103 protein-coding genes and 1 tRNA gene (1 of these 104 cut by a window edge) are annotated in these 113,989 nt (G+C 70.1%); 65 read left to right on the top strand and 39 right to left on the bottom strand.

Annotation, left to right across the window (positions count from 1 at the left end):
- Positions 1 to 88: 88 nt before the first annotated feature.
- From paoC to KZ820_RS15345, 5 genes are all read left to right on the top strand, one after another.
- The gene (paoC, locus tag KZ820_RS15365; protein ID WP_219749465.1) at positions 89 to 2,308 is read left to right on the top strand and encodes an aldehyde oxidoreductase molybdenum-binding subunit PaoC; all 2,220 of its coding nucleotides are present in this window, start codon (positions 89 to 91) and stop codon (positions 2,306 to 2,308) included.
- 363 nt (positions 2,309 to 2,671) lie between these two features.
- Positions 2,672 to 5,848: a TonB-dependent receptor gene (locus tag KZ820_RS15360; RefSeq protein ID WP_308462246.1), complete on the top strand. Its 3,177-nt coding sequence runs from the start codon at positions 2,672 to 2,674 to the stop codon at positions 5,846 to 5,848.
- Positions 5,849 to 6,124: 276 nt separating this feature from the next.
- Positions 6,125 to 6,844, top strand: a complete 720-nt coding sequence (locus KZ820_RS15355; RefSeq protein ID WP_219749463.1) for a SapC family protein — start codon at positions 6,125 to 6,127, stop codon at positions 6,842 to 6,844.
- Positions 6,841 to 7,866, top strand: coding sequence for a cupin-like domain-containing protein (locus KZ820_RS15350; protein WP_308462245.1), 1,026 nt, complete (start codon positions 6,841 to 6,843; stop codon positions 7,864 to 7,866). Before KZ820_RS15355 ends, KZ820_RS15350 begins: the two co-directional genes overlap by 4 nt.
- Positions 7,863 to 9,344, top strand: coding sequence for a tryptophan halogenase family protein (locus KZ820_RS15345; RefSeq protein ID WP_219749462.1), 1,482 nt, complete (start codon positions 7,863 to 7,865; stop codon positions 9,342 to 9,344). The genes KZ820_RS15350 and KZ820_RS15345 overlap by 4 nt, the downstream gene beginning before the upstream one ends.
- A gap of 259 nt (positions 9,345 to 9,603) precedes the next feature.
- Here KZ820_RS15345 and KZ820_RS15340 read toward each other — a convergent pair.
- Positions 9,604 to 9,678: transfer RNA gene (locus KZ820_RS15340), tRNA-Glu, on the bottom strand.
- 65 nt (positions 9,679 to 9,743) lie between these two features.
- Positions 9,744 to 11,489, bottom strand: coding sequence for a single-stranded-DNA-specific exonuclease RecJ (recJ, locus tag KZ820_RS15335; protein WP_219749461.1), 1,746 nt, complete (start codon positions 11,487 to 11,489; stop codon positions 9,744 to 9,746).
- Between the two features lie 111 nt (positions 11,490 to 11,600).
- On the opposite strand from recJ, the gene KZ820_RS15330 reads away from it, so the two are divergent.
- From KZ820_RS15330 to KZ820_RS15175, 32 genes are all read left to right on the top strand, one after another.
- Positions 11,601 to 11,990, top strand: coding sequence for a MerC domain-containing protein (locus KZ820_RS15330; RefSeq protein WP_219749460.1), 390 nt, complete (start codon positions 11,601 to 11,603; stop codon positions 11,988 to 11,990).
- A 46-nt stretch (positions 11,991 to 12,036) separates the two neighbouring features.
- On the top strand, positions 12,037 to 12,504 hold the full coding sequence (locus KZ820_RS15325) for a Fur family transcriptional regulator (protein WP_219749459.1): 468 nt from the start codon (positions 12,037 to 12,039) through the stop codon (positions 12,502 to 12,504).
- A gap of 52 nt (positions 12,505 to 12,556) precedes the next feature.
- On the top strand, positions 12,557 to 14,476 hold the full coding sequence (gene dxs, locus KZ820_RS15320; RefSeq protein WP_219749458.1) for a 1-deoxy-D-xylulose-5-phosphate synthase: 1,920 nt from the start codon (positions 12,557 to 12,559) through the stop codon (positions 14,474 to 14,476).
- Positions 14,477 to 14,483: 7 nt separating this feature from the next.
- Entirely contained in the window at positions 14,484 to 14,888 is a 405-nt protein-coding gene (locus KZ820_RS15315; RefSeq protein ID WP_219749457.1) for a hypothetical protein, read from the top strand.
- A gap of 284 nt (positions 14,889 to 15,172) precedes the next feature.
- Positions 15,173 to 15,415: a ribbon-helix-helix protein, CopG family gene (locus KZ820_RS15310; RefSeq protein WP_219749456.1), complete on the top strand. Its 243-nt coding sequence runs from the start codon at positions 15,173 to 15,175 to the stop codon at positions 15,413 to 15,415.
- On the top strand, positions 15,406 to 15,786 hold the full coding sequence (locus KZ820_RS15305; protein WP_219749455.1) for a type II toxin-antitoxin system PemK/MazF family toxin: 381 nt from the start codon (positions 15,406 to 15,408) through the stop codon (positions 15,784 to 15,786). Before KZ820_RS15310 ends, KZ820_RS15305 begins: the two co-directional genes overlap by 10 nt.
- A gap of 23 nt (positions 15,787 to 15,809) precedes the next feature.
- Complete coding sequence (locus tag KZ820_RS15300) at positions 15,810 to 16,718, top strand: class I fructose-bisphosphate aldolase (protein WP_219749454.1); 909 nt, start codon at positions 15,810 to 15,812, stop codon at positions 16,716 to 16,718.
- A 339-nt stretch (positions 16,719 to 17,057) separates the two neighbouring features.
- A complete protein-coding gene (gene thiE / locus KZ820_RS15295; protein ID WP_219749453.1) occupies positions 17,058 to 17,747 on the top strand; it encodes a thiamine phosphate synthase in 690 nt (229 codons plus the stop codon).
- A 39-nt stretch (positions 17,748 to 17,786) separates the two neighbouring features.
- Entirely contained in the window at positions 17,787 to 18,788 is a 1,002-nt protein-coding gene (locus KZ820_RS15290) for a L,D-transpeptidase family protein (RefSeq protein WP_219749452.1), read from the top strand.
- A 7-nt stretch (positions 18,789 to 18,795) separates the two neighbouring features.
- Positions 18,796 to 19,398: a M23 family metallopeptidase gene (locus KZ820_RS15285; protein WP_219749451.1), complete on the top strand. Its 603-nt coding sequence runs from the start codon at positions 18,796 to 18,798 to the stop codon at positions 19,396 to 19,398.
- 68 nt (positions 19,399 to 19,466) lie between these two features.
- Entirely contained in the window at positions 19,467 to 20,030 is a 564-nt protein-coding gene (gene efp, locus KZ820_RS15280; RefSeq protein WP_219749450.1) for an elongation factor P, read from the top strand.
- Between the two features lie 117 nt (positions 20,031 to 20,147).
- Positions 20,148 to 20,960 (top strand): inositol monophosphatase family protein, encoded by an 813-nt coding sequence (locus KZ820_RS15275; protein ID WP_183943119.1) that lies wholly within the window; start codon positions 20,148 to 20,150, stop codon positions 20,958 to 20,960.
- A gap of 145 nt (positions 20,961 to 21,105) precedes the next feature.
- Positions 21,106 to 21,480 (top strand): NADH-quinone oxidoreductase subunit A, encoded by a 375-nt coding sequence (gene ndhC, locus KZ820_RS15270; RefSeq protein ID WP_183919549.1) that lies wholly within the window; start codon positions 21,106 to 21,108, stop codon positions 21,478 to 21,480.
- On the top strand, positions 21,471 to 22,040 hold the full coding sequence (locus KZ820_RS15265; protein ID WP_444547591.1) for a NuoB/complex I 20 kDa subunit family protein: 570 nt from the start codon (positions 21,471 to 21,473) through the stop codon (positions 22,038 to 22,040). The genes ndhC and KZ820_RS15265 overlap by 10 nt, the downstream gene beginning before the upstream one ends.
- Complete coding sequence (locus tag KZ820_RS15260; RefSeq protein ID WP_219749449.1) at positions 22,037 to 22,885, top strand: NADH-quinone oxidoreductase subunit C; 849 nt, start codon at positions 22,037 to 22,039, stop codon at positions 22,883 to 22,885. The genes KZ820_RS15265 and KZ820_RS15260 overlap by 4 nt, the downstream gene beginning before the upstream one ends.
- A gap of 41 nt (positions 22,886 to 22,926) precedes the next feature.
- Complete coding sequence (locus KZ820_RS15255; RefSeq protein WP_183943531.1) at positions 22,927 to 24,162, top strand: NADH-quinone oxidoreductase subunit D; 1,236 nt, start codon at positions 22,927 to 22,929, stop codon at positions 24,160 to 24,162.
- Positions 24,159 to 24,389, top strand: coding sequence for a hypothetical protein (locus KZ820_RS15250; RefSeq protein WP_219749448.1), 231 nt, complete (start codon positions 24,159 to 24,161; stop codon positions 24,387 to 24,389). The genes KZ820_RS15255 and KZ820_RS15250 overlap by 4 nt, the downstream gene beginning before the upstream one ends.
- Positions 24,389 to 25,060 carry a complex I 24 kDa subunit family protein gene (locus KZ820_RS15245; RefSeq protein ID WP_219749447.1) on the top strand — a complete coding sequence of 224 codons (672 nt, stop codon included), beginning with the start codon at positions 24,389 to 24,391 and terminating at the stop codon, positions 25,058 to 25,060. The genes KZ820_RS15250 and KZ820_RS15245 overlap by 1 nt, the downstream gene beginning before the upstream one ends.
- A complete protein-coding gene (locus KZ820_RS15240; RefSeq protein WP_219749446.1) occupies positions 25,060 to 25,293 on the top strand; it encodes a hypothetical protein in 234 nt (77 codons plus the stop codon). Before KZ820_RS15245 ends, KZ820_RS15240 begins: the two co-directional genes overlap by 1 nt.
- Positions 25,293 to 26,603: an NADH-quinone oxidoreductase subunit NuoF gene (gene nuoF, locus KZ820_RS15235; protein ID WP_219749445.1), complete on the top strand. Its 1,311-nt coding sequence runs from the start codon at positions 25,293 to 25,295 to the stop codon at positions 26,601 to 26,603. Before KZ820_RS15240 ends, nuoF begins: the two co-directional genes overlap by 1 nt.
- Positions 26,603 to 28,597: an NADH-quinone oxidoreductase subunit NuoG gene (gene nuoG, locus KZ820_RS15230; protein WP_219749444.1), complete on the top strand. Its 1,995-nt coding sequence runs from the start codon at positions 26,603 to 26,605 to the stop codon at positions 28,595 to 28,597. The genes nuoF and nuoG overlap by 1 nt, the downstream gene beginning before the upstream one ends.
- Positions 28,594 to 29,640, top strand: a complete 1,047-nt coding sequence (nuoH, locus tag KZ820_RS15225; RefSeq protein ID WP_219749443.1) for an NADH-quinone oxidoreductase subunit NuoH — start codon at positions 28,594 to 28,596, stop codon at positions 29,638 to 29,640. Before nuoG ends, nuoH begins: the two co-directional genes overlap by 4 nt.
- A 1-nt stretch (position 29,641) precedes the next feature.
- The gene (gene nuoI / locus KZ820_RS15220) at positions 29,642 to 30,127 is read left to right on the top strand and encodes an NADH-quinone oxidoreductase subunit NuoI (RefSeq protein ID WP_183943127.1); all 486 of its coding nucleotides are present in this window, start codon (positions 29,642 to 29,644) and stop codon (positions 30,125 to 30,127) included.
- Positions 30,128 to 30,238: 111 nt separating this feature from the next.
- Positions 30,239 to 30,850, top strand: a complete 612-nt coding sequence (locus KZ820_RS15215) for an NADH-quinone oxidoreductase subunit J (RefSeq protein WP_219749442.1) — start codon at positions 30,239 to 30,241, stop codon at positions 30,848 to 30,850.
- Positions 30,851 to 30,858: 8 nt separating this feature from the next.
- Positions 30,859 to 31,173 (top strand): NADH-quinone oxidoreductase subunit NuoK, encoded by a 315-nt coding sequence (gene nuoK / locus KZ820_RS15210; RefSeq protein WP_132910444.1) that lies wholly within the window; start codon positions 30,859 to 30,861, stop codon positions 31,171 to 31,173.
- A 7-nt stretch (positions 31,174 to 31,180) separates the two neighbouring features.
- Entirely contained in the window at positions 31,181 to 33,349 is a 2,169-nt protein-coding gene (gene nuoL / locus KZ820_RS15205) for an NADH-quinone oxidoreductase subunit L (RefSeq protein WP_219749441.1), read from the top strand.
- Between the two features lie 13 nt (positions 33,350 to 33,362).
- Positions 33,363 to 34,901 carry an NADH-quinone oxidoreductase subunit M gene (locus KZ820_RS15200; protein WP_308462244.1) on the top strand — a complete coding sequence of 513 codons (1,539 nt, stop codon included), beginning with the start codon at positions 33,363 to 33,365 and terminating at the stop codon, positions 34,899 to 34,901.
- Complete coding sequence (gene nuoN, locus KZ820_RS15195; RefSeq protein ID WP_219749440.1) at positions 34,901 to 36,361, top strand: NADH-quinone oxidoreductase subunit NuoN; 1,461 nt, start codon at positions 34,901 to 34,903, stop codon at positions 36,359 to 36,361. Before KZ820_RS15200 ends, nuoN begins: the two co-directional genes overlap by 1 nt.
- Positions 36,358 to 37,071: a biotin--[acetyl-CoA-carboxylase] ligase gene (locus KZ820_RS15190; RefSeq protein WP_219749487.1), complete on the top strand. Its 714-nt coding sequence runs from the start codon at positions 36,358 to 36,360 to the stop codon at positions 37,069 to 37,071. The genes nuoN and KZ820_RS15190 overlap by 4 nt, the downstream gene beginning before the upstream one ends.
- A gap of 11 nt (positions 37,072 to 37,082) precedes the next feature.
- Complete coding sequence (locus KZ820_RS15185) at positions 37,083 to 37,871, top strand: type III pantothenate kinase (protein ID WP_219749439.1); 789 nt, start codon at positions 37,083 to 37,085, stop codon at positions 37,869 to 37,871.
- Positions 37,872 to 37,961: 90 nt separating this feature from the next.
- The gene (locus tag KZ820_RS15180; protein ID WP_219749438.1) at positions 37,962 to 39,602 is read left to right on the top strand and encodes a ribonuclease J; all 1,641 of its coding nucleotides are present in this window, start codon (positions 37,962 to 37,964) and stop codon (positions 39,600 to 39,602) included.
- A 10-nt stretch (positions 39,603 to 39,612) separates the two neighbouring features.
- A complete protein-coding gene (locus KZ820_RS15175) occupies positions 39,613 to 39,888 on the top strand; it encodes a DUF1467 family protein (protein ID WP_132910448.1) in 276 nt (91 codons plus the stop codon).
- Positions 39,889 to 40,001: 113 nt separating this feature from the next.
- Here KZ820_RS15175 and KZ820_RS15170 read toward each other — a convergent pair whose 3' ends face one another.
- Together KZ820_RS15170 and KZ820_RS15165 are read right to left on the bottom strand one after the other, a co-directional pair.
- Positions 40,002 to 41,069 carry a spore coat protein U domain-containing protein gene (locus KZ820_RS15170; RefSeq protein ID WP_219749437.1) on the bottom strand — a complete coding sequence of 356 codons (1,068 nt, stop codon included), beginning with the start codon at positions 41,067 to 41,069 and terminating at the stop codon, positions 40,002 to 40,004.
- 176 nt (positions 41,070 to 41,245) lie between these two features.
- Positions 41,246 to 43,447, bottom strand: a complete 2,202-nt coding sequence (locus KZ820_RS15165) for a hypothetical protein (protein ID WP_308462243.1) — start codon at positions 43,445 to 43,447, stop codon at positions 41,246 to 41,248.
- Positions 43,448 to 43,702: 255 nt separating this feature from the next.
- Here KZ820_RS15165 and KZ820_RS15160 point away from each other — a divergent pair, with 255 nt between their 5' ends.
- Genes KZ820_RS15160 through KZ820_RS15150 form a run of 3 tightly spaced genes read left to right on the top strand, consistent with a single transcriptional unit; the run spans position 43,703 to position 47,340 of the window.
- Entirely contained in the window at positions 43,703 to 44,884 is a 1,182-nt protein-coding gene (locus tag KZ820_RS15160; RefSeq protein WP_219749435.1) for a hypothetical protein, read from the top strand.
- Positions 44,885 to 44,920: 36 nt separating this feature from the next.
- On the top strand, positions 44,921 to 46,009 hold the full coding sequence (locus KZ820_RS15155) for a DUF2336 domain-containing protein (RefSeq protein ID WP_219749434.1): 1,089 nt from the start codon (positions 44,921 to 44,923) through the stop codon (positions 46,007 to 46,009).
- A complete protein-coding gene (locus KZ820_RS15150) occupies positions 46,009 to 47,340 on the top strand; it encodes a sensor histidine kinase (RefSeq protein WP_219749433.1) in 1,332 nt (443 codons plus the stop codon). Before KZ820_RS15155 ends, KZ820_RS15150 begins: the two co-directional genes overlap by 1 nt.
- Positions 47,341 to 47,347: 7 nt before the next feature.
- Here KZ820_RS15150 and KZ820_RS15145 read toward each other — a convergent pair whose 3' ends face one another.
- Together KZ820_RS15145 and KZ820_RS15140 are read right to left on the bottom strand one after the other, a co-directional pair.
- Entirely contained in the window at positions 47,348 to 47,890 is a 543-nt protein-coding gene (locus KZ820_RS15145) for a (2Fe-2S)-binding protein (RefSeq protein WP_219749432.1), read from the bottom strand.
- A complete protein-coding gene (locus KZ820_RS15140) occupies positions 47,887 to 48,231 on the bottom strand; it encodes a PilZ domain-containing protein (RefSeq protein WP_219749431.1) in 345 nt (114 codons plus the stop codon). The genes KZ820_RS15145 and KZ820_RS15140 overlap by 4 nt, the downstream gene beginning before the upstream one ends.
- 162 nt (positions 48,232 to 48,393) lie before the next feature.
- Between KZ820_RS15140 and KZ820_RS15135 the strand changes: the two genes are divergently transcribed.
- Genes KZ820_RS15135 through KZ820_RS15125 form a run of 3 tightly spaced genes read left to right on the top strand, consistent with a single transcriptional unit; the run spans position 48,394 to position 51,717 of the window.
- Positions 48,394 to 50,535 carry a histidine kinase dimerization/phosphoacceptor domain -containing protein gene (locus tag KZ820_RS15135; protein WP_219749430.1) on the top strand — a complete coding sequence of 714 codons (2,142 nt, stop codon included), beginning with the start codon at positions 48,394 to 48,396 and terminating at the stop codon, positions 50,533 to 50,535.
- Between the two features lie 36 nt (positions 50,536 to 50,571).
- Entirely contained in the window at positions 50,572 to 51,291 is a 720-nt protein-coding gene (locus tag KZ820_RS15130) for a helix-turn-helix transcriptional regulator (protein ID WP_219749429.1), read from the top strand.
- A 54-nt stretch (positions 51,292 to 51,345) separates the two neighbouring features.
- Entirely contained in the window at positions 51,346 to 51,717 is a 372-nt protein-coding gene (locus KZ820_RS15125) for a DUF1330 domain-containing protein (RefSeq protein ID WP_219749428.1), read from the top strand.
- Between the two features lie 165 nt (positions 51,718 to 51,882).
- On the opposite strand, the gene KZ820_RS15120 is transcribed toward KZ820_RS15125, so the two are convergent.
- Genes KZ820_RS15120 through KZ820_RS15110 form a run of 3 tightly spaced genes read right to left on the bottom strand, consistent with a single transcriptional unit; the run spans position 51,883 to position 54,335 of the window.
- Positions 51,883 to 53,118 (bottom strand): M20 metallopeptidase family protein, encoded by a 1,236-nt coding sequence (locus tag KZ820_RS15120; RefSeq protein ID WP_219749427.1) that lies wholly within the window; start codon positions 53,116 to 53,118, stop codon positions 51,883 to 51,885.
- A gap of 42 nt (positions 53,119 to 53,160) precedes the next feature.
- Positions 53,161 to 53,802, bottom strand: coding sequence for a peptidylprolyl isomerase (locus tag KZ820_RS15115; protein ID WP_219749426.1), 642 nt, complete (start codon positions 53,800 to 53,802; stop codon positions 53,161 to 53,163).
- On the bottom strand, positions 53,799 to 54,335 hold the full coding sequence (locus KZ820_RS15110; protein WP_258048220.1) for a hypothetical protein: 537 nt from the start codon (positions 54,333 to 54,335) through the stop codon (positions 53,799 to 53,801). Before KZ820_RS15110 ends, KZ820_RS15115 begins: the two co-directional genes overlap by 4 nt.
- Before the next feature lie 137 nt (positions 54,336 to 54,472).
- Here KZ820_RS15110 and KZ820_RS15105 point away from each other — a divergent pair, with 137 nt between their 5' ends.
- On the top strand, positions 54,473 to 54,913 hold the full coding sequence (locus KZ820_RS15105; RefSeq protein WP_219749424.1) for a phasin family protein: 441 nt from the start codon (positions 54,473 to 54,475) through the stop codon (positions 54,911 to 54,913).
- A gap of 243 nt (positions 54,914 to 55,156) precedes the next feature.
- Here the strand turns inward: KZ820_RS15105 and KZ820_RS15100 are convergent, their stop codons facing one another.
- The 3 genes from KZ820_RS15100 to KZ820_RS15090 are packed head-to-tail and all read right to left on the bottom strand — an operon-like array spanning position 55,157 to position 61,317.
- A complete protein-coding gene (locus tag KZ820_RS15100; RefSeq protein WP_219749423.1) occupies positions 55,157 to 56,758 on the bottom strand; it encodes an efflux transporter outer membrane subunit in 1,602 nt (533 codons plus the stop codon).
- The gene (locus tag KZ820_RS15095; RefSeq protein WP_219749422.1) at positions 56,755 to 60,072 is read right to left on the bottom strand and encodes an efflux RND transporter permease subunit; all 3,318 of its coding nucleotides are present in this window, start codon (positions 60,070 to 60,072) and stop codon (positions 56,755 to 56,757) included. Before KZ820_RS15095 ends, KZ820_RS15100 begins: the two co-directional genes overlap by 4 nt.
- 6 nt (positions 60,073 to 60,078) lie before the next feature.
- Positions 60,079 to 61,317: an efflux RND transporter periplasmic adaptor subunit gene (locus KZ820_RS15090; RefSeq protein WP_219749421.1), complete on the bottom strand. Its 1,239-nt coding sequence runs from the start codon at positions 61,315 to 61,317 to the stop codon at positions 60,079 to 60,081.
- Positions 61,318 to 61,588: 271 nt separating this feature from the next.
- Here KZ820_RS15090 and KZ820_RS15085 point away from each other — a divergent pair, with 271 nt between their 5' ends.
- From KZ820_RS15085 to KZ820_RS15060, 6 genes are all read left to right on the top strand, one after another.
- Positions 61,589 to 63,763 carry an autotransporter assembly complex protein TamA gene (locus KZ820_RS15085; RefSeq protein ID WP_258048240.1) on the top strand — a complete coding sequence of 725 codons (2,175 nt, stop codon included), beginning with the start codon at positions 61,589 to 61,591 and terminating at the stop codon, positions 63,761 to 63,763.
- On the top strand, positions 63,763 to 68,013 hold the full coding sequence (locus tag KZ820_RS15080; RefSeq protein WP_219749420.1) for a translocation/assembly module TamB domain-containing protein: 4,251 nt from the start codon (positions 63,763 to 63,765) through the stop codon (positions 68,011 to 68,013). Before KZ820_RS15085 ends, KZ820_RS15080 begins: the two co-directional genes overlap by 1 nt.
- A 229-nt stretch (positions 68,014 to 68,242) precedes the next feature.
- Positions 68,243 to 69,706 (top strand): flavin-containing monooxygenase, encoded by a 1,464-nt coding sequence (locus KZ820_RS15075; protein ID WP_308462242.1) that lies wholly within the window; start codon positions 68,243 to 68,245, stop codon positions 69,704 to 69,706.
- A 191-nt stretch (positions 69,707 to 69,897) separates the two neighbouring features.
- The gene (locus tag KZ820_RS15070; protein ID WP_258048219.1) at positions 69,898 to 71,505 is read left to right on the top strand and encodes an EAL domain-containing protein; all 1,608 of its coding nucleotides are present in this window, start codon (positions 69,898 to 69,900) and stop codon (positions 71,503 to 71,505) included.
- On the top strand, positions 71,490 to 73,886 hold the full coding sequence (locus KZ820_RS22250; protein ID WP_219749419.1) for an ATP-binding protein: 2,397 nt from the start codon (positions 71,490 to 71,492) through the stop codon (positions 73,884 to 73,886). Before KZ820_RS15070 ends, KZ820_RS22250 begins: the two co-directional genes overlap by 16 nt.
- A 74-nt stretch (positions 73,887 to 73,960) precedes the next feature.
- Positions 73,961 to 74,347, top strand: a complete 387-nt coding sequence (locus KZ820_RS15060; RefSeq protein WP_219749418.1) for a response regulator — start codon at positions 73,961 to 73,963, stop codon at positions 74,345 to 74,347.
- A 92-nt stretch (positions 74,348 to 74,439) separates the two neighbouring features.
- Here the strand turns inward: KZ820_RS15060 and KZ820_RS15055 are convergent, their stop codons facing one another.
- Positions 74,440 to 75,291, bottom strand: coding sequence for a class I SAM-dependent methyltransferase (locus KZ820_RS15055; RefSeq protein ID WP_219749417.1), 852 nt, complete (start codon positions 75,289 to 75,291; stop codon positions 74,440 to 74,442).
- 17 nt (positions 75,292 to 75,308) lie between these two features.
- Here KZ820_RS15055 and KZ820_RS15050 point away from each other — a divergent pair, with 17 nt between their 5' ends.
- Genes KZ820_RS15050 through KZ820_RS15040 form a run of 3 tightly spaced genes read left to right on the top strand, consistent with a single transcriptional unit; the run spans position 75,309 to position 76,780 of the window.
- A complete protein-coding gene (locus tag KZ820_RS15050) occupies positions 75,309 to 76,052 on the top strand; it encodes a double zinc ribbon domain-containing protein (protein WP_308462241.1) in 744 nt (247 codons plus the stop codon).
- A gap of 31 nt (positions 76,053 to 76,083) precedes the next feature.
- On the top strand, positions 76,084 to 76,341 hold the full coding sequence (gene grxC, locus KZ820_RS15045; protein WP_219749416.1) for a glutaredoxin 3: 258 nt from the start codon (positions 76,084 to 76,086) through the stop codon (positions 76,339 to 76,341).
- 7 nt (positions 76,342 to 76,348) lie between these two features.
- Positions 76,349 to 76,780: a DUF1178 family protein gene (locus KZ820_RS15040; protein ID WP_219749415.1), complete on the top strand. Its 432-nt coding sequence runs from the start codon at positions 76,349 to 76,351 to the stop codon at positions 76,778 to 76,780.
- Here the strand turns inward: KZ820_RS15040 and KZ820_RS15035 are convergent.
- The gene (locus KZ820_RS15035) at positions 76,773 to 77,777 is read right to left on the bottom strand and encodes a sensor histidine kinase (protein ID WP_219749414.1); all 1,005 of its coding nucleotides are present in this window, start codon (positions 77,775 to 77,777) and stop codon (positions 76,773 to 76,775) included. The genes KZ820_RS15040 and KZ820_RS15035 overlap by 8 nt on opposite strands.
- Before the next feature lie 218 nt (positions 77,778 to 77,995).
- Between KZ820_RS15035 and KZ820_RS15030 the strand changes: the two genes are divergently transcribed.
- Positions 77,996 to 78,199 carry a hypothetical protein gene (locus tag KZ820_RS15030; protein WP_219749413.1) on the top strand — a complete coding sequence of 68 codons (204 nt, stop codon included), beginning with the start codon at positions 77,996 to 77,998 and terminating at the stop codon, positions 78,197 to 78,199.
- Between the two features lie 233 nt (positions 78,200 to 78,432).
- Entirely contained in the window at positions 78,433 to 78,681 is a 249-nt protein-coding gene (locus tag KZ820_RS15025) for a hypothetical protein (RefSeq protein ID WP_373369031.1), read from the top strand.
- A 12-nt stretch (positions 78,682 to 78,693) separates the two neighbouring features.
- On the opposite strand, the gene KZ820_RS15020 is transcribed toward KZ820_RS15025, so the two are convergent.
- Both KZ820_RS15020 and leuA read right to left on the bottom strand, forming a co-directional pair.
- Positions 78,694 to 79,338 (bottom strand): HAD-IA family hydrolase, encoded by a 645-nt coding sequence (locus tag KZ820_RS15020; RefSeq protein WP_308462240.1) that lies wholly within the window; start codon positions 79,336 to 79,338, stop codon positions 78,694 to 78,696.
- Positions 79,335 to 80,993: a 2-isopropylmalate synthase gene (gene leuA / locus KZ820_RS15015; protein WP_219749412.1), complete on the bottom strand. Its 1,659-nt coding sequence runs from the start codon at positions 80,991 to 80,993 to the stop codon at positions 79,335 to 79,337. Before leuA ends, KZ820_RS15020 begins: the two co-directional genes overlap by 4 nt.
- Positions 80,994 to 81,244: 251 nt before the next feature.
- Between leuA and KZ820_RS15010 the strand changes: the two genes are divergently transcribed.
- Positions 81,245 to 81,634, top strand: coding sequence for a BLUF domain-containing protein (locus tag KZ820_RS15010; RefSeq protein ID WP_219749411.1), 390 nt, complete (start codon positions 81,245 to 81,247; stop codon positions 81,632 to 81,634).
- Positions 81,635 to 81,780: 146 nt separating this feature from the next.
- Here the strand turns inward: KZ820_RS15010 and KZ820_RS15005 are convergent, their stop codons facing one another.
- The 6 genes from KZ820_RS15005 to miaA form a co-directional block, all read right to left on the bottom strand.
- Entirely contained in the window at positions 81,781 to 82,398 is a 618-nt protein-coding gene (locus KZ820_RS15005) for a YceI family protein (RefSeq protein WP_219749410.1), read from the bottom strand.
- A gap of 85 nt (positions 82,399 to 82,483) precedes the next feature.
- Positions 82,484 to 83,290, bottom strand: coding sequence for a hypothetical protein (locus KZ820_RS15000; protein ID WP_219749409.1), 807 nt, complete (start codon positions 83,288 to 83,290; stop codon positions 82,484 to 82,486).
- Positions 83,291 to 83,347: 57 nt separating this feature from the next.
- Complete coding sequence (gene ilvC, locus KZ820_RS14995; protein WP_219749408.1) at positions 83,348 to 84,367, bottom strand: ketol-acid reductoisomerase; 1,020 nt, start codon at positions 84,365 to 84,367, stop codon at positions 83,348 to 83,350.
- A gap of 104 nt (positions 84,368 to 84,471) precedes the next feature.
- On the bottom strand, positions 84,472 to 84,987 hold the full coding sequence (ilvN, locus tag KZ820_RS14990) for an acetolactate synthase small subunit (RefSeq protein WP_132907911.1): 516 nt from the start codon (positions 84,985 to 84,987) through the stop codon (positions 84,472 to 84,474).
- A gap of 147 nt (positions 84,988 to 85,134) precedes the next feature.
- Complete coding sequence (locus KZ820_RS14985) at positions 85,135 to 86,883, bottom strand: acetolactate synthase 3 large subunit (protein WP_219749407.1); 1,749 nt, start codon at positions 86,881 to 86,883, stop codon at positions 85,135 to 85,137.
- A gap of 53 nt (positions 86,884 to 86,936) precedes the next feature.
- Positions 86,937 to 87,863: a tRNA (adenosine(37)-N6)-dimethylallyltransferase MiaA gene (gene miaA / locus KZ820_RS14980; protein WP_219749406.1), complete on the bottom strand. Its 927-nt coding sequence runs from the start codon at positions 87,861 to 87,863 to the stop codon at positions 86,937 to 86,939.
- Here miaA and serB point away from each other — a divergent pair.
- Complete coding sequence (serB, locus tag KZ820_RS14975) at positions 87,862 to 88,740, top strand: phosphoserine phosphatase SerB (protein WP_219749405.1); 879 nt, start codon at positions 87,862 to 87,864, stop codon at positions 88,738 to 88,740. The two genes, miaA and serB, sit on opposite strands and share 2 nt — an antisense overlap.
- A 141-nt stretch (positions 88,741 to 88,881) precedes the next feature.
- Here serB and KZ820_RS14970 read toward each other — a convergent pair whose 3' ends face one another.
- The 6 genes from KZ820_RS14970 to KZ820_RS14945 are packed head-to-tail and all read right to left on the bottom strand — an operon-like array spanning position 88,882 to position 95,401.
- A complete protein-coding gene (locus KZ820_RS14970; RefSeq protein ID WP_219749404.1) occupies positions 88,882 to 89,955 on the bottom strand; it encodes a CgeB family protein in 1,074 nt (357 codons plus the stop codon).
- Positions 89,952 to 91,040 (bottom strand): CgeB family protein, encoded by a 1,089-nt coding sequence (locus KZ820_RS22245; RefSeq protein ID WP_219749403.1) that lies wholly within the window; start codon positions 91,038 to 91,040, stop codon positions 89,952 to 89,954. Before KZ820_RS22245 ends, KZ820_RS14970 begins: the two co-directional genes overlap by 4 nt.
- Positions 91,037 to 92,152: a CgeB family protein gene (locus tag KZ820_RS14960; protein ID WP_219749402.1), complete on the bottom strand. Its 1,116-nt coding sequence runs from the start codon at positions 92,150 to 92,152 to the stop codon at positions 91,037 to 91,039. Before KZ820_RS14960 ends, KZ820_RS22245 begins: the two co-directional genes overlap by 4 nt.
- Complete coding sequence (locus KZ820_RS14955) at positions 92,149 to 93,234, bottom strand: glycosyltransferase family 4 protein (RefSeq protein WP_308462239.1); 1,086 nt, start codon at positions 93,232 to 93,234, stop codon at positions 92,149 to 92,151. Before KZ820_RS14955 ends, KZ820_RS14960 begins: the two co-directional genes overlap by 4 nt.
- Positions 93,231 to 94,292 (bottom strand): SDR family NAD(P)-dependent oxidoreductase, encoded by a 1,062-nt coding sequence (locus KZ820_RS14950; protein ID WP_219749401.1) that lies wholly within the window; start codon positions 94,290 to 94,292, stop codon positions 93,231 to 93,233. The genes KZ820_RS14955 and KZ820_RS14950 overlap by 4 nt, the downstream gene beginning before the upstream one ends.
- Positions 94,289 to 95,401: an NAD-dependent epimerase/dehydratase family protein gene (locus tag KZ820_RS14945; protein ID WP_219749400.1), complete on the bottom strand. Its 1,113-nt coding sequence runs from the start codon at positions 95,399 to 95,401 to the stop codon at positions 94,289 to 94,291. Before KZ820_RS14945 ends, KZ820_RS14950 begins: the two co-directional genes overlap by 4 nt.
- Positions 95,402 to 95,585: 184 nt before the next feature.
- On the opposite strand from KZ820_RS14945, the gene KZ820_RS14940 reads away from it, so the two are divergent.
- Positions 95,586 to 96,188 (top strand): histidine phosphatase family protein, encoded by a 603-nt coding sequence (locus KZ820_RS14940; protein ID WP_219749399.1) that lies wholly within the window; start codon positions 95,586 to 95,588, stop codon positions 96,186 to 96,188.
- A gap of 124 nt (positions 96,189 to 96,312) precedes the next feature.
- Here the strand turns inward: KZ820_RS14940 and KZ820_RS14935 are convergent, their stop codons facing one another.
- The 9 genes from KZ820_RS14935 to KZ820_RS14895 form a co-directional block, all read right to left on the bottom strand.
- Positions 96,313 to 98,481: a TonB-dependent receptor gene (locus KZ820_RS14935; protein WP_219749398.1), complete on the bottom strand. Its 2,169-nt coding sequence runs from the start codon at positions 98,479 to 98,481 to the stop codon at positions 96,313 to 96,315.
- A gap of 37 nt (positions 98,482 to 98,518) precedes the next feature.
- Entirely contained in the window at positions 98,519 to 98,812 is a 294-nt protein-coding gene (locus KZ820_RS14930) for a hypothetical protein (RefSeq protein WP_373369029.1), read from the bottom strand.
- A 102-nt stretch (positions 98,813 to 98,914) separates the two neighbouring features.
- The gene (locus tag KZ820_RS14925; protein WP_219749397.1) at positions 98,915 to 100,162 is read right to left on the bottom strand and encodes an N-succinylarginine dihydrolase; all 1,248 of its coding nucleotides are present in this window, start codon (positions 100,160 to 100,162) and stop codon (positions 98,915 to 98,917) included.
- Between the two features lie 2 nt (positions 100,163 to 100,164).
- The gene (gene astA / locus KZ820_RS14920) at positions 100,165 to 101,196 is read right to left on the bottom strand and encodes an arginine N-succinyltransferase (protein WP_219749396.1); all 1,032 of its coding nucleotides are present in this window, start codon (positions 101,194 to 101,196) and stop codon (positions 100,165 to 100,167) included.
- The gene (locus KZ820_RS14915) at positions 101,193 to 102,395 is read right to left on the bottom strand and encodes a hydrolase (protein ID WP_219749395.1); all 1,203 of its coding nucleotides are present in this window, start codon (positions 102,393 to 102,395) and stop codon (positions 101,193 to 101,195) included. The genes astA and KZ820_RS14915 overlap by 4 nt, the downstream gene beginning before the upstream one ends.
- 43 nt (positions 102,396 to 102,438) lie before the next feature.
- A complete protein-coding gene (locus KZ820_RS14910) occupies positions 102,439 to 102,927 on the bottom strand; it encodes an RNA pyrophosphohydrolase (protein ID WP_219749394.1) in 489 nt (162 codons plus the stop codon).
- Between the two features lie 61 nt (positions 102,928 to 102,988).
- Positions 102,989 to 103,930 carry a DUF808 domain-containing protein gene (locus KZ820_RS14905; RefSeq protein WP_219749393.1) on the bottom strand — a complete coding sequence of 314 codons (942 nt, stop codon included), beginning with the start codon at positions 103,928 to 103,930 and terminating at the stop codon, positions 102,989 to 102,991.
- A gap of 67 nt (positions 103,931 to 103,997) precedes the next feature.
- Complete coding sequence (gene astD, locus KZ820_RS14900) at positions 103,998 to 105,407, bottom strand: succinylglutamate-semialdehyde dehydrogenase (RefSeq protein ID WP_219749392.1); 1,410 nt, start codon at positions 105,405 to 105,407, stop codon at positions 103,998 to 104,000.
- A gap of 252 nt (positions 105,408 to 105,659) precedes the next feature.
- A complete protein-coding gene (locus KZ820_RS14895) occupies positions 105,660 to 107,018 on the bottom strand; it encodes a protein adenylyltransferase SelO family protein (RefSeq protein WP_219749391.1) in 1,359 nt (452 codons plus the stop codon).
- A 37-nt stretch (positions 107,019 to 107,055) separates the two neighbouring features.
- Here KZ820_RS14895 and KZ820_RS14890 point away from each other — a divergent pair, with 37 nt between their 5' ends.
- From KZ820_RS14890 to KZ820_RS14880, 3 genes are read left to right on the top strand one after another with little or no spacing between them, the layout of a single operon-like run.
- Entirely contained in the window at positions 107,056 to 107,931 is an 876-nt protein-coding gene (locus KZ820_RS14890; RefSeq protein ID WP_219749390.1) for an alpha/beta fold hydrolase, read from the top strand.
- A gap of 40 nt (positions 107,932 to 107,971) precedes the next feature.
- A complete protein-coding gene (locus KZ820_RS14885; RefSeq protein ID WP_219749389.1) occupies positions 107,972 to 108,727 on the top strand; it encodes an SDR family oxidoreductase in 756 nt (251 codons plus the stop codon).
- A 5-nt stretch (positions 108,728 to 108,732) separates the two neighbouring features.
- Positions 108,733 to 109,866, top strand: coding sequence for a glycoside hydrolase family 130 protein (locus KZ820_RS14880; RefSeq protein ID WP_219749388.1), 1,134 nt, complete (start codon positions 108,733 to 108,735; stop codon positions 109,864 to 109,866).
- Between the two features lie 47 nt (positions 109,867 to 109,913).
- Here the strand turns inward: KZ820_RS14880 and KZ820_RS14875 are convergent, their stop codons facing one another.
- Positions 109,914 to 110,156: a hypothetical protein gene (locus KZ820_RS14875; protein WP_219749387.1), complete on the bottom strand. Its 243-nt coding sequence runs from the start codon at positions 110,154 to 110,156 to the stop codon at positions 109,914 to 109,916.
- A gap of 132 nt (positions 110,157 to 110,288) precedes the next feature.
- Here KZ820_RS14875 and KZ820_RS14870 point away from each other — a divergent pair, with 132 nt between their 5' ends.
- From KZ820_RS14870 to KZ820_RS14860, 3 genes are all read left to right on the top strand, one after another.
- The gene (locus KZ820_RS14870; RefSeq protein WP_219749386.1) at positions 110,289 to 111,425 is read left to right on the top strand and encodes a glycosyltransferase family 4 protein; all 1,137 of its coding nucleotides are present in this window, start codon (positions 110,289 to 110,291) and stop codon (positions 111,423 to 111,425) included.
- A 76-nt stretch (positions 111,426 to 111,501) separates the two neighbouring features.
- A complete protein-coding gene (locus tag KZ820_RS14865) occupies positions 111,502 to 112,905 on the top strand; it encodes an NAD(P)H-dependent flavin oxidoreductase (protein ID WP_219749385.1) in 1,404 nt (467 codons plus the stop codon).
- 5 nt (positions 112,906 to 112,910) lie between these two features.
- Positions 112,911 to 113,420: a hypothetical protein gene (locus KZ820_RS14860; RefSeq protein WP_219749384.1), complete on the top strand. Its 510-nt coding sequence runs from the start codon at positions 112,911 to 112,913 to the stop codon at positions 113,418 to 113,420.
- A 30-nt stretch (positions 113,421 to 113,450) separates the two neighbouring features.
- Here KZ820_RS14860 and KZ820_RS14855 read toward each other — a convergent pair whose 3' ends face one another.
- Entirely contained in the window at positions 113,451 to 113,642 is a 192-nt protein-coding gene (locus KZ820_RS14855) for a hypothetical protein (protein ID WP_219749383.1), read from the bottom strand.
- Positions 113,643 to 113,831: 189 nt separating this feature from the next.
- On the opposite strand from KZ820_RS14855, the gene KZ820_RS14850 reads away from it, so the two are divergent.
- Positions 113,832 to 113,989: the 5' portion of a hypothetical protein gene (locus KZ820_RS14850; RefSeq protein ID WP_183919679.1), read on the top strand. It continues 19 nt past the right edge of the window; 158 of the gene's 177 nt are visible here — the first part of the coding sequence; its start codon is at positions 113,832 to 113,834; the stop codon falls past the right edge of the window.

Here is a 113,989-nt window from a genome sequence, read left to right as displayed (position 1 = left end):
AATGCGTTCAAGCTGCCGCTGGCGACGCGCGCGCTCGCCGCGGTGCTCGCCCAGGCGGGCACGCCGGCGCAGAAGAAGGGTTGAGGCCATGAAGTTCGACACCCCCGCAGGCACCAACCCGATCGACGCGATGACAGTGGTTGGCCGCGCGCACGACCGCGTCGACGGCCCGCTCAAGACCAGCGGCCGCGCGCCCTACGCCTATGAGCACCACGAGGTCGCCGGCGACCAGGCCTATGGCTATATCGTCGGCGCCGCGGTGGCGAAAGGCCGCATCCGCACGCTCGACACCGCCGCCGCCAAGGCAGCCCCGGGCGTGATCGCGGTGGTGACCGCGGCCGACGCGGGCAAGCTCGGGAAGGGCAAGTACAACACGGTCAAGCTGTTCGGCGGCCCCGACGTCGACCATTATCACCAGGCGATCGCGTTGGTGGTGGCGGAGACGTTCGAGCAGGCACGCGCCGCGGCCGCGCTGGTCCGCGTCGATTATGCGCGCACCGCCGGCCGCTTCGACCTCGACAGCGCGCTCAAGACCGCACCGCTCACCGGCGGCGACAGCGACGAGGGCAGCGGCGCCCCGCCAGTCGATCGCACCGGCGCGTTCGAGAAGGCGTTCGCCGCGGCGCCGGTCAAACTCGACCAGGGCTACACCACGCCCGACCACAGCCACGCGATGATGGAGCCGTTCGCGTCGCTGGCAATGTGGGAGGGTGACGAGCTCACGGTGTGGACCTCCAACCAGATGATCGACTGGGGTCGGGGCGACCTCGCGACCACGCTCAACATGCCCAAGGAGAAGGTGCGGCTGATATCGCCATACGTCGGCGGCGGCTTCGGCGGAAAGCTGTTCCTGCGCGCCGACGCGGTGCTGGCGGCGCTCGGCGCGCGCGCGGCGAAGCGGCCGGTCAAGGTCGCGCTCACCCGCCCGCAGATGGCGAACAACGCCACTCACCGCCCGGCGACTCGCCAGCGCATCCGCATCGGCGCCACGCGCGATGGCATGATCACCGCGATCGCGCACGAGAGCGGCTCGGGCGACCAGCCCGGCGGCAGCCCCGAGACCGCGGTCAACCAGACCAAACTACTGTACGCCGGCAAGAACCGGCTGACCGCGATGCGGCTGGCGGTGCTCGACCTGCCCGAGGGCAACGCGATGCGCGCGCCGGGCGAGGCGCCGGGCATGATGGCGTTGGAGATCGCGATCGACGAGATGGCCGAGCAGCTCAAGCTCGACCCCGTCGACTTCCGCGTCCGCAACGACACGATGGTCGATCCCGAGAAGCCCGAGCGGCGCTTCTCCGAGCGCCAGCTGGTGCGCTGCCTGCGCGAGGGCGCCGAGCGCTTCGGCTGGTCGCGGCGCAACGCCACGCCGGCGCGGGTGCGCGACGGGCGCTGGCTGGTGGGGATGGGCGTGGCCTCGGCCTTCCGCAACCACATCAACTATCCCTCGGGCGCGCGCGTGCGGCTCGGGCGAGACGGGCGCGTGACGGTCGAGACCGACATGACGGACATCGGCACCGGCAGCTACACGATCATCGCGCAGACCGCGGCCGAGATGATGGGTGTGCCGATCGAGCAGGTCAGCGTGAAGCTCGGCGATTCCGCCTTCCCGGTTTCCGCCGGATCGGGCGGCCAGTTCGGCGCCGCCAACGCCACCGCGGGCGTCTACGCCGCCTGCGTGAAGCTGCGCGAGGCGGTGGCGCAGCGCGTCGGCGTCAACTCGGCCGACGCGCGCTTCGCCGGCGGCAAGGTGGTCTCCGGCAACCGCTCGGTGCCGCTCACCGAGGCGGCGGCGCAGGGCGAGCTGACCGGCGAGGACAAGATCGAATATGGCGGGCTCGATAAGACGTGGCAGCTCTCCACCTTCGGCGCGCATTTCGTCGAGGTAGGCGTCGATGCCTACACCGGCGCGACGCGGCTGCGGCGGATGCTCGCCGTGTGCGCGGCGGGCCGTATCATCAATCCCAAGTCGGCGCGCAGCCAGGTGATCGGGGCGATGACGATGGGGGTCGGCTCCGCACTGATGGAGGAGCTGGCGGTCGACACGCGCTTCGGCCTGTTCATCAATCACGACCTCGCCACCTATGAGGTGCCGGTCCATGCCGATATCCCGCACCAGGACGTGGTGTTCCTCGACGAGGCGGACGACAAGGCCAACCCGATGAAGGCCAAGGGAGTCGGTGAGCTCGGCCTGTGCGGGGTCGGCGCCGCGGTGGCGAACGCGATCTACAACGCCACCGGCGTCCGCGTGCGTGACTATCCGGTCACACTCGACAAACATCTGTCTAAGCTGCCGTCGCTCGCCTGAACCGAAACGCCGCCATCTGAGAACGCGTCCGCTCGACAGAGCGGGCGCGTTCTCGCGTTATCCTCCAGGCGACGACCTGTCACACAGGCGCAAGAGGCTCAAAATCCCGGAGTTTATAGCGACCGAGCCATGAAAACCGGCAGCAGCAGTGCAAAAGAATAAAGCAAATAACTGAATTAAATGCGTCATTTGGAAGACTATTGTCCGATCAATCGGCGATGAGATTATACCACCGGCTGAGTTGACAGCGTCGTTCTACTTGATAGCGTTATCACATCTGGTGACCTCACAGGGGCACCGGCCGTGCCTGCGGAAGGTTCCGCAGCAGCGCACCAGGGGGGGATGATGAAGAGCCTTAACGTCTTGTCGAAGCTTGCTCTGTCCACGTCGTTCGGGGCGCTGGCGATCGCTGCCGCGCCCGTGTTCGCGCAGGCCACTGGCGGTGAGCCGTCGGCGACCAACGCCCAGCCCGGCGGCGGCCAGGCCGTCGACAGCGACACCGCACGGTCGGGCACTGTCGCGGATCAGGAGAATGGCGCGGTCGACGACATCGTCGTCACCGGCGTCCGTGCCAGCCTCGATCGCGCGATCGCGATCAAGCGCGACTCGCCGGGCGTCGTCGACGCGATCTCGGCCGAGGACATCGGCAAGTTCCCCGACACCAACCTCGCTGAATCGCTCCAGCGCATCACCGGCGTGTCGATCAACCGCGTCAACGGCGAGGGCTCGCAGGTGGCGGTGCGAGGCTTCTCGGGCGGCTTCAACCTCGTGACGATCAACGGCCGCCAGCTGCCCGCGACCAACATCGACACCAGCGGCGGCAACCTGTTCGCGCGCGGTGCGGGCCGCTCGTTCGACTTCCAGAACATCGCCTCGGAAGGCGTCAGCGGGCTGGAGGTCTACAAGACCGGCCGCGCCTCGGTGCCGACCGGCGGTATCGGCGCGACGATCAACATCGACACGCGCAAGCCGCTCAACTCGCGCGAGACCGGCGTGACCGGCTCGATCGGCGCCAAGGCGCTGTACGACACCTCGGTGGAGAAGGCGGTCGGCGACAAGCACCGCGTCACGCCCGAGGTCTCGGGCCTGCTCAACTACAAGAACGAGGAAGGCACGTTCGGCGCGGCCGTGTTCGGCAGCTACCAGCTGCGCTACTCGGCCTCGGCGCAGTCGAACCCGAACTATTGGAACGTCATCCCGACGGCCGACTTCTTCAACCCGGGTACCTTCATCAACTCGACGACGGTGCTGGACGGCAATCGGCCGACGGCGCCCTATGTGCTGGTGCCCAACGACAGCCGCTACCAGTTCTCCGAGAACCGCCGCGAGCGCATCAACTTCCAGGGCGTGCTGCAATTCCGCCCGACCGACACGCTCGAGTTCACGGTCGACAGCCTGTTCGCGCAGAATCGCCTACGCGAGCAGCGCAGCGAGCAGACCAACTGGTTCAACCGTCCGTTCAGCGAAGTCCGCTTCGACGACAACCCGAACATGGCGACCGCGATCTTCCTGCGCGACTATCTGCCGACCAGCCCGAAGGACGAGGGTTTCGAGCAGCAGCAGGCCGCCACCAAGGCGCGGCTCGCGTCGGTCGGCCTCAACGCGAAGTGGGATTTCGCGCCGAACCTCACGCTGACGCTCGACGGCCATCACTCCGAGTCGAAGTCGTCGCCCGACAACCCCAACGGCACTACCGCCACCACCGTCGCGCTCGGCGCGCCGGTGATCGCGGGGCACTCGCTCGACTTCAGCACCGGCTTCCCGCAGCAGGCGCAGATCATCAACGACTGCTATCGCGCGACCCCGGCCGATGCGCCCAAGGGCAATTGCAACGGCGTGCTCGACATCGGTGATCTCGGCGCGGCGCCGGCGCGCACGATCATCTCGCGTCAGACGCAGCGGATCGACCAGATCCAGGCGCGACTGGGCTGGGATCTCGGCGGTGGCAGCCGCTTCGACGCGGGCGGGTCGTACACCGACTCGAAGATGCACTCGACGCAGAGCCAGACCCAGCAGACGCTGGGCGACTGGGGTCTGCAGAACCCGGGCATCATCCAGCAGCTCGCGCCCGATCTCGTTCAGCAATATTGCCTGACCTGCAAGTTCGACCACTTCAACCCGGCGTCGGAAGGATCGTCGCTGATCGCCTTCCGCGGCAACGCCATCGACCTCTACAACGTGCTAAGCCCCTATTACACGGGTCTCGGCCAGCCGCCGGCGCCCTCGGCACCCGCGGACGACACGGTGCAGGAGAAGATCTGGGCCGTTTTCGGCCAGTTCACCTGGAACGGCGAGGTCGCCAATCGCGCAGCGAACCTCGTGATCGGCGCGCGGTACGAGCAGACCCGCGTGGTCTCGGACGCGGTGCAGACGTACAACAACATCGTCTGGACTGCCGACAACGACTTCCGCGGCGATGCCAGCGGCGTGTTCACCGCGATCCGCCAGCGCGGCAAGTACGAGAATCTGCTGCCATCGGTCGACTTCAGCATCGAGCCGATCACCAACGTGAAGGCACGCGTCTCGTTCAGCCGCACGCTGGCGCGACCCGATTACGGCAACCTGTTCGCCACCGCCTCCGCGGGTGCGCCGGGTCGCCCGACGCTGCTCGGCGGCATCCCGACCGGCAGCACCGGCAATGCCAACCTGCTGCCGCTGCTGTCGGATAACTTCGACGTCTCGCTGGAATGGTACTACAAGCCGTCGAGCTTCGTGTCGGTCGGCTTCTTCGACAAGCGCGTCGCCAACTTCCTCGGCACGGGCGTGATCAACCAGAACCTGTTCGGTCTGCGCGATCCCAGCTCGGGCGCGGCTGGGTCGCGTTCCGGCACCGCGGCGGCGTTCCTCCGCTCCAGCGGCTATGACCTGAGCGACGTCAACCTGTTCACCTACACCGCGCTGCTGGTGCAGAACGGCGGCAACCAGGCGGCGGCGACCTCGCAGTTCAACGCCAATTATGTCGCCGGCCGCGGCCTGCAGCAGACCTTCGTCGATCAGGTGCTGTCGCAGATCGACATCTCGTCCGACGCCAACGATCCGCTGTTCAACTTCTCGGTGTCGCAGCCGATCAACAACCGCGAGGGCAAGATCCACGGCTTCGAGCTGGCGTGGACCAACTTCTTCGGCAACACGGGCTTCGGCTTCGCCGGTTCGTTCACCAAGGTGAGCGGCGACGTTAACGTCGATCCCTATGCCGACCCGACGGTCAACATCTTCGCGCTGACCGGCCTGGGCAACAGCGCCAACGCCACCGCGATCTACGACAAGAACGGCATCTCGGCGCGTCTCGCCTACAACTGGCGCGACAAGTACCTCGCCGCGACCAACCAGGGCGGCAACCGCAACCCGCTGTTCGTCGCGCCGTTCGGCACGCTCGACGTCAACATCAGCTACGACGTCAACGACACCATCGCGGTGACGCTGGAGGGGATCAACCTGACCAGCGAGAGCGTCAAGACCTACGGTCGCACCGAGCGGAACCTGGTGCTGGCGCAAGAGCTCAAGCCCCGCTTCCTACTGGGCGCGCGCTACAAGTTCTGAGGTTGAGGGGAGGGGGCCGCCCGCCTTTGGTGGCCCCCTTCTCTTTCCCGGTGAGCGACCGTCTTCCTCAGTGTGCCGTCATCCTGAGCTCGTTTCAGGATCCACCGTGATGCGAGAGCCTCACCGCTCGGCTGGGCGGCTCGGTGGATCCCGAGACGGGTCCGGGGTGGCGGCCCTTTTGACGTCTACGACGGTGCGAATCGTCGCTTTCGTGCTGAAATGCTCTGGTGCACAACGGCTCCGGAGAGAGCGGCATCGCCGCGTCGAGAGAGTCGCATGAACCGAGTCCTGCTCAACAACGTCGACCATGCCGAGATGCGCGTCGCGCCGCGTGTTGGTGCCGAATTCGGTGACCGCGCCAACCAGCTCCCGATCTACCCGGGCGAGTTCGAACAGGCGCAGCGCGACTTCCCGATCCTGTTCCGTCGCGACGGTGACTCGATCGACGCGATCGTGCTGCTCGGTCTCGACTCGGACGAGAACCTCTTCCTGGGCGAGCAGGGCTGGACCAGCCGCTACGTCCCCGCGATACAGCGCCGCGGTCCCTTCTCGATCGCGCTGACGCGGGACGCGGGCGGCGGCGAGGCGGGTGAGCCGATGGTCCACGTCGACCTCGACGATCCGCGCGTCGGCGACGATGCGGGCCTGCCGCTCTTCCTGCCGCACGGCGGCGACGCGCCGTATCTCCAGCATGTCTCGGCGGCGCTGCGCACCATCTACGAGGGTACGCAGCAGGCGCGCGCGATCAATGCCCAGCTCGCCGCGGCGGGGCTGCTGCGCGACGTGGTGCTCGAGATCGACCTCGGCGACGAGGGCGGCTACAACGTGCCCGGCGTGCTCGCCGTCGACGAGGGCGCGCTCGCCGCGCTGCCCGACGCGGACGTGGTGCGGCTCCACCGCGCCGGGCTGCTGCGGCTCGCGACGATGGCGGCGGCGTCGCTGGCGAACGTGTCGCGGCTGATCGAGCTCAAGAACAAGCGACGGGCAGCGGCGTGACCGCGCCGATCACCGATCGGCGCGCGCGTGAGATCGCGGCGGACGATCCGTCGGCACGCGACCTCGCCGCGCTGGTCGCCGCGGGCGAGCCGGTGGTGGTGCGCGGGCTCGTCGCCGACTGGCCGCTGGTCGCGGCAGGGCGGGAGGGGCCGCGCGCGCTGGCTGACTATCTCCTCGAGTACTACAACGGCCACCCGGTGGTGGGCTATACCGCGCGCGCCGAGCTGGGCGGTCGCTACTTCTACGACGCCGAGGTGACCCGGCTCGACTTCGAGGGCGAGCGCGTCCGCCTCGACGATTATCTCGCGCGCCTGCTCGCCGCGCGCGACCGCGACGACGCCGAGTCCTTCTACGTCGGCTCGACCGACCTCGACCTGTTCTTCCCCGGTCTCGCTGACGCCAATCCGCTGCCCGAGGCAGGCTTCGACCGCGCGCTGCGGAGTATATGGATCGGCAACCGTACCACCGCGGTGGCGCACCACGACATGTCGAACAACGTCGCAGTGGTCGGCGCCGGGCGTCGCCGTTTCACGTTGTTCCCGCCCGACCAGGTCGCCAACCTCTACCCCGGTCCGCTCGCGCCGACCCCGGGCGGGCAGGTAGTCTCGATGGTCGACTTCCGCGACCCCGACCTCGATCGGTACCCACGCTTCGCCGAGGCGGTCGCGGCGGCGCAGGTGGCCGAGCTAGAGCCGGGCGACGCCGTGGTCTACCCCGCGCTGTGGTGGCACCAGGTCGAGGCGCTCGATACACTCAACGTGCTCGTCAATTACTGGTGGAACGAGGCGCCGGCCTTCATGGATACGCCGATGAACACGCTGCTCCACGCATTGCTCAGCCTGCGCGACCGCCCCGCGGGCGAGAAGGCGGCGTGGCACGCGATGTTCGACTATTACGTCTTCGGTGACCCCGAGCGCCCCGCAGCGCATCTGCCCGCGCACGCGCGCGGCGCGCTGGCGCGGCTCGACGAGCTCGGCGCGCGGCGGCTGCGCGCGGAGCTGCTGCGGAAGCTCAACCGGTGAGGCCGGTGCGCCGTGTCGTCATCGCCGGGGGCGGCACCGCGGGCTGGCTCGCCGCCGCGATCCTGACGCGCCAGCTGGGCGCGCTGATCGAGGTGACGTTGGTCGAATCGGAGGAGATCGGCACGGTCGGGGTCGGCGAATCGACGATCCCGACGGTGCGCGCCTTCCACCAGCTGATCGGCATCGACGAGCAGGATTTCGTCCGCGCCACCGGCGCCAGCTACAAGCTCGGCATCTCGTTCGAGGGCTGGTCGCGGCCGGACGAGCACTATCTCCACTCGTTCGGCACGCTGGGCCGGTCGACCTGGATGGCGGACTTCCACCATTTCTGGCTCGAGGCGCGCGCGCAGGGCGTCGCCGATGAGATCGGCGCCTATTGCGTCGAGCATGAGGCCGCGCGGGCCGGGCGCTTCGCGGGACCGCCCGCGGCCGCGCTCAACTATGCCTTTCACTTCGACGCCGCGCGTTACGCCCGCTACCTGCGCGAGCGCTGCGAGAGCGACGGCCTCGTCCGCATCCAGGGACGGATCGAGCGCGCCGAGCGCGACGCCAGCGGGAACATCGCCGCGCTGGTGATGGCCGACGGCCGCCGGGTCCAGGGTGACTTCTTCCTCGATTGCACCGGCTTCCGTGCGCTGCTGATCGGCGAGACGCTCGGGGTCGGCTACGAGGACTGGACTGACTGGCTGCCGACCGACCGCGCCATCGCGGTACAGACCGCGGCGACCGGACCCGCGGTGCCGTACACGCGCGCGATCGCACATGACGCGGGCTGGCAGTGGCGGATCCCGCTGCAGCATCGCGTCGGCAACGGCATCGTCTACAGCAGTGCCTATCTGTCGGACGACGCGGCGCGCGCTCGGCTGCTCGACAAAATAGACGGCGAGGTGCTGATCGAGCCGCGGCTGATCCGCTTCCGTACAGGCCGGCGCGAGCGCGCGTGGGAGCGCAACTGCGTCGCGCTGAGCCTCGCCGGCGGTTTCGTCGAGCCCCTCGAGTCGACCAGCATCCACCTGATCATGATCGCGCTGACCCGGCTGCTCCAGCTCTTCCCCTATGACGGAGTGACCGAGTCGCTGGCGGCGCGCTTCAACGACATGGCGCGTCGCGAGATCGAAGGCGTGCGCGACTTCATCATCCTCCATTATCACGTCAATCAGCGCGACGAGCCGTTCTGGCAGCGGCTGCGCGACATGCCGCTGCCCGACAGCCTGGCGGCGCGGCTCGCGCTGTTTCGCGAGGGAGCCCAAGCCTTTCAGGCGAGCGACGAGCTGTTCACGGTCACGTCCTGGGTCCAGGTGCTGCTCGGCCAGCGGCTCATGCCGGAAGCGCACAATCGGGTCGCGCGCTTGATGCCGCCGGGGCGGCTCGCCGCGACTCTCGCCGAGCTCGGCCGCGACGTGACGCGCCAGGTGGCGGCGTTACCGACGCACCAGCAGTATCTGGACCGGCTCGGCATGCCCGCTCCCGCAGAATGATCGAGACGTCTTCCGTCATCCGAGGCAAGCGCCGTCTTTTTTCCGCGGCGGCAATTCGAACATGTGACGCGCATGACATCACCGCTTATCTTTATACACTCAAGTGAGGGGGGCTCGAGCCGACGTCGATGCCGAGCTTCTTTGAAGGATTGACCCGCCTAGCCCGCTGAAGCAGTCGTACGTAGGGCGAGTGATCCGGTCCTTTGACCGGAGATACCGCGTACACTCCGCTGACCATGTAACCGCAGTTTTCCGCGGTTGGTGACCCCTACGGGGCTCGAACCCGTGTTTCAGCCGTGAAAGGGCCGCGTCCTAACCACTAGACGAAGGGGCCCCTAGGGCGGCAGCTCGGTTACGAACAAAGCGCGGGGCGGTCAAGCCGGTTCGCCGCACCGCGCCTCACACCGCCCAGGCGGCGTCGTCGAGGTGGAGCTCGGCGGCACCGCGGCCGCTCCACTCGTCGATGCGCGCGCGCCCCGCCAGCCACAATCGCCGCGACGGTCCCGCGGCGAGCAGCGCCTGACCGAGCGCGGTGTCGGCGGCGCGGAAGGCCATTGCCTTGAGGCTGCGTCCGTCGTCGCCGGCGACGATGGCGCGGACATGACCGTTGCCGACCACGTCTACCTTGATCGCGCGCACCGGGCCAACCGCGACGCGCGGGGCGGGCCAGCCGCTGCCATACGGACCGCCCGCCTCCAGCGTCTCGACCAGCGCCGCGGTGACGCCGCCGGGTGCCAGCACCGAGTCGACCAGCAGCGCGCGGCCGGCTTGTGCGGTGGCGACAGTGTCGGCCAGCCGGTCCTCGATCCACTCGGCGAAGGCAGGGACCTGATCGGCCGCGATCGTCAGCCCTGCTGCCATGGCGTGGCCGCCTCCTGCCAGCAGCAGCCCCTGCTCGCGCGCGGCCAGCACCGTGGCGCCGAGGTCGACGCCGGTGATCGAGCGACCCGATCCCTTGCCGACGCCGCTCTCGTCGAGCGCGATGACGATCGCGGGGCGCCCGGTCTTCTCCTTGAGCCGGCCCGCGACGATCCCGATCACGCCGGGGTGCCAGCCGCTGCCGGCAACGACGCCGACCGCACGGTCCTGGTGGAGCAGCGCCTCGGCGGCTTCCTGCACCATCGCCTCGATCGCGCGGCGCTCCTCGTTGAGCCGGTCGAGCTCGGCCGCGAGCGTGCGTGCCTCGACCGGGTCCTTCGTGGTGAGCAGCCGTACGCCGAGATCGGCGCGGCCGACGCGGCCGCCCGCGTTGATCCGCGGTCCCAGCGCGAAGCCGAGATCGGTCGCGGTCGGCGGGCGGGTCAGTCGTGCCGCGTCGGCGAGCGCCGCCAGGCCGATGTTGCGGCGCTGCGCCATCACCTTGAGCCCCTGCGCGACGAAGGCGCGGTTGAGCCCGCGCAGCTGCGCCACGTCGGCGACGGTGCCGAGCGCGACGAGGTCGAGCAGCTCGAGCAGCTTCGGCTCGGTGCGCGCGGCGAAATGACCGCGCGCGCGCAGCAAGCGCAGCAGCGCCGCGCCGAGCAGGAAGGCGACGCCGACCGCCGCGAGATGGCCGTGCGCGGCGCCATCGGTCTCGTCGCGGCGGTTGGGGTTCACCACGGCGTGGGCGCGCGGCAGCTCGGTGGCGCATTGGTGGTGATCGACCACGATGACGTCGGCACGCGCCGCGGCAAGCGCCTCGAACGCCTGCGCACCGCAGTCGACCGTGACGATCAGCGTCGCGCCCTCGGCAGCGAGGCGTTCCATCGCCGCCACGCTGGGGCCATAGCCTTCGGTCAACCGGTCGGGGATGTAGACCCGCGGCTCGCGCCCGAGCGCGCCGAGCAGCCGCGCCAGTAGCGCCGACGAGGTCGCGCCGTCGACGTCATAGTCGCCGAACACCGCGACCTGCTCGCCCGCCACCACTGCGTCGGCGAGCCGCTCGGCGGCGGCATCCATGTCGCGGAAGATCGACGGATCGGGCATGAAGACGCGAATCGACGGCGCCTTGTGCGCGTCGAGCCCTTCGCGCGGGCAACCCCGCGCCAGCAGCAATTGGGTGAGAAGGTCGTCGGGGACGAACCGCTCGCGCTGGTCGGCCGCCAGCGCGCGCCAGCGCCAGGGCTGGCCGAGGATCGAGCGCTCGACATCGAGTACGTGACGCATCACGAAGCTCCTACCGCAGGGCACAGGGGCAAGTCACGCGCCGCAAAGCGAGCGAGAAAATTCGCGCATGAGACATTGTAACATCGTGGCGCATCACCTAATTGACGCCGCATGTCGTCGTCGCCCGTCCCTCGCAGCGAGCGCCCCGGTCGGATCGACCGCTGGGCGATCTGGCTGTCGGCGGCGTGCGTCGTCCACTGCCTCGCCACCACGGCGGCGGTGGCGCTGCTGTCGACGGCGGGCGGGCTGCTCGGCAGTCCGCTGATCCACGAGGTGGGACTGGTGCTCGCGCTCGCGCTCGGGCTGCTCGCTTTCGGGCGGGGCGTGCTGGCGCACCGGCGGCTGCTGCCGGTCATGCTCGGCGGCGGCGGGCTGGCGCTGATGGCGGCGGCGATCGTCGTGCCGCATGGGGACTCGCACGCGGTCGAGTCGCTGCTGACCATCGCGGGGGTCGTGCTGCTGGCAGCAGGGCATACGGTCAATCGTCGCGCGCACGGCTGAGCCGGCGCTTGCTGCGCGGGCATACCGCGCTTAATTTGGATCGACCATGGCGCATCGTCACCACGAACCCGAGGGCGCGGACCTCCTGGCCGCCGCGCGCAGCACGCTCGAGCGATCGGGCGAGCAGTGGACCGCGATGCGCGAGAGCGTCTACGCGGCGCTGAGCGGCTTCGCTAAGCCGGCCTCGGCCTATGACATCGCGGAGGAAGTGTCGCGAAGCCAGGGGCGGCGGATCGCCGCCAACAGCGTGTATCGGATCCTCGACCTGTTCGTCGCGGCCAACCTGGCGCAGCGGGTGGAGAGCGCCAACGCCTATGTCGCGAACGCCCATCCAGGCTGCCGCCACGACTGTATCTTCCTGGTGTGCGACGGCTGCGGCACCACCACCCACCTCGACGACGACTCGCTCACGCGCGGTTTGCGCGACGCCGCCGCGGCCTCGGGCTTCGCCGCCGAGCGGCCGGTGATCGAGCTGCGCGGGCGCTGCCGCGACTGTGCCGCCGCCACGCACTGAACCGCCGATTCCGGTAATCGACAGGCTGATGTCGCTCAGCTATTCCGCGTAGATGGCTGATGCCCCCGATACCCCGCTGCTCGACACGGTCGAGACGCCCGACGCGCTCCGCATCCTGAAGCCCGACCAGCTCCGCCAGCTCGCCGACGAGCTGCGCCAGGAGACGATCTCCGCCGTGGGTCATACCGGCGGCCATCTCGGCTCCGGCCTGGGCGTGGTCGAGCTCACCGTGGCGATCCACTATGTCTTCGACACGCCGCGCGATCGGCTGATCTGGGACGTCGGCCACCAATGCTATCCGCACAAGATCCTGACCGGGCGGCGCGACCGCATCCGCACGCTGCGGCAGGGCGGGGGGCTCTCGGGCTTCACCAAGCGCAGCGAGAGCGAATACGACCCGTTCGGCGCGGCGCACAGCTCGACGTCGATCTCGGCCGCGCTCGGCTTCGCCACCGCCAACAAGCTGAGCGGCGCCCCCGGCAAGGCGATCGCGGTGATCGGCGACGGCGCGATGTCCGCTGGCATGGCCTATGAGGCGATGAACAACGCCGAGGCGGCGGGCAACCGGCTGGTCGTGATCCTCAACGACAACGACATGTCGATCGCGCCGCCGGTGGGCGGGCTGTCGGCCTATCTGTCGCGCATGGTGTCCAGCCGCGAGTTCCTCAGCGTGCGCGAGCTGATGAAGCGGCTCGCGCGTCGGCTGCCCCGGCCGTTCCACACCTCACTACGCAAGACCGACGAATATGCCCGCGGCATGACGATGGGCGGCACGTTGTTCGAGGAGCTCGGCTTCTACTATGTCGGGCCGATCGACGGCCACAATCTCGACCATCTCATTCCCGTGCTTGAGAACGTGCGCGACGCGGCGGAGGGGCCGATCCTCGTTCACGTCGTCACCAAGAAGGGCAAGGGCTACGCGCCCGCCGAGAACGCCGCGGACAAGTACCACGGCGTGCAGAAGTTCGACGTGATTACCGGCACCCAGGCCAAGGCGCCGCCGGGGCCGCCGGCCTATCAGAACGTCTTCGGCCAGGTGCTCAGCGCCGCGGCGGACAAGGACGAGCGGATCTGCGCGATCACCGCGGCGATGCCCTCGGGTACCGGGCTCGACCTGTTCGCCAACGCGCACCCGGAGCGCTTCTTCGACGTCGGCATCGCCGAGCAGCACGCCGTGACCTTCGCCGCCGGCCTCGCCGCGCAGGGCATGCGGCCGTTCTGCGCGATCTACTCGACCTTCCTCCAGCGCGCCTACGACCAGGTGGTGCACGACGTCGCGATCCAGAACCTGCCGGTACGCTTCGCGATTGACCGCGCCGGGCTGGTCGGTGCCGACGGCGCCACCCACGCGGGCAGCTTCGACGTCACTTATCTCGCCACGCTGCCCAACATGGTGGTGATGGCGGCGGCGGACGAAGCCGAGCTGGCGCACATGGTGCAGACCTGCGTCGAGCACGACTCGGGACCGATCGCGGTGCGCTACCCGCGCGGCAACGGCACCGGCGTGGCCGTTCCCGTCGAGCCGAAGGCGCTCGAGATCGGCAAGGGGCGCGTCGTGCGCGAGGGCAAGAAGGTGGCGATCCTGTCGCTCGGCACGCGGCTGGGTGAGGCGCTCAAGGCGGCCGACGCGCTCGACGCCAAGGGCCTCTCCACCACGGTGGCCGATCTGCGCTTCGCCAAGCCGCTCGACGAGGCGTTGGTCCGGCGCCTGCTCACCTCGCACGAGGTGGCGGTGACGATCGAGGAGGGCGCGATCGGCGGCCTCGGCGCGCACGTGCTGACGCTCGCCTCGGACGAGGGGCTGACCGACGCCGGCCTGCGCATCCGCACGATGCGGCTGCCCGACCTGTTCCAGGATCAGGACAAGCCCGACGTCCAGTACGCCGAGGCGGGGCTCGACGCCGACGCGATCGTGCGCACCGTGCTGACCGCGCTGCGCTACAACGAGGCGGGCGCGATCGCGCGCGCCTGACTTGGGCGTGACCGGCTGGGAGAAGGTCGGCGCGCTCACCGCGCTGTACGTGATCGGCATGCTTTGGGCCAACTGGCTGATGGTGCGGCGCGTGCGCGGCGCGGTGGCAGCGCGCGCGGCCTGGACCGCGGCGGACTTCGATGGCTGCTTCACCGAGCTCGACCCGCGCGTCGCGCCGGCGGTGCGGGAGGCGCTCGTGCCGTACTATGGCGCCGGCGTGGTGCCGCGGCCGGAGGACACGCTGCGTCGCTTCCTCAAGCTCGATCGCGCGGAGGTGGAGGACGTGGCGCTCGATGCGGGCGCGCGGCTCGGGCTGTCGACGGCCGTCGAGCGGGACGCGCTGCTGGTGGCGGACCTGCCCGACGTGGCGGCGCTCGTGCGGTATCTCGGAGAGAGAGCGAGGCCGTCCTAGATCCTTCCCGCGAGCGGGGAGGACCTTAGGGCCGGGATCGCCGACCGCTTACGCGCGCAACTCGGTTCGCGCTCACGCATTCCGAAGTCCGCGACGCCCGAATGTTGAGTAAGTTGAGTCGATGATGCAGCATGACTCAACATCCGCGGCTGGGTCGGCGCACGTCTCCGCTATATCGACAGTGAGAAAGAGCGCTGCGATCCTCGCACGGCCTCACCGATGTAGGACAGACGAGGCTTGCCAACGACGCCTAGGCGCCGTATCGTTTAACGCGTTAAACGGAGGTGCGGTTGCTCGGCGTCAGGCTCGACACGGAATTGGAGGAGCGGCTCGCCGCGGTCGCGCGCACGCAGGGCCGTAGCAAAAGCGACATCGCGCGCGAGGCGGTGCGGCGGTATGTCGAGCTGCACGACGAGGCGTTCCGGCGCGAGGCGCGGCGCCAGTCGCAGCGCGCCTCGCGCCGCGACACGCAGCAGGACTATGCCTTCTGGGAGACGATCGAGGCGGAGGATTCGGCATGGCGGTGACGCTGGCCGAGCAGGCGAGCGCCACACCCGAGGCCGCGCCCACGATCACGCACGGCGCCATCGTCGAACTCGCCGCGCCCGAGGACGCGGCCGGCGGCCCGCGCGTGTGCGTCGTCGTGCAGGCCGACTTGTTCAATGAGACCCACGCCACCGTCACGCTCTGCCCGCTCACCGCGGTGGTGGGGGGCGAGTCGTTGTTCCGCGTCGCGATCTCGCCGCAGGAGCATACCGGGCTGATGGTCGAGTGCGAGGTGCAGGTGGACCGCATCACCTCGGTGCGTCGCCATCGCATCGTCAGGGTGATCGGCCACGCCTCGGCGACCCGCATGGAGCAGGTCGACCAGGCGCTGCGCCGCTGGTTAGCGCTTTAAGTACAATTGGATAGGGACCGAATATGACTCCGATCGTGAAGTCCATCCTCGACAAGTACGAGGCCACCAGCCCGGCCATCAAAGCCAATCTCGCCCGCATCCTGATGCACGGCAGGCTGGGCGGCACGGGCAAGCTGATCATCCTGCCGGTCGACCAGGGCTTCGAGCACGGTCCGGCGCGCAGCTTCGCCGTCAACCCGCCGGCCTACGACCCGCACTATCATTACCAGCTCGCGGTCGACGCCGGCCTCTCGGCCTACGCCGCGCCGCTCGGCTCGCTCGAGGCCGGGGCGGACACGTTCGCGGGGCGGATCCCGACCATCCTCAAGCTCAACAGCTCGAACAGCTGGGCGACGCGCAACGCGCAGGCGCAGACCGGCAGCGTCGAGGACGCGTTGCGGCTCGGCTGCGCCGCGATCGGTTTCACCATCTATCCCGGCTCGGAGGACATCTTCGAGTCGATGGAGCAGATTCGCGGGCTGCGCGAGGAGGCCGCGGCGGCGGGGCTCGCCACCGTGATCTGGAGCTATCCGCGCGGCGGCAAGCTCAGCAAGGACGGCGAGCTGGCGCTCGACGTCGGCGCCTATGCCGCGCACATGGCGGCTCTGCTCGGCGCGCACATCATCAAGGTCAAGCTGCCGACCGCGCATATCGAGCAGCCGGAGGCGCAGAAGGCCTATGAGGGCACCGACTGGTCGCACCAGGCCGATCGCGTCCGCCACGTCGTCCAGTCCAGCTTCGCGGGGCGACGCATCGTCGTGTTCTCGGGCGGCGCGGCCAAGGGGATCGACGCGGTCTACCAGGACGCGCGCGACATCCTGGCGGGCGGCGGCAACGGGTCGATCATCGGCCGCAATACCTTCCAGCGCGAGCGCGGCGAGGCGCTGGCGATGCTGGAGAAACTGGTCGCGATCTATCGCGGCGAGGGGTGAGGGGGCTCTAGCGCTTAGTCAAACTTGTCCGTCGACCCGGACTTGTCCCCAGATCCACCCGTCCGCCAGAGCAGCGCCTGCAATCTTCGCGGCTCAGTGGATTCCGGACTAAGTCCGGGGTGACGGACGGTAAGGAGATGGGCTCATTCCTCCGGTGGATCGGTGGCACATTCGTCACGTCCCCCGGCGAAGGCCGGGGCCCAGGTGGGAAGGTCGCGGTGGATCTTACTGAGCGTCCCCCAACTGGGCCCCGGCCTTCCCCGGGGCACGCGAGGCGGGGGCTGACACCGAAAGCACGACCGCTTCCCCCCGCGTTCCCGACCCGCTAGTCGCACGCACATGACAGACGACCCGCTCGGCCCGCTCGACCCTGATTTCGCCGTCAACTTCCAGCGCGACGATCGCCGGCCGCCGTGCCAGCTCTACCTCATCTCGCCGCTCGACGTTACCGGCGCCTTCCCCGACCGGCTCGCGCGCGCGCTCGACGCCGGCCCGGTCGCGGCCTTCCAGTTCCGCGTCAAGGATGTGGACCAGCACCAGGCGGCGCGGCTGGCCGAGCCGCTCCAGCGCCTCTGCGGCGAGCGCGACGTCGCCTTCATCGTCAACGACAGCGTCAGCCTCGCCAAAAGGCTCGGCGCCGACGGCGTGCACCTCGGGCAGGAGGACGGCGACCCGCGCGAGGCGCGTGCGATCCTCGGCCCCTCGGTCCAGATCGGCGTGACGTGCCACGACAGCCGCCACCTCGCGATGGAGGCGGGCGAGGCGGGCGCGGACTATGTCGCGTTCGGCAGCTTCTACTCCACCACCACCAAGGAGGTGAAGCACCGCCCCGAGCCGGTGATCCTGTCATGGTGGTCGGCGGTGTTCGAGCTGCCCGCGGTCGCGATCGGCGGGATCACGCCCGCTAATGCCGCGCCGCTGGTCGCCGCGGGCGCCGATTTCCTCGCCGTGTCGGGTGCGGTGTGGGGCGGCGACGAGGCGGCGGCGGTGCGCGCCTTCGCCGATGTGCTGGAGCCGCGCCGCGGCTGAGTCGTTACGCCTCTCACACGGTCGTGAGAGGTGGTGTCGATGCGTTCCAAGTTCCTTCTGACCGCGGCGGTCGCGGCGTTGAGCCCTCTGGCCGCCGCCGCGCAGGCGCCCGCCGCCGCGCCGCCGCTCGACCGCGACATCCTCCACGTCCAGGTGATCCTCGACCATCTCGGCTTCGCGCCCGGTATCCTCGACGGGCGCGGCGGGCAGTCGCTCGAGCTCGCGCTGCGCGGCTTCCAGGAGAGTCGCGGGCTGCCCAAGACGGGCAAGCCCGACGCGGCGACGATGCGTGCGCTCTACCCCTATCGCGCCGCGCGGCCGACCGTCACGATCAAGCTGACCGCCGATATGGTGCGCGGTCCGTTCCTCGGCGCGATCCCGCACGACTATAATAAGCAGGCCGAGCTGCCGACGCTCGGTTACCGCTCGCCGATGGAGAAGCTGGCCGAGATGTTCCATACCACCCCCGCGGTGCTGATGGCGCTCAACTCGCCCGCGACGCGGATCGCGCAGGGCGCGACGGTGACCTTCCCCAACGCGCTGCCGACTTCGCGCAACTACCCCGGCGACATCAAGCCCGAGTGGCGCCAGACGCTGACCATGCTCAACGTCGACGCCGCCTCGCCGCAGGGCGACAGCATCGTCGTCGATAAGTCCGAAGGCTCGCTGCGCGTGCTCGACAAGGCGGGAAAGCTGATCGCGCAATTCCCGGTGACGACCGGCAGCCAGCATGATCCGCTGCCGCTCGGCACGTGGAAGATCCTGGGCAAGGACTATAATCCCAAGTTCCACTACAATCCGGCCTTGTTCTGGGACGCCAAGAAGAACGACGAGAAGGCGATGCTGCCGCCGGGACCGAACGGGCCGGTCGGGGTGGTGTGGATCGATCTCTCCAAGCCGCATTACGGCATCCACGGTACGCCCGAGCCGGCGACGATCGGTCGCAGCGAGAGCCACGGCTGCATCCGCATGGCGAACTGGGACGTGGCACGGCTGACGCTGATGATCGGCAACGGCGCCAAGGCGGTGTTCCAAGCGTGAGGCGCGCGTGACGAAGCTCGGCTGGGGCATACTGGCGCTGATCGTCCTCGCGGTGGCGGGTTTCGTGTCGCTGCTCGAGCCGCGTCGGCCCAGGCGGGCGAGTGCCGGCGTGCCGGCGGTCTCCGCCACACCTGCCGCGGCGCGGACGCTCGCGGCGGCGGTGCCGGGCAAGTTGCTCGTGCCCGTCGCGGGCGTGGCGCGCGCCACACTGCGCTCGTCCTGGGGCGACGCGCGCGGCGGCGGCACGCGCGGGCACCAGGGGCTCGACATCATGGCGCCCGCCGGCACGCCGGTGCTCGCCGCCGCGGACGGGCGGATCGAGAAGCTGTTCCAGAGCGGGCTCGGCGGCACCACCGTCTACCAGCGCTCCGCGGACGGCGGGTGGGAGCTCTACTATGCGCACCTCTCCGGCTACGCGCCGGGGCTCGCCGAGGGGCAGGCGGTTCGCGCCGGGCAGGTGATCGCCTTCGTCGGCGACACCGGCGACGCCGGTCCGGGCAATTACCACCTGCATTTCGGCCTCAGCCGGATGCCCGCGGGCGCGCGCTGGTGGCAGGGCGAGCCGCGCGATCCCTATCCTTACCTTGCCGTCAGCCCCGCCAGCCGCTAGAGCCGCGCCACCCGGCGCCCCGCTCACCAGCGGCGGTGCCCCAGTTCTGTTGACATAGGCACAGCCCCATGAAGATCAGCGGCGTGGACATTCGTCCCGGCAATATCATCGAGTACGAAGGCGGCATCTGGCGCGCGGTCAAGATCCAGCACACCCAGCCCGGCAAGGGCGGGGCGTACATGCAGGTCGAGCTGAAGAACCTGCGCGACGGCCGCAAGAACAACGTCCGCTTCCGCTCGGCCGAGACGGTTGAGCGCGTCCGCCTCGACACCAAGGACTTCCAGTTCCTGTTCGCCGAGGGCGACGGACTGGTGTTCATGGACAAGGACACCTACGACCAGGTGACGCTGCCGCGCGACCTGCTCGGCGACGCCGCCGCCTTCCTGCAGGACGGGATGGACGTGGTGATGGAGCTCTACGACGAGGAGCCGATCAGCGTGCAGCTGCCCGACACGATTGAGGCGGTGATCGTCGAGGCCGACGCGGTGGTGAAGGGGCAGACCGCCTCGTCGAGCTACAAGCCCGCGATCCTCGACAATGGCGTGCGCGTGATGGTGCCGCCGCACATCAGCAGCGGCACGCGCATCGTCGTCGACGTCTACGAGCAGACCTACGTCCGCCGCGCCGACTGAGGTGCGACGTTCCCGCTCTCGACGAGGGCGGACGGGGTGAGGGGCGGCCCCAGCTAGTACCGCCCATGTTCCTCCGGCCCGGCATCCTCTCCGGGGCAGGGGGAGGAGAATGATCGCATGCCTTCCCATTCCGGCCTGTTCACGGTCATCGAGCGCGCCGCGCGCAAGGCCGCGCCGCGGCTGCGGCGCGACTTCAACGAGGTCCAGCACCTTCAGGTGAGCCGCAAGGGCCCCGCCGACTTCGTGAGCCAGGCCGATCAGCGCGCCGAGCGGACGCTGTACGACGAGCTCTCCAAGGCCCGGCCCGACTGGGGCTTCGTGATGGAGGAGGGCGGCACGATCGAGGGTGACCCGAGCAAGCCGCGCTTCATCATCGATCCGCTCGACGGCACCAGCAACTTCCTCCACGGCGTACCGCATTTCTGCATCTCGATCGCGGTCGAGGAGCCGCTCCCCAACGGCAAGCGCGAGATCACCACCGCGCTGGTCTATCAGCCGCTCACCGACGAGAGCTTCTGGGCCGAGAAGGGCCGCGGCGCCTGGCTGCAGGACCAGCGGCTGCGCGTGTCGTCGCGGCGCGACCCGTCCGAGGCGCTGGTGGCGACCGGAATCCCCTTCATGGGCCACGGCGACTTCGTGCAATGGACGCGGATCTTCGGCGCGGTGGCGCCGCAGGTCGCGGGCATCCGCCGGCTCGGCGCCGCCGCGCTCGACCTCGCCTGGGTCGCCGCGGGACGGTTCGACGCTTATTGGGAGAGCGACCTCAAGCTGTGGGACGTCGCCGCGGGCATGCTGCTGGTGAAGGAGGCGGGCGGCTTCGTCACCGACTTCCGCGGCGGCGACAAGCCGATCGAGCGCAACGAGTTCCTCGCCGCCAACGACGGGTTGCACTCCAAGCTCCACAAGATGGTGGCGCAGGCGCTGCGCTGAGCCGCCGGGCGACCGCGCCGCGTACCGGCGCGCCGCCAATTCACCTGCGATTCATTCTCACCGCCCGTGGCCTTGCCCCTCATGGGGCAGGGGTCTAGAGCGTCCGCATTCCATTCGCACCTGCGAGAGAGGCGAGAGAGACATAGTGGTCGATCTGTCGCAATATCTGCCGATCCTCCTGTTCCTGGGAGTGGCGCTCCTGCTGTCGAGCGCGTTCGTGTTCCTGCCGATGGCGGTCGCCAAGCTGACCGGCACCGCCAAGCCGACGCCGGAGAAGCTGTCCGAATATGAGTGCGGCTTCCCCGCGTTCGAGGACAGCCGCTCGCAGTTCGACGTTCGTTTTTATCTCGTTGCCATCCTGTTCATCATCTTCGATCTCGAGGCGGCGTTCCTATATCCTTGGGCGGTAAGCGTTTTCTCGCTCGGATGGACTGCATGGATCTCGATGATGATCTTCATCGCCGAACTCGCGCTCGGCCTGGTATACGCATGGAAGAAGGGAGCGCTGGAGTGGGAGTAGAGGCGCACTCCGGGCCGATCGGGCTCGTCAACAATCCCGAGCCCGCCGGCGGCATCGTCGCGCCCGATCAGGGTTTCTTCGATGGCCTCAACGGCGAGCTCAACGACAAGGGCTTCCTGGTCACGTCGACCGAGGAGCTCTTCCAATGGGCGCGCACCGGCTCGCTCTGGTGGATGACCTTCGGGCTGGCGTGCTGCGCGGTGGAAATGATCCACGTCAACATGCCGCGCTACGACATGGAGCGTTTCGGCGCCGCGCCGCGCGCCTCCCCGCGCCAGTCGGACGTGATGATCGTCGCGGGCACGCTCTGCAACAAGATGGCCCCGGCGCTGCGCAAGGTCTACGACCAGATGTCGGAGCCCAAGTACGTCATCTCGATGGGGTCGTGCGCCAACGGCGGCGGCTATTATCACTATAGCTACAGCGTCGTGCGCGGCTGCGACCGCGTCGTGCCGGTCGACATCTACGTGCCCGGCTGCCCGCCGACCGCGGAGGCGTTGCTCTACGGCGTGATGCAGCTGCAGCGGAAGATCCGCCGCGCCGGGAGCATCGAACGGTGAGGGCGCCCGCTCCCGCTTTCGCGGCGAACCTCAACGATGCGACGATCGAGTCCGCGCGCGGCGCGATCGGCGCCGGCCTGCTCGACGCGGTCGAGATCGCGGGCGAGGTGCAGCTGCACGTCACGCGCGAGGCGCTGGTGCCCGCGCTGACCGCGCTGCGCGACACGCCGGGACTCGAATATCAGCAGCTGATGGAGATCGCCGGCGTCGACTATCCGGATCGCGCGGAGCGGTTCGAGGTGGTCTATTGCCTGCTGTCGCTGACGCGCAACCACCGGCTCCACGTCCATGTCGGCGCGACCGAGGACACGCCGGTGCCATCGGTGACCGAGCTGTGGCCGGTCGCCGGCTGGCTCGAGCGCGAGGTGTATGACATGTTCGGCGTGCTGTTCGCGGGCAACCGCGACCTGCGCCGCATCCTCACCGATTACGGCTTCCGTGGCCACCCGTTCCGCAAGGACTTCCCGCTGACCGGCTTCGTCGAGATGCGCTACTCCGAGGAGCAGAAGCGCGTCGTGTACGAGCCGGTGAAGCTCGCGCAGGATTTCCGCACCTTCGACTTCATGAGCCCGTGGGAGGGCGCCGAGTACGTGCTGCCCGGCGACGAGAAGGCGAAGCTGCCGGAGGCGAAGGGCGCGCCGACCCCCGCGACCGCGACCGAGGTCCAGAAGGCCGGGGCGACCGAGACGCCGAAGCAGCCTGGCGCCGGCTCGAGCGAGCCGTACGCCAAGAAGGACGCGACCAGCACCGCCGATACGGGTGCGGGTCGCAGCGAATCCGCCGGCGCGCCCAAGCCGGCCGATCCCGACGTCGTGCCGACGAAGGGCGGAGGGCAGAACCAATGACCGACATGCTCATCGAGAAGGACCAGGCGGTCGACCGCGAGATGGATCCCGCGCTGGAGAAGATCGTCCACGCCACCGACGCCTCGCACCCGAGCGAGGGTGACGTCGCGATCCAGAATTACACGATCAACTTCGGCCCGCAGCACCCGGCCGCGCACGGCGTGCTCCGCCTCGTGATGGAGCTGGACGGCGAGATCATCGAGCGGATCGACCCGCACGTCGGGCTGCTCCACCGCGGCACCGAGAAGCTGATCGAGTACAAGACCTACGCGCAGGCGATCCCGTATTTCGACCGGCTGGATTACTGCTCGCCCGCGTGCATGGAGCACACGTTCGTGCTCGCGATCGAGAAGCTGCTGGATCTGGAGGTGCCGCTCCGCGCCCAGTACCTCCGCGTCTTCTTCGCCGAGCTGACGCGCATCTCCAACCACATGCTCAACCTGGGCTCGCACGTCATGGACGTCGGCGCGATGACGCCGAACCTGTGGCTGTTCGAGATCCGCGAGGATTGCTACGGCTTCCTCGAGCGGGCCACCGGCGCGCGGATGCACCACAATTATTTCCGGCCCGGCGGCGTCCACCAGGACGTGCCGCTGAAGCTGCTGACCGACATCGCCGACTGGCTCGACACGCGGCTGCCGCGGCTGTTCGAGGACGCGATCAGCCTGGTCGCCGACAACCGCATCTTCAAGCAGCGCAACGTCGACATCGCGACGGTGAGCCGCGAGGACGCCATTCGCTGGGGCTTCTCGGGGCCGATGATCCGCGCCGCCGGCATCCCCTGGGACCTGCGCAAGTCGCAGCCCTATGACGTCTACGATCGCATGGACTTCGACGTGCCGGTGGGCACGCGCGGCGACTGCTACGATCGCTTCATGGTGCGCGTCGAGGAGGTCCGCCAGTCGGCGCGGATCATGAAACAATGCCTCGCCGAGATGCCGGAGGGGCCGATCGCCTCGACTGACCGCAAGGTGGTGCCGCCCAAGCGTGCCGAGATGAAGCGCTCGATGGAGGCGCTGATCCACCACTTCAAGCTGTACACCGAGGGCTATCACGTCCCCGCGGGCGAAGTGTACGTCGCGACCGAGAGCCCCAAGGGCGAGTTCGGCGTGTATCTGGTGAGCGACGGCTCGAACAAGCCGTATCGCTGCAAGATCCGCCCGACCGCTTTCTCGCACCTCCAGGCGATGGACTTCATGAGCCGCGGCCACATGCTCGCGGACACCACCGCGATCCTGGGCGCGATGGATATCGTGTTCGGCGAGTGCGATCGGTGACGACGGCGGTCACCAACGAGCTGATCTACGCCGTCCTGCAGAAGATGCAGGGTGACATGGCGGAGCTGAAGTTCGACGTCCGTGACCTGAAGGTGCGGATGACGATGGTCGAGGAGCATCTCGGCAGCTCACTTATCGCGACGTCGGGCGTGAACAGTCGTCTCGATCGTCTCAATGATCGTGTCGAGCGGATCGAGAACCGCCTCGACCTTACGGAACACCGCTGATGGCCGACGCACCTACCATCCCCGACGAGGCCGAGACCCGCGCGCGCTGGGGCGCGTTCCAGTGGAACGACGACAGCCGCGCGAAGCGCGATGCGATCCTCGCGCGCTATCCCAGGGGGCGCGAGCAGTCGGCCTCGATCCCGCTGCTCGATCTCGCGCAGCGCCAGGTCGGCGCCGAGACGCAGACGCAGGGCTGGCTGCCCGTGCCCGTGATCGAGTTCGTCGCGCGCGAGATCGGCGTGCCGTACATGCGGGTGTACGAGGTCGCGACCTTCTACACGATGTTCAATCTCGCGCCGGTCGGCCGCTTCCACGTCCAGGTGTGCGGCACCACGCCTTGCATGCTGCGCGGCTCGGACGACGTGCTCGCGGCGTGCAAGAACAAGGGGCTGATCAAGGGCAAGACCACGCCGGACGGCCTGTTCACGCTCACCGAGGTGGAGTGTATGGGCAATTGCGCCTCGGCGCCGATGGTCCAGATCAACGACGACAATTACGAGGACCTCGACTATGATCGCACCGTCGCGATCATCGAGGCGCTCGCCAACGGCCAGACCCCAAAGCCCGGCACGCAGGAGCCCGGCCGCCACACCGTCGAGCCCAAGGGCGGCCCGACGTCGCTGACGGCGATGGTGACCGAGAACCACGATTATCGTGGGGAGTGGGCGTGATGGCTGAGATCGACATCGCCAGCCACACCTTGGAGCTGCTCAAGCGATTGAACAGCAAGATGGACTCGTTCGGCCTGGAATTGGGTGACCTGAAGATGCGCATGGCGTCGGTGGAGGACCATCTCTCCGGCCTCACCGTGTCGAACGCCGGGATCACGCATCGGCTGGACCGGATCGAGGGCAGGCTCGACCGGATCGAGCGCCGGATCGACCTGCGGGATGGGAACGCGTGATGCTCGCCGACAAGGACCGCATCTTCACCAACGTCTACGGCTATCAGTCGTGGCGACTCGACGCCGCGATGGCGCGCGGCGACTGGGACAACACCAAGGCGCTGCTCGAGCTGGGGCAGGATAAGATAATCGACGTCATCAAGGCGTCGGGTCTGCGCGGGCGCGGCGGGGCAGGGTTCCCGACCGGTACCAAATGGTCGTTCATGCCCAAGGAGCCCAAGCCCGACCGGCCGAACTTCCTGGTGATCAACGCCGACGAGTCCGAGCCGGGTTCGTGCAAGGATCGCGAGATCATCCGCCACGATCCGCACAAGCTGATCGAGGGCGCGCTCGTCGCTGGCTTCGCCATGCGCGCGCGGGCGGCGTACATCTACATCCGCGGCGAATACATCCGCGAGGCCGAGACGCTCTTCGCGGCGGTCGCCGAGGCATACGACAAGGGTCTCGTCGGCAAGAACGCCTGCGGCTCGGGCTATGACTTCGACGTCTTCGTCCACCGCGGCGCCGGCGCGTACATCTGCGGCGAAGAGACCGCGATGCTGGAGAGCCTCGAGGGCAAGAAGGGGCAGCCGCGACTCAAGCCGCCGTTCCCGGCTGGCGCGGGCCTGTACGGCTGCCCGACGACGGTGAACAACGTCGAATCGATCGCGGTGGCGCCGACGATCCTGCGCCGCGGCGCCGAGTGGTTCGCCGGCTTCGGCGCGGAGAACAACCGCGGCACCAAGCTCTTCCAGATCTCGGGCCACGTGAACACGCCGTGCGTGGTCGAGGAGGCGATGAGCATCCCGTTCCGCGAGCTGATCGAGAAACATTGCGGCGGGATCCGCGGCGGCTGGGACAACCTGCTCGCCGTGATCCCGGGTGGCTCGTCCGTGCCGTTGGTGCCAGCCAAGGACATCATGGACGCGCCGATGGACTTCGACGGCCTCAAGGCGGTCGGCTCGGGGCTCGGCACCGCCGCGGTGATCGTGATGGACAAGTCGACCGATGTGGTTCGCGCGATCAGCCGGCTGTCCTACTTCTACAAGCACGAGAGCTGCGGCCAGTGCACGCCGTGCCGCGAGGGCACCGGCTGGATGTGGCGGGTGATGGAGCGGCTGCGCACCGGTGACGCCGATATCTCCGAGATCGACATGCTCCAGCAGGTCACCAAGCAGGTCGAGGGCCACTCGATCTGCGCGCTCGGCGACGCCGCGGCCTGGCCGATCCAGGGGCTGATCCGCCACTTCCGCCCCGAGCTGGAACGCCGCATCAACGAGCGCAACGGAAACGGGGGCGACCTGGCCCCGATGCAGGAAGCTGCCGAGTAATGCCAAAGGTCAAAGTCGACGGAGTCGAGATCGAGGTGCCGCAGGGCGCCACCGTGCTGCAGGCGTGCGAGCTCGCCGGCAAGGAGATCCCGCGCTTCTGCTACCACGAGCGGCTGTCGATCGCGGGCAACTGCCGGATGTGCCTCGTCGAGGTGAAGCCGGGGCCGCCCAAGCCGCAGGCGTCGTGCGCGCTACCGGCCGCGGAGAACCAGGAGATCTTCACCACCACGCCGATGGTGAAGCATGCCCGCGAGGGCATCATGGAATTCCTGCTGATCAACCACCCGCTCGACTGCCCGATCTGCGATCAGGGCGGCGAGTGCGACCTGCAGGACCAGTCGGTTGCCTACGGCCGCGGCCACTCGCGCTACGCCGAGAACAAGCGGGCGGTGACCGAGAAGTACATGGGCCCGATCGTCAAGACGATCATGACCCGCTGCATCCAGTGCACGCGCTGCGTTCGCTTCGCCGAGGAGGTTGCCGGGGTCGAGGAGATCGGTGCGATCTACCGCGGCGAGAACATGCAGATCACCTCCTATCTCGAGGAGGCGGTCAGCAGCGAGCTGTCGGGCAACGTCGTCGACCTGTGCCCGGTCGGCGCGCTGACCAGCAAGCCCTATGCCTTCGAGGCGCGCCCGTGGGAGCTGCGCAAGACGCTGACGATCGACGTCATGGACGCGGTCGGCACCAACATCCGGCTCGACAGCCGGGGCCGCCAGGTGCTGCGCTGCGTGCCCCGCGTCAACGACGAGGTCAACGAGGAGTGGGCGACCGACAAGACGCGCCACGCCGTCGACGGACTGGTACGCAAGCGGCTCGACCGCCCCTATGTGCGGCGCGACGGCAAGCTCCACCCGGTGACGTGGGACGAGGCGTTCGCGGCGATCGCTTCGGTCGACCATGGCGGCTCGGTCGCGGCGGTCGCGGGCGATCTGGTCGACTGCGAGACGATGTTCGCGGCCAAGGCGCTGCTCAAGGAGCTCGGCTCGTCGCTGCTCGAGGGGCGGCAGACGGGCATGGACTATGACACGTCCAGCCTCGCCGCGGTGAACTTCAACACCACGATCGCGGGCACCGAGGAGGCGGACGCGATCCTGCTGGTGGGCAGCAACCTGCGCTGGGAAGCGCCGCTGGTGAACACGCGCATCCGCAAGGCGATCAAGAAGGGCGCCAAGGTCTTCGCGATCGGCCCCGAGACCGAGCTGACCTACAAGGTCGAGTGGCTCGGCGCCGACCTGGCGGTGCTCGGCAGCCTGCCGGAGCGCGTCACCGAGGCGTTCGGCAAGGCGGCCAAGCCGATGGTGATCGTGGGCGGCGCGGCGCTCAAGGGCGCGCACGGCGCGGCGCTCGGGCTGGTCGAGAAGCTGGGCCTCGTGAAGGATGGCTGGAACGGCTTCAACGTCGTCCACATGGCCGCGAGCCGGATGGGCGGGCTGATGCTCGGCTACGCGCAGAAGGCCGGGATCTCAGCGCTGTACGACGCGAAACTCAGCTTCTTCCTGGGCGCTGACGAGTGCGATCACGCGCGCTTCACCGGCTTCAAGGTCTATGTCGGCCACCATGGCGATCGCGGCGCGCACCATGCCGACGTGATCCTGCCGGCGGCGAGCTATGCCGAGAAGTCGGGCACCTACGTCAATCTCGAGGGGCGCGTGCAGCGCGGCGAGCGCGCGGTGTTCCCGCCGGGCGACGCGCGCGAGGACTGGACGATCTTCCGCGCGCTGAGCGAGAAGCTCGGTCGCACGCTGGCGTTCGACACGATCGACGAGCTGCGCGCGGCGATGGCGCTCGACTGCCCCGAGCTGGCGACGCTGGGTCTCAAGACCTTCGCGTGGAACCCGCCGGCGCTCGGCGGCAGCGCCGAGGGCGTGCTCGACGGCTATCCGATCAAGGACTTCTACCTCACCAACGCGATCTGCCGCGCGTCGCCGACGATGCAGCGTTGCTCGGCCGAGCTGGTCCATGGTGAGAGTTTCGCGGAGGCGGCGGAGTGACCAGCTTCTTCAACAATTCGCTGGGCCTGCCCTATGGCTGGGCGTGGTTCCTGGCGACGATCGTGGGCATCCTCGCCATCGCGCTGCCGCTGATGCTGTCGGTGGCGATGATCATCTACGCCGACCGCAAGATCTGGGCGGCCATGGCGCTGCGCCGCGGCCCCAACGTAGTCGGCCCGTTCGGGCTGCTCCAGTCGTTCGCGGACGGACTCAAGGTGTTCCTGCAGGAGACGATCGTCCCCTCGGCGGCGAACCGCGGGCTGTTCCTGCTCGCGCCGATCATCACCTTCACGGTCGCGCTGATCGTCTGGGCGGTGGTGCCGTTCCAGCCGAGCGTGGTGCTCGCCGACATCAACGTCGGGCTGCTCTACGTGCTCGCGGCCTCGTCGCTGGGCGTGTACGGCATCATCCTCGCCGGCTGGTCGTCCAACTCGAAATATCCGTTCTTCTCGGCGATCCGTGCCGCGGCGCAGATGGTGAGCTACGAGGTCGCGATCGGCTTCGTGCTGATCTCGGTGGTGATGTGGGCGGGGTCGTTCAACCTGACCGCGATCGTCGAGGCGCAGAAGGGGTTATACGGCTTCATCAACGGCTTCGGGTTCAACCCCTTGCTGTTCCCGATGAGCGTCGTGTTCCTGATCTCGTCGCTGGCGGAGACGCAGCGCGCGCCGTTCGACCTCACCGAGGCGGAGAGCGAGCTCGTCGCTGGCTACCAGACCGAGTACAGCTCCATGGCGTTCGCGCTCTACTGGCTCGGCGAGTACGCCAACGTGCTGCTAATGTGCACGCTCAACGCGACCTTGTTCTGGGGCGGGTACCTGCCGCCGCTCGACTGGGCGCCGCTGTACGTCGTGCCGGGGATCATCTGGCTCTTCGCCAAGATCCTGTTCTTCTTCTTCGTGTTCTCGTGGATCAAGGCGACGGTGCCGCGCTACCGCTACGACCAGCTGATGCGGCTGGGGTGGAAGGTGTTCCTGCCGCTGTCGCTGTTCTGGGTGTTCCTGGTGTCGGGCGTGCTGATGTTCATGCGCGTGGGAGTTTGAGATGGGTATCGCGCAGACGATCAAGGCGTTCACGCTCTACGAGTTCGTGAAGGCGCACGCGCTGACGCTGAAGTATTTCTTCAAGCCGAAGGCGACGATCAACTATCCGTTCGAGAAGAACCCGCTGTCCCCGCGCTTCCGCGGTGAGCATGCGCTGCGCCGCTATCCCAACGGCGAGGAGCGCTGCATCGCGTGCAAGCTGTGCGAGGCGGTGTGCCCGGCGCAGGCGATCACGATCGAGGCCGAGCCGCGCGACGACGGCAGCCGCCGCACCACGCGCTACGACATCGACATGACCAAGTGCATCTACTGCGGCCTGTGCCAGGAGGCCTGCCCGGTGGACGCGATCGTGGAGGGGCCGAACCTGGAGTTCGCTACCGAGACGCGCGAGGAGCTGATCTACGACAAGGCCAAGCTGCTCGACAACGGCGACCGGTGGGAGCGCGCGATCGCGGCCAACCTTGCCGCCGACGCGCCGTACCGGTAGGCGCTCGCGTGATTTCAGGGGTCGACATGATTCTGACGGACACCACCGCGGCCACGGCCGCGGTTTTCTCGACCGCGCGCCGCCGCGGCGCCGACGTGGGGGCAGCGTGAGATGATCCAGGCCATCGCCTTCTATCTCTTCGCTATCGTCGTGCTGGTCTCGGGCGCGATGACGATCTCGTCGCGCAATCCGGTCCACTCGGTGCTGTGGCTGATCCTGGCCTTCTTCAACGCCGCCGGGCTGATGGTGCTGGTCGGCGCCGAGTTCATCGCGATGCTGCTGGTGATCGTCTACGTCGGGGCGGTCGCGGTGCTGTTCCTGTTCGTCGTGATGATGCTCGACATCGACTTCGCCGAGCTGCGCGCGGGCTTCGTGCGCTATTTCGGCATCGGCCTGGTGCTGGCGGTGGCGCTGGTGGCGGAGATCCTGATCGGCATCGGCGCGTGGAGCGCGGGCGGGATCGATCTCGCGCGGCGCGCGGCGCCGACCGTCGCGGCCAAGTCGAACATCGTCCAGATCGGTGAGCTGCTGTACACGCGCTACCTCTTCATCTTCGAGGGCGCGGGGCTGGTGCTGCTGGTGGCGATGATCGGCGCGATCGTGCTGACTCATCGCGAGCGTTCGGGCTCGCGCTACCAGGATATCGCGCGGCAGAACGCGCGGCGTCCGCAGGACGCTACGCGCAACATGCGGCCGGAGATCGGCCAGGGGGTACAGCTGTGAGCGGAGCCATGTCGGGCGGGGTCGGCCTGATCCACTATCTGGTGGTGGCGGCGCTGCTGTTCACCATGGGGGTGCTGGGCATCTTCCTGAACCGCAAGAACATCATCGTCATCCTCATGGCGATCGAGCTGATCCTGCTGGCGGTGAACATCAACCTCGTCGCTTTCTCGGCGGCGCTCAACGACCTGGTCGGCCAGGTGTTCGCGATGTTCGTGCTGACCGTCGCCGCCGGCGAGGCCGCGATCGGTCTTGCCATCCTCGTGATCTTCTTCCGCGGCCGCGGCTCGATCTCGGTCGACGATCCCAGCCGGATGAAGGGGTAATCCGCCCGTGACGTCGATCCTCTTCATCGTTTTCGTGCCGCTGGTCGCGGCGATCGTCGCCGGCTTCGCCAACAAGTCGTTCGGCGCGACGCTGCCCAAGGCGATCACCACCGGCGGGCTGTTCCTCGCGAGCGCGCTGTCGTGGCCGATCTTCATCGGCTTCCTCACCGGCGCCAACGAGGCGACGGTGACGCCGGTGCTGCACTTCATCCACTCGGGCACGTTCGACGTGTCCTGGGCGCTGCGCGTCGACGCGCTGACCGCGGTGATGCTGGTGGTGATCACCAGCGTTTCGGCGCTGGTCCATCTGTATAGCTGGGGCTATATGGCGGAGGACCCGGACCAGTCGCGCTTCTTCGCCTATCTGTCGCTGTTCACCTTCGCGATGCTGATGCTGGTGACCGCGGACAACCTCATCCAGATGTTCTTCGGCTGGGAGGGCGTGGGCCTCGCGAGCTACCTGCTGATCGGCTTCTGGTTCCGCAAGCCGAGCGCCAACGCCGCGGCGATCAAGGCGTTCGTCGTCAACCGCGTCGGCGACCTCGGCTTCATGCTCGGCATCTTCGGCACCTATCTCGTCTTCAACACCGTCTCGATCCCGGCGATCCTCGCCGCGGCGCCGTCGATGGCGGGTTCGACGATCGGCTTCCTGTGGTTCCGCGCCGACACGATGACGGTGCTGTGCCTGCTGCTGTTCGTCGGCGCGATGGGCAAGTCGGCGCAGCTCGGCCTGCACACCTGGCTGCCCGACGCGATGGAGGGGCCGACCCCGGTGTCGGCGCTGATCCACGCCGCGACGATGGTGACCGCGGGCGTGTTCATGGTGTGCCGCCTGTCGCCGATGTTCCAGACCTCGCCGACCGCGATGGGCTTCGTGACCTTCATCGGCGCCGCGACCTGCCTGTTCGCCGCGACCGTCGGCACGACGCAGACCGATATCAAGCGCGTCATCGCCTATTCGACCTGCTCGCAGCTGGGTTACATGTTCTTCGCCGCGGGCGTCGGCGCCTATGGTGCGGCGATGTTCCACCTGTTCACGCACGCGTTCTTCAAGGCGCTGCTGTTCCTCGGCGCCGGCTCGGTGATCCACGCGATGCACCACGAGCAGGACATGCGCTATTACGGCGGGCTGCGGAAGGCGATCCCGATCACCTTCTGGGGCATGCTGCTGGGCACGCTGGCGATCACCGGCGTCGGCATCTACGGCGTTGGCGGCTTCGCCGGCTATCACTCCAAGGACGCGATCATCGAGGTGGCCTGGGCGGCCGGCTCGCCGGCGGCGTCGATGGTGGGCGTGTTCGCCGCGCTGCTGACGAGCTTCTACTCGTGGCGCCTGATGTTCCTCACCTTCTGGGGTGAGCCGCGCTGGGCCGCGTCCGAGCATATCCAGCACGCGCTCCACGACGCGCACGGCGGCGCGCATGACCATGCGCATGACGCCCACCACGATCATGCGCACGACGCGCACGGGCACGAGGCGCACGCGGCCGAGCACGGCAGCGCGCACGCGCACGGCCACGACGACGCGCATCATCCCGATCCCGCGGGTGAGGATGCGGGTCACGCGCCGGCGGTAGAGTCGCGCGGGTTCAACGAGATCCCCAAGGGCACCGGCGGCTATCACCCGCACGAGAGCCCGGTGGCGATGCTGATCCCGCTGATCGTGCTGTCGATCGGCGCGGTCGCCTCGGGCTTCGTCTTCCATCACTGGTTCATCGACCCGGAGACGGCGGGCGGCTTCTGGAAGGGCGCGCTCTACTTCAACGAGCACCTCATGCACGAGATGCACCAGGTGCCGCTGCTGGTGCAGCTGGCGGCGACGATCGTGATGCTGTCAGGTCTGCTGATCGCGTATCTGACCTACATCCGCTCGCCCGAGGCGCCGGCGAAGTTCGCCGACACCTTCCAGCCGCTCTACCAGTTCCTGCTGCGGAAATGGTATTTCGACGAGCTGTACCACTTCCTGTTCGTCCGCCCCGCCTTCGCGATCGGTCGCCTGCTGTGGCACCGTGGCGACGAGGGAACGATCGACCGGTTCGGGCCCAACGGTTCGGCCTGGGTGGTGCAGGTCGGCAGCCGCGTCGCCGGCCGCCTGCAGACCGGCTATGTCTATACCTACGCGTTCGTCATGCTGATCGGGCTCACCGCCGCGATCACCTGGGCGATCGCGGGCTGAGGGGCTCCATCACGTGTCGTTCCCGATCCTCTCGCTGATGCTCGCGATCCCAGCCGCCGCGGCGGTCGCGTGCCTCTTCCTCTCCGCCTCGGCGGCGCGCTGGACCGCGCTGGCGGCGACGCTGGCGAACCTCGCGCTCGGCGTCGTGCTGTGGCTGTCCTATGACGTCGGTGGCGCGCAGTGGCAGTTCGTCGAGTATGCGCCGCTGTTCGGCCGCTTCGGCTGGGCGCTCGGCATCGACGGCTATGCGCTGCTGCTGATCGTGCTGTCGGTGTTCCTGATGCCGATCTGCATCGGCGCGAGCTGGCAGGCGATCGAGAAGCGCGTGCCGGAATATATGAGCGCGTTCCTGTTCACCGAGGTGCTGATGATCGGCACCTTCGCGGCGCAGGACCTGTTCCTCTTCTACATCTTCTTCGAGGCCGGCCTGATCCCGATGTTCCTGATCATCGGCATCTGGGGCGGCGCGAACCGGATCTACGCCTCGTACAAGTTCTTCCTGTACACGCTGCTCGGCTCGCTGCTGATGTTCATCGCGATGCTCTACATGAGCATCACCGCGGCGACGACCAGCATCCCGGCGCTGATGAACTACGACTTCCCGCCGCAGGTGCAGACCTGGCTGTGGCTCGCTTTCTTCGCCTCGTTCGCGGTGAAGATGCCGATGTGGCCGGTCCATACCTGGCTGCCCGACGCGCACGTCCAGGCGCCGACCGCGGGCTCGGTGATCCTGGCGGGCGTGCTGCTCAAGCTCGGCGGCTACGGCTTCCTGCGCTTCAGCCTGCCGATGTTCCCCGAGGCCTCGGCGCAGCTGGTGTGGCTGGTGTTCGGGCTGAGCGCGGTGGCGGTGATCTACACCAGCCTGGTCGCGCTGGTGCAGTCCGACATGAAGAAGCTGATCGCTTATTCGTCGGTCGCGCACATGGCGATCGTGACGATCGGCCTGTTCGCGTTCAACGCGCAGGGGATCGAGGGCGCGATGATGGTGATGCTGGGCCACGGCCTGGTGTCGGGCGCCTTGTTCCTGTGCGTCGGCGTAATCTACGACCGGCTCCACACCCGCGAGATCAGCCGCTACGGCGGTCTGGCGATCAACATGCCGCGCTATGCGTTGCTGTTCCTGCTGTTCACCATGGCGTCGATCGGTCTGCCGGGGACGAGCAACTTCGTCGGCGAGATCCTCAGCCTGATGGGCACCTACCAGGTCTCGACCACGGTCGCGCTGCTGTGCACCACCGGCATCATCCTGGGCGCGGCGTACATGCTGTACCTCTACCGTCGCGTCGTGTTCGGCGAGATCAAGTCGGAGGAGGTCGCGGCCATGTCCGACCTCAGCCCGCGCGAATTGTGGCTGCTCGCCCCGATCGCCGCGGCGGTGCTGTGGATGGGCGTCTATCCGGAGAGCTTCCTCGCGCCAATGCGCAAGGACACGCAGATCCTGCTCGCGCGGATCGATCGCGCACGCCCGGCAGGTGACTCGCTGCCAACCACGGGCACCGGCATCGTGCCCGCCGCCCACGCCGAAACTCACGCGCAGGGGAGCGCGCACTGATGGATTATGCCGCTAACCTCGCGATGACGCTGCCCGAGGTGGTGCTCGGGCTGGGCGCGATCGCGCTGATGCTGGTCGCTGCCTGGGGCGGGCCGGCCTCGACCAAGGCGGTGTCCTGGACCGCGGTGGCGGTGCTCGCCGGCGCCTGCGTCGCGCTGGTCGGCCCGGCCTCGTCGGGCGGGCAGGCCTTCTACGGCCTGTACCGCGCCGACAGCTTCGCCGCTTTCTCCAAGGTGCTGATCTACGTCGCCGCCGCGGTGGCGATCGTGATGGCGCCCGACTTCTTCCGCCGCACCGCGGGGGACAACCTGCGCCCGGAATATCCGGTGCTGATCCTGCTCTCCGCGGCGGGCATGGGGATGATGGTCTCCGCCGCCGACCTGCTGACGCTCTACGTCGGTCTCGAGCTGCAGAGCCTCGCTGCCTATGTGCTGGCGAGCTTCATGCGGCAGGACCAGCGCTCGGCCGAGGCGGGGCTGAAGTATTTCGTGCTCGGCGCGCTGGCGAGTGGGATCCTGCTCTACGGCATCAGCCTGGTGTACGGCTTCACCGGCTCGACCTTGTTCGACGAGATCGCGGGCGCCTATGCCGCCGCGCCGCTGACCGGCGACGCCAAGTCGACCGGCCTGCTCTTCGGGCTGGTGTTCGTCTTCGCGGGCATCGCCTTCAAGATCTCGGCGGTGCCGTTCCACATGTGGACCCCCGACGTGTACGAGGGCGCGCCGACGCCGGTGACCGCCTTCTTCGCCTCGGCGCCCAAGGTGGCAGCGATCGGGCTGGGCGTGCGCGTCGCGGTCGAGGCGATGGGCCCGGCCGAGGGACAGTGGCGCCAGATCGTGATCTTCGCCGCGCTCGCGTCGATCCTGCTCGGCGCGGTCGCCGCGATCGGCCAGCAGAACATCAAGCGCCTGCTCGCTTACTCGTCGATCAACAACGTCGGCTTCGCGCTGATCGGTCTCGCTGCGGGCACGCAGGAGGGCGTCGCCTCGGTGCTTACCTATATGGCGATCTACATCGCGATGACGCTCGGCAGCTTCCTCGTCGTGCTGCAGATGCGCGACGCCGACGGGCAACCGATCGAGACGATCGCCAGCCTCGCCGGGCTGTCGCGCACGCGGCCGGGGCTGGCGGCGGCGCTGGCTATCTTCATGTTCTCGTTGGCCGGGATCCCGCCGCTGTTCGGCTTCTACGCCAAGTTCGCGGTGTTCTACGCCGCGGTGCAGGCGGGGCTGTTCCCGCTGGCGGTGGTCGGCGTCGTGTTCAGCGTGATCGGCGCTTATTATTACCTGCGCCTGGTCAAGACGATGTACTTCGACGAGCCCGCCGGCACGTTCGGCGAGGGCGACCGGCTCGAGGGCGGGCTGATCGCCGCGGCGGCGGTGATCGTCTCGCCGCTCGGCTATCTCGTCATCCCGGCGCTGTCGGCCTGGACGCTGGCGGCGGCGGCGAGCCTGTTCTGACGCGCACGCTCCACGTACCCGAGACCGGCTCGACCAACGCCGACCTGCGCTCGTTCGCGCGCGACGGCTACGGCGAGCACGGCCTCTGGCTCCGCGCCGACCGTCAGACCGCGGGGCGCGGGCGCGAGGGCAGGGCGTGGGACTCGCCAGTCGGCAACCTCTACGCCAGCACGCTCGTCCGCCTCGCCGCGGGGGACCCGCCCGCGCCGACGCTCGCTTTGGTCGCCGCGGTGGCGCTGGAGGAGACGGTGCGCGCGGCGCTGCCCGACGCGGCGGCGCTGCGCCTCAAATGGCCGAACGATCTGCTGCTGGACGGCGCGAAGCTCTCGGGTATCCTGCTCGAGCGCGTCGACGAGTGGGTGGTCATCGGCTTCGGCGTCAACGTTGCCCATCACCCGGAACTCGCTGATCGCGCCACCACCAGCCTCTGCGCGGCGGGGGCGACGAGCGACGCCGCGACGCTCCAGAGCGAACTCGCCGCGACGCTGGCGCACTGGCACGCGCGCTGGCGCGAGGAGGGTCTCGGCCCCGTCGCCGAGCGCTGGCGCGAGCGCGCGCACCCGCCCGGCACCGAACTGCGCGCACGCCTTCCCGACGGGGGCGAGTGGCACGGGCGCTACGAGACCCTCGACCCCGGCGGCGCGCTCGTCCTGCGCTTGGCGGACGGGAGCCGGCGTGTCATGCACGCGGGCGATATATTCCTGCTGTGAGAGAGGGTGCGATGCTGCTCGCGGTCGACGCCGGCAACACCAACGTGGTCTTCGCCTTGGTCGACACCCCGACCCGCGCGATCCGCGCGCGCTGGCGCATCGCCACCGACCCGCGCCGCACCGCCGACGAATATGCGGTGTGGCTGAGCCAGTTGCTCGCGCTCGAGGGCTATAGCCGCGACGACGTCGCCGCCGTGATCGTCTCCACCGTGGTGCCGCGCGCGCTGCATAATCTCGAGGTGCTCGCCGCCAAATATTTCCGCAGCGACGCGCTGATCGCGGGGCGCGCGCCGCTCGACTGGGGCATCGCGATCGACGTCGACGAGCCGAAGAGCCTCGGCGCCGACCGCGCGGTCAACACGATCGCCGCGCACGCGCTCCACGCCGGCGACCTGATCGTGATCGACTTCGGCACCGCCACCACCTTCGACCATTCCGACTACACCGGCGCCTACAAGGGCGGGATCATCGCGCCGGGTATCAACCTCTCGCTCGACGCGCTCGTGATGGCCGCCGCCAAGCTGCCGCGCGTCGCGATCGAGGCGCCCGCGAGCGACAGCGTGATCGGGCGCAACACGGTCGATCAGATGAACATCGGCATCTACTGGGGCTATATCGCGATGATCGAGGGGCTGGTCGCCCGGATGCGCCGCGAGATCGTGCGGCCCGTCAAGGTGATCGCCACCGGCGGGCTCGCCACGCTGTTCGAGCGCCACACCGACGCCTTCGACGCGATCGAGCCCGATCTCACCATCCAAGGGCTGGCGATCATGTACGAACGCGCCCATATATCCAGGTGAACGCCCGGCCGGCGCGCAGTCCGGCCCTTCTCTCTTCCTCCCGCTTCATCGGCGCATCCGGCGCCCCGCGCGGGACGACAAAGGACTTCAATGACTCCCAACAACAAGGAACTGCTCTTCTGCGCGCTCGGCGGCTCGGGCGAGATCGGGATGAACGTCACGCTCTACGGCCATGCCGGTAAATGGCTGATGGTCGACTGCGGCGTCACCTTCGCTGACTCGCATTATCCCGGGATCGACGTGATCCTGCCCGACCTGCGCTTCATCGAGGAGCGGCTCGACTCGCTCGTCGGCATCGTGCTGACGCACGGGCACGAGGACCATATCGGCTCGCTGCCCTATCTCGCCGAGGATCTCGGCGTGCCGATCTACGCCACCCCGTTCACTGCCGGGCTGGTGCGCGGCAAGCTGGAAGAGGAGCGGATCGAGGATCGCGTCAAGATCCGCCTGGTCCACGCGCGCGAGCCCTTCACGGTCGGCCCCTTCTCGGTCGAGGTCGTGCCGCTGTCGCACTCGATCCCCGAGGCCAACGCGCTGCTGATCGACACGCCCGCGGGGCGCGTCTTCCACACCGGCGACTGGAAGCTCGATCCCACCCCGGTGATCGGCAAGCCGTCCACCCCGGACGAGCTCGCCGCCATCGGCGAGCAGGGCGTCGACGTGCTGGTGTGTGACTCGACCAACGTCTTCAACAACGAGGCCTCGGGCAGCGAGGCGAGCGTGCGCCAGGGCCTCGCCGAGAGCGTCGCGCGCGCGCGCGGCCGCGTCGTGGTCACCACCTTCGCCTCGAACGCGGCGCGGCTGCACACGCTGGCCGAGGTTGCCAAGGAGACTGGGCGGCGCCTGTGCGTCACCGGCCGCTCGCTCGACCGGATCATCCGCGTCGCCAAGGCGACCGGCTACCTCAAGGACTTTCCGGAGACGATAGACGTCGACGCGGCGATGCGGATGCCGCGCAACAAGGTGCTGATCATCGCCACCGGCGGTCAGGGCGAGCCGCGCGCCGCCCTGGCGCGGATCGCCGACGGCTCGCACCCGGTCCGGCTCGACATGGGCGACATGGTGATCTTCTCCGCCAAGCAGATCCCCGGCAACGAGGTGGCGGTGGGCCGTATCCAGAACCAGCTCGCCGCCAAGGGCGTCGAGATGGTCACCGAGAAGCAGGCGCACGTCCACGTGTCGGGTCACCCGGGCCGGCCCGAGCTCGCCCAGATGTACGGCTGGATCCGACCCGGCGCGCTGCTGCCGGTGCACGGCGAGATGCGCCACCTGATGGAGCATGCGCGCTACGGCCAGACGCAGGGCATCCGCGACGTGCTGGTGCAGACCAACGGCGATCTCGTCCGGCTCGCGCCGGGCGCGCCCAAGAAGATCGGCGACGTGCCGGTCGGGCGGCTGGTGCTCGATGGCGACGTGATCCTGCCGTCGGACGGCGGCACGATCAACGACCGGCGCCGCATCGCGGTCAACGGCCAGATCTCGGTCGGCATCGCGGTGGACCGCAACGGCCGCGCCGGCGGCACGCCCGAGGTCCGGATCCAGGGCGTGCCGGTCGAGGAGGAGCGCGAGCCCTTCCTCGCCGAGGCGGCCGAGGCCGCGGCGGAGGCGATGAAGGGCCGCGTGCGCGACCGCGAGCGGCTGCGCGAGGACGTGCGGCTCGCTGTGCGCAAGGTCGCCACGCGCTGGACCGGCAAGAAGCCGGTGATCGACGTGGTGATCGTCCAGGTCTGAGGAGGGACGGATGCGCTGGACGTCGCTGCTGGCGATCTACATCCTGTTCTGGGCTTTCTCGGTGTTCCTGGTGCTGCCGTGGGGCGTGCGTACCTCGGCCGAGATGGGCGCCGAGCACGTCCCCGGCACCGCCGAGAGCTCGCCGCACAGCTTCTCGCTCAAGCGCGTGCTGGTGCGCACCACGATCGTCGCGACCCTGCTGTTCGGGCTGTTCGTGGCGAACTACGAGTTCGGCTGGGTGACCGCGGGCATGCTCGACTTCGCCGACCCGGCCAACGCGATCTAGGGTGGGGCGCTTCCACACGCGTCACGTTCGCGGCGGCGCCTCAGCCCCGGCTCGCTCCCCTGAAGGGGAGGGGAGATCAGTTTACGTCATTCCGCTCGCGACCGCGTTCGCGCTCACCTCACCGAGTAAGGCACCGACACGCTGATCGACGAGCCCGCCGCCATGCTCGACTTGGGCTTGATCCGCACGCTCGTCACCGCCGCCTGGCTGGTCGCGTCGCCGGGGACCGGCACGTAGGTCCAGGTCGCGCCGCCGTCGCTTGAGAAGTCGATCTGGTCGGTCGTGCTCCCCGGTGAGGCGTAGGCGATCGTCGCGCCCGACGGCGGTGACCCCTCGGTCACCTGCACCACCGCGCCGCTGCCGGTACCGTCGCCGTCGAGCGCGATCGCCATGCGGGTCGCGGTGGGAACGACGAGGGTGGTCGCGTCCAGCTCGGTGGCGACCAGGTCGGGGTTGCTCAGCGTCATCACCATGCGGCGCTTGCTGCCCGGTATCGCCTTGGGGTTGAGCGTGCCGTTGACCGGATCCCAGGTGACCGCGCCTAGCGCCAGTGCCACCGTGGGCGGCTTGGGGGCGACGTAGAGCGTGACCGCGAGCGTCACCGTCTGGCTACCACTGTCGGTGGCGCCGAGCGTGCACAGGCTGCCCACCGCGACGCCGTTGCAGAAATTCCAGTCCCAGCGGATCGCGATCGATCCCTTGTAGGTGCCGGGCGCGGGGGCGGTGCCGCTCGCGAGCTTGAAGAACAGCGGTACGTTGGCGCCCTGGCTGCCGACGGTGAGCAGCGTGACTGCACCGCTCTTCATATAATAGGTCGTCGTGCCCGGCTTGATCTCATAGCTGCTGCTGGCGTTGGCGAAGAGCTGGTAGGCCAGCGTATCGGCGGCGTTGCTGGTCGAGGTGAGCTTGAGTGTCGCGCCCGACCCGATTGTCGCGCTCAGATAATTGGCGCTGAGCAGCGTCAGCACCGTGAGCGTGGTGCACTCGAACCCCGACGCGGTCTGCGCATAGGGCACCGCACCGGCCTTGATCGCGGCGGGCGAGTAGCTGCCGACCGTCACCGCCGTGTTGGCGGGCATCGTGCAGGCGAGCGCCGGCGCGGCGACGAGCGCGAGCAGGGCGGCGAGCAGGCGTACGAGCCACGGCGACAGCGGGGCGGGGGAGCGGGACGGCGCGCGCATGCGAACCGACACAGCAGAGGTTGGTTAAGCCGCAGTTAGGTGCGCGCGCTATAGGGCGCGGTTTAGACCGAAGTCGCAAAGCGGCCTGTCACGGCGAGTAGCGCGCGCCGTCGCCACCTCCGAATGACGGGCGAACGGAAGGGTGAGGTCAACGGGCGACCGCACCTGGCGTCGCCCTAGCGAAGCCGCTCGATCGCCTGCGCCAGCGCGACGTACAGCTTGCCCATGTCCGACGAGAGCAACGTCACTCCCAGCGGCGAGCCGTCGCGCTGCGCCAGGATCGTGCGGAGCATCGCCTCGAAATCGTGGATGTAGCGGTTGACCTGCTCGCGGAACGCGCCGTCCTCGTCGTAGAGCCGCGCGACGTCGCGCTGCTCGCCGCCGTCGAGCAGCCGTACCGCGCGCCGCGTGAAGACGCCGCGGTCACCCTTGAGATAGGCCGCCCAGGCGCTGTCCGAGATCTCGGGCGCGAAGGTGCGGGTCAGGTCGATTGAGGCCGAGTTGAGCGACTCGATCAGCAGCGAGGCGCGCCGCGCGAAGCTGTCGCGCTCATTCTCCTCGCCTGCCGCGCGCGCTTCCTCCAGCCGCTGGTCGATCAGCGCGATCGTCGCCTCGATGCCATCGAGCTGCTGCTGCAGCCGCTCGCCCGCGCGGTTGGTCGCCGCCACAGCCGCCTCGGCGACCTGCGCCACCTGGCGGACCTGGCCCTGCACCCCGCTCTCCACCGCGCGGCTGAGCGCGGCGGCACCCGCGCTCTCCAGCGCGTCGGCGGCCTCGGGGATCACGCGCGCGATCGCCTCGCGCGCGTGATCTGCCGCGGCCGAGGCGGTCTCCCGCACGCGCAGCAGCGCCTCGACCAGCCGCGGCGCGGCCTGTTCGGTCATGTCGTCGATCTGGCGCGAGGCATCGCCCATCGCCTCGCCGATCTCGTCGGCCTGGCTGCGCCCGCGCGCCAGCCCATCGTGGAGCCGGCTGGTGAGTGACTCGACCGTCTGGCGCTGCTCGGCGACGACCTGTGCCACCGCCTCGATCGCGTCGTGCGTGCTCTCGGCCGCGGTGACGAGCGCGAGCAGCTCGGGCTTGGCCGCGGTGATCACCTGCTTGGTCGAGGCGACGCGGCTCTCCAGCCGCGAGATCGCCTCGGGCATGGTCTCGTCCATCTCGCGCGCGGCGGCGTCGAGCGCGACGAGCAGGTGCTCGGTCGTCGAGATCGTGTGCTGCGCCGAGGCGTGGCCCGCGTCCATCGCGCGCGCCAGCGCCTCGGCCGAGGCGTGGAGTGCGCTCACCGACGCGGCGAGCTGCTGGGTGCGCTCGCCGCCGTCGCGATGCAGCGCGACGAAACGCTGGTCGACGCGCAGGATCGCATCGTCGAGCGAGTCGAACAGCTGGCGACCCGCGCCCTGCTGCGCGTCGAGCCGCGCCGCGATCCGCTCGATCACCACCTCGATCAGCCCGATCCGCTCGGCCAGCGCCTCGGCGCTCTCGCGCGCGGCATGGTCGAGCGCGGTCTGGTTGGTGCTGACCATCGCCAGCATCGCGTCGCCCTGTGCCGCGATCGCCTTGCGCGACTCGTCTATCGCGCGCGCGGTGCGATCGAGCAGCGCGTCGACCGCACCCGCCGCCGCGGAGGTGACCGCCTCCAGCCGCGCCCCGGCGGTGTGGCTGGTCGATTCCATCCGCTGCATATACGCGGCGAGCTTCTCCGCCGCGCCGCCCGCGATCGCCTCGGCGTCGCGCCCGCGCGCGACCAGCGCCGCGACCTGCGCATCGAGCCCGGCGCTGTGTTCATAGGCGACCAGCCCGGCCTGGTCGATCGTCTCGGTCAGCGAGCGCGTCTCCTCCGCGGCGCGCGGCAGCGCCGCTAGCAGCGCGTCGAGCCGCTCGTGGGCGCCGCCGGCGGTGGCGGAGAGCGCGCCGGTCTGCGCGTCGACGCGCTGGACTTCGGCGGAGAGCGTGCCCGCGATATCGGCGAGCCGCGCGGTCGCGGCATCGCCCAGCGCGGTGAGCAGGCGCACCTGCTCGGCCATCTGGGTGCGCTGCTCCTCGATCGTGGTGCCGAGCACCGCCACCGTGTTCTCCAGCGCGACCGCCTCACTGCGCATGGCGCGCGCGGTCGCGCCGAAGCGCTGCGCCTCGGCGGTGGAGGTGCGCAGCGCGGCGAGCCAGACCACGCCCGCCAGCGCGGGCACTGTCGCCAGCGCGGCGCCGAACTGCGCCAGCGCCAGCGGCGTCATCGCGCTGAGCGAGTCACGCGCGAGCCACAGCAGCGCCGCGACCCACAGCACCGCGACCGCGATCGCGACCCAACCGAGCACCGGCCGCGGGCCGCCCAGCGTAGGGCGGTCGGGAGCGTCGTCGGAGAAGAACGGGTCGGTCACGGTCGGGGCGGGCTCCGCAGACGGAAGGGAGGCGGGATCGGGCCAGCTCTCCGGCCAATGATCGGGCCAACGCGCGCCAGGCTCGGTCGCACGTGCATCGGATAGTGAAGTCGGCCCCCCGGTCATCCGCTCCATCTAACACGTTTGCCCGCATCGGGAAGCCGTCTCGGAGGGGCACAGTCGCTCGGTCCGCCGCGTCGCTGCGCCGCGTCACGGATATTGCCGCGGTCCACGCCACCCCGTAACAGCCATGCCATGCTGGCCGGGCTCCTGTTCGCGATCCATGAGGCAGAGGACCGACCGGGGACGCTCGCGGCCACGCTGCCCTTCGCCGCGGCCTCGCTGATCGAATATCAGGCGCGGCTGCTGGTGGCATGCGACGCCGCGCAGATCGTCGTCGTGGTGTCGCGCGAAACGCCGGAGCTGATGGGCGCACTGGCGCGGATCGGGCGGCGTGGCGTCGCGGTCGACGTGGTCCGCACCGCCGCGGAGGCGCTGGCCAAGCTGCACCCGCTCGCGCGCGTGGTGATGATGGCGGACGGGCTGGTCACCACCGAGGGCGTCGTCCACGCGCTGGCGGGCGAGGGTGGCGACGCGCTGCTGGTGGTGCCCGGCGCGCAGGCTTCACCGCTGTTCGAGCGCGTCGGCGCGGGCGCGGCCTGGGGAGGCGTGGCGCGGCTCGACGCACGGCGCATCGCCGAGGCGGCGCGCCTGCCCGACGATTACGATCTCCAGTCGACGCTGCTGCGCGCCGCCGACCAGGCCGGCGCTCGCCACATCTCGCTGCGGCTCGACGACATGGAATTGGGCCACGGCATCGAGCGGCGGGCGAGCGCGCTGGAGGAGCGCGGCCGCGCGGTGCTGTCGGCGTCGATGGCGGTGCGGCCGAGCTGGTTCGAGCGGCTGGTGCTGCGCCCGCTCGCGCGCGCGGTGATCCCGGTGATCGCGCGGCGCGCGATCGGCACCGGCGCGTGCACCGCCGCGGCGGGGGCGGCGGGACTGGCCGGCGGCGCCGCGATCGCGCTCGGCGCACCCGGGCTGGGCGTCCTGGTGGCCCTCGCGGCGGTGCTGCTGGCCGAGATCGCAGGTGCGCTGGCGCTGTTCCGCGACGAGCCCGCGCTGTTGCGCGCCAGCCGCGCGCTGATCATGGCGGTGCCTGCGATCGCGGCGCTGCTGCTGGCGCATGAGGTGGATCGCGAGGCCGCGACCGCGAGCGCGCGGCTGCTCGCGATCGGAGCGCTGGTCGCGGCCGGCGTGGGCGAACGCGCCGCCGTCGCCGCGCCGCGCCGGGTCTGGTGGGGCACGGCGCCGGGCTATCTCGCGATCTTGGCCGTGGCGACATTGCTCGGCTGGCCGACCCTCGGCCTCGGCATCGTCGCCGCCTACGCCGCCCTGACGCTGGTGGTCGCGGTCGAGTGGCTGCGGCGAGTGACTTAGAGCGTGGTTAAGGATCGCTCGCTAAGGGGTGGGGAGATGCCCGCCCAACCCTCTCAGGCGATCGATTCGGACCTGGCCGCGCGAGTCGCGGCGCAGGCGGCGTCGGCCGACGGCCGGGCGGGGGCACGGCTGAGCGCGACGATCGCGGACGTCTTCGCCGACGTGCGCGACCGACTCGACGAGCGCACCCGAGTGGCGATCAACCGCCTGGCCGAGACGACCGTCGCCGCGATCGAGCGCGACATCGCCGGTCACGCCGCGCGGCTGCTCGAGGCGCGCGGCTTCCCGGACGCCGCCGCGCTGCTCGCCGGCAATCGCGCGATGACGCTGCCGCGGCTGGTCGAGTCGGGGCTGATGCGTGATCCAGGGGTGATGGGGGAGATGATCGCGCAGGCACGCGTCGACCTGATCGACGAGGCGCTGGCGGCGCAGCGCGCGCCCGGCGGCACCGCGACGCTGGCTGCCGCGCTCGCGGAGAGCGCCGACGGTGTGGTGCGTGCTCGTGCGGTGGCGTATCTGGTGGCGGACAGTCGGCGTCGCCTGGCCCACGCCGATCGCCGCGCCGAACTGCCAGAGGCGATGCACGAGCGGCTCGCCTGGTGGGTGGCGGCGGCGCTGCGCGAGCGGCTCGGCCACGGCGTGCCACCCGAGGTCGACCGCGCCTTGTCCGAGGCGAGTCAGCGCAGCATCGCGGCGCACGACGACGGCGAGCGCGTCGAGGCCGCCGCGGCGCAGCTCGCCGCCGCGATCGACCCCGTCGCGGGCGCGCTGCCGCAGCTGCTGATCGACTCGCTCGGCGAGGCGCGCACCGATCTTTTCGTCGCGCTGCTGGCGCACGCGCTCGGGATCGAGTTCGCCGAGGCGCGCGGGCTGACGCTCGACGCCGACAGCGACCGGCTGTGGCTGGCGCTGCGCGCGCTCGGGATCGAACGGCACCTGATCGCGCAGGTCGGTTTCGTCCTGTGCGAGGCCGATCGCGCGCGCGACGTCGAGACCTTGCCCGATTCGCTCGACCGGGTCGCCACACTGGCGCCCGAGACCGCCGCGCGTGCGGTGGCGCCGCTGACGTTGCACCGCGATTTTCGCGCCGCCGTGCGCGCGCTCGCCCGCAGCCCGCGCGCGTGATGGCGCTGGCGACGCTGCACGCCGCGGTCGACCGGCACGACCGGCTCGCCCGCGCCGACGATGCCTTCGCCGCGCTCAACGCGCGCGCGGGCGGGCGTCACGGCGCGCTGCTTGCTATTCCCCAGGTCGCGGTGCTGGTGCGGCTGGCAAGACGGCTGCGCATCCTGGTATCGCGCGCGGTGACGATCGCCGACGGCGACCGCGACCTTGATTGCTGGGTCAAAGCCATGCCCGATGAGACCGGGGTGGCACTGACCGTCTCGCTGCTCCGCGAGCGTGCCGCCGGCCATGCCCGCGCGGGCGCCGCCACGCTGGCAGAGGTGACCGCGCCCGAGGACGCCGACTGGACCTGGGAGGTCGACTCGGAGCTGCGCGTCACGCGGCTGTCGCTCGACACCGCGGCCCGGCTCGGGCTTGATCCCGCCGCCGCGCTGGGCCGCCCGCTGAGCCGGCTGTTCGTGCTCGAGCCAGACCGCGACGGCACCATGCCGCTGCTCGATGCGCTCACCGAGCGGCGCGACTTCGCCGACCAGCCCGCGCGGCTGCACGGCAGCGGCGCGCGCGTGACGCTCGCGGGACATGTCCGACTGGATAGCGGCGGCGGCTTCGGCGGTTTCGTGGGCGCCGCCTATGTCGCCGCGCCTCAATCCGCCGCCCCGCAGCTTCGCCCGTTCGACCACCGGCTCGATACGCTGCTGCGCGGCGCGCTGGCGCGGATCATCGCCGACGCCGACGGGATCAGCGCCGGCGGCGACGGTCCGCTCGACAGCCACTACGCCGACTATGCCGCCGATATCGCCGGCGCCGGGCGCCACCTGCTCGGGCTGATCGACGATCTCGTCGACCTGGAGGCGATCGAGCGCGAGGATTTCACCACCGAGCGCGCGCCGGTCGACCTCGCCGACGTGGCGCGCCGCGCCGCCGCGTTGCTGTCGGCGCGCGCGACTGAGGCGGGTGTGACGATCGACCGCTCGGGGTGCGAGAACGAGCTGATCGCACTCGGCGAGTTCCGGCGGATGCTGCAGGTGGCGGTCAATCTGATCGCCAATGCGGTGCGCTACGCGCCGCGCGACAGCGCGATCGTGCTATCGCTGCGGCGCGAAGGCGGCCGCGCGCTGCTGACCGTGGCCGACGTCGGGCAGGGCATCGCCGCGGCTGACCAAGTGCGCATTTTCGGCAAGTTCGAGCGCGTCGATCCCGGCGAGCCGGGCGGCAGTGGGCTTGGGCTTTACATCGCGCGGCGGCTCGCCGAGGCGATGGGTGGTACGCTCACCGTCGACAGTGCCCCCGGCGACGGCGCGCGCTTCACGCTAACACTGCCAGCTGGCTGAGCCGTGCTCAGCGCTGGCGCGGGTCGAGCGCTGGCACCTGCCGCGCCGCGCCGGCCGGCTCGACTCCGGGCCGCGCGCCGGTGGGCAGTCGTTCCTCACCGCGGATCGCGCGACCGGCACGCTGGATCGCGGCGGCGAGGCGCGGGTAGATTCCGCAGCGGCAGACGTTGCCGATCGCGGCGGCGATCGCCTGCTCCGACGGCATCGGGTCGCGCCGCAGCAGCACCGCCGCGGCCATCACGATCCCGGGGATGCAGAAGCCGCACTGTGAGACGTTCTCCGCGAGCAGGGCGAGCTGGACGGGATGGGTACGATCGCGCGACAGGCCCTCGATCGTCGTGACGAAGGTCCCCTCCGCCGCGGCGAGCGTCATCTGGCACGAGCGCACCGCGCGCCCGTCGACGTCGACCGTGCAGGCGCCGCAGCTTCCCGTGCCGCAGCCGTATTTGGTGCCGGTCAGGTTGGACGCGTCGCGCAGCGCCCAGAGCAGCGGCGTCTCGGCCGGGAGGCGGTATTCGACCGCCTCGTTGTTGACCGTCAGTCGCGTCATCCGCGCTCGCGATAGGCGTCGCGGATATGCTGCATCCAACCGGCGCTGGGCTGGACGCTGGTGTTGCGCGTGCGCGGGCGACGCGCCGCGGCGATGTCGACCTGCGCGTCGAAGTGCAGCCCGGCCAGCGTCGCCTTGGCCCACATCACGCGCGCGGCGAGCTGCTCGAGCGTCCCCATCGTCACGCGGACCTCGTCGCCCTGTGTCAGCCCGGCGCTGTTGTCGACGCACGCGCCCGTGACCGAGAGGTTACGGACGCGGCACTCGACCGCCTGGGTGCCGGTGTCGACCAGAGCATAGAGGATCACGCTGCTGCGCGGTTCGCGGGGAGGGGTCGACATGCGGGCAGCTCTAGGTCCGGTATCCTAACGGGTTGCTACCCGATTCCATCGTCTCGCCGCTGGGGCAAGTCCTTCGTGTCGACTGTCTCGGGATCGTGCAGAAACGCTATGAAATAGCCCCCGATCAGTTGCCTGGCACGCGAATACTGCCATAAGCGCGCGATGGCAGGTCCCATCGTCCAACGCGACCCGACCGCGGAGTCGCTCAACCTGACGGCCTGCGACCGCGAGCCGATCCATGTTCCCGGGGCGGTGATGCCGCACGGCCTGCTGCTCGTCGCCGACGCGCTCTCGCTCGAGGTGGTCGCCGGCGCGGGAGCGATCGAGGCGCTGTTCGGCGACGACTGGCTCGGCGCGCGGCTCGATCATCTACTGGCGCAGGACGTCAACGCGCTGGCCGAGGCGGTGCCGATCGGCCCGGGTGGGACGATCCTGGCGGCACCGGTGCACGACCACGATGTAGCGCTTCACCGCACCGGCCAGTGGCTGCTCGCCGAGCTCGAGCCGATGGGAGAGACCGCCGGAGGCAGCGTCGCCGAGACGCTCGGCTGGCTCGACGCGATGGCGGCGGGATTCGAGCGCACCACCACTTTCGTGGCGCTGTGCGAGCGCGCCGCGGTGGCGTTCCGCGCGCTGACCGGTTTCGACCGGGTGATGATCTACCGCTTCCTCGACGACGAGTCGGGCTGCGTCGTCGCCGAGGATCGTGCGCCGGGACTCGACACCTTCCTCCACCATCATTTCCCGGCGAGCGACATCCCGCGCCAGGCGCGCGCGCTGTACGTGCGAAACCGCACCCGCGTGATCCCCGACGTCGACTACGTGCCCGCGTCGCTGCGTCCGGCCGGCTTCGAGCTGACCGACCTGAGCGACGTCGCGATCCGCAGTGTGTCGCCGATCCACATCGACTATCTCCGCAACATGGGCGTGTCCGCCTCGGCGTCGATCTCGATCGTCAAGGACGGGCTGCTGTGGGGCTTGGTGGCTTGCCACCATGCGACGCCGCGCCTGCTGCCGCGCGCCACCCGCGCCGCCGCGGCCGCGCTCGCTGGCGGGCTGGCGCGCCAGCTCCGCGCCAAGGAGGAGGCCGAGGCCTATCGCGAGCGGCTGGCGCTGCGCGGCGAGGAGGACGCCCTTCGCGCGCTGCTGCTCACGAGCGACTCGCCCGTCGACGTGGTGCAGGCGCGCGCCGAGGACGTCCGCCACGCGTTCGGGGCCGACGGGCTGGCGCTGGTGCGCGGCGGTCGCGCGACGACGGTCGGGATCGCTGCCGACGAGGCCGCGCTGGTGGCGCTGGCGCGGTGGCTCGGCGCACGCGACGATACCGCGCCGCTCGCGACCCGCGAGCTGGGCAAGGATTGGGCAGAGGCCGCACGAGTCGCGCCGATCGCGGGCGTGCTCGGCTTCTCGCTCGGCGACGGTGACGCGCTGCTTTGGCTGCGCGCTGAGCGGATCGAGGAGATCGAGTGGGCCGGCAACCCGCACAAGGCGGTACCGCACGACCCGCAGGCGACGCTGCGCCCGCGCGCCTCGTTCGAATCGTGGCGCGAGCAGGTGCGCGGGCGCGCGCGGCGCTGGACGCTCGAGCAGGTCGACGGCGCGGCGCGGCTGCGGCGGCTGCTCGGGGAGGCGCGTGCTGCGGCCGAGCTGCGCCGGCTCAATCGCGAGCTGGAGCGAACCGGCGCGGAGAAGGACTCGCTGCTCGCGCAGAAGGACCTGCTGATGCGCGAAGTCGACCATCGCGTGCAGAACAGCCTGCAGCTGGTCTCGTCCTTCCTGGCGATCCAGGCGCGCGACGCGGGTGCGGGTGCGGTCGCCGACCAGCTGCTCGAGGCGCGCTCGCGGCTCTCGGCGGTGGCGCTGGTGCACCGTCGCCTCTACCGCGACGATCAGATCGAGGTGATCGATCTCAGCCGCTACCTCGGCGAGCTGATGCAGGACCTACGCTCCTCGCTCGGCGAGGAATGGGGCCGGCATCTGACGCTCGACCTCGCGCCGGTGCTGATCCCGACCGATCGCGCGGTCAGCGTCGGACTGATCGCCGCCGAGCTCGTGATCAACGCGACCAAATACGCCTACCCGGCGCAGAATGGCGGCGCCATCGACGTGGTGCTGGAGCAGCACGGCCACCTGCTGCGGTTGATCGTCGCGGATCGCGGCGTCGGCAAGGTCGCCGGCGGCGACGGCGGCTTCGGCAGCCGGATGATGACCGCGGTGGTGCAGCGCATCGGCGGCACGGTCGAGTTCCAGGCCAATGATCCTGGCACGCGCGCGCTGCTCACCGCGCCGATCGAGGGCGACTGACGGCGGCTGCGGCGCGGCGCGGAGGGCGGAGCGGCGATGTCGCGGACGAGTCGGCTGTTCGAGCTAATCGGCGTGCTCCGCGCGCGAAGGCTGCCGGTGACCGCGGCCGAGCTGTCGGCCGAGCTGGGCGTCTCGCCGCGCAGCGTCTACCGCGACATCGACACACTGCGCGCGCTCGGCGCACCCATAGAAGGGCAGGCGGGTGTGGGCTATCGCCTCGGCGCCGGCTTCTTCCTGCCCCAGCTCGCCTTCACGCAGGACGAGCTGGACGTGCTGGCGCTCGGCCTCGGCTGGGTGCGCGAGCGCGGCGATCCCGAGCTGGTCCGCTCCGGTGAGAGCGCGCTCGCCAAGATCGAGGCGGCGCGCGCCAGCGGTGCGATGCCGGACGGGGCATCGCCCGCGCTCCTCGCCGCGGCCTCGCTGTCGCGGCGAGCCGATGCCGAGCAGGTCGCGGTGCTGCGGCACGCGATTGGCCGCCAGCGCAAGGTGGCGATCACCTACCGTGATGCAGCCGGCACCGCCACCGAGCGCGTGATCTGGCCGATCGCGATCGTCTATTTCGACGAGGTGCGTGTGCTGGCAGCCTGGTGCGAGCGGCGGTCGGCCTTCCGGCATTTCCGCGTCGACCGGGTCGCGGTGCTTGCGGTGCTGGACGAGCGTTACCTCGGCCGCCGTCACGCGCTGTTCGTGCGATGGCGCGAGCAGGATCGCGACTGGCGCTCGCTGCTGTCAATTTCTGACGTCCAACCCGCTTAGAGGACAGCGCACCGGCCGCTCGTACCGAGCGGCGCGATCGGAGCGACAGTCCAGATGGTAGCCTTCTCCCCCGACACCTTCGCCGCCTTCCTGGCCGACGAGGACGACTCGCCCGTCATCATGCTGAACCTCCTGCGCTTCGCCGCCGACGGCGGTCGCGAGCGCTACGCGACGTATCTGGCACTGGCGCGGCCGATCCTGGCGCGCTTCGGCGCGCGGATCCTCGTCGGCGGCGAGGGACTGCCCGTGCTCACCACCGGTGACGTTACGGGATGGGATGCGGCGCTGCTGGTGCAATATCCGCGCCGCGCCGCGTTCAAGGCGATGGTCGACGATCCCGACTACCAGCGCGCCTTTCAGGTCGGGAGTTCGGCGCTGGCCGACATCGTGCTCCAGCCGCTGCGGCCAAGGCCGGACTGGCTCTGACGAAGAGGTCACGCGCGCGGCGATCGACGCCGAGAGCCGATTTGCTCACGTCATCTATGTGCTCCCGGGAATGCCGGAGACCAGAGCCACGGCGACGACGCTCGTAGCTCTGGGCGCCTCCCTGCGCAGGAGCACCGTGCCGCGTCGGACGGCCCCGCTCCCCGCCTAATCGAAGCCGCGCTCCAGGAAGCGCTCGGCCAGCGCGCAATGCATCGCCACGCCGGTGGCGAAGACCTGCTCGTCGATCGTCATCCGCGGGTTATGGAGCGGCGGGTTGGTCTCGGGCGTGGAGCCCGGTGGCGCCGCGCCGACGAAGGCGATCGCCCCCGGCAACTCGCGCAGTACGTAGCTGAAATCCTCGCCGCCCATGATCGGCGCGGGCATCGTCGCCCAACCCTGCGCACCGCCGATCTCCTGCGCCAGTTCGCGCATCAGCCGCGTGGCGCGCGGGTCGTTCATGGTGACGGGATAGCCCTCGTCGATGCTCGACTCGACGGTGCAGCCGTGCGCCTCCGCCACGCCGCGCGCCACCTGGTGGAAGGCGGCGCGCATCGCCTCGCGCGTGCCCGGCGACAAAGTCCGCAGCGTGCCGGCGAGCTGGACCTCGTCGGGGATGATGTTGTGCGACGCGCCGGCGTGGATCTGCGTGATCGTGAGAACCGCCGGGTCGGCGACGGGCACGCGCCGCGCGACATGCTGCTGGAGCGCGGTGACGATCGCGCAGGCGACCGGGATCGGGTCGATCGCGTCGTGCGGCATGGCGGCGTGGCCGCCGCGGCCGCGAACGGTGGCGCGCACCGTGTCGGTGGAGGCGAGCAGCGCGCCCTCGCGCCCGATGAACACGCCCGCGGGCGCGTTGGGCAGGACGTGGAGCGCGAAGGCGGCGTCGGGCCGGGCGCGATCGAGCAGGCCGTCGGCGATCATCTCGCGCGCGCCGTGATGCCCCTCCTCGCCGGGCTGGAACATGAAGACGACGGTGCCGGCGAGCTGGTCGCGTCGCGCCGACAGCGCCTTGGCGGCGCCGACCAGCATCGCGGTGTGCGCGTCATGGCCGCAGGCGTGCATCGTGCCCGGCAGCGTCGAGGCGAACGGCAGGCCGGTCTCCTCGACGATCGGCAGCGCGTCCATGTCGCCGCGCAGCAGCACCGTGCGCGCGTTCGAGCCGGCACCACCGTCGCTGCGGCCGCCGCGCAGGATCGCGACGAAGCCGGTGGTCCGCGTGCTGTCGTGGATCTCGAGCGGCAGGCCGGCGAGCGCCGCCTTGGCCTTGGCGGTCGTCAGCGGGCAGTGCAGCCCCATCTCGGGCTCGGCATGGATCGCGCGGCGCAGCGCGATCACATCGGCGAGCTGCTCGGTGCCGAGCGCGGTCCAGTCGGTGGGCAAGTCGAGCGGTGGGGACATCGGGACACTCCTTCTCGCACCGATGTAGACCCGCGCGCGGCGCTAGTCGACGCGCCGCGCCGCGGTGATCTTGATCACGGGCGCGAGCATCTGTCCCTTCATCACGCCCTCGCCCAGCGTCGGCGAGGTCGGCGCGACGAGGATGCGGCGCACCACGTCCATCCCCTCCAGCACGCGGCCGAAGGCGGCGAAGCCGGGAGTGTCGGCGGTGGCGTCCATCGAGCTGAGGTCGCCGACGGTGATGAAGAAGTCGCCCGCGGCGGTGCCGGGCGTGGCCATCGCCATCGACAGCGTGCCGTCGCGGTGGCTCAGCTTGGTGAGCGTGGTCGGCTCGTGCTTGATCGGTGGCAGCGTGCGCTTGGGGTCGTTGCGCGTGCCGAACTGCGCGAGACCATAGCCGTCCGCCACCTTGACCGCGCGGTAGAAACCGATGCCGTCGAGCTTGTGCTGGTCGACGTAGCGCAGGAAATTGGCCGCGGTGATCGGCGCGGCCTGGGTGTCGACACCGACGAGGATATCGCCGGCCTCGGTGCTGAGGCGCACGCGGGTGAGCGCGGCGGCATCGGGAGCGGGTATCGGAGCAGGCGCCTGCGTCGCGGGGGCGGCGGGCGACTGCGGCGGAGCTCCGGCCGACGGCGATAGCGCGGCCTGCGCGGCGAGCAGCAGCGCCAGCGCGGCGATCATGCCGCCACCCGCGGCGCGCGCGCGATCATCACGGGCAGCGATGACGCCTTGGTCCCGCTCAGCTGGAGGACATAGCGGCCCGACTCGAGCTGGAAATCGACCATCTTGCGAATGCCCGAACAGGCCGGGCCGTGCCCGTGGGCGCTCGCCGCCAGCGCGCGGCCGGCACGCACCACGTCGATCCATGCGGCGTCACCCAGCGCGACACGATAGGTGCCGGGGCGCGCGACCTGGAACAAGGCGAGGCCGGCGGTCTCGCCCATGTCGGGCTCGCGCTGCGGCGTCACCGCCGGGGTGACCTGCTCGACCGGAGCGAGCCGCAGGTCGGTGCCGTGGCCGACCACGATCACCGGTGCGCTGCGCGTGCTCGTCCCGGCGGCGAGCGGCGCCCGTCGTGCCCAGCCCGTCAGACCGGCGGGCAGCGGCGGCCGCGACACGGAACAGCGCTGATCGGCGGCCGGCTCGGCCCCCGGCGCCTGCGCCATCGGCGCGGCCGCGACGAGCAGGGGGATCAGCAGCGAGACAGTGGACATTCTAGGCTCCATGAGAAGCCTCTCTCTACGCTCTCGCCACTCGCGCATCCAGCCCACGAGTTCGGCGTTGTGCCACTGAGGCGACCCGCGACGGTGCGATCACGCTCGTGCGAGGCTGCCGGCACAGGAGAGCGAGCATGAGCGACTCGAGCGAGGACGGCGCGGGCGAAGCAGGCGAGGGCGGCACCGGTTCGCTCGGGGGAGGCTCGTCCGGCGAGGCATGGCGCGGCGCCGAGCAGATGCGCGACGCCTTCAATGAGCATGTCGTCGATCCGGCGCGCCGCGCGGGCGAGGCGATGCGCGCCTCGGGCGAGCGGGTCGCGCAGAACGGGTCGGCGCTGGGAACGACGATCATCGACCAGGCGGAGGCGAACGCACGCGAAGCCTTCGCCGCGCTGCGTTCCGCCGCGGGCGCGCGCGACCTCACCGAGGTGATGCGGATCCAGGGTGAGTACCTTCGCGAACAGGGTCAGCGCTCGATGGAACAGGCGCGCGAGATCGGGCAGCTCATCATGCAGTTCGGCCGCGAGGCGATCCAGCCGACCGGGCGGGGCGAGGAGCCGAAGCGGGAAGAGTAGGGGCCATCCGTCCCCTGCGAGGCGTCATCCTGGGCTTGTCTCAGGATCCACCGTCCCGCGCGTCTCGCGCGATCTGATGGTTCGGCACGGCGGATCCTGAAAGGAGTTCGGGATGACGGATGTGGCTGAGGGGGCGCTTGATGTCTGAAGCCATCCTCCTGGGACGCAGGAGCCCAGAGCCACGGCGCGCCGCGGTCCGGGCCCTGAACTCCTGCATCCACAGGAGCACGGCGAGCAGATCGGCTACCGCGCCCCCGCCGCCGCGCGGACGCCGGCCGAGTCCGCCTCACCGCCCGTCGCCGTCGTTGGCCCCTGCGGCGTGGCGTCGAGGAGCGAGTCGCCGCCGAGGGTGCGGTACAGTGTCACCAGGTTGGTCGCGCGGGTCAGCTGGGTCTGCACCAGGATCTGCTGCGCCGAGTAGAGCTGGCGCTGTGCGTCGAGCGACGACAGGAAGGTGTCGATGCCGCCGCGATAGCGCGCGTTGGTGAGGTTGAGCGTGTCCTGCGCGGCCTCGAAGAAGCGGCGATTGGCGGCGAGCTGCTCGGTGATCGTGCCGCGCCGCGCGAGCGCGTCCGACACTTCCTGGAAGGCGGTCTGGATCGTCTGCTCATAGCTCGCCAGCGCGGCGTCGCGCTGCGCCACGCTATAGGCGACCCCGGCGCGCCCCGCGCCCGCGCGGAAGATCGGATAGCTCGCGTTGGGCGCGACCGAATAGTTGAACGAGCCGCTGTTGAAGAGCGTGCGCAGCGCGGTGCTGGCGAACCCGACCAGCCCGGTGAGCGAGATTCGCGGGAACAGCTCGGCGCGCGCCGCGCCGATCTCGGCGTTGAAGGCGCGCAGCGAATATTCCGCCTGCACCACGTCGGGGCGGCGCAGCAGCACACCCGAGTCGATCCCAGCGGGCAGCTCGCCGATCGTCGCCGCCGCCTGCTCGATCGAGCCGGGCAGCAGTGCCGGATCGACCGGCGCGCCGACGAGCAGCTGGAGCGCGTTGACGTCCTGCGCGAGCAGCGTCGTCTGCTGCGCGAGATCGGCCTCCGCCGTGGCGAGGATCTGCTGCGCCTGGCGCAGATCGGTGCGCGGTGCCACGCCGCCGTGCAGGCGCGCGTCGGTGAGCTTCACGCTCGCGCGCGCTGCCTCGGCGGTCTGCTGCGAGACGGCGAGCAGGCTGCGATCGGCGGCGTAGGTGAGCCAGGCGTTGGCGATGTCGCCCACCAGCGTCAGCCTAGTGGCGCGCGCCGCCGCCTCCTGCGCGAAATAGCGCGACAGCGCCGCGCTGGTGAGCGAGCGGACGCGGCCGAACAGGTCGATCTCGAAGGCGGTGACGCCGAGCTGTGCCTGGAAGGTGCTCCGCGCCGAAGAGACAGTGGTCACGCCGGTGCCGGTGCCCGTTCCGCCGGTGCCGGTGCCGGTTCCCGTCCCGCCCGTCCCGCCCGTGCCGGTGCCGGTGCCGCCGGTCCCAGTGCCGCCGCCGTTGGTGCCGGTGACCACGCCGCTGCTGCCGTTGTCGCGATAGCTATAGGCGCCGGTCGCGTTGACCTGAGGGAAAAGATCGGCGCGCTGGATGCGATATTGAGCGCGCGTCGCCTCGATGTTCGCCACCGCGACACGCAGGTCACGGTTGTTGGCGAGCGCCTGGTCGATGATCGCCTGCAGCCGCGGGTCGCGGAAGATGTCGCGGTAGGTGACGCTGGGAAGCCGCGCCTCCGATTGGCGCAGATAGGCGTCGCCGGCGGGCCAGGAGGTCGGCACCGGCGCGGCGGGCCGGACGTAGGTCGGCGCCAGCGAGCAGCCCGCCAGCGCGGTGCCGGCGGCGAGCGCGGCGAGCGCGGGGAGGCGGATCATCGGGCAGGCTCCGGCGCGGGCAGCGCGGGGTGGTCGATCGGGCGCGGCAGCTGCGGCGAGCGCTCGCCGCCGGGGGCCCCGCCGCCGCCATGACCGTCATCACCGCCGCTGCCGTCCTCGCCCTCGTCCGGGCTCGGATCGGCGCCCCGGCGCAGGCCCTTGAGGCCGTCGCGGAAGCCGCGCCGCACCAGCACGAAGAACAAAGGGATGTAGAAGATCGCCAGCACCGTCGCGGTCAACATGCCGCCGATCACCGAGGTGCCGATCGCGATCCGGCTGTTGGCCCCGGCACCGGTCGAGATCGCCAGCGGCAGCACGCCGAAGATGAAGGCAAGGCTGGTCATGATGATCGGACGAAGCCGGATCCGCGCGGCGGAGAGCGCGGCGTCGATCACGCGCTTGCCCTTCTTCTCCTCCTGCTCGGCGAACTCGATCATCAGGATCGCGTTCTTCGCCGCCAACCCCATCGTCGTCAGCAGGCCGATCTGGAGGTACACGTCGTTGATCAGCCCGCGCAGCGTGGTGAACAGGATCGCGCCGACCAGACCGAGCGGAATGATCAGCAGCACGGCGAAGGGGATAGACCAGCTCTCGTACAGCGCCGCGAGGCAGAGGAAGACGACGAGGATCGACAGGCCGTAGAGCAGCGGCGCCTGCCCGGAGGACAGCCGCTCCTGGTACGACAGGCCGGCCCAGGAGACGCTCGTCCCCGGAATCTGCCCGGCGAGCTCCTGGATCCGCGTCATCGCGTCGCCCGAGCTCTTGCCCGCCGCGGCCGAGCCTTGGAATTCGAACGAGGGCACGCCGTTGAAGCGCGACAGGATCACCGGCGCCTGGCTCCAGCCGATCCGCGCGAAGGCGGAGAAGGGCACCATCTGCCCGCTGCTGCCGCGCACGAACCATTGGTTGAGGTCGGTCGGCGCGGCGCGATACGGCGCGTCGCCCTGGACGAACACGCGCTTGACCCGGCCGCGATCGACGAAGTCGTTGACGTAGCGGCCGCCCCAGGCGGTCGACAGCGTCGTGTTGACGTCGGCCTGGCTCAGCCCGAAGGCGGCGAGCTTCTGCTGGTCGACGTCGACCTTGAGCGTGCCGACATCGGGCAACTCGGTCAGGCGCACCGCGGTGAGGGCGGGGTCGGCGTTGGCGAGTGCGAGCAACCGGTCCCTGGCGTCGTTGAACTTCTCCGCGGTCATGCCGCTGGTGTTCTGCAGCTCCATGGTGAAGCCGTTCGACTGGCCGAGGCCGCGGATCGCCGGCGGCACCAGCGCGAAGACGCGCGCGTCGCGCAATCCCCGGAACGCCGCCGAGGCGCGCGCCACGATGGCGTCGGCGGTATTCTCCTTGCCCTTGCGGTCGTCCCACGGCGTGAGATTGACGAAGCCCTGGCCGGTGTTCTGCCCGCTGACGCCGCCGCCGCCGCCGCCGCTGACGGTGAACATGGTGCGGACGTTCTTGCCCTCGCTGCCGGCGAGATAATCCTCGACGCGGTGCTGCACCTCCTCGGTGCGGGCGCGCGTGGCGCCGGCGGGAAGCTGGAACTGCACCAGCGCGCTGCCCTGGTCCTCGGTCGGCAGGAAGCCCGTCGGCAGGCGAAGGAACAGGATCGCCAGAAGCGCCACCGTCGCCGCGTAGACCAGCAGGAAGATCCACTTGCGATCGATCACCCGGCGCACGCCGGCGACGTAGCGCGCCACGCCGCGGTCGAACGTGTCGTTGAACTTGTCGCGCGCGCGCTCGAGAAAATGCGCCACCTTGGGGAACTTGCGCCCCAACCAGCTCTGCTCGATCGGATCGCCGTTCTCGTCGTGGCTCTGCTTGAGCAGGGTCGCGGTGAGCGCGGGCGACAGGATCACCGCGACCAGCACCGAAAGCACCATCGCCGAAACGATCGTCAGCGAGAACTGGCGATAGATCACGCCGGTCGAGCCGCCGAAGAAGGCCATCGGCATGAACACCGCGGAGAGCACTAGCGCGATCGCGACCAGCGCGACGGTGATCTCCTTCATCGACTCGATCGTCGCCTCGCGCGGCGTCATGCCGGGGTTCTCGTCCATCAGCCGCTCGACGTTCTCGACGACGACGATCGCGTCGTCGACCAGCAGACCGATCGCGAGGACGAGGCCGAACAGGGTCAGCGTGTTGATCGAGAAGCCGGCGACGTAGAAGACCGCGAACGTCCCCAGCAGCACCACCGGCACCGCGATCGCCGGCACCAGCGTGGCGCGCCAGCTCTGGAGGAAGACGAACATGACGATGACGACGAGGATGATCGCCTCGATCAGCGTCTTCACCACCTCCTCGATCGACAGCTTGATGAAATCGGTGGTGTCGTTGGCGAAGGCGTACTCGAGCCCGGGCGGGAAGCCCTTGGCGGCGGCGGCGACCTGCGCCTTGACCAGCTCGGCGGTCTTGAGCGCGTCGGCGCCGGGGGCGAGCAGCACCGCGATGCCCGCGCCGGGGTGGCGGTTGACGCGGCTGAACGCGTTGTAGCTCTCCGCGCCCAGCTCGATCCGCGCCACGTCGGCGAGCCGCACCGTGGCGCCGCTGCTCTGAGTCTTGAGGATGATGTTGGCGAACTCGGCGGGCGTCTGCAGCCGCGACTGCGCGGTGACGATCGCGTTCAGCATCTGCGTCGACGGCATCGGCTGCCCGCCGATCTCGCCCGCCGCGACCTCGGTGTTCTGGTTGGTGATGGCGGTGACGACGTCGCCGGGCATCAGCTGGTAGCTGTTGAGCTTCTCCGGATCGAGCCAGACCCGCATGGCATATTGCGAGCCGAACACGTTGGTGTCGCCGACGCCCTGGATACGGCCGAGCGGGTCCTGGAGGTTCGAGACGAGATAATCCGAGACGTCCTGGTTGGTCAGCTTGTCGGTGACGTCATAGACGCCGACGATCAGGAGGAAGTCCGGGTTGGACTTGCGCACCACCAAGCCCTGCTGCTGCACCTGCTGCGGCAATCGGCTGAGCGACTGCTGGACCTGGTTCTGGACCTGAACCTGCGCGATGTCCGGGTCGGTGCCCTTGTTGAACGTCGCGGTGATCGTCACCGAGCCGCGGCTCGACGAGCTCGACTGGAAGTAGAGCAGCCCGTCGATACCGGTGAGCTGCTGCTCGATCACCTGGGTGACGCTGTTCTGCAGCGTCTGCGCGTTGGCCCCGGGGAAGGTCGCGCGGATCGAGACCTGCGGTGGCGCGACGTCGGGATATTGCGCGATCGGCAGCGACAGGATCGCGCCGACGCCCGCCAGCATCACGATGATGGCGAGCACCCAGGCGAAGATCGGCCGATCGATGAAAATGCGGGACATGAGCGGTCAGCCGGCCTTGCCCTTGGCCGACGACATCTTGTCCATCTGCTCGGGGGAGGGCGCCTGTACCTTCTGCGGCGTGTCGGCCGGCACCGGCTGGAGCGGCGTCTTGGGCTTCACGTTGGCGAGGCCCTGGGTGATCACCTTGTCGCCGGCCTTGAGCCCGTCGATCACGACCCAATAGGCGCCCTGCGTCCGCTCGGCGGTGACGGTGCGCTGCTCGGCACGGTTGTTCGCGCCGACGACGTACAGGGTCGCATTGCCCTTGGCGTCGCGCGTGATCGCGGTCTGCGGCACGAGGAAGGCGTTCTGCTGGATCGACTGCGAGAAGACCGCGCGGACGAACATGCCCGGCAGCAGCAGGCCATTGGGATTGGGGAAGCGCGCGCGCAGCGTCACCGTGCCGGTGCTGGGATCGACCACCACCTCGGCGAACTCGACCGCGCCCTTGATGCCGTAGTCACTGCCGTCCTCGAGCTTGAGCGTCACCTCCGCGCGCGCGGGCACCGCCCCGCCCGAGGCGAGGCTGCGACGCAGCGCGAGCAGGTTGGCGCTCGACTGCTGGATGTCGACGAACATCGGGTCGAGCTGCTGGATCGTCGCGAGCGGGTCGGTCTGGGTCGAGCTGACCAGCGCGCCGACGGTGAACAGCGAGCGGCCGATGCGGCCGGTGATCGGCGCGGGTACGGTGGTGAAGCGCAGGTTGACGCGCGCGGTGTCGAGCTGCGCGCGATTGACCGCGATCGTCGCCGCCGCCTGGCGCTGCGTCGCCACCGCGTCGGTATAGTCCTGTGCGCTGATCGCCTCCATCTGCGCGAGCGGCTTGTAGCGGTCGGCGCGGATCTTGGCGGCCTCGTAGGTCGCCTGGGCGTTGGCGACGTTGGCGCTCGCCTGGTTGGCGCTGGCGCGGTAGAGCGAGGGATCGATCTGGTAGAGCGGCTGCCCGCGCTTGACGATCGCGCCCTCGGTGAAGAAGCGGCGCTGGATCACGCCCGAGACCTGGGGGCGCACCTCCGAGCTCTGGTACGCGACGGTGCGGCCCGGCAACTCGCTGGTTGTCGGCACCGATGTGGGCTGGACGACGACATAGCCGACCGTGACCGGGCCCGACTGACCCGGCGCGCCGCCCTTCTCCTTGGCCTTGGTTGCGTCACCCCCGCCACCGCCGCAGGCGGCGAGCGCGAGCAGCGCCGACGCCGCCGCGCCACCGATGACCTGGCGGCCCGGCCGAACCTCGATACGCATTCTCAGTCTTATCCCCGCGAGAGACTTCGGGCTGCCCCGGCGCCTAACCGCAATTTGTCGCAAATGTTTCGCAAGGGTGCCAGAATTTTCACGCCGCCGACCGGCTTTGGCGATCAGAGGTGGGCGACACGGCAGCGCTATGAAACCGATCCTGCGCTGGCTCGTTGCAGGGTGACGGGGGCTCAGCGGAACGCCGCATGCCTCGCCTAAAGGGGCGTAGTACTTGTCTTTTTCCGTTCGTCGCTCGCGCCTCCTGCTCGCCACCGCGGGCATGGCGCTGGGCTGTGCCGCCGCGCCGGCGCAGATGCAGAAGCCCGGCACGGCCCCCGCGCAGGGTCCCGACTCGCCCAAGCCGGCCGACGCCGCGCCTGCTCCCGACAACACGCCGATCGTCCCCGAGGCCGAGTTCGACGCCGCGCTGCCGCCGCTGTCTGGCGACCTGAACGCCCCGCTCGAGCCGATGCCGGCCGACGCCGCTGCGGCGCCTGCGCCGACCACCGCCGACCCCGCCCAGGCTCCCGCGCAGGCGGCGGCGCAGCAGCCGATCACGCCGGGCACGCTGCCCCCCGCGCCGTCGCAGGACCCGCAGCTCGCCCAGCCGCTCGAGCCGCTCTCCACTTTCAACACCGCCCCGCTACAGACCGTCGCCGACCCGGCGAGCGGCGATCAGCCCGACGTGCGCTACGCCAGCGAGGTGCAGGGGCTCGACCCGCTCGGACTGACCGACGAGTTCGACTCGCTCTCCGCGCTCAAGAAGGGCGGCGGCAAGGCGGACAATGCCACCCAGGTCTCGGCGCGCGCCCGCGAAGACGAGCAGCTCGCGCTGCGGCTGATGAAGTCGCTTGGCTATTATGACGGCACCGCGGTGGCGACGGTGGAGACCGTCGCGGGCACGCCGGCGAAACTGCGCGCGCTGGTCACCGCCTCGCCGGGGCAGCAGTATAAGCTCGGCAGCGTCACGGTGAAGGCCGACGCCACCCAGCCGCCCGAGCTCGTTCGCCGCGAGCTGCCGCTCAAGGTCGGCGACCCGATCGAGGCAGCGCGCATCCAGGGGGCCGAGGCCAATGTCAGCCTGCGGCTGCCGCAGCAGGGCTACCCCTTCGTCAAGCTGGGCGAGCGCGACGTGCTGCTCGACGAGCAGACCGGCAAGGGCGATTACACCCTGCCGGTCGACACCGGCCCGCGTTCCTCCTTCGGCGTGCTGCGCACCGAGGGCGATCCGGTGTTCGACCTCAAGCACCTCAACGTCTTCCCGCGCTTCGATCAGGGGCAGCTGTACGACGCGCGGCTCACCGACGACCTGCGCGAGGCGCTGGTCGCGACCGGTTTGTTCAACGGCGTCGGGGTCGAGCCGGTGCGCACCGGCGTCACCGCGGTCGACGGCACCGAGCAGGTCGACCTGCTGGTGCGGCAGACGCGCGGGCCGGCGAAGAGCCTGTCGGGCTCGGTCGGCTTCAACACCGGCGAGGGCATCAAGGCAGAGGGCAATTTCACCAACCGCAACCGCTTCCCGCCCGAGGGTGCGCTGATCCTCGGCGTGATCGCGGGTACGCAGCAGCAGGGCCTGTCGGTCGGGCTGCGCCGCCAGAACGCGGGCAAGCGCGACCGCACCGTCAGTCTGCTCGCGAGCGCCAACCACTCCAGCTACGACGCGTTCGACGCTTTCACCGGGACGCTGTCGGGGCGGGTGAGCTACGACTCGACGCCGATCTGGCAGAAGAAGTTCACCTATGCCTACGGCTTCGAGCTGGTCGGCACCAACGAGAGCGTGTTCGACTTCGACAAGTTCGATCGCGACCGTCGCACCTACGGCGTCGTCGCGCTCCCCGGGCAGGTGCTGTTCGACACCTCGGACGACCTGCTCAACCCGACCCGCGGCTACCGCCTCAAGCTCAACGTCAGCCCCGAAGTCTCCGTCTCGGGGCAGACCAAGCCGTATGCGCGCACGCTGATCGAGGGCACGGCTTATTATCCCGTGAGCGACAGCCTGGTGATCGCGGGTCGCGCGCGCGCGGGCAGCATCTTCGGCATCGCGCGCGACGACATCGCGCCGTCGCGCCGCTATTACGGCGGCGGCGGCGGCTCGGTGCGCGGCTACGGCTTCCAGCGGCTCGGGCCGCTCGAGCCGGTCGCCTCGCTCACCCCGGACTCGAGCGGCAACGTCGACCGCGCCGACCTGCGCCCGCTCGGCGGCCGCAGCATCAACGAGTTCGCGCTCGAGGCGCGCTACCGCTTCGGCAATTTCGGGATCGTGCCCTTTGTCGACGCGGGCAACGCCTATGAGAGCAGCCTGCCGAAGGGCAGCGACCTGCGCATCGGCGCCGGCATCGGCGGCCGCTTCTACACCAATTTCGGGCCGCTGCGCGTCGACGTCGCGACCCCGCTCAACCCGCGCGAAGGGGACGGCAAGATCGCGCTCTACATCTCGATCGGGCAGGCATTCTGATGGCCGAGGACACGCTCCCGACCGCCGGCGAGACCGTCGTCGTCCGCCGCCCCTTGTGGCAGCGCGTGCTGAAGTGGGTCGGCATCGCGCTCGCCGCGCTGGTGCTGCTCGTCGTCGCGATCGTGCTGGGGATCAACACCGATCCGGGCCGCCGCTTCGTCGCCGACAAGATCGGAAGCTACACCACCGCATCGGGCCTCAACATCAAGGTCGGGCGGATCGACGGCTCGCTGTACGGCCAGCTGCGGCTCAGCGACGTGCGCGTCAGCGATCCCAAGGGCGTGTTCCTGACCTCGCCGCGGCTCGACCTCGACTGGCGGCCGTTCGCCTTCGCGCGCAACCACGTCGACGTGCGTAGCGTCTCGGCCGATCTGATCACGCTGCGGCGCAACCCCGAGCTCAAGCCGACGCCGACCACGCCCGAGGACGAGAACGCGCCGCTGCTGCCCGACCTGGACATCGACATTAACCGGCTTCACGTCGGCCGCTTCGTCATGGAGCCGCCGGTCGCCGGCGCGCGCCACGTCGCGCGCTTCGATGGGCAGGCGCACATCGCCAATCGCCGCGCGCAGCTCGTGGTGGACGCCACCACGCTGCGCGCCCCCGGCGTCGCCGGCGGCGACGTCGCGCGGGTGCGGCTCGACGCGGTACCCGACGACAACAAGCTCGACCTTGACGTGCGGCTCACTGCTCCCGCCAACGGGGCGGTGGCGCAGCTCGCCGGCCTCAAGGCGCCGCTCACCGCGACGATCGGCGGGCGCGGCAGCTGGGCGTCGTGGCAGGGGCGTCTGCTGGCGAACCTCGGCGGCGGCGAGCTCGCCAACCTCGCCATCTCCGCGCGCGACGGCCATATCGAGGTACGCGGCCCGACGCGGCCCGGCCTCTATATCGAAGGGCCGGTAGAGCGATTGACCGCCCCCGCGCTCAACGTCGCCGCCGACGTGACGCTGGCCGAGCGCCGCGCGGACACGCGGATCAAGCTCGCCTCGCAGGCGCTCGCGGTCGACGCGGGCGGGTTGCTCGACCTCGCCAACAGCCGCTTCGGCAATTTCGCGGTCGACGCCAAGCTGCTGACGCCGGGCGCGATCATGCCGGGGGTGAGCGGGCGCGACGTGCTCGCGCGCGTGGTGCTCAACGGCGCCTTCGCGACGCCGACGGTCGACTATAAGATCCGTGCCGCCGCGCTCGGCTTCCAGCAGACCTCGGTCCAGGACCTGTACGCCGAGGGGCAGGCGCGGGTGAACAGCGACCGTATCCTGGTGCCGGTCCACGCGCGCGCGCGCCGCATCGCCGGGCTCAACGCCGCGCTCGGCGGGCTCACCACCAACGCGCGCATCGACGGCGACCTCGCCATCGCCATGCCCAACATCCTGTCCGACAATCTCCGCATCCGCTCGGACACGATCGACGCCACCGCGATCATAGCCGCGAACACCGCCACCGGCCGCTACACCGGCGGCTTGCAGGGTCGCGTCAACAACTTCCGCGTCGACAGCGTCGGCGTGATCAACGTCCAGACCGACGCCAAGCTCGTGCCCGGACCGAACGGCGGGTTCGGCATCACCGGCAAGGTCGCGCTCCAGACCAAGCAGCTGTTCAACGAGGGCGTCCGCAATTTCCTCGGCGGCAATGCGGTGATGAGCACGCGCTTCGGCTACTCGCCGACCGGCGTGGTGACGTTCCAGAGCCTGTCGCTCAACGCGCCGCAGTTCCGCGTCACGCGCGGGCAGGGACGCTTCGATCCCGCCAACGGCGCGCTGCTGGTCGACGCCGATGCCTATTCGACTCAGTACGGCCCGCTCTACGCGCGCGTGACCGGGTCCTCGACCGCGCCGGTCGTGCGGCTGCGTGCGCCGCGGCCGGGCGTGGGGATCGGCCTCGCCAACCTCGACGCGCGCGTGGTCGGGCGCGGCGGCGCCTATCAGGTCAACGCCAGCGGCGGCACCAACTACGGCGCCTTCACCGCCGACGTGCTCTTGACGCCGGGCAGCCAGGTCGCGGTCGATATCCGCCGCGTGCTGTTCGCCGGCATCGACTTCGCCGGTCGCGTTGTCCAGACCGCGGCAGGCCCGTTCGCTGGGCAGGTGCGCTTCGCCGGCAACGGGCTCAACGGCAATGTCGCGCTCGGTGCGGAGGGCAAATATCAGCGCGCCAGCGTCGACGCGCGCGCCGCGGGCGCGACGATCCCGGGTATGGCGGGCTTCAGCATCGGCCGCGCGATCATCACCGCCGACGCGGTGCTCTACGACAAGCCGCAGATCGTCGCCGACGCGCAGGTTGCCAACCTGCGCTACGGCGCGACGCTGCTCCAGGCCGGTCGAGTCAAGGTGAACTACCGCGACGGCGCGGGCACCGCGCAGGCGCTGTTCAACGGCTCCAACGGCGTGCCCTTCCGCCTCGCGGTCAACTCGCGGCTGTCGCCCAGCCTCTATCTGGTCGCGCTGAGCGGCGCGGCGAACAACGTGGGCTTCCGCACCGCGCAGCCTGCGCGGATCGTGCCGGCGAACGGTGGTTACCGGCTCGAGCCGGCGCGGCTCGACTTCGACAAGGGCTCGGTGCGGCTCGCCGGTCGCTTCGGCGGCGGCGCGACGCAGGCACAGATGCGGCTCGACCGGCTCGACCTGTCGCTGATCAGCGCGCTTGTCCCCAACCTCGGCGTGAACGGCCAGGCGACCGGCAGCCTCGACTATGTGCAGGACAAGGGTGAGGCGTTCCCGCGCGCGGACGCGCGGCTCAACGTCACCAACTTCACGCGATCGAGCCTGGTCGCGGTGTCGGAGCCGGTCGATGTCGTCTTCCAGGGCCGCCTGTCGAGTGCGGCGGGCGAGGGACGCGCGCTGATCAAGCGCGCCGGCACGCCGGTCGGTCGACTGGTGGCGACGCTGACCCCGACGGGCAGCGGCAGCTGGACGACTCGGTTGATGCAGGGGCCGCTCGGCGGCGGGATCCGCTACAACGGGCCGGCGGGGGTGCTGTTCAGCTTCGCTGGCCTGGCGCAGCAGCAGCTGACCGGCCCGATGGCGATCGCGGCGGACTTCGGCGGCACCGTATCGGCGCCGCGTGTGGTCGGCCTGATCCGTGCCGACAATCTCACCTATGACAACGAGGTCTATGGCACGCGTCTGACCAACATGAAGATCGCCGCGCGCTTCAACAACGACCGGCTCGAGCTGCAGCAGCTGCAGGCAAGAGCCGGGCAGGGAACGGTGCAGGCGCAGGGCAATGTCGGGCTCGCCGCGGCGCAGGGTTTCCCGCTCGACGTTCGCGTGGTCATGCGTGACGCCCAGTTGGCGCGCTCCGACGCGCTCGGCGCCACCGCCAGCGGCGACATCCGCATCCAGAACAGTGCGAGCGGCGGACTGATCAGCGGGCAGATCAACGTCCCTAACGCGCGGTACGAGATCATCCGCCAGGGCGCCGCCGAGGTGCCCGAACTCACCGGCGTGCGCAAGAAGAGCGAGGTCCTCGCCCAACAGGCCGCCGTGGCCGCGGCCAAGGCGGCGGGCCAGCCTCCCGCGCCGGCGTCACCGCCGGGGCTGTTCAAGCTCGACCTGCGTGTCCGTGCCGACAACCAGCTCTACGTCTCGGGCATGGGGCTCGAGAGCGAGTGGCAGATGGACATGCGCATCGGGGGTACTTCGGCGGCGCCGGTGATCAACGGTGGGCTCGACCTGGTGCGCGGTACCTATTCCTTCGCGGGCAAGCGCTTCGAGGTGGAGCGCGGCCAGGTGCGCTTCCGCGGCGGCGCGCTGACCGACCCGGACATCAACATCCTGGCGACCACCACCAACGACAATGTCACGTTCAACATCGCGATCACCGGCACTGGCCAGCGCCCGCAGATCGCCTTCACCTCGACGCCCTCGCTGCCGCAGGACGAGGTGCTGAGCCGCCTGCTCTTCGGCACCAACCCGGAGAATCTCTCCGCGACCGAGGCGATCCAGCTGGCGAGCGCGCTCAACTCGCTGCGCGGCTCCGGCGGCGGGCTCAACCCGCTCGGCAAGCTGCGTTCGGCCACCGGATTCGACCGGCTGCGCATCCTCGGGGCGGACGAGGCGAGCGGGCGCGGCTCGGCGCTGGCCGCGGGCAAATATCTGACCGACGACATCTACGTCGAGATTGTCACCGACGCGCGCGGCTTCACCGCGACGCAGCTGACGATCGCACTGACGCGGGCGATCAGCGTGCTGTCGCAGGCGGGATCGTTCGGCGGGTCGAACGTGCAGCTGCGCTATTCGCGCGACTTCTAACGCGGGCGGGTGGGGCAGCGCGGGAGCGCCATCTTCTGGCATCCAACACCCGCCGCGTCATCCCGTACTTCTTCGGGATCCACCGTGCCGCGTACTCAGGGGTGGCGATACCTGCGGGACGGTGGATCTTGAAACGAGTTCCGGATGACGCCTAAAAGCGAAGACGTGTTCCGCTCACTGGCGTCGCCGCTCGCAGCCGCTATTTCCTCCTTGTAAAGGGAGAGGCGCGGTGGAGCGGTATGACGTCATCATCATTGGCGCCGGCCTCTCGGGGATCGGCGCGGCCTGCCAGTTACGGCGGCGGCTCCCCGACCGACGTTTCCTGATCCTCGAGGCGCGCGCCGCTATCGGCGGCACCTGGGACCTGTTCCGCTATCCCGGCATCCGCTCGGACTCGGACATGCACACGCTCGGCTATGGCTTTCGCCCCTGGCGGGCCGCCGAGGCGATCGCGGACGGCCCGGCGATCCGCACCTACATCGAGGAGACCGCGCGCGAGGAAGGGGTCGCCGATCACATCCGCTTCGGTCATCGCGTCACCGCGGCGGACTGGTCGAGTGCCGAGTCGCACTGGACGCTCACGGTCGAGCGGGAGGGCGCGCAGCCGCTGACGCTCGCGTGCGACTGGCTCCACGCCTGCACCGGTTATTACGCCTATGATCGCGCGCATCGGCCCGCTTTCGACGGGGAGGAGGAGTTCGCGGGCACGATCGTCCACCCGCAATTCTGGCCCGAGCGGCTCGACTATGCCGGCCGGCGCGTCGCGGTGATCGGCAGCGGCGCGACAGCGGTGACGCTCGTGCCCGCGCTGGCGCGGACGGCGGCGCATGTCACGATGGTGCAGCGTTCACCCAGCTACGTCGTGGCGCGGCCGGCGCGCGACCGCGTCGCCGACCGTCTGCGGAAGCTGCTCCCGGTACACGCCGCTTACGCCGTGACGCGCTGGAAGAATGTGCTGCTCGGCCAATTCTTCTACCGGTTGGCGAGGGCGCGGCCGCGTGCGATGGCGCGGCGACTGATCGCGATGGTGGGACAGGAACTCGGCGCCGACTATGACGTCGCGACCCATTTCACCCCACGTTACGATCCATGGGATCAGCGGCTCTGCCTTGTCCCGGACGGTGATCTCTTCGCCGCGCTGCGCGAGAGGCGCGCCAGCGTCGCCACCGGGACGATCGATCGTCTCACCCGCGACGGCCTGCTGCTCGTCGACGGCACCCATGTCCCGGCTGACCTCGTCGTGACCGCCACGGGCCTCGAGATTTTGCTGCTCGGCGGCCTCGTTTTGTCCCGAGACGGGACGATCATCGATCCCGCCGGGTCGCTTCAATACAAGGGGATGATGCTGTCCGACGTGCCGAACCTCAGCTTCGCCTTCGGCTACACGAACGCATCATGGACGCTGAAGGCGGACCTCGTCGCCGGCTATCTCTGCCGCCTGCTCCGCGCGATGCGACGGCGTGGGGCGGCGAGTGCGACGCCTCGGGTGCAGGTCGGCAGCGTCCACGAAGTGTCGTTCGCGAATCTGAGCTCGGGTTATATCCAGCGCGCGCTGTCGTCGCTGCCGCGGCAGGGGCATCGCCGGCCGTGGCGGCTCAACCAGAACTACGCGCTCGACGTGCTGGCGCTTCGCTTCGGCTCCGTCGCCGAGGAAATCGAGTTCGCCGCGGCCGGAGCAGGCGTCCGGGCGTAGATATCAGGTCATCCAATACTTAGGCCCGGTGGCGGCGACCAAGTCGCGGCGCACGCCGGGCCTGTGATCTGCTTACCAGGGACGGATCGTCGTGCCGACGAAGCCGACCAGGGCGAGAACGAAAGCGAGCATCGTACTTCTCCGGTTACCAGGGGCGGATGGTGGTGCCGACGAGGCCGACCAGCGCGAGAATGAAAGCGAACATCACGAGCCTCCGATTACCAGGGACGGATGGTGGTGCCGACGAAGCCGACCAGTGCGAGAACGAAAGCGAGCATCGATCTACTCCCGATTACCAGGGGCGAATGGTGGTGCCGACGAAACCAATCAGCGCGAGTACGAATGCGAACATGGGTCTTCTCCCTATTTATTGCTCAACCCCCCCGAAGGGTAACGCGCAGGTAACGCTTTTTTCACCACGTCTCAATGGCATTAACCAGCGGTTAACCCAAAGTGGGACGTACTTAAGCTATTCATTAAGCTGGCAGGCCTACGGTGGCTCCGGAATGGATATGCCTTGCCTCTCTGAGCCGTCCGGACCGGACGGCGCCGCACCCGAGGGTCAGCCCTCCGGCGTTGGTCACCGCGGCGAACTGCTGGCGCGACTGCGCGACTTCGCCGTCGTCCGGCGGTCGCTCGGGGCGGGTGCGGCGGGCGAGTTGGTGTCCGACGCGGCGGCGCGACTGGCCGGCACGCTGCCGCTGGCGCGAGTCGCCGCAGTAGGGCAAGATGTGATACGTGTTAAATGCGGTGGCGCGCTCGACGAGGTGGAGCATGTTTCAGCGGCAGTGCGGGCCTTCTTCGATCCGGCGGACGGGCGGTGCGACGATTCCGCGCGCCACGGCTGGGCGGTGGGCAGCGCGATCGCCGCGCCCGAAGTCGACGACGTGACGCTCGCCGAGACCAGCGAGGCGGCACTGGTGCAGGCGCTGGCGTCCGCCGGCGGCGAGATCGTCGGCGCCGCGCTGGTCGCCGGCCAGGATCTGGCCAGCGAGCTCGATCGCGCGCTCGCCGAGGATGAGATGGAGCTGTTCTACCAGCCCAAACTCCACGTTCGCCAGCAGGTGATCAAGAGCGCCGAGGCGCTGATCCGCTGGCGTCACCCGACGCGCGGGCTGATCCCACCGGCCGACTTCATCCCGTTGGCGGAGGAGCGCCGCCGCGTCGGACCGCTCACGTTATGGACGGTCCGCCGCGCGATCCAGGACCAGCGCCGACTGCGGCGGCTCGGTCATGACGTGCGCATCTTCATCAACATATCGGGACAAGTGCTGGCCGACGCCGCCTTCGCCGAGGCGGTGTGCCACTATCTCGCCGCGGCGCCCGACGCTCGGCTGGGCTTCGAGATCACCGAGACCGCGGTGATCCGCGATCCCGAGGGCGCGATCGCCAATCTTCAGCGCTTCGCCGCTATCGGGATCACCGTGTCGATCGATGATTACGGCGCGGGTCTGTCGAGTCTGGCCTATCTCAAGCAGCTGCCCGCGCGGGAGCTGAAGATCGATAAATTGTTCATCACCGGCATCACCAGCTCGCACCGTGATCCGCTGATCGTCCGCTCCACCATCGACCTAGCGCACGCGCTCGACATGGAAGTGGTCGCCGAAGGGGTCGAGACGCATGCCGCGCTGGCGCTGCTCTCGGTGATGGGGTGTGACATGGTGCAGGGCTATGTGCTCAGCCGTCCTGTCGAGCTGGAGACGCTCGCGGGTTTCCTCGCGGAAGAGCGTCATCACCGCGCCTCGGCCGATACGCGCGCCTCGTTCACACGACTGAGCGCGACGTGGAAGCGCGCCTGAGGCGGCTCGTCGTCGCGGCCGCGGTGGCGTTCGCCCTCGTGACGGGGGCGGGGGCGGCCTCGGCGTCCGGTCAGGATCCGCTCGTCGCCCGAGTCCAGCAGCAGATGCTGGTCGATCCGCAGGGTGCGATCGCGCTGGTGGAGCAGGCGCGGCAACCGCTCGGCGCGGCGGCGACCCGTGCCGATTACACGCGCTCGGCGACGCTCAACTGGCTGGAGGCCGAGGCGTACACGCGAATCGATCAGCCGCGCCGCGCCTTGCAACTGCTCGCGGTGGCACAGCGCCAGGTCGAGAAGGCCGATCAGCGCGCGCATCTCGCCGCGGATATCCTGCTCTCGCAGGGCGGAGCGCTGACCGATTCGGGACAGATCACCGAGGCACTCGGGGCGTTGCAACACGCGCACGATCGCTACGTCGAGCTGCACGATCAGCGAAGCCAGGCCAAAGCCTTGACCTACATCGCGCTCCTCTACCGCAGCGCGAATGACCATGCCACGGCACTGCGATACTTCTCCGAAGCGTCCGAGCGTTATTCCGACGATCCGGGACTGACCGTCGCGGTCGAGAATGGCCGGGGCCAGTCGCTCACCGCGCTCGGACGATACGCGGAGGCGGAGGCGGCGTTTCGACGGACGGTCGGGGCGGCGACGGCACTCCGCAGTCCCCTCGCGCTCGCGCAGGCGCTCAGCGGTGTCGCCGAGGCCGAGCTGCGGCAGGGGCAGATCGCGCGCGCGCGTCAGACGATCGAGCGCGGCCTCGCACTGACTCGGCAGGACGGCGCCGAGGTGCAGCGCCCGCAGTTCGTCGCGCTCGCCGCCGAAGCCGCGTTGCAGGCCCGCGACCTGCCGCGCGCGCGCGAGCTGATCATGGAGCGCTTCGCGGGGGTCGATCCCGAGAGCACCTTGATCGCCGACCGCGACGTGCACGACATCGCCTATCGCATCTACGTCGCGAGCGGTGACTCCGCCGCCGCACTGACGCAGCTGCGCGCGGTCAAGCGGCTCGACGACCAGGCGACCGAGATTGCCCGCTCGAACAGCGCCGCGCTTGCCGCCGCGCGGTTCGACTATGCCAACCAGGAGCTGCGGATCGCGCGGCTCAAGGCAGCCGATCTCGCCAGATCGGTGGCGTTCGAGCGCCAGACCGCGCACACCCAGCGGCTGCTGCTCTACGGCACCGTCGCGGGGACGCTGCTGATCATCGCGCTGCTCGCGATCGGCCTGTTCACGATCCGCCGCAGCCGCAACGAGGTGCGCGCCGCCAACGCCGACCTCGCCGCGAGCAACAGCGAGCTCGCCAAGGCGCTGCGTGCCAAGACCGAGTTTCTCGCCACCACCAGCCATGAGATCCGTACCCCGCTCAACGGCATCCTCGGCATGACCCAGGTGATGATCGCGGACGCGACGCTCGATACGGCAACGCGGGACCGGCTCGGCATCGTCCATGGCGCCGGCATGACGATGCGCGCGTTGGTCGACGACATCCTCGATGTCGCCAAGATCGAGACGGGTCGGATGACGATCGAGACCGTGCCGCTCGACCTGCGCGCGGTGCTCGCGGAATCGACTCGGCTGTGGCGCGACCCCGCGCGCGCCAAGGGGCTCGCGTTCGACGTCGACGCTGACGCCGCGCCGCACTGGATCATGGGAGATCCCGCGCGCCTGCGGCAGATCATCTTCAACCTGCTCTCCAACGCGGTGAAGTTCACGCCGGCGGGGCATGTGGCGCTGCGCCTCGCGGTCGCGGGCGACAGGCTGCGCGTGACGGTGGCGGACAGCGGCATCGGCATCGCCGCCGAGGCCCAGGAGCTGATCTTCGAGTCGTTCCGCCAGGCAGACGCGGGGACGACCCGGCAGTTCGGCGGCACCGGGCTCGGGCTGGCGATCTGCCGCAATCTGGCGCGCGCGATGGGCGGCGACGTCACCGTGACGAGCCGGTTGGGGGAAGGTGCGACCTTCGTGCTAGACCTACCCTATATCGCCGCCGCGGGGGTGGAGCAGGAGGAGTCAGCGATCGCGCTGGTGGTGATCGAGCGCAACCCTATCACCCGTGCCATGTACAAGACGCTGTTCGACGGCCAGGGCCCGATCCTCTTCGCCGACGGCGACGAGGCCGCGGCGGCAGTGGCGCGCGCCCGTCCCGATCGTGTGTTGGTCGATGCCGCGTCGCTCTCTCCCACCGGGCTGGCCGCGCAGCTGGCGGCGATCGTCGCGGCTGCCGAGGGCGCGCCAGTGGCGCTGCTCGCCACCGCCGAGATCGCGGCGCGGCGCGCCGAATGGGCCGCGTCAATCACCCATGTTATCGAGAAACCGATAGCCAAGAAAGCGTTGGTCGCGGCAGTGCTGACCATGCCTCGCGCGACCGTGCGCGACGCCGCGTGATGTGCTAGGATCATTGTGAGAGAAGAAGCCGGGTCGCGTTGCCGAAGGGGGAGGGGTTCTCGGAAGTGACGGCTTTGACGGCTCTGTTCATCGAGGACGACCGGATGAACCGGCGCGTCGTCCGCGACATGCTCGATGTCGCCGGCGTCGCCATGGTCGAGGCCGAGAGCGCGGAGCTCGGTCTCGAGCTGATCGACCGCGACGACTTCGACGTGATCCTCGTCGATCTGCGCATGCCGGGCATGGATGGCATCACCGCGATCCGCCACATCCGCGCGCGACATGACGTCAAGGCGCGGCTGCCGATCATCGTCGTCACCGCGGACACGGCGGTCGACCTGCGCCAGCGCTGCCTCGAGGCGGGCGCGGACGACGTCATCTTCAAGCCGGTGGCGATGGACGCCCTGTTCGATTCGATGGGTCGGCTGCTCGCCGAGGACGACGACGACGAGCTGATCTGAGACGGTCATCGTGACCGGTCGGCGACTGCGACGGCTTGCCTAGGGCAGGAGCTTCGCGATCGTCGTAAAACGCCTGAGAGCAGTGGAACGGCTCATGCCCCTGGCGCGCGTTCGCCACCGCCGCGCAGCGCCGCCGCCAGCGACGCGCTCGCGCTGCCGCGCCGCGCCGGCTTGGGCTGGTCGGGTGATGGCGCCCAGCCGGTAAGGAAGACCAGGTCGAAACGCTCGCGCACGCGGCCGTCCGCGTCGGCGCGCGCGGCGAAGGCGCCGGCGGCGCGCGCCAGCGTGTCGCGGCGCAGCGGGTGGCGATCGACCAGCGCATTGTTCGACGCCATGCCGCGCAGATCGTCGAGCAGTCGCCCGAGCCCGCCATAGCCGACGCTCAGCGTCTCGACGTCGGCGACCGGCAGCGCGAACCCCGCCCGCATCAGCAGGTCGCCCGCCGAACGCACGTCGACCAGCGGGTGAAGCCGCGCCACCGCGCGCTCCTCGGCGCCGCGGAAGGCGGCGCGGAGCTGCGGCAGGCTGCTCCCGCCGACGAAGGCGCCGAGGAAAAGCCCGTCGGGGCGGAGCGAGCGACGCGCCAGCGCGAGCGCGCCGGGCAGGTCGCTGACGCCGTCGAGCGTGCCGGCGGCGACGATCAGGTCGAACGACTCGTCGGCGAAGGGTAGCCGGTCCTCGTCGCCCTGCACGCCCCCCGCGGCGCGCGCGAAAGCGAAGCCGGGATCGACCCGTGCCACGCGGGCGCCGGGTCGCGGCGTATATTCGCCGCGGAAGCAGCCGAGATCGAGCACGTCGGCGAAGTCGCGCTTCACCGCGTCGAGCCGATCGGCGATGCCGTCGAGCATCGCGGCACGGAGGAAATCGTGCGCGCCGAAGTCGGCGGCGGCACGGTCGCGATGCCGGCGGCGCGCGGCACGGTCGAAGATCTCGGGAGGCTGCATGGGTCGCCCGACGGCTTGTGCCCGCTCGCGGCGCCGCCCACAAGCGCGACGTGCTCACGCGGCTGATCGATCAGGTGCTGCCGCCGCGCTGCCCCGGCTGCGGCGCGATCGTCTCGGCGCAGGGACGCTTCTGCGCGGACTGCTGGGCGACGCTCCACTTCCTCGGCCCGCCCTGGTGCGAGACGTGTCACCTGCCGCTCGGTTCGACGGTCGGCGCTCGCGCGCGGTGCGATGACTGCCGCGCCGCACCGCCGCGCCATGCCGGGGTCCACGCCGCCGTCGCTTACGGTGAGGTGGCGCGCACACTCGCGCTGCGGCTCAAGCACGGCGGTCGCGCGGCCTACGCCGTCACGGCGGCGCGGCTGATGGCGCGCTGGGTGCCCGCCGAGGCGACGCTGCTGGTGCCGGTGCCGCTGCATCGCTGGCGGATGTGGTCACGTGGCTACAACCAGGCCGCCTTGATCGCCGCCGCCGTCTCACGGGTAAGCGGCGTGGCGTGGCACCCGCGATTGCTCGAGCGCCACCGCGCCACGCCGATGCTGCGCGAGCGAGGCGCGGGCGAGCGACACCGCGCCGTGGCGGGTGCCTTCCGCGTGCCCGAGCGTCGCCGCGCGCGGCTCGCTGGCGCGGATGTCGTGCTGGTCGACGACGTCTACACCAGCGGAGCCACCGCCGACGAGTGTACAGCGACGCTGCTCGCGGCCGGCGCGGCGCGGGTGACGGTGCTGGTGTGGGCGCGCGTGCTGCCGCGAACCGATTGACAGCGCGGGGGGGCGACCACAATTAGGTAGCATGGCACGGGTCGAGATCTACACCAAGGCGTTCTGCCCTTACTGCTCGCGCGCGATGAACCTGCTCGCGAGCAAGGGCGTGTCGGTCGAGGAGACCGACATCGGGGTACAGCGCGACAAGCGCGCCGAGATGATCGGGCGCGCGTCCGGTCGCTCGACGGTGCCGCAGATCTTCATCGACGGCGTCCATGTCGGCGGCTCGGACGATCTCGCCGCGCTGGAGCGCGCGGGCAAGCTCGACGCGATGCTCGCCGCCTGAGCGGGGAGTGATCGTCTTCGATCTCCGCTGCGCGAGGGCGCACGTGTTCGAGGCGTGGTTCGCCTCGACCCCGGCATATGAGGAGCAGCGCGAGCGTCGCCTCGTCGCCTGTCCGACCTGCGGTGAGACCAGCGTGGAGAAGGCCGTGATGGCGCCCAACGTCGGCGCCAAGGGCAATCGCGGTTCCGTTGAGGCGCGATCGGCGGCGCCGGCCGACGCGCTCCGCAAGCTGGCGGCACTCCAGGCCGAGCTGCTGCGCCGGTCGCGCTGGGTCGGCAGCGACTTCGCCGCCGAGGCGCGCGCCATGCACGAGGGCGAGCGGCCCGAAGGCGCGATCCACGGTCAGGCGAGTGCGGCTGAGGTCAGCGAGCTGGTCGAGGAGGGGGTTCCGATCGCACCGCTGCTCTTCCCCGTGGCGCCGCCCGATCAGGTCAACTGAGCCCCTGTGCCGCGCGATCGGGGATCACCAATCGCAACGCGGTGCCGCCCGGCCGGTCACAGAGGCTGAGCGTACCACCGATCTGCCGCGCCAAGGTTCGCGATACGCGCAGTCCCAGGCTCGAGGCGGCGTCGAGCGCGAAATCGGGCGGTAGGCCCTCGCCGTCGTCCGCGATGACGAGCGCGATCGCACCCGCCTCGCGGGTCACCGTCACCGCGATGCAGCCGCTCGTCCGACCAGTGAAGCCGTGCTCGACCGCATTGGCGATCCCCTCGGCGAGGATCAGCGCGAGCGGTATCGCCACATCGGGCGCGAGGACGATCCCGGGCGCGACGCGCAACATGTGGCGAAGTCCCGGTTTGCCCCCCGCTGCCATGACGTCGTCCACCAGCTGCGCGAGGAAACTATCGAGCGCGACCGGGCTGCCGTCGCTGCCATAGAGCTGGCGCTGGATTCGCCCGATCAGCTCGAGCTTGAGGGCGGCCTCGCTCAGGGCGGCGCGAGCGAGCGGATCGCCCACGTCCCGCTCGTGATGGTGGAGCACGGCGCCGACCATCTGCAGGTTGTTGGCGACGCGATGCTGCAGCTCGCGGAAGAGAAGCTCGCTGCGGGCCGCCAGCGCCTCGTTGCGCTCGCGCTCGTCGCGCAGGCGACGGTTGGCACGCTGAAGCCACAGGATCAGCAGCACATCCAACGCAACCACGGCGAAATAGAAGAACAGCGCGATCCACGTTCCGCCCTGCACGACGAAGCTGCGATACGGGGGGATGAAGTAATACCAGGCCAGCAGCCCGCACAGCAGCCCGGCGATCGCCCCCGCACGCGCGCCGAAGAGGAAGGACGAGAGGATCACCGCCGGGAAGAAGGTGAGATAAGGAAAGCCGGGAGGGAAAAGATCGTCGAGCGCGAGGCGCAGTCCTGCTGCGGCCAGCGAGAGCGTCACCGCGCCGAGCAAGCCGACGAGCCCTCTCCCGCTGCCATACGGCAGGCGGTCCATTATGCGAGGGCTCGCCCCCATCTGTCGCTTGCCCCCAAGCCCGGTTGATACCGTCGTGGCCCTGTCTACCAGCGCGGCGAGAACCTGTCATTGCTCGGTCACATGAGCCAGATCAGTCATCGGGTGATCCAAGTCAGTCGCTTGTTTTTGAACGCTTATCGAGCCGCGACGTTGACCCGCTCACGTGCTCCACGGTGCGTGTCGAAGGAGGTCAGGTCATGCCGCTCGAGACGATCAAAGGTGAGCCGCGCGGCGCCGTTATGCTCTTCGTCGTCGGCGTGCTGGTCGCGCTCCTCGTCTATGCGGTCAAATGGCGCCTTGCGCCGGCGAGCGGACCGGACAACGTGCTGGTGTTCGCGCTGGTCGGCGGTGCGATCGGCTGCGCCGTGGCGGTGGTGCGCGACTGTCGGGAGCGTGGGTGATGGGTGGCGACGGCTTCCGGTTCTACGGCACCGCCGATCGCCAGAACAACCAGACGCCGCCTGCTGGCGGCATGCGCGGCGAGGGGAATGCGATTGCCGAGGGCACCGACGAGTCGCTCACCCATGAGATGAGGTCGAGCGACGGCCGCGTGCTCACGCTCGAAGAGCAGTCGGGCGTCAGCTTCGTCGAGGCGAGCGGTCGCGCCGGCGAGCGCGCGAGCGCGGTGGAGCCGGTGCGGAGATCGAAGCCGGGTTGGGGCACGCTCCTGCTCGCTGGCGCGCTCGGATTTTTGTTGGGCCGCCGCGCGGCGCGACAACCGGGCGTCGCATCGCCTCCGCGACCCGCGCCGCCGCCGGTGCGCGACGCGGGGCCGGAGAGCATGGCCGATGCCCAGCCGCGCGGCTGGGACAGGGTCGACGAGGGATCGGACGAGTCCTTCCCCGCGAGCGATCCGCCGTCCTATCCCACGCCCGGGCGCTGAGCATGACCGGCCTCAGCGATCCCCGAGCACCAGCCGATCCTGTTCCAGCGCGGCGATGAGCGCGTCATAGCCGTCGACCTGACGCCAGCGCGTGTCGAGCGGTTCGTGGTGGGTCGCCGAGATCACCATCACGTCGGCACCCGCGGCCTCGGCCGCGGCGATGCCAGCGGGCGCGTCCTCCCAGACGAGACAGTCGCGCGCCTCGACTCGGAGCCGCTCGGCGGCGAGCAGGAAACAGTCGGGCGCCGGCTTGCCGCGCTCGACGTCATCCGCCGTGACCATCACCGCGGGCGGGATGACGCCCGCCGCCTTGAGGCGGACCTCGGCGAGCGAGCGCGGCGCCGAGGTGACGATCGCCCAGCGCTCGGGCGGCAGTGCCGCGGTGAAAGCCGCAGCGCCGGCGATCTCGACCACGTCGGCGACATCGTCGATCTCGGCCTGGAGCAGCAGCTCGAACTCGCGCTGCGGGTCGACCCCGGGCGGGGCGAAGCGACGGATCGTCTCGATCGCCTTCACGCCGTGCATGACGCGCATCAGCTCGTCGACGTCGACGCGGTGGCGCTCGGCCCAGGCGGTCCAGGCGCGGATCGCGGACGGGATCGAGTTGATCAGCGTCCCGTCCATGTCGAACAGGAAGGCGGCGTAGCGGCGCGTCACGCGCGGTTCGCCGCGGAGAGGACGGCGCGGACGCTCGCGGTGGCGATGTCGCTGTCGATGCCAACGCCCCAGACCGTGCGGCCATCGGGCGTGCGGCACTCGAGATACGCCGCCGCCTGCGCGCCGGCGCCGTGGCCGATCGCGTGCTCGGCATAATCGATCACGTCGAGCGTCGGCCCGGTGCTCTCGTGCAGCGCGGCGATCACGCCCGAGATCAGGCCGTTGCCCCGACCCGACAGTGAGCGCTCCTCGCCGTCGATGGCGATGCGGCCGACGAAGACGCGCTCGCCCGCGGCGCCGCTCTCGTCATAGTCGCGCAGCACGAAGCGGTCGCTTGCTCCCGGCAGATAGGCCCGCTCGAATGCGCCCCAGATGTCGGCGGCGTTGAGCTCGCGGCTGGTCTCGTCCGCCAGCGCCTGGACGTGACGGCTGAAGTCGGCCTGGAGTCGCTTGGGCAGCCGCAGCCCCTTGTCCTGCTCGATCACCCAGGCGACGCCGCCCTTGCCCGACTGCGAGTTGACGCGGATCACCGCCTCGTAGCTGCGCCCCAGATCGGCCGGGTCGATCGGCAGATAGGGGACTTCCCACAGCCCGTCGTTGCGCGCCGCCTGCGCGGCGAAGCCCTTCTTGATCGCGTCCTGGTGCGAGCCCGAGAAAGCGGTGAAGACGAGGTCGCCGGCATAGGGCGTGCGCGGGTGGACCGGGATGTTGGTGGCATATTCCACCGTCTTCACGATCGCGTCGATGTCGGAGAGGTCGAGCCGCGGGTCGACGCCCTGCGTGTACATGTTGAGCGCGACCGTCACGAGGTCGCAATTGCCGGTGCGCTCGCCGTTGCCGAGCAGGCAGCCCTCGACCCGGTCGGCGCCGGCCATGATGCCGAGCTCCGCCGCGGCGACGCCGGTGCCGCGGTCATTGTGCGTGTGGAGCGAGATCACCGCGGCGTCGCGCTGGCGCAGGTGGCGCGCGAACCACTCGATCTGGTCGGCGTAGACGTTGGGGGTCGCGCACTCGACCGTGGCGGGCAGGTTGAAGATGATCGGCGCCTCGGGTGTCGGCGCCAGCACCTCGGCGACCGCCTCGCAGACCTCGAGCGAGAAATCGAGCTCGGCGGTGGAGAAGGTCTCGGGGGAATATTCGAACTGCCAACGCGTGTTGGGGCGCTTGGCGGCCTCGTCGCGGAGCACCTTGGCGCCCTCGACCGCGATCCTTTTCACCTCGTCGCGCGACATGCCGAAGACGATCTTGCGCCACGCCGGGCTGACCGCATTGTAGAGGTGGACGATCGCGCTGTGCGCGCCCTCCAGGCTCGCGAAGCTGCGCTCGATCAGGTCGCGGCGCGATTGGGTCAGCACCTGGATCTGGACGTCCTCGGGCACGCAATCGTCGCGGATCAGGCCCGAGATGAAGTCGAACTCGGTCGCGCCCGCCGAGGGGAAGCCGACCTCGATCTCCTTGAGCCCGACTTTCACCAGCAGGTCGAAGAAGCGCGTCTTCTTCTCGGCGTCCATCGGATCGATCAGCGCCTGGTTGCCGTCGCGCAGGTCGGTGGAGAGCCAGCGCGGCGCGCGCGTGATCGTCGCGGAGGGCCAGCGCCGGTCGGGCAGGTCGACAGGAGGGAAGGGTCGGTATTTGGTCGCGGGGTCGCGCAGCATGGCGGTGGCTCTCTCGACAGGAGCGGAAGGGATATGGTCCAGCCCTTAGGCGCAGCGCGGCGGGCGCGCGAGCGGTGACGCGCCTAAGGGCGCGTAAGTCGAAGCAGGAGGGCGAGGCCGCGGACCTTGGTCATCGCGGGCCGGAGTAGCGCGCGTCGGCACGGCTTGTCCAGCGCATCGGTGCGCGCAGGAAATTTTGAGTGAAAAGAAACCTTTGTGGGCGAGAGAGGCGTCGTACGAGGGAGTTCATCATGTTGCAGCTGGTCTACATCAGCACCGCCGTCGGGCAGATCGCCACCGCCTCGATCCTGGCGGAGTCGCGCGCCAACAACACGCGCGACAGGATCACCGGTCTTCTCTTCAGCGACGGCCGGCGCTTCCTCCAGGCGCTGGAGGGGGAGCCGGCCATGGTGGAGCGCGCCTTCGCGCGCATCAGCGCCGACCCGCGCCACCGCGCGCTGGTCGTTCTGTCGCGGCGCGAGGTGGCGCAACGCGAGTTCGGCGACTGGGCGATGGCGGAGCGCGTTCCCGGCTCGGACGGCGAGGCCTTCACGCGCCGGGTGGCCGCGCTGGTGGCGAACGCGTCGCCGGCGGTGCGTGCGACCTTCGACAGTTTCGCGCGCCTCCAGCGCGCGGCGTGAGTTCATCCTCGACAATGATGGCGTGATCCTGAGCTCGTCTCAGGATCCACCGAGCCGCGTACCCGGGCGCCGGAGCGCCCGCGGGTCGGTGGATCCTGAAACAAGTTCAGGATGACGCTCGGAAGGCGAGAGGAACTCGCCCCCGTTTACGCCGTGAAGGCAGCGTTGACGTTGAGCTTCACCGTGTCCGACACGGCCGGCGCGGCGTAGCCCAGGCCAAAGTCGCTGCGCTTGATCGTGCCGGTGCCGACGAAGCCGAAGTTGGCTTTCTTGCTCATCGGATTGTCGCCAGCGCCGACGAAGGTGACGTCCAGCGTGACCGACTTGGTGATGCCCTTGATCGTCAGCTCGCCGCCCAGCACCGCCTTGTTCGGCCCGCGCGGCGTCACCGTGGTCGACACGAAGCGGGCGGTGGGGTTGGTGGCCGCATCGAAGAAATCCTTCGACTTGAGGTGATTGGCGAACTGCGGCGAGGTCACCGAAAGCTGGTCGACCGCGAAGGTGACCTCCACCTTGGTGGCGGCGGGCTTCTTCGGATCGATCGTGATCGAGCCGCCCGAGGCGCCGAACTGGCCCTGCAGCATCGAGAAGCCGAGATGGTTCACCTCCCAGGTCACCTGCGTGTGCGCGGGATCGACCTGATAGGTGCCCGCGGCGACGCGTGCGGCGCTCGGCTGGCCGGGCTGGCCCGGCGCGGTGGCGAGCTGCGCGGCGACAGGAACGGCGAGCGCGGCGACCAGGCCGGCGGCGAGAAGATGACGCATGGTGGTTCCTCCTGTGGTGCGCCTCTTGCACCACACTATCGCGCGGCCGGATAGAGCATGCGGCGAAACGGAGGTTTTCGGCCGCCTACTCGCCCGGGCCGGACTGCTCCGGGGCCGGCTCGATCGTGATGTCGAATCGGATCCGCACCCAAACGCCGATCAGCGGCTGCCCACCGCGACGCGGTGGCCGCACGAGGAACTGCCATCCCGCCTGGCGTAGCCCACGCGCGATCCCCGAGCCGGGCGACTCGCCGAGCTCGCGGCAATCCTCGACGTGGAAGCGCGGCGCAGTGCGGCAGGCGATCATGCCCCAGCCGGCGCGGCCGCGCGGCATGTAGGGGCTCGTCTCGGCGCGGGTCGGCCTGCGGTACCATTCCGCGGCATACAGCGGCTCGCCGCCCGGCCCCTTGCCGACGGTGGGCGTGTCGTCACCCGCCCCCGCGCTGGCGCTCTGCTGCCCCTCCGCGCCCGAGCCGGGGGCGGGCGCGGTGCCCTTGATCTTGCCGATGTCGGAAGCGGCATAGTCGCTGCGGCTGAGGATCATCACGCCGGGCAGCTTCAGCTCGGCCAGCGGCGGAAGCGGGGGCGGGGTCTCGGCCGGCCGCTCGACCGGGCGCTCGCGCTTGGCCGGGGCGGTGCGCTGGCGGCCCGACTGGCGCGCGCGCTCGGTCCGCTTGGTCGCGGCGGTCTCGGCGCGCTGGCCCTGCGCGCTCACGTCGAAGGTGCTGAGGGGGCGCCGATCGCCGAAGTCGCCGCGCACCACGCCGCCCATGCGCAGCAGCGCGTAGAGCAGCAGCGCGGCGATGCCGAGCGCGAGCGCCCAGGAGACGGCGCGGCTGCCGGTGTCGGCGCGCGTGCGATACGACGAGTCTCGGTACGTCGCCGTCCGCATCGCGCGCGCCTAAAGGAGCGCGCGCGCGGCTTCAATCCGCCGCGCGCGCGCCGCGCGTCAGTTGCGCTCCTTGTCGACCAGCTTGTTGGCTCCGATCCACGGCATCATCGCGCGCAACTCGCTGCCGACCTGCTCGATCTGATGGCGCTTGGCGGCGCTGCGGCTGGCCTTCAACTCGGGCTGGCCGGCGCGGTTGTCGAGCACGAAGTCGCGCACGAAGCGGCCCGACTGGATGTCGGCCAGAACGCGCTTCATCTCCTTCTTCGTCTCGTCGGTGATGATCCGCGGGCCGGTCTTGATGTCGCCGTACTCGGCGGTGTTCGAGATCGAGTAGCGCATGTTGGCGATGCCGCCCTCGTACATCAGGTCGACGATCAGCTTGAGCTCGTGCAGACATTCGAAATAGGCCATCTCGGGGGCGTAGCCGGCCTCGACCAGAGTCTCGAAGCCGGCCTGGACCAGCGCGGTGGCGCCGCCGCACAGCACCGCCTGCTCGCCGAACAGATCGGTCTCGCATTCCTCGCGGAAGTTGGTCTCGATGATGCCCGAGCGGCCGCCGCCCACGCCCGAGGCATAGGCCAGCGCCACGTCATGCGCGTTGCCGCTGGCATCCTGGTGGATCGCGATGAGGCAGGGGACGCCGCCGCCGCGGACATATTCGGAGCGGACGGTGTGGCCCGGCCCCTTGGGCGCGATCATGATCACGTCGATGTCGGCGGGCGGCTCGATCAGGCCGAAATGCACGTTGAGCCCGTGCGCGAAGGCGAGCGCGCTGCCGGGCTTCATGTTGCCCTTCAGGTCGCTCTCCCAGATCGCGGCCTGATGCTCGTCGGGGGCGAGGATCATCAGCACGTCGGCCCAGGCGGCGGCGTCCTTGTTGGCGAGCACCTTGAAGCCGGCGTCCTCGGCCTTCTTCGCCGAGGCGCTGCCGGGGCGGAGCGCGATCGCGATCTCCTTCACGCCCGAGTCGCGCAGGTTCTGCGCGTGCGCGTGGCCCTGCGAGCCATAGCCGAGGATCGCGATCTTCTTGCCCGTGATCAGGTTCAGATCGGCGTCGCGATCGTAGTAGACCTTCATGTTCAAACCCCTTGTCATTCCCGCGTAGGCGGGACTCCAGACCCGCGGACGCCAGTGGTGATGGATCCCCGCCCGCGCGGGGATGACGGAAGATGTGGCGGTCGTTACCCCGCCTCGGCGCCCCGCGCGATCGCGACGATGCCGGTACGCGCGACCTCGACCAAGCCAACCTCGCCCATCAGTTCGACGAACTTGTCGATCTTCTCGATCGTGCCGGTCACCTCGAAGACGAACGAGGCGATGGTCGCGTCGACGACGCGCGCGCGATAGACCTCGGCGAGGCGCAGCGCCTCGATCCGGTGGTCGCCGCTGCCGGCCACCTTCACCAGCGCCAACTCGCGCTCCACGTGCGCGCCGCGGGCGGTGAGGTCGGTCACCTGGTGGACGGGTACCAGCCGCTCGAGCTGCGCGACGATCTGCTCGAGCGTCGCCGGGCTGGCGGAGGTGACGATGGTGATCCGGCTCACCGCCTTGTCGAGCGTGATCTCGCTGACGGTGAGGCTCTCGATATTGTAGCCGCGCGCGGTGAACAGGCCGGCGATCCGCGCGAGGATGCCGGGTTCGTTGTCGACGATCACCGCCAGCGTGTGCCGCTCGGCCTTCTCTTCTCGTATCTGCATGTCGTCAATCTCACTCCCCTCCCAGAGTGGGAGAGGTCGGGAAGGGTTAAGGCGGAAGGATGGGGCGGAGGCAAGCGCGCGGGGCGACATCACGCGCCTCAACTGCCCGCCGCCCGCGCCTCCCCGCGGCGGGGAGGCGCCGATGGCTTACACCAGCGCCTTGGCCTCGTCGTCCATCGTCCCCGAGACCTCGTTGGCCTGGAGGATCATGTCGGTGTGCGCCGCGCCCGACGGGATCATCGGGAAGCAGTTGGCCAGCTTGGCGACCATGCAGTCGACCATCACCGGCCCGTCGTGCGCGAGCATGTCGGCGATGCCCTGCTCGAGCTGGTCGGGATGCTCGATGCGGATGCCCTTCCAGCCATAAGCCTCGGCCAGCTTGACGAAATCGGGCAGCGAGTCGGAATAGCTCTCCGAGTAGCGGCTCTCATAGGTCAGCTCCTGCCACTGCCGCACCATCCCCATATACTCGTTGTTGAGGATGAAGACCTTCACCGGCAGCCGGTATTGCGTCGCGGTGGCGAGCTCCTGGATGTTCATCTGGATCGACGCCTCGCCGGCGATGTCGATCACCAGAGCGTCGGGGTTGCCGAGCTGCGCGCCGATCGCCGCTGGCAGGCCGTAGCCCATCGTGCCGAGCCCGCCCGAGGTCAGCCACTTGTTGGGCGCCTCGAAGCCGAAATGCTGCGCCGCCCACATCTGGTGCTGGCCGACCTCGGTGGTGATGATCGGGTCGCGGTCGTGCGTCGCCTCCCACAAAGCGCGAACCGCACGCTGCGGCATGATCTCGGTGCGGCTCTCGGGGAAGCTGAGCGACTTCTTGGCGCGCCACGCCTCGACCCGCTGCCACCAGTCGGTGAGATCTGGACGCGGGTGCTGCCGCTCGCGCCACACGCGCACCATGTCGGCGAGCGCGTGGCCGGCGTCGGCGACGATCGCGAGATCGATCCGCACCGTCTTGTTGATGCTCGACCGGTCGATGTCGATGTGGACCTTGCGGCTGTTGGGCGAGAAGGCGTCGAGCCGCCCGGTGACGCGGTCGTCGAAGCGCGCGCCGACGTTCACCACCAGGTCGGCCTGGTTCATCGCCATATTGGCCTCGTAGGTGCCGTGCATGCCGAGCATGCCGAGCCACTGCGGACCGGTGGCGGGATAGGCGCCGAGCCCCATCAGCGTCGAGGTCACCGGCGCGCCGGTGAGATGCGCCAGCTCGACCAGCAGCTCGGACGCGCGCGGGCCGGCGTTGATGACGCCCCCGCCGGTGTAGAACACCGGGCGCTCGGCGGCGGCGAGCATGTCGACCACCTGCTCGATCAGCGCCGGGTCGGCGGCGAGCGCGGGGCGGTAGGTCTTGTGCTGGATCGGGCCGGGCGCGCCATAAGCGGCGGTGGCGACCTGCACGTTCTTGGGAATGTCGACCACGACGGGGCCGGGGCGGCCCGAGGTGGCGATGTGGAACGCCTCGTGGATCACCGGGCCGAGCCGCGCCGGATCCTTCACCAGGTAATTGTGCTTGGTGCAGTGGCGCGTGATGCCGACCGTGTCGGCCTCCTGGAAGGCGTCGCTGCCGATCAGGTTGGTCGGGACCTGGCCGGTGATCACCACCATCGGGATCGAGTCGAGCAGCGCGTCGGTGATGCCGGTCACCGCGTTGGTCGCGCCCGGGCCGGAAGTGACGAGCACGACGCCGGGCTTGCCGGTGGAGCGCGCATAGCCCTCGGCGGCATGCGTCGCGGCCTGCTCATGGCGCACGAGGATGTGCTTGATCCGCTGCGAGCGGAACAGCGCGTCGTAGATCGGCAGGACGGCGCCGCCCGGATAGCCGAACACGACCTCCACGCCGAGATCGCACAGCGCCTCGACCAGGATATCGGCTCCGCTCTTCTCGGTGGTCACGTCTCGTCTCCTCGCTTGAAGTCGGGGCGCGCTACGGCATCGAAAGTTGCCCGTCAACACGCTTTCGAGAAATAAAATTCCAAAGTGGCGCTTCCGCTGCGGTGCCAGCAGGCGGGTGGCTGATGCCGGAACCACGTGTACTGACGCTTGGCGTAGCGCCTGGTTGCGAGCTGCGCGCGGGTGAGCGCCTCGTCGCGGGTGATCGTCCCGCCGAGGTGCGCCGCAATCTCGGGTACGCCGATCGCGCGCCGCACCGGCGCGTCGTCGGGCACATCGGCGCGCGCGAGCAGCGCGCTCACCTCGTCGATCGCGCCCGCGGCGAACATCGATTCCAGACGGGCGTCGCAGCGCGCGACCAACCGCTCGCGCTCGGGCAGCAGCACCAGCGCGCTGAGATCGATCGCCGCGCCGATCCCGCCGGTCCGCTCGCGCTGCCAGTCGACGAGCGGGCGGCCGGTCGACCGCACCACCTCGAGCGCGCGCGCCACCCGCGCCGAATCGCCCGGTGCGAGCCGAGCGGCGGCGGGCGCGTCCTCTCGTTCGAGCGCGGCGTGGGCCTCGGTTACTGGCAGCGAGCGAACCGCGGCGCGCACCCCCGGGTCGATCTCGGGCACCGGCGCGATGCCGTCGAGCAGGGTGCGCAGGTAGAGGCCCGTACCACCGACCAGCACCGGCAGCCGGCCGCCCTCGTGCGCCGCCGCGATCGCGGCGCGCGCGTCGGCGGCCCAGCGCGCGGCCGAGCAGGCCTCCGCGCCGTCGACATAGCCGAACAGCCGATGCGGCACGCGCGCCTCGTCCGCCTCGGACGGCCGGGCGGAAAGCAGCCGCAGGTCGCGATAGACCTGGCTGGCATCGGCGTTGATCACCACGCCGCCGGCGCGCTCGGCGAGGTCGATCGCGAGCGCGCTCTTGCCGCTCGCGGTCGGCCCTGCGATGAGCGCCACCCGCGGTTTCCGATAGCTCTCAGGGAAAGAACCCATGTTCACGGCGACGCTGATAGCAGCCGGGCGGCTGACGCCCAATATCGTCGCCGCCGCGCAGGAGCGGCTCGCCGCGGCGGACTGCGCGCCGACGACGCTCGGCTGGATCGACGAGGGCGACGCCGCCGACCTCCACTTCGAGCTCGCGCCCGCCGATGCACGCGCGGCATTGGAAGGCATGTTCGAGGCGGTCGACGTGGTGGTCCAGCCGCGCGAGACCAGGCGCAAGATGCTGCTCGTGGCGGACATGGACTCGACCATGATCACGGTCGAGTGCATCGACGAACTGGCCGATTACGCCGGGCTCAAGCCACAGATCGCCGCCATCACCGAGCGCGCGATGCGCGGCGAGCTCGACTTCGAGGCGGCGTTGGATGCGAGGGTCGGGCTGCTCAAGGGCCTGCGCGGCAGCGTCATTCAGGAGTGCTTCGACGAGCGCGTGCGGCTGATGCCCGGCGCGACCGCGCTGGTGCGGACGATGCGTGGTTGGGGCGCGACGGCGGTCCTGGTGTCGGGCGGGTTCACCCGCTTCGCCGAGCCGGTGGCGAACGCGATCGGCTTCGACCGCGCGATCGCCAACGTGCTCGAGCTGGAGGATGGCGTGCTGACCGGGGCCGTGGCACGACCGATCGTGGGTGCGGCGACCAAGCGGACGACGCTGCTGCAGACTCGCGCCGCGCTCGGGCTGGCGGACAGCGCGACGCTGGCGGTGGGCGACGGCGCCAACGATCTCGCGATGATCGAGGTGGCGGGGCTGGGCGTCGCCTATCGCGCTAAGCCGATCGTGGCCGCCGCCGCGGCGGCGCGGGTGGAGCACGGCGACCTGACGGCGCTGCTCTGGGCGCAGGGCGTGCCGAAGGCGGAGTGGGCGGCGTAGAGCGCTGTCATCCCGGCTCAAAGCCGGGATGACGGGGGGCAGGTCATCAAAGATGCCCGTGACCTGCGAATGCAGGAGCCCAGGTGGCGAGGGGGCGCCGTTCGTGGCTCTAGACTCCTGCGCCCGCAGGAGCACACGGGATCACGCCGCGACCGCCTCCCGCTTCGCCGCCATCGCCTCTTCCAGATGCGCCTCCAGCTCGGCGGCGCGGTGGACCGCGGTATGTTCCGCCAGCACGCGCGCGCGCCCGGCGGCGCCTATCGCGGCGAGGTCGTCGCGCGCCAGCAGCGCCTCGACGTCCTCGGGTGAATCCGCCAGCACGATCTCGCGCCCGGGCGTCAGCAGCTCGTCGATCCCGTCCCAGCGGTCCGAGACGATCGGCGTGCCGCAGGCGGTCGCCTCGAACAGGCGGACCGACGGCGACCAGCCCGCCGCGATCATGTCGGCGCGGGTGACGTTGAGCGTGGCGCGGCTCGCCGAGTAGAAGTCGGGGTGATCGGCGGGGGGCAGATGCTCGATCCGCTCGACGTTGGCGGGCCAGTCGATGTCGTCGGGATATTGCGGCCCTGCGACGACGAAGCGCATCTCCGGGTGGCGCCGCGCCGGCTCCAGCAGCAGCCGGTCGAGGGTCGGCTGGCGATCGAGGCTGTACGTGCCGAGGTAGGAGAGATCCCACCGCGTCGCCGCGCCGGTCGGGCGGTAGCGCTCGGCGTCGACCGAGCAGTAGAGCGCGCGCGCCGCCGGGCTGCCGTAGCGGTGCTCGATCAGCCGCAGCGTCGGGCCACCGGTGAAGGAGCAATAGACGTCGTAGCCCGGGATCACTTCGGGCGAGACATAGTCGCACGTGCCGGCCTCGATCTTGGCGAGCGTCACCGGCGTGTCGATGTCGTAGAAGGCGGTGACGCCGGTCGCCCAGTCCTGCACCAGCTGCGCGACCGCGATGCCGTCGGGCACATAGGAGCCGACGATCACCGCGTCCGCCTCGGCGATCACCTCGCGCCAGTCGGCCAGCGCCTCGAGCGAGTCGTACAGATCGAGCCGGCAGTAATCGGGCGCGGGCTCGTCGCGATGCGACGCATACCAGGGCATGTCGCGCTCGAGGAACAGGATCTGGTGCCCCCGCGCGGCATAGGCCTGGAGCAGCGCACGAAAGGTGGTGGCATGGCCGTTGCCCCAGGAGGAGCTGAGCGAGAGGCCGAGGACGACCAGCCTCATGCCGCCACCCGCTCGCGCGCGGCATGCGCCCGGAAGAGCACGTCCACCTGGGCGCCGCGCAGGTCATAGGTGTGCTCGGCCAGCACGCGCTCCAGCGCGGCGGCGCCGATCGCGCGCGCTCGCTCGGGGGTGAGCGCGGCGAGATGGTCGGCGACGTCCTGCCCGTCGCGCGCCACCAGCACCTCGCGATCGGGTTCGAGGAACAGCTCGATCCCCTCCCACGCGTCGGTGATCAGGCACGCCGCCGCCCCCGCCGCCTCGAACACCCGCGTCGCGGGCGAGAAGCCAACATGCGCCATCGAGTCGCGCGCGACGTTGAGCACCGCGCGCGGCGTGCAGTTGAAGGCGTTGTGCTCGGCGGTGAAGACATGGCCGCGGTGGCGGACATTGGCGGGCATCGCCTTGCTGTCCCAGCCGTTGCCGCCGATCAGGAAGCTCTGGTCGGGCAGCGCCGCGGCGGGGCGCAGAAAGAACTCCTCCACGCGCGCCTCGCGGTCGGGGAGCCGGTTGCCGAGAAAGGCGAGGTCGCAGGCGAAGCGCTCGTCACGCTCGACCGGGTGGTGGGTGGTGGGATCGAGCGCGTTGTAGACCGGCACGCACTCGGCCGCGCCGAAGCCGCGATAGGCGTCGACCACCGGCGCGCCGCCGCCGTAGGTCAGCACCATGTCGATCGAGGGCAGCGCGGCGCGCACCGGGTGGTCGGCGTCGGCGCGCATCTCGTCGAGCGTCGCGGCGGCGTCGACGTCCCAGAAGATCTTGAGCGCGCCCGGCCGTGCCGCGGCAGTGACGCCCTCGAGCAGCTCGCGGTCGAACACGCCGACGCCGTTCGCCTTCACGACGATGTCGGCCTCCGCCGCCTCGGCCAACACCGCGCGCATCGCCTCGACCGTCGCGGGATAAACGACCGACTTGGCATAGGGCGGCGGATCGATGTCGCGGTGCTGCTGGCGCTCGAACGCGTCGGGTTCGTAGAAGGTGATGTCATAGCCGCGCTCGGCGAGCGCGCGCAGGATGCCGCGATAATAGGTCGCGGCGCCGTTCCAGTAGGACGACACGAGGCTGGAACCGTAGAAAGCGATCTTCACGCGGCGGTGCTCCGGGCAGCGGAAAGGGAAGGGGCGTCGAGGCGATCGAGGATGGCGAGCAGCTCGTCGACGCGATGCGCGCAGGTGTGGCGGGCGAGGATGGTCTCCAGTCCCGAACGCGCTAGCGCGGCGCGCAGGTCGGGATCGTCGCGCAGCGCGGCCAGCGTGCGTGTCATCGCGGTGCCATCGGCGGCGAACAGGAAGTCCTCGCCGGGGCGGAACAGCCCCTCCGCATCGTCCCACGGCGCGGAGACCAGCGGGATGCCGCAGGCGAGCGCCTCGAACACGCGGATCGTCGGGATGCCGGGCAGGATCGTCGTGTAATAGCGGCGCGGCACGTGCACGGTCGCCAGCGCGCGCGCGAAGATCGCGGGCGCGGCGGCGTTGGGCGCCCAGCCGTGATAGCGTGCGCCGTAGCGCGCCAGCATCGCCTTGCCCTCGTCGGGGTAGCGCACGCCGTAGATGTCGAGCGGCAGCGCGGCGTCACGCGCCGGGGCGAGGAGGAACTGCTCGATCTCGGCGGTGCGCTCGCCGTCGCCCCAATTGCCGATCCACACCAGGCCGGACCGCTCGCCCTCTACGGGCAAGAAGCGGCGCGTGTCGGCGGCCTCGTGCCAGGTCCAGACGCGCTCGCCCCAGCCCCAGTCGCGATAGACGCGCGACAGCGCCTCGCCGAAGGCGAGCACCCCGTCGTAGCCGGACAGGTCGTAGGCGCGCATCTCCTCGGGCGCGCTGACCGCGCGGTGGTGCGTGTCGTGGAACAGCAACGTGTACGTCGCCCCGGCCTTGCGGAGGCTGCCGAGCGCAGCGACCAAGCCATGGTCGTTCCACTCGTGGACGATCACCACGTCGGCGCCGTCGACCAGCGCGGCCGGGTCGACCTCTGCCGCGTAGCGCGACGACGAGAGCTCCGGATAGGCGGTGCGATAGGCGTCGAGCGCCTCCTCGCCATGGTCGCCGACCAGATTGGCGCGACTCCAGCTGTCGGCGGGCTCGCGGACGCGGACGTCGTGCCCGCGCGCGATCAGCTCGGACAGCACCCCGCGCAGGAAATGCGCGTTGCCGTGGTTCCAGCAGGAGTCGAGGCTGTGCGTGAGATAGACGATCCTCATGCCGCCACCTTGGCGCCGCCGTCGATCAGCCGGTCGTACAGCGTCGCCATCGCGCGGCGGTTGCGCTCGGGCGTGTAGGTCAGCGCGCGGCGGCGCGCGAGCGCCCCGCGCGCGACCCGCAGCGGGACGTCGCCGGCCAGTTCCTCGATCGCCGCGGCGAAGCCGAGCGCGTCGTCCGCCGGCACGAAGGTGGCGACCCCCTCCCACAATTCGCGGAAGGTCGGGATGTCGGAGAGCACCAGCGGGCAGCCCGCCAGCGCCGCCTCGAGCACCGCCAGCCCGAACGGCTCGTACACCGCGGCCGAGGCGAACACCGGGCGCGCCGAGAGGCAGCCCGCGATCACCTCGTCGCCGACATGGCCGAGCAGGTGGAGATGCTCGACGCGGGCGTGCTCGCCGTGCGGCCCCGTGGCCGCGCCCGCGGCCTTGAACGGGATGCCGAGCCGCGCCGCCGCGCGATCGAGCGTGGCGACGTTCTTGCCGCGGTCCCACAACCGGCCGGCGGTGAAAGCGAAGTCGTGCATCGGCCCGCTCGCCGGCGGCAGCGAACGGCCATTGTGGATCGCGAGCGGGATCGGCACCTTGGGATAGAGGCGGTAGACGGTCGCGGCGAGCGCGGTGCTCGGCGCCACGACGGCGTCGGCGCGCGCCAGGCCGCGCGCGACCAGATCGGTCTGCCAGCGCAGGCTGGGCGGCAGCGGGCCGTCGCCCGCCGCCTCCCACCAGCTCGCGACGCAGCTGTGCACCACCGCGACCACCGGCATGGCGAAGCTCGCCACGCCCAGCGCCGGCTGGTTGAGCTGGACCAGATCCGCGCCGCGCTCCCGCGCCAGCCGTGCCACCGCGTCGGCGGCGGCGATCACCTCGCGCGCGTCGCTTGCGAGCCAGTCGAGCGGCAGGCCGGTGTCGAGCAGGGTGACGCCCGCCTGATCGGCCTCGAGCCGCTGCGCGCGCGATGGGGCCGGCCCGAGCGACGCCAGGTCGACCGCCCAGCCGTCGCGTGCCAGCCCGCGCGCCAGCTCGATCGCATATTGCCACACGCCGCCGACCGCGTCCGCGGTCATCAGCAACCGTCGCGTCACGCCGCGACCTCGATCCGCGGCGCGCTGGCGCCGCTCTCGTCGCGCTGCGCCTGGAGCCAGTCGGCCAGCGCCGCCACGCCGTCGCGCCAATCGCGCCGTGCCGGCAGGTCGAGCGCGCCGATCGCGGCGCGAGCGTCAGCGACGAAATAGCGCTGGTCGCCCGCGCGCCAGTCGGACAGGCGCAGATCGACCGGGCGGCCGATCAGCGCGGCGATATGGTCGAGCAGTCGGCGCAGGCTGACCGCATTGGCGGGCCCGCCGCCGAGGTTGAAGGCGCGCCCCGCTACTTGGTCGATCCGCTGCCACGCCGCGACATAGGCGTTCACGGCGTCGCGCACGTCGAGGATGTCGCGGACCTGATGGCCGTCGCCGTAGAGCGTGATCGGCTGGCCATCGAGCGCGCGGATCAGGAAATGGGCGACCCAGCCCTGGTCCTCTGTGCCCATCTGGCGTTGCCCGTAGATGCAGCTCATTCGGAAGACGCAGGTCTTCAGCCCGAAGCTGCGCGCGTAATCGAGCACATATTGGTCGGCCGCGCCCTTGGACACGCCGTAGGGCGTGTGGAAGTCGAGCGCGCGCGTCTCACCGATGCCGTGCGCGCGCACGTCCGCGCCGGTCGGGACATAGGCGCGGTCCTCGAGCGCGAAGTCGAGATCGGCGAGATCGCCGTACACCTTGTTGGTCGAGGCGAAGATCAGCGGCACGTGCGGCGCGCGCGTGCGCAGCGCCTCCAGCAGCTGGAAGGTGGCGGTAAGGTTGGTCGAGAAATCGTCCGCCGGGTCGTCGAGGCTGGTGGTCACCGCCACCTGCGCCGCGAAGTGGAAGACCGCCCGCGACCGCGCCACCTCGTCGGCGAGGCGCGCGACGTCGCGCACGTCGGCGTGGACGAAGCGGACGCGCTGGCCGTGGCGCTGCTGCAGCCAGGCCAGGTTGCGCTCGACTCCGGCACGCGCGAGCGCGTCATAGACGGTGACGTCATGCCCCTCGGCGGCGAGCCGGTCGACGAGGTTCGATCCGATGAAACCGGCCCCGCCGGTGACGAGGATCGGCGCCGTCATGCCACCAGCCCGCGCTTCTCGAGCTCGGCGCGCATCGTCGCGACCTTGTCGACCGCGGTCTGCTGCGCGACCCACTCGGCCAGCTCGGCGAGGCCCTGGGTGAAGTCCTGCGTCGCGGCGAAACCGAGCCTGTCCTGCGCCAGCGACGTGTCGCAGAAGCAATGTCGGATGTCGCCGATGCGCGCCTTGCCGACGATCTCGGGGGTGAGGTCGTTCTTGCCCATGGCGCGCGCCAGCTCGGTGGCGACCTCGGTGACCGAGCGGTCGTGGCCCGAGCCGATGTTGAAGGTGCCGCCCACCGCCTGCGGCAGCACCAGCGCGTCGGCGAAGGCGCGCGCCACGTCGGAGACGTGGACGAAGTCGCGGCGCTGCTCGCCGTCCTCGAAGATCATCGGCTGCTGGCCGTTGAGCAGGCGCGAGGCGAAGATCGCGAGCACGCCGGTATAAGGGTTGGAGAGCGCCTGGCCGGGGCCATAGACGTTGAACAGGCGCAGGCAGACGCCCTCGATGCCGTAGGGCGCCGCCATGATGTGCGTGGTGCGCTCCTGCACATATTTGTTAAGCGCGTAGATCGAGGCGAGGTTGGGCTGCTTCCACTCGGGGGTGGCGACCGGCGCGAGTGGGCGGCCCTGCGCGTCGACCGGCTCCCAGTTGCTGAGCCCGTCGCGCAGGCCCTTGCGCTCGGCGTCCTGCACCAGCGCGCCGTCGGCGTCGCGGTACAGCCCCTCGCCGTAGATCGACATCGACGAGGCGGTGACGACGCGGCGCACCGGCTTGTCGATCAATTTCTCGAACAGCACCGCGGTGCCCACGTCGTTGGTCGAGGTGTAGCGCTCGACCTCGTACATCGACTGGCCGACGCCCACCTCGGCGGCCAAGTGGATGACGCTGTCGACGCCGTCGAGCGCCTTGGTGACGACGTCGCCGTTGCGCACGTCGCCGCGGATCAGCTCGATCTCGTCGTTGAGGAGCGGGGGACGGTCGACGTCGCCGTGGACCTGCTCGATCAGGCTGTCGAGCACGCGCACCTTGTTGCCGCGCGCGAGCAGTTCGTCGGCGACGAAGCGCCCGATGAACCCGGCGCCGCCGGTGATGAGAACCGTCTCCATCTTCACCCTCCCACTCGCTCGTTCGATCGGGCCGCCCCGGGCCGACTGATCGAGATCAACGACAAGCGGCCACGTTGCCGCTTGGTTACAGGAAGAGGAACATCTTCTACTTAGCTTGGTTCCCTAAGTTGTTGAGGAGCCGAAATTTTCTCCTGATCTACGCGAGTCGTGCTAGGTGCGCGCCATGACACGGCTCCTGCTGCTTGCCCGTCACGGGACCCATGAGGAGGTCGGTCACGTGCTCAGCGGCCGATCGGAGATCGCGCTGAGCAGGCGCGGACGTGACGAAGCGGCCGCGCTCGCGCGTCACCTCGCCGGCACCGACGTGAGCGCGATCTACGCCAGCCCGCGCCGCCGAACGGTGGAGACCGCGGCAACGGTGGCGCAGCCGCGTGGGTTCGGCGTGGTCCATGCTCCGGCGCTCGACGAGGTCGACTTCGGTGCCTTCACGGGCCGCGACTTCGCCGCACTGGCGGACGATCCGGACTGGCAGCGGTGGAACGCGGAGCGCGGCAGCGCGCGCTGCCCGGGCGGCGAGACGATGGGCGAGGCCGTGGCGCGCGCGGTCGACTTCCTCGCCGCTGTCGGCGAGGGGGCGACATTGTGCGTCACCCATTGCGACATCATCCGCGGTGCGGTGGCGCACTGGCTCGGGCTGGGCTTCGAGCGCATGTTCCAGCTCGGCTGCGATCCGGGATCGGTCACCACGCTGGCACTCGACGAACGCGGCGGCGCGACGTTGGTCGCCCTCAACGAGCGGCCGTCACCGCTCCGCCCGCTGTTCTGAACCGTGCTCCGGCGCAGGCCGGAGCCCAGAGCCGCACGCGACGTGCTGATGGCCTGGGACTCCTGCGTCCGCAAGAGCTCGTCGACGGCTCACACTGGCCGATCGAGACCCGCGCTCGCCCGCCTCAGATCCCGACCTTCAACGTCACGCGCACGTCGCGCCCGGCGAGCGGCGCGAAATCCTTGAGGAAGCTCGAGTGGCGTCGTGCCAGCACGTCGAAGATGTTGTTCGCCGAGAGCAGGATGCTGGTGCGGTCGCTGGCGCTGCCGAAGGGATGGAACGACAGCGAGGCGTTCGTCATCGTATAGTCGTCGGTGCGCGTCTCGAACGCCGCGGTGCGGTTCTGCGGGAAGACATGCTCCACCTCGACCCGCCCGCCGAGCCGCTCGCCCTGTGCCTCGATGCCGCCGAGCACGCGCGCCGGCGGGATGCGCGGCACCGGCCCCTGGTCGACGATATTGGCGCGGACATAGTCGCCGAGCAAATCGGCGTTGATCGTATAGCCGCCGACCTGCGCCAGCCGCAGCGAGGCGTCCGCCTCGAAGCCGTAGTAGCGGGCGTCCTGCTGCTGATATTGGAAGCAGGGCAGGTCGACCTCGTCCGAGCGCGCGAGGCAGACCGACTGGTCGACCTGGTTCTCCGAGATATAGTTGCTGAACCAGTTGTAATAGGCCGAAGCGTCGAGGCTGAAGCCATCGCCGTGCGCGTGCAGCGTCGCCTCCAGGCCCCAGGATTTCTCCAGCCTGAAATCGGGGCTGCCGAGCTCATAGGCCTGGGTGCCGGCGTGCGGCCCGTTGGCGAACAGCTCCTCGGCCGAGGGCGCGCGCTCGGTGTGCGAGCCGTTGAGCCCGATGCGGACGTCGGGCGCGACCTCGTAGGAGGCGCCGAGCGACCCGGACAGCGCGTCGAACGAGCGCGTGCCGTTGAAGAAGCGCGTGTCCACGCCGGGCGCGCGTGCGGCGAGGTCGGTGGTCTCGTAACGCAGCCCGCCCTCGGCGCGGAAGCCGCCGAGCGACACCTGCTGCAGCGTGAAGAGGCCGACTTGGTTGGTCTCGTTGCGCGGCAGGAAGGCCTCGTCACCTACCACGTTGAACTGACGGTTGAAGAACTGCACGCCGCTGGCACCCTGCCAGCCGCCGCGATTGGCCTGCACCAGCTCGAGCCGGCCTTCGAGGCCGTTGTTGTAGAAGGCGGTGCCGACGCTGCCATCCTCCTCCAGCTCGAAGTGGCGATAGGTGGCGTGGCCGGCGCGGACGCGGATGCGATCGAGGAAGCCGCCGCCCGTCTGCACCTCGCCGCGCAGGTCGACCCGGTTCTGGACGACGCTGAGCCGCGGCGCCTCCTGTTCCTGGCCGACCTCGGTGGCGTAGCGGATCGGCACGCCGTACAGGCTGTCATAATGGCTGTAGGACACGCCGAGGTTGCCCGTGTCGGTGATGATCGAGGCGCCGACGCCCGCGGTCCATGTCTCCGCGGCCGAGTTGGGCAGCCGATCGCGCAGCGCGGCCGAGGCCGCGAAGTCGATCGGCTCGTCGCTGTCCTGCGGCAGACCGACCTGGCTGAGCGCGGCGGCCCGCGCCTGCGGCGACAGCAGGTAGCCGCGTCCGGTGCGCAGGTCGTTGCTCTTCAGGTAGGAGCCGTCGACGTGGAGCACGAGCGGCCCGGCGACCTGCGCGTCCGCCGCGGCGCCGACCGAGCGCTCGTCCGCGGCGCTGCCGTAGCTGCCGATCGCGTCGGCGCGATAGCCGTTCTCCGGAATGGCGCGCGGGATGCGGCGGTCCACAACGTTGACCACGCCGCCGATCGCGGACGAGCCGTACAGCAGCGCCGACGGGCCGCGCAGCACCTCGACGCGCTCGGCCAGCAGCGGATCGATCACGACGGCATGGTCGACCGAGGTGTTCGAGACGTCGATCGAGCCGATGCCGTCGGTCAGCACGCGGATGCGATCGCCCTGGAAGCCGCGAAGGATCGGCCGCGACGCGCTCGGGCCGAACGAGGTGGCGGACACGCCGGGGAGGCGCGCCAGCGTCTCGCCGATTGTCGGGCGCAGCTCGCGGGTCAGCTCGGCGCCACTCAGCACCGAGGTGCCTTGCAGCACGTCCGACTCGCTCTGGCGGATCGGCGCGGTGACGATCACGTCGTCGGAGCGGTGCGGATCGCGCTGGCGCGCGGTACCGGCACCGCCGCTCGCATCGGCCTCGCTCGGGGCGGCAGGCACGGGGTTGGTCTGAGCGGCGGCAGGAGAGGCAAGCGGCGAAAGCGCGACCGCGGCGAGGAGGATCTTCTTCATGAACGACTCCGACTGGAACCGCTCCTCTAGCGCAATGTTACAACATATCAAGACCGGCATCGCGGTCGTGCTCGTCGCGTTCCACCGCATCGAGTATCTTGCCGCCGGCGATGAAGACCACTCCGGTGCACGCGGCGAACATCAGCCAGCCGCTCGCGCCGGGCAGGCGATGCACATAGCCGAAGCCGCGCTCTACCGCCCCGGTGGCGAGCGCGTAGATCACGAGAAAGGCCTCGAACTTGGTCTTGACCGCGAACAGCCGCTTGAAGCGGCGCCAGAGGCCGGGGCGGGCGGGCGCGCTTCGGGAAAAAGGCGGTGTGCGGCGGGTCACACGTGGCTCATAATGGTCGAAGGTCAATCAAGCGCAAAGATGGAGCGGGAGCGGCGTTCCGATCCGCCGATCGTGCTTGGCACAGGCCATTCGGACCACACCTCACCCCAGCTCCTCCAGCCCCAGCACCTCCAGCAACGCGCGCCGCGCCGTCTCGATGTTCGCGATCAGCCGCGGATCCCCGATCGACTCGGGCGCGATCGACTCGGGCCAGTGGCGCTCGATCACCTTCGCGATCATGTCGAGCCGGCTCGGGTCGACGAGGAAACGGGGATCGACCGTCGTCGGATCGCACACGACGCGGAGCCGCAGGCAGGCCGGGCCGCCGCCGTTCGCCATCGACTCGCGGACATCGACCACCTCGACGCGGCGGATCGCGCCGTTGCCGGCGAGGTGGCGCTGCACCCAGCCCCAGACGCGCGGGTTGGCGCGCGCTTCCTCGGGCACGATCAGTGTCGTCGCGCCATCCGGCGGTGTCACCAGCTGCGCGTTGAATAGGTAGGAGCCGATCGCGTCCTCCAGCGTCACCTCGGCGGCGGGCACCTCGACGATCTCCGCCTCGGGCAGCAGCGCTGTGAGCGCCCGCTGCACGCCGGCGCGATCGGCGAAGGCCTGCTCGTGCGCCAGCAGCACGCGCTCGTTCGCCACCGCGACGACGTCGTTGTGGAAGGCCCCCGCCGCGATCGCCGCCTCGGCCTGCTCGACGAACAGGGTGCGCGCCGGGTCGAGCCGATGCGCGCGCGCCACGGCGCGGCTTGCCTCGAGGTGTTGACGCGCGGGGAAGGGGCCGCCCGTGGCGCCGTAGACGAACAGCTCGATACCGGGAGCGCCATGGCTGGCGCACAGCCGCATGTGATTGGCGGCGCCCTCGTCACCGAAGGGGGCAGGGACGGGGGCGTGCACCGCGAAGGCGGGGTGCGCGAAGGCGAGGCGCAGCTGCGCCAGCGTCGCGGGCCACTCGTGGCTGCGATGCGGCATCGTCACGAGGTTGGCGACGGTGAGATGACAGCGACCGTCTTCGGTGTCGGCCGCCGGCGAGACGGTCGCGGCGTTGGCGGTCCACATCGCCGAGGCGGACAGGGCACGCGCGCGAAGGAAGGGCGCTGCCGCGGCATAATCGGTGTGGAGCGCGGCGAGCCAGTCGTGATCCGGGCGGGGGTGCGGTAGCAGCACGCCCTGGGCGAGCCCGAGCGCGAGATTGGCGCGCATCTTCGCCACCCCCTGCAGCGCCGCGGCGCGCGGGTGCGCCACCGCGCCGGCATTGGCGGTGGCGGCGAGATTGCCGGGGCTGAGCCCGGCGTAATTGTGGCTCGGTCCGACGATCCCGTCGAAGTTGATCTCGCGCAGCATCGTCATATCCGCCCGATCCAGCTCACCGTCGCGCCCGGCTCGATCGCCAGCGCGGCGGCACAGGCCCGGTCAAGCGCGACGCCGCCCTCGACTTTCCGGACCGCGCCATAGGCGCAGCGGAACGCACCGAGCCGCCCGGTCGCGACCAGCGCCTCCGTCCCGCCCGCGGCCGGGTCGCCAGCTCCGTCGATCGTCACCAGTTCGGCGTCGCGCGCGTCACGGACGGTGCGGATCTGGTCGGTGCGCGCCGTCATGGTCGGGCCGCCATCGAAGATGTCGACGTAATTCTCGAAGGCGAACCCCTCGTGCTCGAGCATCCGCATCGCGGCGCGACCGGAAGGGTGGGGCAGGCCGATGGCGGCACGCGCACCGTCGGTCAGCATCGCGGTGTAGATCGGGTGCTTCGGCATCAGGTCGGCGATGAACTGGTGGCCGTTGATCGCGTTGAACTCGTCGGCCTGCTGGAAGCTCATGCCGAAGAAGCGCCCCGCCAGGCCATCCCAGAAGGGCGATCCGCCCGCCTCGTCGATCACGCCGCGCAGCTCGGCCAGCGTCCGCTCGGCGAAGCGCTGGCGGTGCGCGCGGATGAAGAGGTAGCGGCTGCGCGCGAGCAGCAGCCCGAGCCCGCCGGCGCGCTCGCCGGGATGGAGGAACAGACCGCCGACCTCGCTCGCCCCCTCCAGGTCGGTGGTGAGCGTCAGCATCTCGGCACGGAAGGTGCGCTCCAGCTCGCGGCTGTGCTGCGTCAGCGTGCCGATGCGATAGCTGTAGAAGGGGTGCTTCTGCCCGACGTGGGTGATCAGCTGGCAGGTCCCGCGCACGTCGCCGGTGGCGGTGTTCTCCAGCATCAGCACGAACAGCTCGTCGCGCAGGCCCGCGGTGTCGCGCCCGAACGCCTCGCCGCAGCGCGCCAGCTTGGCGCCGAGCGCGGTGCGATCGGGCGGCAGGTTGGTGAAGCCGCCGCCGGTCAGCTTCGCCATCTCGTACAGGTGTGGCAGGTCGCCCGGCTGCGCGGCGCGGATCACGAAGGTCATGCCAGCGCTCCCTCGGCAATCCGCAGCATCGTCACCGCGGACAGGGCTGCGCGCTCTCTCAGGCTGTCGACGATCAGATATTCCTCCGCCGAGTGGATCGCGCCGCCGCGCGCGCCCATCGTGTCGACCACGGGGACGCCGCAGGCGGCGATGTTGTTGCCGTCGCACACGCCGCCGGTGTCGCGCCAGGCGATCGCCTGGCCAAGGTCGGCGCCGCTCGCGCGCACCAGCTCGAACAGCCGGGCCGCCCCGGCGTCGATCGGCTTGGGCGGGCGATTGAACCCGCCGTGCACCTCCACGGTCACCTCGTGCACCGCCGCGACCTCGGCCGCCGCCCGCTCGACGAGCGCCTGCGCGCGCGCGATCTCGCCCGCGTCGGCGGGGCGGAAGTTGACGCGCAGCACGGCGAGATCGGGGACGACGTTGTTCGGACCACCGCCATCGATCCGCGCCGGATTGACGGCCAGCCGCGGCGAGCGTTCGGCGTGGAGCCGCAGCGCCAGCGCGCTCGCCGCCACCACCGCGTTGCGCCCGTCGGCGGGGTTGCGGCCCGCGTGAGCCGCGCGCCCGCGCACCACGATCGAGAAATTGCCGGTGCCGCCGCGCGCGCCCGCCAGCGTGCCGTCCGGCAGCGCGGGCTCGTAGGTGAGCGCGGCTACCTTGCCGCGCGCCGCCTCGGCCAGCAGCGCCGCCGAGGAGAAGGAGCCGGTCTCCTCGTCCGAGTTGATCACCACGTCATAGCCGAAGCGGGCGCCCTCGGCCTCCAGCGCGAGCAGCGCCTCCAGCATCAGCGCGAGGCCACCCTTCATGTCGGCCACGCCGGGACCGTTGAGCACCCCGGCCTCGCGCCACGTCAGAGTCTGAAACGGATGATCCACCGGATAGACAGTGTCGAGGTGGCCGGTGAGGAGCAGCCGCACCGGCGCCTCGGGCCGCACCGTTACGCGCAGATGGCGGCCGTGTGCCAGCGCGGCCACGCTGCCGTCGGCGCCGACGCTCTCCGCTGCACCCGGCTCGATCAGCGTCACCTCGCCCGGCAGCGCGGCGAAGGCATCGGCGAGCGCCTCGGCCATCGCGGCACACCCCCCCAGGTTGCGCGTGCCGCTGTTGATCGCGCACCAGCGCTCGACCCGCGTCAGCATCCGCGCCGCGTCGAGCCGCTCGACCGCGGCGCGCTCTCCTCTCGTGAGTTCCCCCATGGCGGGCAGCCTAGCGGGGTCGGCGGCGCGAGGCCAGCGGGCGTCAGCCCGGCAGATCGAGGTGCGCCGCGAAGGCGTGCAGCACGTCGCGGTACAGCTGCTGCTTGAAGGGTACGATCAGCGCGGGCAGGTCCGCCGGCTCGGCCCAGCGCCAGGCGCGGAATTCGGGGTGCGGCGTGTCGATGCGGATGTCCGAGTCGGTGCCGTCGAAGCGGAACAGGAACCAGCGCTGGCGCTGGCCGCGATACTTTCCCTTCCACACCTTGCCGATCATCTCGGGCGGCAGGTCGTAATAGAGCTCTTCAGGAGCCTCGGCGATCAGCGACACCTTGTCGGCGGTCACGCCGGTCTCCTCCCACAGCTCGCGCGTCGCCGCGGCCTGCGCGTCCTCGCCCGGATCGATCCCGCCCTGCGGCATCTGCCAGGCCTCCAGCACGTTATCGAGCCGCTGCCCGACAAAAACCTTGCCTTCGCGATTGAGCAGCATCACGCCCGCGCAGGGCCGATAGGGGAGGTCGCTGGGATCGGTCATGCCGCTCGCCTTAGCGCGGTGGAGCGGAGCGGTGAAGCGCCGGCGTCGGCGCGCACGCGGCTCAGTGCGCCGCCGTGCCGTCGCGGTGGAAGAGGTGGAGCAGGCCCGCGATCGCGCCGCCTACGGCGAGCCCGACCACGCCCGACAGCGTCGCGGTGAGCAGCCAGCCGAGCACCGCGCCCAGCGCCGGCGCGCCGTGCTCGACCCGCTCGGCGAGATGGTGGACGAGGTGCTGCGGCGCGCGCCATCCCAGCGTCTCCGCGCCGTGGAGCAGGATGCCGCCGCCGACCCACAGCATCGCCGCGGTGCCGATCACCGCGAGCCAGCGCATCAGCACCGGCACGCCCTTGACCAGCCCGCGCCCGATCGCGCGCAGCGGCGAGGACGAACTCTTGGCGAGGTGCAGTCCGACATCATCGGCCTTCACGATCAGCGCCACCACGCCGTAGACGCCCGCAGTGATCGCCACCGCCACTACCGCTAGCGTGATCGCCTGAGTGAGCAGCGGTGTGTCGGAGACTTCCCCGAGCGCGATCGCCATGATCTCGGCGGAGAGGATGAAATCGGTGCGGATCGCGCCCGACACCTTCTGGCGCTCCAGCTCGGCCGGGTCGGTCGCTGCGTCGGCGGTGTCGTCATGGTGCTGGCCCGAGAGCGCCTCGATCACCTTCTCGGCGCCTTCGAAGCACAGATACGCGCCGCCCAGCATCAGCAGCGGGGTGATCGCCCACGGCGCCCAGGCGCTCAGCCCGATCGCGATCGGCAGCAGGAAGACGATCTTGTTGCGCAGCGATCCCAGCGCGATCTTGCCGATGATCGGCAGCTCGCGCTGCGGCGACAGGCCGGTGACGTAGCGCGGCGTCACCGCGGTATCGTCGACCACCACGCCCGCCGCCTTTGTCCCGGCCTTGGCCGCGGCAGCGCCGACATCATCGAGCGAGGCGGCGGCGAGCCGGGTCAGGCCCGCCACGTCGTCGAGCAGCGCGACCAATCCGCTGGGCATCATCTATCTCCCTGTTCGCGCGCGCTGATGCCCGGCGCGCGCGGGGCTGTCGAGGGCCGGCGTTCGCTCAGCCGTCGGCAAGGCCGATGCCGATCGAGGCACGCGCCGCGTCGGCCTCGTTCGACACCACCGGATAGGCGCAGTAATCCGCCGCGTAGTAGGCGCTCGGGCGATGGTTGCCCGACCAGCCGATGCCGCCGAACGGCGCCGAGGAGGAGGCGCCGTTGGTGGGCTTGTTCCAGTTGACGATGCCCGCGCGCGCCCCCGCCCAGAAGCGGTCGAACAGCGCGGGCGTCTGGCTGACCAGCGAGGCGGACAGGCCGTAGCGCGTGGCGTTGGCCTCGGCGATCGCGGCGTCGAAATCGTCGACGCGCACGACCTGGAGCAGCGGGCCGAACAGCTCCATGTCGGGCCGCTCGGACACGTCGGTGACGTCGATGATGCCGGGCGTGAGGAACGGCCGCTCGGGATCGGGGCGCGCCATGTGACGGACCGGGCGGCCGCCCTTCATCATCAGCGCGAGGAAGCTCTCGCTCAGCCCGTCGGCGGTCTCATTGTCGATCACCGGGCCCATGAAGGGCTGGGGCTCGTCGTGCGGCGCGCCGACGATCAGCCGGTTGGTCAGCCTGGTGAGCTCGCCGAGCAGTCCGTCCGCCAGCGTGTCCTGCACGATCAGCCGCCGCGCCGCGGTGCAGCGCTGCCCAGCTGTCGTGAAGGCCGACTGCGTCACCAGCACCGCGGCGGTGTGCAGGTCGGGCGTGTCCCACACCAGGATCGGGTTGTTGCCGCCCATCTCGAGCGCGAGGATCTTCTCGGGCTTCTCGGCGAAGGCGCGGTTGAGCGCGATGCCGGTGCGCGCCGAGCCGGTGAACAGCAGCCCGTCGATGTCGGGATGCGCCGCGAGCGCGCGCCCCTCGGCCGGCCCGCCGATCACCACGCGCATCGTCTCCGTCGGCACGCCCGCGGCGTGCAGGCACTCGACCAGGAACAGGCCCGTCGCCGGGGTCTTCTCGGACGGTTTGAACACCACCGCATTGCCCGCGATCAGCGCCGGGACGATGTGGCCGTTGGGAAGGTGAGCGGGGAAATTGTACGGTCCCAGCACCGCGAGCACGCCGTGCGGCTTGTGGCGGAGCGCCATGCGGCTGTTCATCGGCGCGTCCATGCGGCGCTGCGCCGTCCGCTCGGCATAGGCGGTGACCGAGATGTCGACCTTGGCGACGACGCTGTCGACCTCGGTCCGCGCCTCCCACAGCGGCTTGCCGGTCTCGCGCGCGATCACCTCGGTGAAGGCGTCGGCACGCTGGCGCACCACGTTGGCGAAACGGCGCAGCGTCTCGATGCGAAAGGAGAGCGAGCGCGCCGCCCAGGGCACGAAGCCCTCGCGCGCCGCGGCGACCTCCTGATCGACATCGCTCGTCGCGCCGCGCCAGAGCTCGGCGCCGGTGGCGGGCTCGTACGAGATCAGTTCTGCCATGGCGCCCTCTTCGCGCACTTTGCGTAACTTGCCAATCGGCTGCGGGGAGAGGGGGCGCGCGCGCCGCTCTGCCCTGCTGGCGTCATCCTGAGCTCGTCTCAGGTTCCGCGGTGCGGTAGGAGCGGACGACCCGGTGTTCGCGGACCGGTTGATCCTGAAACGAGTTCGGGACGACGCTGGTGGAGGCAATGGCTTGACGTCGCCAGTGCTCCCGCATGCACAGGGGCACATGAGGGACACCCGCGCCTAATCTCACCTCAGCGCATCAGCCATCTGCCGGATCGCCGAGAGCTTGGCCGCGAACGCCCCCCAATCGTCGCGCTCGGCGATCGGTGCCCAGATCGCCTCGACCTCGTCGATCAGCATCGCGCACGGCTCACCACGCCAGTACGCATGGTCGCGCGACTTGCGGGACGCGTAGTCCGCCAGCGCCGCGCGCACCGCGTCCCACTCGGCGCCGTAGCCTGCCGGCAATTCCTGCGCGAACACGTCGAAGAAGAAGCGGTCGAGCCCGACGCCGCTCGCGCGCAGCGCGCGCTCGACCGCCTGCACCAGCGCGCGGTCGCTCGCCTCACCGCGCGGCACGCGCCCCATCCGCCACAGCAGCGCTTCCGCCACCGCGGGCTGGTACGCCTCCGCGAACCGGTCGAGCGCGGCCACCAGCGGATCGCTCTCCGCGATCAGCCGCAGTGAGGAGGCGAGCTGCATCACGTCCCACAGGATCGCCTCGGGCTGACGACCGAAGGCGTATAGCCCGCCATGGTCGAAATAGGCCGCGGTGAAGCCCGGGTCCCACGTCGGCGCGAAGCGCCATGGGCCATAATCGAAGCTCTCGCCGGTGACGTTGATGTTGTCCGAGTTGAGCACGCCGTGGACGAACCCGGCCGCCATGTAGCGTGCCGCCAGCACCGCGGTGCGCGCCACCACCAGTTCGAGCAGCCGCACCGGGTCGTCCCCGGGCTCATCGTACAGCTCGGTCAGCACGTAGCGCACCAGCCGCCGCATCGCGTCCTCGTCGCGGTGATAGGCGAGCCGCTGGAAGGTGCCGATGCGAATATGGCCGTGACTCAATCGTACCAGCACCGCCGCGCGGGTCGGCGAGGGCTCGTCGTTGCGCTCCAGCGCCTCGCTCGTCTCGATCAGCGAGAAAGTGCGCGAGGTCGGCACGCTTAGCGCCTCGAGCATCTCGCTCGCGAGCACCTCACGCACCCCGCCCTTGAGCGTCAGCCGGCCGTCGCCGAAGCGACTCCACGGCGTCTGCCCCGATCCCTTGGTGCCGAGATCGAGCAGCCGCCCGTCGCGGTCGCGCAGTTGCGCGAAGGTGAAGCCGCGGCCGTCGCCGAGATCGGGATTGTAGGCGCGGAACTGGTGTCCGTGATAGCGCAGCGCCAGCGGCTGCTCGAGGCTTTCCGGCAGCGGCGCGAAGCGGCCGAAATGCGCGATCCATTCCGCCTCGTCGAGCCCGCGCAGCCCCACCTCCGTGGCGGCGCGATCGTTGCGAAAGCGCAACCGCGTCTCCGGGAAGTTCGCGGCCCGGACGGGATCGTAGAAGGGCTCACTGAGCGACAGGATCCGGCGCTCGGGGCGATATGCTTGCGGGTCGAAGGGCATGCGTGGATATGGGGCGCGCCGAAGCGGGGAAACAAGCATGGCGGATTTTCGCGACGTCTACTGGTGGTCCGCCGACGGACTGCGGCTGCACGCGCGCGACTATCCCGGCCCGGAGAGCGACGCCGCTCCCCCGCTGCTGTGTCTGCCCGGCCTGACCCGCAACGTCCGCGACTTCGAGCCGCTGGTCGCGGCGCTCGGCGGGCGGCGGCGCGTGCTCGCGGTCGAGTTCCGCGGCCGCGGCGAGAGCGGCTATGCCAAGGACCCGATGACCTATGTGCCGCTGACCTACGCGCAGGACGTGGTGGCGCTGCTCGCCGACCAGCGGCTGGAGCGCGTCGTGGCGGTGGGGACCTCGCTCGGCGGGATCGTGACGATGCTGCTCGCCGGCATGTTGCCGGGGCGCATCGCCGGCGCGCTGCTCAACGACATCGGCCCGGCGGTCGAGCCCGGCGGGCTGGCGCGCATCCGCGGCTATGTCGGCAAGCCCAGCGTCTATCCCACCTGGCTCCACGCCGCGCGCGGTCTGCAGGAGGCGAACGCCGACGTCTATCCCGGCTGGCGCATCGACCAGTGGCTGGCGATGGCCAAGCGGCTCTATCGGCTCAACAGCGCGGGGCGGATCGTGCTCGACTATGACCTCAAGATCGCCGAGCCGTTCCGGCTCCCCGGCGGCGAGGCAGGGCCCGACCTGTGGCGCGCCTGGGCGGCGCTGGGCGACGTACCCGTGGTGGTCGCGCGCGGGGAGCGCAGCGACATCCTGAGCGACGCCACCGCACGGCGCATGATCGCGGCGCTGCCGCGCGCCGAGCTGGTGGCGGTGCCGGGCGTGGGACACGCCCCACTGCTCGACGAACCGGCGCTGCTGCCCGCGATCGATCGACTGCTCGCCGCGACCGCGGAACCCGCACGCTAGCGGTTCGTCTCGCTCAGCCGGGGTGAGCGAGAGGACCAGCATGACCGAGATCAGTGACGCGCATAGCGCGCAGGCGACGCTCAAGGGGCGGCGCGCGATCGTCACCGGCGGCACCACAGGGATCGGCCGCGCGGTCGCGGTGCTGCTCGCCGCCGAGGGCGCGCACGTCTATCTCGTCGGCACCGATCAGGCGCATCTCGACGATGCGCTCGCGCGGGTGCGCGAGGTCGGCACGGGCGACGGCGGGCTGTTCGATCTCAGTCGCCCCGACCAGGTCGGCGCGGCCGTCGATGCCGCGAGCGCAACGCTCGGCGGCTATGACGTCGTGGTCGCCAACGCCGCCGAGGCCGCGAGCGGCGTGACCGAGATGAACGAGGCCGCGCTGCTGCACGCGATCGCGCTCAACTTCACGCACTATCTGCTGCTGACCCAGCGCGCCGCGCGCGACATGACGGAGGGCGACGTGGTGATGATCGGCTCGACCAGCGCTAATGTGCTCGGGCCGCACTCCACCGTCTACGCCGGGATCAAGAGCGGGCTGCAGGGCTTCTCGATCGCGCTCCGGCGCGAGCTCGGACCCAGGGGCGTGCGCGTCGCGCTGGTCGAGCCCGGCCTCACGGGCTCGGACATGCAGCTGCCCGACCTCCCGCCCGAGAAGCAGCGCGAGATGATCGACGAGGAGAAGATGCTGCGCGCCGAGGACATCGCGGTGGGGGTGCATTACCTGCTCACCCAGCCGCGCCGCGCGGTGATCCAGCGGCTGACGATCAGCCCGCGCGTGCAGGACGGGGATTGATCGTTATGGCCACCGACTTTCTCCACGATGCCCTGGTGTTCGGCCCCGGCGACGTCGACCTGTCGCGCTCACCGCTCGCCGGGCACCTCGACGCCGAGACCTATGTGCTCGGCGCCTTCAACCCGGGCATGACGCGGCTGGCCAATGGCAACCTGCTGCTGATGGTGCGCGTCGCCGAGGCGCTGCGTCACCCCGTGCGTGACCAGCAGATCCACGCCATCCGCTGGGACGGCGACCGCTACGTGCTAGACGCCTGGCCGCTGTCGCTGGTCGACACCTCCGACCCGCGCAAGTTCATGATGCGCGGCGGCGGCTGGAAGGTGATGGCGCTGACGTCGCTGTCCTGGCTGCTGCCGATCGAGCTCGACGCGAGCGGCACGCGGGTGGAGACGATCCACTACGACCGCGCGATCGCGCCACGTGCCGCCTATCAATGCTACGGCGTCGAGGACGCGCGGATCAGCCGCGTCGACGGGCGCTTCTACATGACGAGCTGCTCGGTCAGCCCCGAGCGCCATTGCACCACGCTCTACACCAGCGACGACGCGCTCGACTGGCAGCTCGAGGGCATCGTGCTCGACCATCAGAACAAGGACATGCTGATCTTCGAGGGGAAGGTAGGCGGTGCCTTCTGGGCGCAGACGCGGCCGCTCGGCGACCTGTATTTCGCCTATCCGCCCGACAGCGAGTGGCGTGCCGGGCCGTCGATCAACCTCGCCACCTCGCCCGACGCGCTCCATTGGAAGCCGCGCGACGCCCCCGGTATCCGTCCGCACGCCAAGACGATGGCGACCGCGCGCATGGGGGGCGGGGCGCCGCCGGTGCTGACGACGGTGAACGGTCAGGAGGGCTGGCTGACCCTGTGGCACGGCGTCGAGCCCTCGGGCGTCGTCGGTATCTACCGCACCTATTGGTCGCTGCTCGATCGCGACGAACCGTCGCGCACGCTCGCCACCAGCGACGACGCGCTGCTGGAGCCGGCACCGGCGCTGACCGAGCCGCTGAAGGAGCAGATGTACCTGGACAATGTCGTCTTCACCACCGGAATCGCCGACGGCGGCGATCACTGGGTGGTGGCGAGCGGGGAGGCGGACCTGGCATGCCGGATCACGCACGTGCCGAAGCAGGCGATCGGCTGACCGCGTCGACGTGGCCGGCACCGCGCGGGGCGGTGCCGGCGGACGGCTCAGTTGCTGTCCGAGTCGTCGCCGTCATCGACCGCGATGATCACGCCGGCGACCACGACCGCGGCGGCCAGCACCAGGCCGACGATCGCGCCGGGCGCGGCGAGCTCGCTCTTGCCCTTGCCGACAGCCGACGCGCGCGCCGACTTGGCGACCGACAGCGAGGCGGCGGGGTTGGCGGCGGCGAGCGCCGGGGTCGCGGTGAGCGCGAGCGCGCTGCCGGCGGCGATGATCGACTTCAGCATAGAAAGAACTCCCTTGGTTCCGCGAGCGACGGCACGGGCCAGATCTCTCGCCCGTTACCTTAAGCACGAGAAACGCGCGAAAATCGCGGGCAACATGATGCGCGCGTGCTTTCGCGCCGCTATGTGGCCACCATGCCACAGCCGCTCTCGTTTCTGCATGTCCTGCCGAGCTTCGACCTCGACGCACGTGGTGCGCGCGTCGCGCGGTTGATGACCGCGTTCGGCGATCGAGCCCGGCATCGGCTGGTAGTCGCCGACGCCACCCGCCTCGGGGCGCGGCACCGCATCGGCAAAGGCGTGCGCTACGAGATCGCGCAGGAGGCGCCACCCCTCGCGGGCAAGCCCTCGCTCGGGCGCTACGAGGCGCTGGCGAAGCAGATGCGCGGCCACGATCTCGTCCTCACCTATGACTGGACCGCGATCGACGCGGTGATGGCACGGCGGGTGTTCGCGCGCGGGCTGCCGCCGGTGATCCATCACGAGGACGGCTTCGTCGGGGAAGAGGCCGGCGGGCTGCGCCGCGACCGCACGATCTACCGCCGCCTCGCGCTGTCCGTCGCGCACGCCCTGGTGGTGCCGAGCCGCGCGTTGGAACGCATCGCGCTGGAGACGTGGAAGCAGCCGCGCGCGCGGGTCCATCGCATCGGCAACGGCGTCGCCACCGCGTTCTATGCCGAGCGGCCCGACCCCCGCGCGCTTCCCGGCTTCGTCCGCAACGAGCGCGAGCTCGCGATCGGCGCGGTCGGCGCGCTGCTGCCGCACAAGGACCTGCCCGCGCTGGTGCGCGCGGTCGGCGGTCTGTCGGCCCGCTTCCGCCTCGTCATCGTCGGCGACGGGCCCGAGCGCGCCGCGATCGAGCGCGCCGCGCTGGCGATGGGGATCGACGATCGGGTCGTGCTCACCGGCGCGGTCGAGCGACCGTACCGGTACATGGGGCTGTTCGACCTGCTCGCCTTGTCCTCGACGAGCGAGCAGTCGCCGACCAGCGTGGTCGAGGCGATGGCGGCGGGGCTGCCGGTGGTGAGCCCGCCGGTCGGCGACGTCGCCGAGATGGTCGCGCCCGAGAACCTGCCCTTCGTCACCGAGCATCACGGCGAGGTTCGCTTGCGCGACGCGATCCAGGCGCTTGCCGGCGATCCCGCGCTGCGCGAGCGCATCGGCGCCGCGAACCGTGCCAAGGCTCGCGCCGAGTTCGACGAGAGCGACATGATTGCCCGCTACGCCACCCTCTATGCCGAGGCCGCGGGGCGACCCACTTGTCTCGGTTGAGTCGCAATTTTGTCGCGCTTCCGCCCGATTGCTTTATACGGACGCGCGCTACGTCAGTGATGGAAGTGGGAAGAGCGTGTTCAAGGGGCTGAAGCCGATCGTCTATGGAGGCCGCGAGGTGTGGCCGCTGGTGGAAGGTGGCAAGGGCGTCGCCGCGACCAACCACGCCTCGGCCGGGGCCTGGGCCGCGGCGGGCGGGATCGGCACCGTCTCCGCCGTCAACGCCGACAGCTATGATCCCGACGGCAAGATCATCCCGCAGGTCTATCGCGCGCTCACCCGGCGCGAGCGCCACGAGGAACTGATCGCCTATGCGATCGAGGGCGCGGTGCAGCAGGTGCAGCGCGCCTGGGAGATCGCGGGCGGCAAGGGCGCGATCAACATCAACGTGCTGTGGGAGATGGGCGGCGCGCCGCGCGTGCTCCACGGCGTGCTGGAGCGGACCCGCGGGTTGGTCGCGGGCGTCACCTGCGGCGCGGGCATGCCGTACAAGCTCAGCGAGATCGCCGCGTCCTACAACGTCAGCTATCTGCCGATCGTCAGCTCGGGCCGCGCCTTCCGTGCGCTGTGGAAGCGCGCCTATTCCAAGGCGAGCGAGTGGCTCGCCGCGGTGGTCTACGAGGATCCGTGGCTCGCCGGCGGCCACAACGGCCTGTCCAACGCCGAGGACCCGCTCAAGCCCGAGGATCCGTATCCGCGCGTGAAGGCGCTGCGCGAGACGATGCGCGAGGGCGGCATCCCCGACAGCACGCCGATCGTGATGGCGGGCGGCGTCTGGTACCTGCGCGAGTGGAACGACTGGATCGACAATCCCGAGCTCGGCGCGATAGCCTTCCAATACGGCACGCGCCCGCTACTGACGCGCGAGAGCCCCATCCCCGAGGAGTGGAAGGCCAAGCTGCTGGAGATCGAGGAGGGCGAGGTGCTGCTTCACCGCTTCTCACCGACCGGATTCTACTCCTCTGCGGTGCGCAACCCCTTCCTCCGCTCGCTCGAGGCGCGATCGGAGCGCCAGATCGCCTTCTCGACGCAGGAAGCGGGTGATCACGTCTTCCAGCTCGACGTGGGCGTGAAGGGCAAGAACTTCTGGGTGACGCGCAACGATCTGCTGCGCGCGCGGCAGTGGTTCGGCGAGGGCTTCACCGACGCGCTCAAGACCCCCGACAATACGCTCGTGTTCGTCTCCCCGGGCGAGAAGGCGGAGATCCGCAAGGATCAGGCCGATTGCATGGGCTGTCTAAGCCAGTGCCTGTTCTCGAGTTGGGCCGACACCGAGACCAACTCGACCGGCCGCCTCGCCGACCCGCGCAGCTTCTGCATTCAGAAGACGCTGCAGGACATCGCGCACGGCGGTGATACCGACAAGAACCTGATGTTCGCTGGCCACGCCGCTTATAATTTCAAGCGCGACCCCTTCTACTCGAACGGCTTCGTGCCGACGGTGCAGCAGCTGGTCGATCGCATCCTGACCGGCGACTGAGGCGCATGTCGCCGCTCGCCGCCGCGCTGGACGAGGTGGCGACGACGCTACGCGGCGCGCGCGATCCCTGGTGGGTGATCGGCAGCGCGGCGGCATGGCTGCACGGGGCCGCAACGTCGGTGGCCGACATCGACGTGCTGCTCAGTCCGCGGGACGCGCACGACGTGATCGCAGCATGGTGCGGTGACGTGGTGATCGGTGCGCCCGGCGAACACTTCCGTTCGTGCCCGTTCGCTCGACTGGAAGGCGCGACGCTGCCGATCGAGCTGATGGCGGGGCTTCGGGTCTGCTCGGCGGGTCGATGGTTAGCGGTACGGCCGGCCACGCGGCAGTCGGTCGGCGAAGTTCACGTGCCCGAGCCACCGGAGCTCGAAGCGATGTTCGCTCTGTTCGGACGACCGAAGGATCGTCTTCGGGCCGATCTGCTCCGCGAGCTGGGCGAGCGATCGTCCGGCCGGTCATTGCGAGACGGGGAGACGCTCAGCTCGAACATCATCACGATGCCCCGCGGCTGACATCCCCCCGCTCTCACCGTGCGGATCGTCTCAGTCGACCACGGTGCCGACGACCGCGCCGCCGACGCCACCGACCGCCGCACCCTTCTCGACGCTCTTGCCGGTCGCCGCCGCGACCCCGGCGCCGCCCGCGCCGCCGATCGCCGCGCCGCGCAGCGTCGAACAGGCTGACATGCTCATTGCGCCGGCGACGAGCAGGGTGGAGAGGAGCATCTTACGCATAGATCAACTTCCTGTGCTGTGGGATGCCCGCTCCAATGACGCGCGAGGCGATGGGTTCCGTCGCGCAACCTTTCGTCACGCGCGTGCCGCGACAAACGCTCAGTCGCGCGACAATGATGACGCCGGCGCAACATCGTCGACATGCCGGCGAGAGGCGGGGGGGCAAAGGAGAGCGCGAGGAGATCGCGCATGTACCACGACCACGACGCCGACTATCACGCCGCGCGCGCCCGCGCCGAAGCGGTTCGCGCCATCGTCGCCAGCAGCGACGCTGCCGCGGCGATTCACCAGGAATTGTGCCTGCGCTATACTGGCCGGCTGCTCGCCGCGCTCGTGCTCGGCAACGC

Source organism: Sphingomonas citri (assembly GCF_019429485.1).
Lineage (GTDB): Bacteria > Pseudomonadota > Alphaproteobacteria > Sphingomonadales > Sphingomonadaceae > Sphingomonas > Sphingomonas citri.
The sequence above is the reverse complement of the archived record's forward strand: the minus strand, read 5'-3'. Positions and strand labels throughout refer to the sequence as shown.

Bases quoted from the DNA above. Each gene is read 5' to 3' on its own strand.
- KZ820_RS14910 (WP_219749394.1), bottom strand. From the start codon at position 102,927: ATGACCGATCCCAGCGACCTCCCCTATCGGCCCTGCGCGGGCGTGATG.
- KZ820_RS15070 (WP_258048219.1), top strand. From the start codon at position 69,898: ATGAAAGCGAACATCACGAGCCTCCGATTACCAGGGACGGATGGTGGT.
- astD (WP_219749392.1), bottom strand. From the start codon at position 105,407: ATGGCAGAACTGATCTCGTACGAGCCCGCCACCGGCGCCGAGCTCTGG.
- KZ820_RS15325 (WP_219749459.1), top strand. From the start codon at position 12,037: ATGGCGCATCGTCACCACGAACCCGAGGGCGCGGACCTCCTGGCCGCC.
- KZ820_RS15275 (WP_183943119.1), top strand. From the start codon at position 20,148: ATGCCTTCCCATTCCGGCCTGTTCACGGTCATCGAGCGCGCCGCGCGC.
- KZ820_RS15150 (WP_219749433.1), top strand. From the start codon at position 46,009: ATGGCGCTGGCGACGCTGCACGCCGCGGTCGACCGGCACGACCGGCTC.
- KZ820_RS15035 (WP_219749414.1), bottom strand. From the start codon at position 77,777: ATGGACCGCCTGCCGTATGGCAGCGGGAGAGGGCTCGTCGGCTTGCTC.
- KZ820_RS14855 (WP_219749383.1), bottom strand. From the start codon at position 113,642: ATGCGTAAGATGCTCCTCTCCACCCTGCTCGTCGCCGGCGCAATGAGC.
- KZ820_RS15095 (WP_219749422.1), bottom strand. From the start codon at position 60,072: ATGTCCCGCATTTTCATCGATCGGCCGATCTTCGCCTGGGTGCTCGCC.
- KZ820_RS15255 (WP_183943531.1), top strand. From the start codon at position 22,927: ATGGATCCCGCGCTGGAGAAGATCGTCCACGCCACCGACGCCTCGCAC.
- KZ820_RS14875 (WP_219749387.1), bottom strand. From the start codon at position 110,156: ATGCTGAAGTCGATCATCGCCGCCGGCAGCGCGCTCGCGCTCACCGCG.
- KZ820_RS15140 (WP_219749431.1), bottom strand. From the start codon at position 48,231: ATGTCGACCCCTCCCCGCGAACCGCGCAGCAGCGTGATCCTCTATGCT.
- KZ820_RS15215 (WP_219749442.1), top strand. From the start codon at position 30,239: ATGATCCAGGCCATCGCCTTCTATCTCTTCGCTATCGTCGTGCTGGTC.
- KZ820_RS15305 (WP_219749455.1), top strand. From the start codon at position 15,406: ATGGCGGTGACGCTGGCCGAGCAGGCGAGCGCCACACCCGAGGCCGCG.
- KZ820_RS15145 (WP_219749432.1), bottom strand. From the start codon at position 47,890: ATGACGCGACTGACGGTCAACAACGAGGCGGTCGAATACCGCCTCCCG.
- KZ820_RS14890 (WP_219749390.1), top strand. From the start codon at position 107,056: ATGGCGGATTTTCGCGACGTCTACTGGTGGTCCGCCGACGGACTGCGG.
- KZ820_RS15110 (WP_258048220.1), bottom strand. From the start codon at position 54,335: ATGTCCACTGTCTCGCTGCTGATCCCCCTGCTCGTCGCGGCCGCGCCG.
- KZ820_RS15115 (WP_219749426.1), bottom strand. From the start codon at position 53,802: ATGATCGCCGCGCTGGCGCTGCTGCTCGCCGCGCAGGCCGCGCTATCG.
- nuoI (WP_183943127.1), top strand. From the start codon at position 29,642: ATGGGTATCGCGCAGACGATCAAGGCGTTCACGCTCTACGAGTTCGTG.
- ilvC (WP_219749408.1), bottom strand. From the start codon at position 84,367: ATGAAGGTCTACTACGATCGCGACGCCGATCTGAACCTGATCACGGGC.
- KZ820_RS14970 (WP_219749404.1), bottom strand. From the start codon at position 89,955: ATGAGGCTGGTCGTCCTCGGCCTCTCGCTCAGCTCCTCCTGGGGCAAC.
- KZ820_RS15130 (WP_219749429.1), top strand. From the start codon at position 50,572: ATGTCGCGGACGAGTCGGCTGTTCGAGCTAATCGGCGTGCTCCGCGCG.
- KZ820_RS14960 (WP_219749402.1), bottom strand. From the start codon at position 92,152: ATGAGGATCGTCTATCTCACGCACAGCCTCGACTCCTGCTGGAACCAC.
- KZ820_RS15010 (WP_219749411.1), top strand. From the start codon at position 81,245: ATGTTGCAGCTGGTCTACATCAGCACCGCCGTCGGGCAGATCGCCACC.
- ilvN (WP_132907911.1), bottom strand. From the start codon at position 84,987: ATGCAGATACGAGAAGAGAAGGCCGAGCGGCACACGCTGGCGGTGATC.
- KZ820_RS14870 (WP_219749386.1), top strand. From the start codon at position 110,289: ATGCCACAGCCGCTCTCGTTTCTGCATGTCCTGCCGAGCTTCGACCTC.
- KZ820_RS15240 (WP_219749446.1), top strand. From the start codon at position 25,060: ATGGCTGAGATCGACATCGCCAGCCACACCTTGGAGCTGCTCAAGCGA.
- miaA (WP_219749406.1), bottom strand. From the start codon at position 87,863: ATGGGTTCTTTCCCTGAGAGCTATCGGAAACCGCGGGTGGCGCTCATC.
- KZ820_RS15105 (WP_219749424.1), top strand. From the start codon at position 54,473: ATGAGCGACTCGAGCGAGGACGGCGCGGGCGAAGCAGGCGAGGGCGGC.
- KZ820_RS14950 (WP_219749401.1), bottom strand. From the start codon at position 94,292: ATGACGGCGCCGATCCTCGTCACCGGCGGGGCCGGTTTCATCGGATCG.
- nuoN (WP_219749440.1), top strand. From the start codon at position 34,901: ATGGATTATGCCGCTAACCTCGCGATGACGCTGCCCGAGGTGGTGCTC.
- dxs (WP_219749458.1), top strand. From the start codon at position 12,557: ATGGCTGATGCCCCCGATACCCCGCTGCTCGACACGGTCGAGACGCCC.
- KZ820_RS14895 (WP_219749391.1), bottom strand. From the start codon at position 107,018: ATGCCCTTCGACCCGCAAGCATATCGCCCCGAGCGCCGGATCCTGTCG.
- KZ820_RS15160 (WP_219749435.1), top strand. From the start codon at position 43,703: ATGCTGGCCGGGCTCCTGTTCGCGATCCATGAGGCAGAGGACCGACCG.
- KZ820_RS15330 (WP_219749460.1), top strand. From the start codon at position 11,601: ATGTCGTCGTCGCCCGTCCCTCGCAGCGAGCGCCCCGGTCGGATCGAC.
- KZ820_RS15180 (WP_219749438.1), top strand. From the start codon at position 37,962: ATGACTCCCAACAACAAGGAACTGCTCTTCTGCGCGCTCGGCGGCTCG.
- KZ820_RS15155 (WP_219749434.1), top strand. From the start codon at position 44,921: ATGCCCGCCCAACCCTCTCAGGCGATCGATTCGGACCTGGCCGCGCGA.
- KZ820_RS15120 (WP_219749427.1), bottom strand. From the start codon at position 53,118: ATGTCCCCACCGCTCGACTTGCCCACCGACTGGACCGCGCTCGGCACC.
- KZ820_RS15300 (WP_219749454.1), top strand. From the start codon at position 15,810: ATGACTCCGATCGTGAAGTCCATCCTCGACAAGTACGAGGCCACCAGC.
- KZ820_RS14945 (WP_219749400.1), bottom strand. From the start codon at position 95,401: ATGGAGACGGTTCTCATCACCGGCGGCGCCGGGTTCATCGGGCGCTTC.
- efp (WP_219749450.1), top strand. From the start codon at position 19,467: ATGAAGATCAGCGGCGTGGACATTCGTCCCGGCAATATCATCGAGTAC.
- KZ820_RS15290 (WP_219749452.1), top strand. From the start codon at position 17,787: ATGCGTTCCAAGTTCCTTCTGACCGCGGCGGTCGCGGCGTTGAGCCCT.
- leuA (WP_219749412.1), bottom strand. From the start codon at position 80,993: ATGCTGCGCGACCCCGCGACCAAATACCGACCCTTCCCTCCTGTCGAC.
- grxC (WP_219749416.1), top strand. From the start codon at position 76,084: ATGGCACGGGTCGAGATCTACACCAAGGCGTTCTGCCCTTACTGCTCG.
- KZ820_RS15125 (WP_219749428.1), top strand. From the start codon at position 51,346: ATGGTAGCCTTCTCCCCCGACACCTTCGCCGCCTTCCTGGCCGACGAG.
- KZ820_RS15085 (WP_258048240.1), top strand. From the start codon at position 61,589: ATGGCGCTGGGCTGTGCCGCCGCGCCGGCGCAGATGCAGAAGCCCGGC.
- KZ820_RS15080 (WP_219749420.1), top strand. From the start codon at position 63,763: ATGGCCGAGGACACGCTCCCGACCGCCGGCGAGACCGTCGTCGTCCGC.
- KZ820_RS14860 (WP_219749384.1), top strand. From the start codon at position 112,911: ATGTCGCCGCTCGCCGCCGCGCTGGACGAGGTGGCGACGACGCTACGC.
- KZ820_RS14925 (WP_219749397.1), bottom strand. From the start codon at position 100,162: ATGCTGCGCGAGATCAACTTCGACGGGATCGTCGGACCGAGCCACAAT.
- KZ820_RS15175 (WP_132910448.1), top strand. From the start codon at position 39,613: ATGCGCTGGACGTCGCTGCTGGCGATCTACATCCTGTTCTGGGCTTTC.
- thiE (WP_219749453.1), top strand. From the start codon at position 17,058: ATGACAGACGACCCGCTCGGCCCGCTCGACCCTGATTTCGCCGTCAAC.
- KZ820_RS15005 (WP_219749410.1), bottom strand. From the start codon at position 82,398: ATGCGTCATCTTCTCGCCGCCGGCCTGGTCGCCGCGCTCGCCGTTCCT.
- KZ820_RS15000 (WP_219749409.1), bottom strand. From the start codon at position 83,290: ATGCGGACGGCGACGTACCGAGACTCGTCGTATCGCACGCGCGCCGAC.
- KZ820_RS15245 (WP_219749447.1), top strand. From the start codon at position 24,389: ATGGCCGACGCACCTACCATCCCCGACGAGGCCGAGACCCGCGCGCGC.
- astA (WP_219749396.1), bottom strand. From the start codon at position 101,196: ATGACCTTCGTGATCCGCGCCGCGCAGCCGGGCGACCTGCCACACCTG.
- KZ820_RS15100 (WP_219749423.1), bottom strand. From the start codon at position 56,758: ATGATCCGCCTCCCCGCGCTCGCCGCGCTCGCCGCCGGCACCGCGCTG.
- KZ820_RS15170 (WP_219749437.1), bottom strand. From the start codon at position 41,069: ATGCGCGCGCCGTCCCGCTCCCCCGCCCCGCTGTCGCCGTGGCTCGTA.
- KZ820_RS15090 (WP_219749421.1), bottom strand. From the start codon at position 61,317: ATGCGTATCGAGGTTCGGCCGGGCCGCCAGGTCATCGGTGGCGCGGCG.
- KZ820_RS14915 (WP_219749395.1), bottom strand. From the start codon at position 102,395: ATGGGGGAACTCACGAGAGGAGAGCGCGCCGCGGTCGAGCGGCTCGAC.
- KZ820_RS15055 (WP_219749417.1), bottom strand. From the start codon at position 75,291: ATGCAGCCTCCCGAGATCTTCGACCGTGCCGCGCGCCGCCGGCATCGC.
- paoC (WP_219749465.1), top strand. From the start codon at position 89: ATGAAGTTCGACACCCCCGCAGGCACCAACCCGATCGACGCGATGACA.
- nuoG (WP_219749444.1), top strand. From the start codon at position 26,603: ATGCCAAAGGTCAAAGTCGACGGAGTCGAGATCGAGGTGCCGCAGGGC.
- KZ820_RS14935 (WP_219749398.1), bottom strand. From the start codon at position 98,481: ATGAAGAAGATCCTCCTCGCCGCGGTCGCGCTTTCGCCGCTTGCCTCT.
- nuoF (WP_219749445.1), top strand. From the start codon at position 25,293: ATGCTCGCCGACAAGGACCGCATCTTCACCAACGTCTACGGCTATCAG.
- KZ820_RS15135 (WP_219749430.1), top strand. From the start codon at position 48,394: ATGGCAGGTCCCATCGTCCAACGCGACCCGACCGCGGAGTCGCTCAAC.
- KZ820_RS14880 (WP_219749388.1), top strand. From the start codon at position 108,733: ATGGCCACCGACTTTCTCCACGATGCCCTGGTGTTCGGCCCCGGCGAC.
- nuoK (WP_132910444.1), top strand. From the start codon at position 30,859: ATGTCGGGCGGGGTCGGCCTGATCCACTATCTGGTGGTGGCGGCGCTG.
- KZ820_RS15030 (WP_219749413.1), top strand. From the start codon at position 77,996: ATGCCGCTCGAGACGATCAAAGGTGAGCCGCGCGGCGCCGTTATGCTC.
- KZ820_RS14885 (WP_219749389.1), top strand. From the start codon at position 107,972: ATGACCGAGATCAGTGACGCGCATAGCGCGCAGGCGACGCTCAAGGGG.
- KZ820_RS15185 (WP_219749439.1), top strand. From the start codon at position 37,083: ATGCTGCTCGCGGTCGACGCCGGCAACACCAACGTGGTCTTCGCCTTG.
- KZ820_RS14940 (WP_219749399.1), top strand. From the start codon at position 95,586: ATGACACGGCTCCTGCTGCTTGCCCGTCACGGGACCCATGAGGAGGTC.
- KZ820_RS14905 (WP_219749393.1), bottom strand. From the start codon at position 103,930: ATGCCCAGCGGATTGGTCGCGCTGCTCGACGACGTGGCGGGCCTGACC.
- recJ (WP_219749461.1), bottom strand. From the start codon at position 11,489: ATGCGTCACGTACTCGATGTCGAGCGCTCGATCCTCGGCCAGCCCTGG.
- KZ820_RS15355 (WP_219749463.1), top strand. From the start codon at position 6,125: ATGAACCGAGTCCTGCTCAACAACGTCGACCATGCCGAGATGCGCGTC.
- serB (WP_219749405.1), top strand. From the start codon at position 87,862: ATGTTCACGGCGACGCTGATAGCAGCCGGGCGGCTGACGCCCAATATC.